75 protein-coding genes, 1 tRNA gene and 2 riboswitches (2 of these 78 cut by a window edge) are annotated in these 115,343 nt (G+C 52.1%); of the genes, 25 read left to right on the top strand and 51 right to left on the bottom strand.

Annotated features, from left to right (window positions below; all coding sequences use genetic code 11):
- A protein-coding gene (locus tag GQ51_RS02670; RefSeq protein WP_047549453.1) for a UvrD-helicase domain-containing protein crosses the window boundary here: on the top strand, window positions 1-476 show its 3' end. It extends 1,543 nt beyond the left edge of the window; 476 of the gene's 2,019 nt are visible here — the last part of the coding sequence; its start codon lies off the left edge, out of view; its stop codon occupies window positions 474-476.
- Between the two features lie 334 nt (window positions 477-810).
- Window positions 811-2,727, top strand: a complete 1,917-nt coding sequence (locus tag GQ51_RS02675) for an ATP-binding cassette domain-containing protein (protein ID WP_047549456.1) — start codon at window positions 811-813, stop codon at window positions 2,725-2,727.
- 108 nt (window positions 2,728-2,835) lie between these two features.
- Here GQ51_RS02675 and GQ51_RS11975 read toward each other — a convergent pair whose 3' ends face one another.
- From GQ51_RS11975 to GQ51_RS02700, 5 genes are all read right to left on the bottom strand, one after another.
- Complete coding sequence (locus GQ51_RS11975) at window positions 2,836-5,922, bottom strand: bifunctional diguanylate cyclase/phosphodiesterase (RefSeq protein ID WP_235276148.1); 3,087 nt, start codon at window positions 5,920-5,922, stop codon at window positions 2,836-2,838.
- A 125-nt stretch (window positions 5,923-6,047) separates the two neighbouring features.
- Window positions 6,048-7,991 (bottom strand): EAL domain-containing protein, encoded by a 1,944-nt coding sequence (locus GQ51_RS02685; protein ID WP_047549459.1) that lies wholly within the window; start codon window positions 7,989-7,991, stop codon window positions 6,048-6,050.
- 19 nt (window positions 7,992-8,010) lie between these two features.
- Window positions 8,011-8,658: a transglutaminase-like cysteine peptidase gene (locus tag GQ51_RS02690; protein WP_235276149.1), complete on the bottom strand. Its 648-nt coding sequence runs from the start codon at window positions 8,656-8,658 to the stop codon at window positions 8,011-8,013.
- A gap of 212 nt (window positions 8,659-8,870) precedes the next feature.
- The gene (locus GQ51_RS02695; protein ID WP_047549463.1) at window positions 8,871-10,193 is read right to left on the bottom strand and encodes a TolC family outer membrane protein; all 1,323 of its coding nucleotides are present in this window, start codon (window positions 10,191-10,193) and stop codon (window positions 8,871-8,873) included.
- A 287-nt stretch (window positions 10,194-10,480) separates the two neighbouring features.
- The gene (locus tag GQ51_RS02700; protein ID WP_047549466.1) at window positions 10,481-16,684 is read right to left on the bottom strand and encodes a retention module-containing protein; all 6,204 of its coding nucleotides are present in this window, start codon (window positions 16,682-16,684) and stop codon (window positions 10,481-10,483) included.
- 357 nt (window positions 16,685-17,041) lie between these two features.
- Here GQ51_RS02700 and GQ51_RS02705 point away from each other — a divergent pair, with 357 nt between their 5' ends.
- On the top strand, window positions 17,042-17,974 hold the full coding sequence (locus GQ51_RS02705; protein ID WP_047549469.1) for a transglycosylase SLT domain-containing protein: 933 nt from the start codon (window positions 17,042-17,044) through the stop codon (window positions 17,972-17,974).
- Window positions 17,975-18,084: 110 nt separating this feature from the next.
- Here the strand turns inward: GQ51_RS02705 and GQ51_RS02710 are convergent, their stop codons facing one another.
- The 3 genes from GQ51_RS02710 to GQ51_RS02720 form a co-directional block, all read right to left on the bottom strand.
- Window positions 18,085-19,494, bottom strand: a complete 1,410-nt coding sequence (locus GQ51_RS02710; protein WP_047549471.1) for an HlyD family type I secretion periplasmic adaptor subunit — start codon at window positions 19,492-19,494, stop codon at window positions 18,085-18,087.
- Complete coding sequence (locus tag GQ51_RS02715) at window positions 19,478-21,649, bottom strand: type I secretion system permease/ATPase (protein ID WP_047549474.1); 2,172 nt, start codon at window positions 21,647-21,649, stop codon at window positions 19,478-19,480. Before GQ51_RS02715 ends, GQ51_RS02710 begins: the two co-directional genes overlap by 17 nt.
- A gap of 82 nt (window positions 21,650-21,731) precedes the next feature.
- A complete protein-coding gene (locus tag GQ51_RS02720; protein ID WP_047553671.1) occupies window positions 21,732-22,079 on the bottom strand; it encodes a hypothetical protein in 348 nt (115 codons plus the stop codon).
- A 157-nt stretch (window positions 22,080-22,236) separates the two neighbouring features.
- On the opposite strand from GQ51_RS02720, the gene GQ51_RS11980 reads away from it, so the two are divergent.
- The 8 genes from GQ51_RS11980 to GQ51_RS11995 all read left to right on the top strand — a co-directional run bounded on the left by GQ51_RS11980 (window position 22,237) and on the right by GQ51_RS11995 (window position 29,539).
- Complete coding sequence (locus GQ51_RS11980) at window positions 22,237-22,911, top strand: response regulator transcription factor (RefSeq protein ID WP_160279992.1); 675 nt, start codon at window positions 22,237-22,239, stop codon at window positions 22,909-22,911.
- 245 nt (window positions 22,912-23,156) lie between these two features.
- A riboswitch (cyclic di-GMP riboswitch) is annotated at window positions 23,157-23,243 on the top strand.
- Window positions 23,244-23,655: 412 nt separating this feature from the next.
- Window positions 23,656-24,312: a hypothetical protein gene (locus tag GQ51_RS02730; protein WP_047549476.1), complete on the top strand. Its 657-nt coding sequence runs from the start codon at window positions 23,656-23,658 to the stop codon at window positions 24,310-24,312.
- A gap of 3 nt (window positions 24,313-24,315) precedes the next feature.
- Complete coding sequence (locus GQ51_RS02735) at window positions 24,316-24,861, top strand: GTP-binding protein (RefSeq protein ID WP_047549478.1); 546 nt, start codon at window positions 24,316-24,318, stop codon at window positions 24,859-24,861.
- Window positions 24,862-24,879: 18 nt separating this feature from the next.
- Window positions 24,880-26,241, top strand: a complete 1,362-nt coding sequence (locus GQ51_RS11985) for a phosphatase domain-containing putative toxin (protein ID WP_160279993.1) — start codon at window positions 24,880-24,882, stop codon at window positions 26,239-26,241.
- 116 nt (window positions 26,242-26,357) lie between these two features.
- Window positions 26,358-26,762 carry a hypothetical protein gene (locus GQ51_RS02745; RefSeq protein WP_047549481.1) on the top strand — a complete coding sequence of 135 codons (405 nt, stop codon included), beginning with the start codon at window positions 26,358-26,360 and terminating at the stop codon, window positions 26,760-26,762.
- Window positions 26,763-26,845: 83 nt separating this feature from the next.
- Window positions 26,846-27,259 carry a roadblock/LC7 domain-containing protein gene (locus GQ51_RS02750; RefSeq protein WP_047549485.1) on the top strand — a complete coding sequence of 138 codons (414 nt, stop codon included), beginning with the start codon at window positions 26,846-26,848 and terminating at the stop codon, window positions 27,257-27,259.
- 15 nt (window positions 27,260-27,274) lie between these two features.
- Window positions 27,275-28,891, top strand: a complete 1,617-nt coding sequence (locus GQ51_RS11990; protein ID WP_052177663.1) for a 2Fe-2S iron-sulfur cluster-binding protein — start codon at window positions 27,275-27,277, stop codon at window positions 28,889-28,891.
- Window positions 28,892-28,900: 9 nt separating this feature from the next.
- On the top strand, window positions 28,901-29,539 hold the full coding sequence (locus GQ51_RS11995) for a DUF2621 family protein (protein ID WP_052177664.1): 639 nt from the start codon (window positions 28,901-28,903) through the stop codon (window positions 29,537-29,539).
- Window positions 29,540-29,613: 74 nt separating this feature from the next.
- Here the strand turns inward: GQ51_RS11995 and GQ51_RS02765 are convergent, their stop codons facing one another.
- From GQ51_RS02765 to GQ51_RS02775, 3 genes are read right to left on the bottom strand one after another with little or no spacing between them, the layout of a single operon-like run.
- A complete protein-coding gene (locus tag GQ51_RS02765) occupies window positions 29,614-30,177 on the bottom strand; it encodes a class I SAM-dependent methyltransferase (RefSeq protein ID WP_235276150.1) in 564 nt (187 codons plus the stop codon).
- A gap of 22 nt (window positions 30,178-30,199) precedes the next feature.
- A complete protein-coding gene (gene parC / locus GQ51_RS02770; RefSeq protein WP_235276151.1) occupies window positions 30,200-32,473 on the bottom strand; it encodes a DNA topoisomerase IV subunit A in 2,274 nt (757 codons plus the stop codon).
- 11 nt (window positions 32,474-32,484) lie between these two features.
- Window positions 32,485-34,470: a DNA topoisomerase IV subunit B gene (locus GQ51_RS02775; protein ID WP_047549494.1), complete on the bottom strand. Its 1,986-nt coding sequence runs from the start codon at window positions 34,468-34,470 to the stop codon at window positions 32,485-32,487.
- A 302-nt stretch (window positions 34,471-34,772) separates the two neighbouring features.
- Here GQ51_RS02775 and GQ51_RS02780 point away from each other — a divergent pair, with 302 nt between their 5' ends.
- Entirely contained in the window at window positions 34,773-34,985 is a 213-nt protein-coding gene (locus GQ51_RS02780; RefSeq protein ID WP_047549497.1) for a hypothetical protein, read from the top strand.
- A gap of 61 nt (window positions 34,986-35,046) precedes the next feature.
- On the opposite strand, the gene GQ51_RS02785 is transcribed toward GQ51_RS02780, so the two are convergent.
- Window positions 35,047-36,684, bottom strand: coding sequence for an HD-GYP domain-containing protein (locus GQ51_RS02785; RefSeq protein ID WP_047549500.1), 1,638 nt, complete (start codon window positions 36,682-36,684; stop codon window positions 35,047-35,049).
- 397 nt (window positions 36,685-37,081) lie between these two features.
- Here GQ51_RS02785 and GQ51_RS02790 point away from each other — a divergent pair, with 397 nt between their 5' ends.
- On the top strand, window positions 37,082-38,821 hold the full coding sequence (locus tag GQ51_RS02790) for a diguanylate cyclase (RefSeq protein WP_047549502.1): 1,740 nt from the start codon (window positions 37,082-37,084) through the stop codon (window positions 38,819-38,821).
- A gap of 87 nt (window positions 38,822-38,908) precedes the next feature.
- On the opposite strand, the gene GQ51_RS02795 is transcribed toward GQ51_RS02790, so the two are convergent.
- The 9 genes from GQ51_RS02795 to GQ51_RS02840 form a co-directional block, all read right to left on the bottom strand.
- Window positions 38,909-41,287, bottom strand: coding sequence for a TonB-dependent receptor (locus tag GQ51_RS02795; protein ID WP_052177665.1), 2,379 nt, complete (start codon window positions 41,285-41,287; stop codon window positions 38,909-38,911).
- Between the two features lie 363 nt (window positions 41,288-41,650).
- Entirely contained in the window at window positions 41,651-44,371 is a 2,721-nt protein-coding gene (locus tag GQ51_RS02805; RefSeq protein WP_047549507.1) for a nitrate reductase, read from the bottom strand.
- A 331-nt stretch (window positions 44,372-44,702) separates the two neighbouring features.
- Entirely contained in the window at window positions 44,703-45,017 is a 315-nt protein-coding gene (nirD, locus tag GQ51_RS02810; protein WP_047549510.1) for a nitrite reductase small subunit NirD, read from the bottom strand.
- 40 nt (window positions 45,018-45,057) lie between these two features.
- Window positions 45,058-46,752 (bottom strand): bifunctional protein-serine/threonine kinase/phosphatase, encoded by a 1,695-nt coding sequence (locus GQ51_RS02815; RefSeq protein ID WP_047549513.1) that lies wholly within the window; start codon window positions 46,750-46,752, stop codon window positions 45,058-45,060.
- A 36-nt stretch (window positions 46,753-46,788) separates the two neighbouring features.
- Window positions 46,789-47,994, bottom strand: coding sequence for a nitrate/nitrite transporter (locus GQ51_RS02820; protein WP_047549516.1), 1,206 nt, complete (start codon window positions 47,992-47,994; stop codon window positions 46,789-46,791).
- A 25-nt stretch (window positions 47,995-48,019) separates the two neighbouring features.
- Window positions 48,020-50,449, bottom strand: coding sequence for a nitrite reductase large subunit NirB (nirB, locus tag GQ51_RS02825; protein WP_047549519.1), 2,430 nt, complete (start codon window positions 50,447-50,449; stop codon window positions 48,020-48,022).
- A gap of 14 nt (window positions 50,450-50,463) precedes the next feature.
- Window positions 50,464-51,213: a uroporphyrinogen-III C-methyltransferase gene (gene cobA / locus GQ51_RS02830; RefSeq protein ID WP_047549522.1), complete on the bottom strand. Its 750-nt coding sequence runs from the start codon at window positions 51,211-51,213 to the stop codon at window positions 50,464-50,466.
- 72 nt (window positions 51,214-51,285) lie between these two features.
- The gene (locus GQ51_RS02835; RefSeq protein ID WP_052177666.1) at window positions 51,286-52,443 is read right to left on the bottom strand and encodes a CmpA/NrtA family ABC transporter substrate-binding protein; all 1,158 of its coding nucleotides are present in this window, start codon (window positions 52,441-52,443) and stop codon (window positions 51,286-51,288) included.
- A 173-nt stretch (window positions 52,444-52,616) separates the two neighbouring features.
- Window positions 52,617-53,192, bottom strand: a complete 576-nt coding sequence (locus GQ51_RS02840; protein WP_047553690.1) for an ANTAR domain-containing response regulator — start codon at window positions 53,190-53,192, stop codon at window positions 52,617-52,619.
- Between the two features lie 616 nt (window positions 53,193-53,808).
- Between GQ51_RS02840 and GQ51_RS12000 the strand changes: the two genes are divergently transcribed.
- Window positions 53,809-55,056, top strand: coding sequence for a diguanylate cyclase (locus tag GQ51_RS12000; protein ID WP_052177667.1), 1,248 nt, complete (start codon window positions 53,809-53,811; stop codon window positions 55,054-55,056).
- A gap of 7 nt (window positions 55,057-55,063) precedes the next feature.
- On the opposite strand, the gene modA is transcribed toward GQ51_RS12000, so the two are convergent.
- The 6 genes from modA to metE all read right to left on the bottom strand — a co-directional run bounded on the left by modA (window position 55,064) and on the right by metE (window position 64,784).
- On the bottom strand, window positions 55,064-55,825 hold the full coding sequence (gene modA, locus GQ51_RS02850; RefSeq protein ID WP_047549528.1) for a molybdate ABC transporter substrate-binding protein: 762 nt from the start codon (window positions 55,823-55,825) through the stop codon (window positions 55,064-55,066).
- A gap of 44 nt (window positions 55,826-55,869) precedes the next feature.
- Complete coding sequence (locus GQ51_RS02855; RefSeq protein ID WP_088178122.1) at window positions 55,870-57,330, bottom strand: OprO/OprP family phosphate-selective porin; 1,461 nt, start codon at window positions 57,328-57,330, stop codon at window positions 55,870-55,872.
- A gap of 165 nt (window positions 57,331-57,495) precedes the next feature.
- On the bottom strand, window positions 57,496-57,846 hold the full coding sequence (locus GQ51_RS02860; RefSeq protein ID WP_047549531.1) for a winged helix-turn-helix domain-containing protein: 351 nt from the start codon (window positions 57,844-57,846) through the stop codon (window positions 57,496-57,498).
- Window positions 57,847-57,974: 128 nt separating this feature from the next.
- On the bottom strand, window positions 57,975-59,108 hold the full coding sequence (locus GQ51_RS02865; protein ID WP_047549533.1) for a ribonucleotide-diphosphate reductase subunit beta: 1,134 nt from the start codon (window positions 59,106-59,108) through the stop codon (window positions 57,975-57,977).
- 35 nt (window positions 59,109-59,143) lie between these two features.
- Window positions 59,144-61,990 carry a ribonucleoside-diphosphate reductase subunit alpha gene (locus GQ51_RS02870; RefSeq protein ID WP_047553699.1) on the bottom strand — a complete coding sequence of 949 codons (2,847 nt, stop codon included), beginning with the start codon at window positions 61,988-61,990 and terminating at the stop codon, window positions 59,144-59,146.
- Window positions 61,991-62,175: 185 nt separating this feature from the next.
- A riboswitch (cobalamin riboswitch) is annotated at window positions 62,176-62,397 on the bottom strand.
- An 86-nt stretch (window positions 62,398-62,483) separates the two neighbouring features.
- The gene (gene metE, locus GQ51_RS02875) at window positions 62,484-64,784 is read right to left on the bottom strand and encodes a 5-methyltetrahydropteroyltriglutamate--homocysteine S-methyltransferase (protein ID WP_047553702.1); all 2,301 of its coding nucleotides are present in this window, start codon (window positions 64,782-64,784) and stop codon (window positions 62,484-62,486) included.
- A 118-nt stretch (window positions 64,785-64,902) separates the two neighbouring features.
- On the opposite strand from metE, the gene GQ51_RS02880 reads away from it, so the two are divergent.
- Window positions 64,903-65,829 (top strand): LysR family transcriptional regulator, encoded by a 927-nt coding sequence (locus GQ51_RS02880; protein WP_047549536.1) that lies wholly within the window; start codon window positions 64,903-64,905, stop codon window positions 65,827-65,829.
- 48 nt (window positions 65,830-65,877) lie between these two features.
- Here the strand turns inward: GQ51_RS02880 and GQ51_RS02885 are convergent, their stop codons facing one another.
- Window positions 65,878-67,542, bottom strand: a complete 1,665-nt coding sequence (locus GQ51_RS02885; RefSeq protein WP_047549538.1) for an electron transfer flavoprotein-ubiquinone oxidoreductase — start codon at window positions 67,540-67,542, stop codon at window positions 65,878-65,880.
- 14 nt (window positions 67,543-67,556) lie between these two features.
- Window positions 67,557-68,483 carry a LysR family transcriptional regulator gene (locus tag GQ51_RS02890; protein WP_047549540.1) on the bottom strand — a complete coding sequence of 309 codons (927 nt, stop codon included), beginning with the start codon at window positions 68,481-68,483 and terminating at the stop codon, window positions 67,557-67,559.
- Between the two features lie 133 nt (window positions 68,484-68,616).
- Here GQ51_RS02890 and GQ51_RS02895 point away from each other — a divergent pair, with 133 nt between their 5' ends.
- From GQ51_RS02895 to GQ51_RS02905, 3 genes are read left to right on the top strand one after another with little or no spacing between them, the layout of a single operon-like run.
- Entirely contained in the window at window positions 68,617-69,369 is a 753-nt protein-coding gene (locus GQ51_RS02895; protein WP_047549543.1) for an electron transfer flavoprotein subunit beta/FixA family protein, read from the top strand.
- Window positions 69,366-70,301 carry an electron transfer flavoprotein subunit alpha/FixB family protein gene (locus tag GQ51_RS02900; protein WP_047549545.1) on the top strand — a complete coding sequence of 312 codons (936 nt, stop codon included), beginning with the start codon at window positions 69,366-69,368 and terminating at the stop codon, window positions 70,299-70,301. Before GQ51_RS02895 ends, GQ51_RS02900 begins: the two co-directional genes overlap by 4 nt.
- A 17-nt stretch (window positions 70,302-70,318) precedes the next feature.
- Complete coding sequence (locus GQ51_RS02905) at window positions 70,319-71,095, top strand: ferredoxin--NADP reductase (protein WP_047549548.1); 777 nt, start codon at window positions 70,319-70,321, stop codon at window positions 71,093-71,095.
- Window positions 71,096-71,166: 71 nt separating this feature from the next.
- On the opposite strand, the gene GQ51_RS02910 is transcribed toward GQ51_RS02905, so the two are convergent.
- Together GQ51_RS02910 and GQ51_RS02915 are read right to left on the bottom strand one after the other, a co-directional pair.
- Window positions 71,167-74,916, bottom strand: a complete 3,750-nt coding sequence (locus GQ51_RS02910) for an EAL domain-containing protein (protein ID WP_235276152.1) — start codon at window positions 74,914-74,916, stop codon at window positions 71,167-71,169.
- Between the two features lie 246 nt (window positions 74,917-75,162).
- The gene (locus GQ51_RS02915) at window positions 75,163-76,320 is read right to left on the bottom strand and encodes an iron-containing alcohol dehydrogenase (RefSeq protein WP_047549558.1); all 1,158 of its coding nucleotides are present in this window, start codon (window positions 76,318-76,320) and stop codon (window positions 75,163-75,165) included.
- Window positions 76,321-76,581: 261 nt separating this feature from the next.
- On the opposite strand from GQ51_RS02915, the gene GQ51_RS02920 reads away from it, so the two are divergent.
- Window positions 76,582-76,929 (top strand): DUF3634 family protein, encoded by a 348-nt coding sequence (locus GQ51_RS02920; protein ID WP_047549561.1) that lies wholly within the window; start codon window positions 76,582-76,584, stop codon window positions 76,927-76,929.
- A gap of 154 nt (window positions 76,930-77,083) precedes the next feature.
- On the opposite strand, the gene GQ51_RS02925 is transcribed toward GQ51_RS02920, so the two are convergent.
- From GQ51_RS02925 to GQ51_RS02950, 6 genes are all read right to left on the bottom strand, one after another.
- A tRNA-Arg gene (locus GQ51_RS02925) sits at window positions 77,084-77,159 on the bottom strand.
- A gap of 141 nt (window positions 77,160-77,300) precedes the next feature.
- A complete protein-coding gene (locus GQ51_RS02930; RefSeq protein WP_047549563.1) occupies window positions 77,301-77,636 on the bottom strand; it encodes a P-II family nitrogen regulator in 336 nt (111 codons plus the stop codon).
- A 40-nt stretch (window positions 77,637-77,676) separates the two neighbouring features.
- On the bottom strand, window positions 77,677-80,778 hold the full coding sequence (locus GQ51_RS02935) for an efflux RND transporter permease subunit (RefSeq protein ID WP_047549566.1): 3,102 nt from the start codon (window positions 80,776-80,778) through the stop codon (window positions 77,677-77,679).
- Window positions 80,779-80,781: 3 nt separating this feature from the next.
- A complete protein-coding gene (locus GQ51_RS02940; protein WP_235276153.1) occupies window positions 80,782-81,942 on the bottom strand; it encodes an efflux RND transporter periplasmic adaptor subunit in 1,161 nt (386 codons plus the stop codon).
- Between the two features lie 14 nt (window positions 81,943-81,956).
- Complete coding sequence (locus GQ51_RS02945) at window positions 81,957-83,243, bottom strand: TolC family protein (RefSeq protein WP_052177668.1); 1,287 nt, start codon at window positions 83,241-83,243, stop codon at window positions 81,957-81,959.
- A 192-nt stretch (window positions 83,244-83,435) separates the two neighbouring features.
- Complete coding sequence (locus GQ51_RS02950) at window positions 83,436-83,750, bottom strand: hypothetical protein (protein WP_152604104.1); 315 nt, start codon at window positions 83,748-83,750, stop codon at window positions 83,436-83,438.
- A 230-nt stretch (window positions 83,751-83,980) separates the two neighbouring features.
- On the opposite strand from GQ51_RS02950, the gene GQ51_RS02955 reads away from it, so the two are divergent.
- A complete protein-coding gene (locus tag GQ51_RS02955) occupies window positions 83,981-84,523 on the top strand; it encodes a peroxiredoxin (RefSeq protein WP_047549572.1) in 543 nt (180 codons plus the stop codon).
- Window positions 84,524-84,530: 7 nt separating this feature from the next.
- Here GQ51_RS02955 and fae read toward each other — a convergent pair whose 3' ends face one another.
- Both fae and typA read right to left on the bottom strand, forming a co-directional pair.
- Window positions 84,531-85,082, bottom strand: coding sequence for a formaldehyde-activating enzyme (fae, locus tag GQ51_RS02960; RefSeq protein WP_047549575.1), 552 nt, complete (start codon window positions 85,080-85,082; stop codon window positions 84,531-84,533).
- 232 nt (window positions 85,083-85,314) lie between these two features.
- Entirely contained in the window at window positions 85,315-87,138 is a 1,824-nt protein-coding gene (gene typA, locus GQ51_RS02965; protein ID WP_047549581.1) for a translational GTPase TypA, read from the bottom strand.
- Window positions 87,139-87,506: 368 nt separating this feature from the next.
- Between typA and GQ51_RS02970 the strand changes: the two genes are divergently transcribed.
- Both GQ51_RS02970 and GQ51_RS02975 read left to right on the top strand, forming a co-directional pair.
- Window positions 87,507-89,105 (top strand): DEAD/DEAH box helicase, encoded by a 1,599-nt coding sequence (locus GQ51_RS02970; protein WP_047549584.1) that lies wholly within the window; start codon window positions 87,507-87,509, stop codon window positions 89,103-89,105.
- 112 nt (window positions 89,106-89,217) lie between these two features.
- Window positions 89,218-90,588: a DEAD/DEAH box helicase gene (locus GQ51_RS02975; RefSeq protein WP_047549586.1), complete on the top strand. Its 1,371-nt coding sequence runs from the start codon at window positions 89,218-89,220 to the stop codon at window positions 90,586-90,588.
- Window positions 90,589-90,706: 118 nt separating this feature from the next.
- Here the strand turns inward: GQ51_RS02975 and GQ51_RS02980 are convergent, their stop codons facing one another.
- From GQ51_RS02980 to GQ51_RS03005, 6 genes are all read right to left on the bottom strand, one after another.
- Complete coding sequence (locus GQ51_RS02980; protein WP_047549589.1) at window positions 90,707-91,126, bottom strand: group II truncated hemoglobin; 420 nt, start codon at window positions 91,124-91,126, stop codon at window positions 90,707-90,709.
- 26 nt (window positions 91,127-91,152) lie between these two features.
- A complete protein-coding gene (purT, locus tag GQ51_RS02985) occupies window positions 91,153-92,352 on the bottom strand; it encodes a formate-dependent phosphoribosylglycinamide formyltransferase (protein ID WP_047549592.1) in 1,200 nt (399 codons plus the stop codon).
- 173 nt (window positions 92,353-92,525) lie between these two features.
- A complete protein-coding gene (locus GQ51_RS02990; RefSeq protein ID WP_047549595.1) occupies window positions 92,526-93,938 on the bottom strand; it encodes a sigma-54-dependent transcriptional regulator in 1,413 nt (470 codons plus the stop codon).
- A gap of 30 nt (window positions 93,939-93,968) precedes the next feature.
- Window positions 93,969-96,368: a TonB-dependent receptor gene (locus GQ51_RS02995; protein ID WP_047549599.1), complete on the bottom strand. Its 2,400-nt coding sequence runs from the start codon at window positions 96,366-96,368 to the stop codon at window positions 93,969-93,971.
- 214 nt (window positions 96,369-96,582) lie between these two features.
- Window positions 96,583-99,099 carry an ABC transporter permease gene (locus tag GQ51_RS03000; RefSeq protein ID WP_235276154.1) on the bottom strand — a complete coding sequence of 839 codons (2,517 nt, stop codon included), beginning with the start codon at window positions 99,097-99,099 and terminating at the stop codon, window positions 96,583-96,585.
- Window positions 99,099-99,782 carry an ABC transporter ATP-binding protein gene (locus tag GQ51_RS03005; RefSeq protein ID WP_047549602.1) on the bottom strand — a complete coding sequence of 228 codons (684 nt, stop codon included), beginning with the start codon at window positions 99,780-99,782 and terminating at the stop codon, window positions 99,099-99,101. The genes GQ51_RS03000 and GQ51_RS03005 overlap by 1 nt, the downstream gene beginning before the upstream one ends.
- 86 nt (window positions 99,783-99,868) lie before the next feature.
- Between GQ51_RS03005 and GQ51_RS03010 the strand changes: the two genes are divergently transcribed.
- On the top strand, window positions 99,869-100,498 hold the full coding sequence (locus GQ51_RS03010) for an arylesterase (RefSeq protein WP_235276155.1): 630 nt from the start codon (window positions 99,869-99,871) through the stop codon (window positions 100,496-100,498).
- A gap of 31 nt (window positions 100,499-100,529) precedes the next feature.
- Here GQ51_RS03010 and tilS read toward each other — a convergent pair whose 3' ends face one another.
- From tilS to dnaE, 3 genes are all read right to left on the bottom strand, one after another.
- Entirely contained in the window at window positions 100,530-101,951 is a 1,422-nt protein-coding gene (gene tilS / locus GQ51_RS03015; RefSeq protein ID WP_047549608.1) for a tRNA lysidine(34) synthetase TilS, read from the bottom strand.
- Entirely contained in the window at window positions 101,920-102,891 is a 972-nt protein-coding gene (locus GQ51_RS03020) for an acetyl-CoA carboxylase carboxyltransferase subunit alpha (RefSeq protein WP_047549610.1), read from the bottom strand. The genes tilS and GQ51_RS03020 overlap by 32 nt, the downstream gene beginning before the upstream one ends.
- Before the next feature lie 207 nt (window positions 102,892-103,098).
- Window positions 103,099-106,581 carry a DNA polymerase III subunit alpha gene (gene dnaE, locus GQ51_RS03030; protein ID WP_047549617.1) on the bottom strand — a complete coding sequence of 1,161 codons (3,483 nt, stop codon included), beginning with the start codon at window positions 106,579-106,581 and terminating at the stop codon, window positions 103,099-103,101.
- A 249-nt stretch (window positions 106,582-106,830) separates the two neighbouring features.
- Between dnaE and GQ51_RS03035 the strand changes: the two genes are divergently transcribed.
- Both GQ51_RS03035 and GQ51_RS03040 read left to right on the top strand, forming a co-directional pair.
- Window positions 106,831-107,010, top strand: a complete 180-nt coding sequence (locus GQ51_RS03035) for a DUF3012 domain-containing protein (RefSeq protein ID WP_047549620.1) — start codon at window positions 106,831-106,833, stop codon at window positions 107,008-107,010.
- Between the two features lie 35 nt (window positions 107,011-107,045).
- A complete protein-coding gene (locus GQ51_RS03040) occupies window positions 107,046-107,552 on the top strand; it encodes a DNA-deoxyinosine glycosylase (RefSeq protein WP_047549623.1) in 507 nt (168 codons plus the stop codon).
- An 88-nt stretch (window positions 107,553-107,640) separates the two neighbouring features.
- Here the strand turns inward: GQ51_RS03040 and GQ51_RS03045 are convergent, their stop codons facing one another.
- The 3 genes from GQ51_RS03045 to GQ51_RS03055 form a co-directional block, all read right to left on the bottom strand.
- Window positions 107,641-112,839: a hybrid sensor histidine kinase/response regulator gene (locus tag GQ51_RS03045; RefSeq protein WP_047549626.1), complete on the bottom strand. Its 5,199-nt coding sequence runs from the start codon at window positions 112,837-112,839 to the stop codon at window positions 107,641-107,643.
- 102 nt (window positions 112,840-112,941) lie between these two features.
- A complete protein-coding gene (locus tag GQ51_RS03050; protein ID WP_047549629.1) occupies window positions 112,942-114,717 on the bottom strand; it encodes a methyl-accepting chemotaxis protein in 1,776 nt (591 codons plus the stop codon).
- A 137-nt stretch (window positions 114,718-114,854) separates the two neighbouring features.
- A protein-coding gene (locus tag GQ51_RS03055) for a chemotaxis protein CheW (RefSeq protein WP_047549632.1) crosses the window boundary here: on the bottom strand, window positions 114,855-115,343 show its 3' portion. Its footprint extends 30 nt past the window's final position; the window shows 489 of its 519 coding nt (coding positions 31-519); its start codon lies beyond the right edge, outside the window — the gene reads right to left on this strand; the stop codon is at window positions 114,855-114,857.

Consider the following 115,343-nt stretch of genomic DNA (forward strand, 5'->3'; position numbering starts at 1 on the left):
GCGAGCCCAGCACTGAATACGGCAATGAAACCGACGGCAAGAACCTGCTGGAACTGACGCAGATGGTAACCCTGATGAGCATGCTGGAAGGCCGCGAGAACGGTGAACCCGATGCGGTGAAACTATCGACGCTGCACGCATCCAAAGGCCTGGAGTTCGGTCATGTATTCCTGATTGGCTGCGAAGAAGGCATATTGCCGCACCGTGAAAGCATCGACAACAACAAGATCGAAGAAGAACGCCGCCTGATGTATGTCGGCATCACACGTGCGCAAAAAACACTGAATATCTCATGGTGCAAAAAGCGTAAACGTGCCGGTGAAATGGAAGCGTGCGAACCCAGCCGTTTCATCGCAGAGATTCCCAAAGATGATGTACGCCACTTTGGCAACCCGTTTAATAAAGACCCGGAAGCCAGTAAAGATTTCGGTAAATCCAAAATGGCGAATATCAGAGCCATGCTAGGTAAGAATTAGTGGCTTTTGAATCACTGAAAGGCCTTTACAGAAACCAAAGATTGATTCAGTTTTTCACAGAAATATCAAAAAGTCGTCATTCCGGCATACGACTTTGCAAGTGCTTTAGCGCTTAGAAAATCGGAGTGCCTGTGGTACGGAGGCCGGAATCCAGGCAAGGTGATATTTAGAGTGTTGATTTTAAAAAAATTAATGTAGAAATCCATACACAACTTAATTCTTTTTTAAAAATTAATATGGATCCTTGCTTGTACCATTTTATTTGACCATGAAACCTGTCTGGATTCCGGCCTCCGCCGGAATGACGGAATTAGAAGATATTTGAAAGTTACACATGCCTTACATCACCCTGGACAACGCTTCACTTGCATACGGCCATCACGCACTGCTCGACCATGCATCATTTCAACTCGATGCCGGAGAACGTGTCGGCCTGATCGGCCGTAACGGCGCAGGAAAATCCAGCCTGCTCAAAGTGATAGCGGGCACCTCCAAGCTGGATGACGGCACCGTATGGCGCGATCCGGGGGCACGCGTCGTCTACGTACCGCAAGAGCCGGAGCTGGACGCAACCCACACCGTATTCGAGGCCGTTGCTGAAGGCTTGGGCAGCTTGCAGCAAACGATTGTAGATTATCACCAGGTCACGCACGACATGGGCATGCCAGATGCGGATATCGAAGCGCTCATGACCCGCATGCAAGCCTTGCAGCATGACCTTGATGCACAGAACGGCTGGGCAGCGCAATCACGCGTAGAAGCCGTATTAAGCCGCCTGAACCTGAATGCCGATGCACTCATCAGCACCCTGTCCGGCGGCTGGCGCAAGCGTGTGGCGCTGGGTCGCGCACTGGTTGCCGAGCCTGAAGTATTGCTGCTGGACGAACCGACCAACCACCTGGACCTGAGCGCTATCGAGTGGCTGGAAGACCTGCTTCTGGGCTTTAACGGCAGCGTATTGTTCATTACCCATGACCGGCGCTTTCTGGATCGGCTTGCAACGCGCATCACTGAACTGGACCGTGGCAAGCTAACCGATTTCACCGGCAACTTCAGCCAATACCAGATTAAAAAAGAAGAACTGCTGGCAATTGAAGAAACCCATGCCGCAAAATTCGATAAATTCCTGGCACAGGAAGAAGTATGGATACGCCAAGGCATCAAAGCGCGCCGCACACGTAACGAAGGCCGCGTACGCCGCCTGGAAGCGCTGCGCCTGGAACGCGCCGCGCGCCGCGAACGCCAGGGCAACGTAAAACTCAATGTGGATGCCGGTGAGCGCAGCGGAAAACTGATCGCCGAACTGGAAAACGTGAGCAAATCATACGGCGATAAAACACTGATCAAAAACTTCAGTGCCCGTATTTTACGCGGCGACAAAATCGGTTTGCTTGGCCCTAACGGGGTAGGTAAAACCACCCTGCTCAAACTGATCCTCGGTGAAATAGAAGCAGACAGCGGCCATATTGAACGCGGCAGCAAGCAGAGTGTTGCCTACTTTGACCAGATGCGCGAACAATTGAATGAAGAAGCCACACTGGCTGACACGATCAGCCCGGGCTCCGACTTTGTAGAAATCGGCAACGAACGCAAACATGTCATCAGCTACCTTGAAGATTTTCTGTTTCCGCCGCAGCGCTCACGCTCGCCGGTCAAGTCGCTTTCCGGCGGCGAACGCAACCGCTTGCTGCTCGCACGCCTGTTTGCGCGCCCTGCCAACATCCTGGTGCTGGATGAACCGACCAATGACCTGGATATTGATACGCTGGAATTGCTGGAGAGCCTGCTTCAGGACTTTAGCGGCACGCTGTTCCTGGTCAGCCATGACCGCGCTTTCCTGGAAAATACCGTGACGCAGGTCATTGCTTTTGAAGGCAATGGCCAGCTCACCGAATTCGGCGGCGGCTACGACGATTGGCAGCGCTATACGCAAAAACGCCTGGAAGACCAGAAAACCGCCACCAATACGCAGCAGGCCAAAGCCAAGCAATCGGCTGCGCCTGCAAACACCCCGGCAGCAAAACCTGCGTCATCCAAACTGAGCTTTAAAGAGCAAAAAGAACTGGAAGAACTCCCGCTTGCCATTGAAAAACTCGAAACCGAACAGCTCACGATCAATGAAGAACTGGCCAAACCGGAAACTTACAGCAATACCGAATTGGTCAAATCGCTGCAAATGCGGCTGGACGGGATCAATACAGAAATCGAAGCCAAAATAACGCGATGGGATGCGCTGGAAAAGAAAGTCTGATGAAACTACCGGATTGAATCAGTCCCAGGCACATTCAACCCGACTCCGGACGTTAACGCTACTCAAAACCAGCGACTGCCCATCTCACTATAGCGCTATAGCAAGTCACTACGGCGCTATGGCAAGCTGCTCCGCTTCATAAACGCGCATTTTCAGTAAATCTTCAAACTGCTGGATCGGGAGCGGCCTGCCGAACAGATAACCCTGGTAGCAGGTGCAACCTTTATTAAGCAGGAAATGCAGCTGTTCTTCGGTTTCTACGCCTTCAGCGATAATGTCCAGGCTCAGGCTTTTTGCCATCGCGATGATGGTATGCACAATCGCCTGGTCGCTTGGGTCTGTAATCAGGTCGCGCACGAATGATTGATCAATCTTAAGCTGGTTCAATGGCAGGCGCTTCAGGTACATCAATGATGAATAGCCGGTGCCGAAATCATCCAGTGAGAACTGCACACCGATTTCGCGCAGTGTGGTCATGGTGGCGATGATATCTTCCACATTTTCGAGCAGCAGGCTTTCCGTCAGTTCCAGCTTGAGCAGTGCAGGATTAATGCCATGCCGGTTCACGGCATCCTGTATCTGCTCCGCAAAGTCGGCCTGGCGGAATTGCTTGGCGCTGACGTTAATCGACAATACAATGTCTTTTGTGAATTTGCTCTGCTGCCAGGCATTCAGTTGCGAACACGCAGTTTCAATCACCCATTTGCCAATCGGCAGGATCAGGCCGATTTCTTCTGCCAGCGAAATAAAGTGGAAAGGCAACACCATGCCGCGTTCAGGGTGCATCCAGCGTATCAGTGCCTCTGCACCCAGTGCCTGCCCAAGATTATTGACCTGAAGCTGGTAATGCAGCTGGAACTGTTCGTTATCAAAGGCTTTATGCAGCTCACGCTCAAGCAGCGCACGGTTGTTAATGACTTCCTGCATCACAGGGTCGAAAAACCGTATCGCATTGCGCCCGGCGGTCTTGGATTGGTACATGGCAATATCAGCCTGCTTGAGCAGCTCGTCGGATTCTATTTCATGGCCGCTGAACAAGGTTGCGCCAATGCTTGTCGTGCTGTGGTATTCGTAAGCGTTAAGCTGATATGCCTGATTAAGCACACTCAGGATCTTCTCGCAGATCAGCTCGGCCTGTCTGGCAGCCTCGAATATGGAGTCGCTTAAACCTTCCAGCATGATGACAAACTCATCGCCACCGATACGCGCTACGGTATCGCCTTCCCGCACGCAGGAAGTCAGCCTTTCCGAAACCTGTTTCAAGAGCAGGTCGCCGACATCATGGCCTAGCGTATCATTCAGCGTCTTGAAATGGTCTAGGTCAAGAAACAGGATCGCACCGCCGCCTTTACCCCTTGAGCTGGTGACAAGCGCCTGGCTTAGCCTGTCCATGAGCAGCCGCCTGTTTGGTAGGCCGGTGAGCGAATCGTAATAGGCTAAATGCTGTATCTCTTCTTCAGCGGATTTCCGCGAAGTAATGTCAACCAGGGTTGCCACGTAATTGACGATCGTGCCGTCACGGCCTTTTACCGCGGTGAAAGTAAGGTGCGCCGGGTAGACTTCGCCGTTCTTGCGCCTATTCCAGACATCGCCTTCCCATGAGCCGGTATTGACAATGCTTTCCCACATGCTTGCATAAAAATCCATGTCATGGCGGCCGGAGCTGAGCATGCCAGGATGTTTGCCTATGATCTCATCTTCTGAATACCCGGTGATCTGGCTGAAGGCACTATTTACGCGCAGTATCACGCGGTTGGCATCGGTCACCAGCATCCCCTCCTGAGACTCAAACGCAATGGCGGCAATCTGCAGGTTCTGCTCAATCAATTTGCGTTCTATTGCGATTCCCGCCAGGCGCGCGGACTGTTCAAGGATGTTCAGGTCGGATTTGGTATGCTCGCGCGATTCATGATGATAAATTGCGAACGTCCCCAGCAATTCTCCGGACGAGGAGCGGATTGGCTGTGAGCAGCAGGCACCAAAACGGGCTTGCGCCGCCAGATCCTTCAATGTGGCCCAATAAGGGTGAGTGGCAATATCTCCCACGACCACACGCTCACCGGTAAACACTGCCGCAGAGCAGGATCCGACGCCAATGCCGATCTCAACCCGGCTAATCGCTGTTCTGAAAAAAATAGGCAGGTTGCATGCAATGCATTTACTGAAAAACTTGCTTTCCGTATCCATCAGCATCACGCTGCAGGTCATTTCCGGATTTAATTTTTCGATACCGCGCACGATCACTTTAAGGATATTGGGCAGCGGCTCATCACTGGCCAGCTGTTCAAAAATAATATTCCGCAGATATTCGTACTTTTCGAACTTTTTCTGCTCCAGGTTCTTTTCAATCAGGCTGGCCTGCATTTTTGCAAGGCATCCCAGAGCACTGTTTTCCATATCATCCGTAATCGGTAAGGTATGCTGCAGGTTACCGGTACTCAACTTGGTCACATGCTCCTGAATCTCATCTACCGACCCTCCAAGCTGGGTTTTCAAGGCCAGGTAAGCCTTGCGGCAAGTGAATATAAAGGCAAAGCTGAACAAAGCTGCCAGGATTTTCAGAATGATAGAAAGCGTTTCTGCAGATTTTGCTGCATTCAGGCTGCGCTCGGTAATGGTTGTGCTGACGTCGTTGATGGACCGGATAATGGCGGCAATGGCTTGCTGGTATTTGCCATCCTGCAGGATCTGGGTTGCCCTCGCCCTCCTGGCTTCAATATCCAGTCCCGGGGCTTCAATCAGCTTCATCGCACGTAACTCTGTGGCGTTGATCTCATCAAACCTGGAGTCGGCCTCCTTGAGTTTGCGATACTCCTGTTCTGAAAATCCTTCCTGCTTGATTAAATCGAGCAGAGCGATCGGCCGTTCTGAAGACATGCTTTCTTTGATGCCCAAACCCAGGTAAGGCTGGTTATGCCGCTCTGGCCGGACCTGCCTGCCTTCGCGGATAGCCATAATGCTCTGGTACTGCTTCTTATAAGCAGGGTTGCCTGTTGCAACGTAGGTGAGCGCCATGCGCCTCTGGTCATCCAAAGACTGGCGGAACTCACTGAGCAGCAGAACGGATTGATAGCGGATCCCTTTGGCGTAATCAATCTTTCTTTCCAGCAGGATGTGCGATACGAAATAAATCGCAATGGCAATCAATACCCCCATGGAAGTCCATGTGTATCGTGCAAAAGGGCTGGCTGACATGTTTTTTATAGCCATTGCATGCCTTGAAAGAACAAACCTGCTGTTGACAACAATTTCATAGATAAATGTACAGAATCAAATATTGTTTTTATTAAATACCGCTTTTTTAATAGGGCTGGCATGATCTAAATATCTTCCGGCCGCCCTACCCCGTACCCTAACACCCCATCAAGATGTAAATCAACCAGTAATTTCCATTGATCCGCATCTTCTACAGCAACGCCATAAACCTTGATATCCAGGCCGTGCGCCACTTGTGCTACAGATTCGATCAGGAACTGGTTATCCTTGTTATCGACAAGCCCATGCACGTAGCCGCCGTCTATCTTAATATAATCCAGCTTGAGCTTGCTCAGGTAGCCAAATGAAGAGAAACCGCGTCCAAAATGATCAAGGCCGACACGCGTGCCGTACACTGCAAGCTTCTTGATGAATTCCCTGAGGGCTTCTATATTCTCAAGAACACCATACTCAGGAACCTCGATCAGCAACCTGGAAGCGGCTGCTGGATTTTCAGCCAATTCAGCGCAGAGCCAATCAACAAAAACCTGGTTCTGGACACTGGATGGAAAAATGTTGACCGCAATGGGTGTAGCGCCATAACGCTTGGCTACCAGTCTTGAAAACACCTCAGCGACCATGACCTTGTCAAAATCCATGGCGAGGCCATGCCGGTTTGCCATCTGGGTATATATCCTGGCAGGAATCATTTCCCCTTTGGCGTCAGTAAGCCGCATCAGCGCTTCGTAGTGCAGTATTGCAGCAGCAGCATCCTTGACCGGCTGCATCAATAAAGACAAACGGTTGTTCTGTAACGCTTCTCGCAGCACTTCACCCCAATGTGTCGAAGTATTGACGACGCTCGCAACAGATTTCGACGGCACCACCAGATGCATCGCATTAGGCCCTTCATGCTGTGCGGTGCGCAATGCAAGGTCGGTTGCCGACATCACCTCGCCATAGCTTTCATTACTGAACAGCGCGATGCCGACATGCCCGACTTCATCAGCTTCCACCAGGCCACGCTCCTTGAACCTTGGCAATGAGCGCGCAATCCTGTCACCCAGGTCAGCGGCCTCCTGTTCATCGACATTGCTGATCACGACGGCAAAAGTTGCGCCGGATAAGTGTGCTACAAAGTACTCCTGATTAGGCTGCGCCTTGCAGATTGCATTAATGAAACTTGCCGTGTTGCGCAGCAGTTCGTCACCGGCCTGGAAACCGTGCGTCTTGTTGTATTCCTTGAAATTTTTCAGCTCAAGAAGAATCACGGCGCCGTGTTCACCTGTTTTAATCAGATGATTAAGCTGCATGTCGAAATAACGCCTGTTGGCCAGATTGGTCAGGCTATCCAGGTAGTTTTCAGAACGCAGGCGTTCAATTGAGGCAGACTGCTCGTCAAACATCTGCCTGACCTTATTCGTCATGCGGTTCATGGCTTCAACAACGCTGCGCAATTCAATGGTCCACGGCAGCCTGGTCTGTATCGGGTACTCGCGGTCACAGATTGCACGCGCCTGCGCTTCTACCATGCGCAAAGGATTAAGTATGTAATGCAGGGCGACCACTCCCAGGATTGCAGCCAGTACCGACATGCCTGCAAACCACAGGAAAGTCTGTATCGCACTCGACCACAAGGACATATAGGCATAACCAGGGTTTACCAGAACCTTGACCATACCCGCCTGCTGCCAGCCGGACATGATCAGCGCCTCACCCGGCGGCGTATCCAGTTTGAACATATCAATAAACCATTCAGGCACATCATTCAGATTGACCTGCTGTGTTTTGTTAATGATGGTTTTACCCTCGACATCGGTAACCAGCACCTGGCGATAATAACCACTATCAGAAACGGCGCTGACCATGCGTTCGACCATGACGTAATCCTGGTCGCTGATGTGCGGGGATAAAGACATGCCCAGCGAGGTTGCGGTGTCCTGGGAGATGGTGCGCAATTGGTTATTCAGATAACTGCGCGTATTTTCTATGCTAAGTGAAAATGAGCCTATGAATAGCATCGTAAAAAGCAGGACTATCATCGCCAAAAGCTGCTTAAGTAACGTCATCTTGAATCCTTTACAAGTTTCACTCGAACTCCTTACCCATACGCGATGTCATGTCACGCCACAATGCAATGCTGCTTGGGCTGCCTGATCTGCTTTTGCCTGATGCACGCTCTTTAGCCAGCCACAAGCCCTGGCCGTTAAACGTATATACCGGGGCAAGATCCTTGCGTTCGGAAGCCGGTTTGATTTCAGGGTTAAGGTTATCCAATACCAGCGGCACCGCCGCAGGCCTTTCATAATAGGTCAGCACCATATGCGAGCGGTTGACGGGGTTAACGGTATCGGCCTTAACATAAGTAATGGTCAGCTTCTCCATCGGCACATTCAGCGCAATCAATGTAAAGTATTTCGCAATTGAAAAATCCTCACAGTCGCCGCCGCCTGATGCAATGGTTTCCAGTGGCGTTGACCAGTAATCTTCAACGCCGTAATGATCATAATCAGAGACCCAAAGCACGTTCTGATTAAAAAAATCATTCACCAGCACCAGTTTCTCCTCCGTCGACCTGCCCTGGCTTGAATACACAAGCTGCACCCAATCCGCCACACGTTTGCGCCCTGCTGCCTTGTATTTACGCTCAATCGCAGAAAACTGCTTATCCGATATAGTTATATTGAAACTATCGCCGACCACGGCCGGCAACAGAAACGATACCCCTAATAGCAAAACTACTACGATCAGACGCAGACACGGTGCAATAGGTCTTATTGTGATGCAATGTGGCATTGTCTATTTGAGTATATTTTCTAAGCCTAAGCGAATAACACACATAAAAAAACCGGAGATTTAAATCCGGTTTTTTAAAATCACCCTGGAAGTATAAGCATCTCACTCACTGAAGTATAAGGCGCCATTTGCTACCAGTAGCCTGTGTAAAATTATTTTGCTGCCACTTCTTTAGACTCATCTCTTGGCGCAACGCCAAGTGTTTCAAGAAGTTTACCCATATCGGCCATTAAGCGGTAACGGGAAAACAAGTCAATATACTGCGCATCCAGATAGTTTGAACGTCCGATATACAGCTCGTTTTCAGAATCCAGCAAGTCCAGCAAAGTACGTTGACCTAAATTAAATTGCTGTGCGTAGCCATCGCGCGTTCTCGCTGCCGCTTCGGCTGTCGCTTTCAATTTTGGCAAGCGATCCTGCGCGGTCACCATGGAGTTCCATGATAGTCGCAGGCTTTCCTCTACCTGGCGCTGAGTACGGTGGAACACTTCTGTCGCCTCTTGAATCTGAACAGTGGTTTCAGAGATCTTGGCTACATCTGAACCACCGTTAAACAAGTTATAACGCATACGCAGCATGGCATAAGCATCATTGTTTTTATAATTAACACCATCCAGGTCATTATTGAAGCTGGTACCCAGCTCAAGGTGTAAACGCGGTTTCAATAAAGACTCTGCTGCCCTGTTCTGTGCCTGTGCAGCCTCAATATCCGCCATTGCCGAGCGCAGGATAGGATTGCTTTCCAATGAAGTGCTCAATGCCTCATCCACACTTGCCGGGGCATTCGCCACATCTGGCTTGACCAGTGTATCCGGCATCGCGCCAACTACACGGTTGTATGCAATGTTGGATTCCCTGAGGTTTGCCTCTGCAGCCGCAACGTTGGCTTGTGAAAGTGACAGCCTGGCTTGCGCCTGATCCAGGTCGGCCTTACGTCCGATACCACCTTCACTGCGGATTTTGATCTGGGTAAATGTTTTTTCGTGAACTTCAAGGTTGGCCTGCGCCAACTTGAGCAACTCTGAGCGACGCAGCACGTTTAAATAAGCCTCAACAGCTTTCAAACCTATCTGCTCGGAAGTACCCATCACCTTGCGTGATGCAGAACTCAAGCGCGCTTGTTGACGCTCTACTTCGCTGGCGGTTGCCGAGCCATCATAAATCAGCTGGGAAAGTGTCAAGCCGGCTTCGCGTCGGGTCAGTGTATCGTCATGCCCAGGTCTGGGCCGTGTTGTAATATTCTTGCTCCACTCGCTACCGTAACCCAGGTTCATATCAATTTTTGGGTAGTAGCCACCTTCTGCCTGTTTAACCGCATGATCGATTGATAATTTGCGATTCGCATCGATCAGAATGTCTGGATTCGACCTGACAGTCTGGTTGACAGCTTCAGCCAGAGTGGTTGCACTGGCTGCCCCGATCAAGCCAATTTGACACGCTAATGACACTGCAAGCACTATCAACTTCTTATTCATTTTCAACCTCACTTTTCTTATTTTACGTGGCCACACGTTTAGTTACACTTAATTTACAATGTAATTGCATAACCAATCTATTGCAAATTAATTTTAATAATATTCTACAAATAAATCATGCGCTTGTTGCTAAAAAGAGACACTTGAAATGTAAACAAATGTAATCTTGAAAAAAACAGGCCAATTGAATGAATTGTGCCTGCGATACATAAAAAAACAGACGTTATGACACGTCTGTTTTTAAAGGTCAGCTAACCTGATTAAACTTCTATAGTCAGATTTAGCGTCTATGAAGTGTAATCAATTTGCCCGTTGCCAATCAAAGTATTGATATCAAAATTAGTGGCTGTCGTATTTTGCAGTGTAGCAACAACATGTGTAGTGCCTCCTGCAACGCCATCCAGATCCAGCACCACATTCGTATTGGCACCTGACTGAACGAATGTGATGAAAGAGCCTGGAGATGCGGCAAACTCTGCAGCCGTTATTTCTGCACCAGCCAGAACATCACTGATATCCAGAATATCTGCATTTGCACTCACCGCGCCATTCGCCGGATTCAGGTTGCCCAGAGTGAAATCCGTGATGATATCCGGCCCGTCGCCATTCGTCATCACGAACCTGTCCACGCCGTCGCCACCGGTCAGGGTATCAGTACCTGCTCCACCTACAAGCACGTCATTGCCGCCTAACCCACTAAGCACGTCATCGCCAAGATTGCCCAGCAGGTAATCGGTATTGATGGTACCGATCAGCGTATCGTTAGGTGTGCCATCATTGATTCCGCTCTGCGTTGCACTGGCAGGGTATAAAGTAGCCGCTAAAGTACCGCTTACGGTATCGCCGTCACCATCGACTCCGACGATATTGTATGAAAGGTCTACCGGGTCGCCGGCGCTTGACTCGCCATAAGCGAACACGCCCAGTTTGTAGTTGCCGGTCGTATTCAAGGAATCAATCTGCAAGGCGCTGAAGCTGTCGGTAGTTTCCACAACAAAAACCCAGCCACTTTGCAAACCGACAATATTAATTGTACCGTTCGCATTAATAGTGTAGTCCAGCGTTATTCCGTTTACGCTTTGACCATCATGGATTTCCGTGGCGGTTCCGGCCTGAACCTGTGCCAGCGTTCCGCTATAGACCCTTACGGCAGTGATAGATACAGGGGTTTCACCACTAGCATCACCATAATATACATTGTCACTATCTGCCAAGATGGCTTTAATCGTGATGTCAGCATGGCTGGCACCGGCAGTAAGGCTGATTTCCTGTTTGAATGAAGTAGTCAGGTTATGTGTGCCATCTGCCGTGTAAACCGCATTGCCGCCATTACCGCTCACCGTACCGTTGGTGAAGTCAAAACGGATACCATCGGTGCCATTAAAGCTTTGACCGTTACCGATACCAATAGCACTCGAGTTGGTGTTGACTGTCAGGCCGGATTTCGTTGTCAGCACCACATCTTCCGTAGTGCCGCCGATATTGGAAATTGCCTTCAAGGTCACATTACCGCCGCCAACACTGTTCAAGTTGGTTGCAGTGGTTTCAGTGCCGTTACTGATCACGCCATTGGAATGCATGGTGTAACTGCCGCCAGCACCGCTTAATGGGTCCGGATTAATATCGATCCAGTATGCAACATTTGAACCGCTCGTTAATACACCATTAGGCGCAAGCGCCGAAGAAGTGGTCGCCACAAGAATCGTATAGTCAATCACGCCATTGGTCTGTCCATAATGGAGATATAACTGCTGACCGTTGTAGGCCAGATGGTTACCGGTGCTTTCATCAATCGCTGCCACGCCATCGGTAATAGTAAACCTGACGGTTTGCACACCATCGGCGCCAGACACAAAATGCAGGTTCTCAGTGATTGCAGGCGCTGTGGCCAAATCAATCATATGGATTGCTGTTGGTGTGAGTGAAACCGGGTTGGTGTCCACGAATTCGATGGACAGCGGGTTGGTGGTGCTGATGTTGGTGCTCACGACGTCGCCGTCATTGTCGGTCACGGTGATGGTGGCGGTCACTTTGATCAGGCTGCTGATGTCCAGGGTGTTGTCTTCCGCAGGTACCGGGCCTTGGTTGTTGTCATGTTCCAGGGCAACGTTGGAGACCAGGGTCACGGTGTTGCCGGACAGGGTCACGGTAAAGGCGACGTTGCTGCCGTTGTACAGGCCGCTGATGGTCTGGCCGTCCGGTGAGACGGATAAGGTGATCGGGTAGTTGCCGTCAGTGGTGACCAGGCCAGTGGCAGTGCCGCCTGCCAGGGTCAGGGCGTAGGTCACTACGCCGCCGTCGGTGCCGTCAACGCCTGAGGCCGTATAGGTTGGTGGCGTGATGGTGGCGGTCGCTTCTTTGCCCTCGCCCGCGCCGCTCGCTTCAACCACGCTCAGTGCGCCCAGGGTCGGGGCGACGACGTTGGTGATGCTTGGGTTGGTGTCCACGAATTCGATGGACAGCGGGTTGGTGGTGCTGATGTTGGTGCTCACGACGTCGCCGTCGTTGTCGGTCACGGTGATGGTGGCGGTCACTTTGATCAGGCTGCTGATGTCCAGGGTGTTGTCTTCCGCAGGTACCGGGCCTTGGTTGTTGTCATGTTCCAGCGCAACGTTGGAGACCAGGGTCACGGTGTTGCCGGACAGGGTCACGGTAAAGGCGACGTTGCTGCCGTTGTACAGGCCGCTGATGGTCTGGCCGTCTGGTGAGACGGATAAGGTGATCGGGTAGTTGCCGTCAGTGGTGACCAGGCCGGTGGCGGTGCCGCCTGCCAGAGTCAGGGCGTAGGTCACTACGCCGCCGTCGGTGCCGTCAACGCCTGAGGCCGTATAGGTCGGTGGCGTGATGGTGGCGGTCACTTCTTTGCCCTCGCCCGCGCCGCTCGCTTCAACCACGCTCAGTGCGCCCAGGGTCGGGGCGACGACGTTGGTGATGCTTGGGTTGGTGTCCACGAATTCGATGGACAGCGGGTTGGTGGTGCTGATGTTGGTGCTCACGACGTCGCCGTCGTTGTCGGTCACGGTGATGGTGGCGGTCACTTTGATCAGGCTGCTGATGTCCAGGGTGTTGTCTTCCGCAGGTACCGGGCCTTGGTTGTTGTCATGTTCCAGGGCAACGTTGGAGACCAGGGTCACGGTGTTGCCGGACAGGGTCACGGTAAAGGCGACGTTGCTGCCGTTGTACAGGCCGCTGATGGTCTGGCCGTCCGGTGAGACGGATAAGGTGATCGGGTAGTTGCCGTCAGTCGTGACCAGGCCAGTGGCAGTGCCGCCTGCCAGGGTCAGGGCGTAGGTCACTACGCCGCCGTCGGTGCCGTCAACGCCTGAGGCCGTATAGGTTGGTGGCGTGATGGTGGCGGTCGCTTCTTTGCCCTCGCCCGCGCCGCTCGCTTCAACCACGCTCAGTGCGCCCAGGGTCGGGGCGACGACGTTGGTGATGCTTGGGTTGGTGTCCACGAATTCGATGGACAGCGGGTTGGTGGTGCTGATGTTGGTGCTCACGACGTCGCCGTCATTGTCGGTCACGGTGATGGTGGCGGTCACTTTGATCAGGCTGCTGATGTCCAGGGTGTTGTCTTCCGCAGGTACCGGGCCTTGGTTGTTGTCATGTTCCAGGGCAACGTTGGAGACCAGGGTCACGGTGTTGCCGGACAGGGTCACGGTAAAGGCGACGTTGCTGCCGTTGTACAGGCCGCTGATGGTCTGGCCGTCCGGTGAGACTGATAAGGTGATCGGGTAGTTGCCGTCAGTCGTGACCAGGCCGGTGGCGGTGCCGCCTGCCAGAGTCAGGGCGTAGGTCACTACGCCGCCGTCGGTGCCGTCAACGCCTGAGGCCGTATAGGTTGGTGGCGTGATGGTGGCGGTCGCTTCTTTGCCCTCGCCCGCGCCGCTCGCTTCAACCACGCTCAGTGCGCCCAGGGTCGGGGCGACGACGTTGGTGATGCTTGGGTTGGTGTCCACGAATTCGATGGACAGCGGGTTGGTGGTGCTGATGTTGGTGCTCACGACGTCGCCGTCATTGTCGGTCACGGTGATGGTGGCGGTCACTTTGATCAGGCTGCTGATGTCCAGGGTGTTGTCTTCCGCAGGTACCGGGCCTTGGTTGTTGTCATGTTCCAGGGCAACGTTGGAGACCAGGGTCACGGTGTTGCCGGACAGGGTCACGGTAAAGGCGACGTTGCTGCCGTTGTACAGGCCGCTGATGGTCTGGCCGTCCGGTGAGACTGATAAGGTGATCGGGTAGTTGCCGTCAGTCGTGACCAGGCCGGTGGCGGTGCCGCCTGCCAGAGTCAGGGCGTAGGTCACTACGCCGCCGTCGGTGCCGTCAACGCCTGAGGCCGTATAGGTCGGTGGCGTGATGGTGGCGGTCGCTTCTTTGCCCTCGCCCGCGCCGCTCGCTTCAACCACGCTCAGTGCGCCCAGGGTCGGGGCGACGACGTTGGTGATGCTTGGGTTGGTGTCCACGAATTCGATGGACAGCGGGTTGGTGGTGCTGATGTTAGTGCTCACGACGTCGCCGTCATTGTCGGTCACGGTGATGGTGGCGGTCACTTTGATCAGGCTGCTGATGTCCAGGGTGTTGTCTTCCGCAGGTACCGGGCCTTGGTTGTTGTCATGTTCCAGCGCAACGTTGGAGACCAGGGTCACGGTGTTGCCGGACAGGGTCACGGTAAAGGCGACGTTGCTGCCGTTGTACAGGCCGCTGATGGTCTGGCCGTCTGGTGAGACGGATAAGGTGATCGGGTAGTTGCCGTCAGTGGTGACCAGGCCAGTGGCGGTGCCGCCTGCCAGGGTCAGGGCGTAGGTCACTACGCCGCCGTCGGTGCCGTCAACGCCTGAGGCCGTATAGGTCGGTGGCGTGATGGTGGCGGTCGCTTCTTTGCCCTCGCCCGCGCCGCTCGCTTCAACCACGCTCAGTGCGCCCAGGGTCGGGGCGACAACGTTGGTGATGCTTGGGTTGGTGTCCACGAATTCGATGGACAGCGGGTTGGTGGTGCTGATGTTGGTGCTCACGACGTCGCCGTCATTGTCGGTCACGGTGATGGTGGCGGTCACTTTGATCAGGCTGCTGATGTCCAGGGTGTTGTCTTCCGCAGGTACCGGGCCTTGGTTGTTGTCATGTTCCAGCGCAACGTTGGAGACCAGGGTCACGGTGTTGCCGGACAGGGTCACGGTAAAGGCGACGTTGCTGCCGTTGTACAGGCCGCTGATGGTCTGGCCGTCCGGTGAGACGGATAAGGTGATCGGGTAGTTGCCGTCAGTGGTGACCAGGCCAGTGGCGGTGCCGCCTGCCAGGGTCAGGGCGTAGGTCGTTGTTAAACTTTGCAGGCCATCTGCACCGGCAAGATAAGTAAACTCAGGTGCAGTAATGGTAGCTGTCGCTTCTTTACCCTCGCCTGCACCACTCGCTTCGACCACGCTCAGTGCGCCCAGGGTCGGAGCCGCAGTCACATTAAGGAGCGGTACATCATCAATAATTGTAATCACAATAGACGCATTTGCACTTAGGCCAGCCGCGTCGGTCACTACAACGGTAAATGAGTCTGTTTCATCGCCTGCATTATCATTGGTGTTGGTAGTCAGGGTATAGCTGTATGTGAAAGTGCCATTGCCATCATAAGCGGTGATTTTCAGGAAACCGTAATTACCGGGAATTTCTTCACCGACAAGCGCAGCCAAGCCACCTGCACCGATAGTGAACTGCACACCACCAATAGTGATGCTTGCAATGTCAGCCAGGCCTTCCGCATCTGCGATCACAATAGTGCCGCCGAGCGCTGTTTCCGCATCGGTATCTTTGCTGGTACCGTCTTTGTCCGTGCCTGCCTGATCAAGCCCCTCTTCAAAAACCTGCCCTGGAGACACAATACCATCTATTGCAGTATGTGGGGGCGGAGTCTGCTCCGGAGGCGTATACACAGGAGGAGTCACGTCAATAGTTGGCGGGGTCTGAATAATAGGGGCTGTTTCAGGCACCGGTGGCAGTTCTTCATGCATTGGAGGAAACGCTAAAGAAATAGGCCCTGTAGGGTAACCACTGTTGACATTACCCAAGGTATTGTCAAAATCAATCACCAGCGGTGTAGATGTGCCTTCATCGCCGGCTTCACCGCCCGCTGCGGCAGGATTAGCGACTGCATTAGGATCCCTGCCCTCGGCAATCGCCTTGGCAATACGCGCGGCTTCGTCTGAAGCTTCTTTTTCGATTGATGTTGAGGCGTGCGCGCTGTATATTTCAGGGTCCAGCATGATATGTGCCGAACGCGGCAAATCAAGGTGACTGCCGTTTTGGAATTCGATGATCACGCCGCCATCGGCAGACGTAACAATGGTTTCATTGGCAAATACTTTGTCACCAACCTGCAGGACACGCTCTGCACCGTTAGCATCAACCGCCTTGACTAAGCCGACTACTGTCTTGACGGTGCCTACAGAAGATAATTGCGTACCTGAAGTGACAGCTTTTACCGTAGTTGTATTTTCAATTGCCATGATGAACTCCTTTATAACCGCACGATTTATATTTAAAAATAATGTTTCATGATTTGAGGTTATGTTAGAGCACTAGGTCTACGAGTTATATAGTACCTTGGTACTAGACCGCGGCCGGACGGAACGTGAATATGCGACAAATGCATTATCAATAAAGTTAATAAAAAATCCATTTAAAAACAATTGGTTAAAAAATAAAAGCTTTATCTTAAAGTTGGAATGCCGGATGAATTACAGGCCAATACACGCTACTGACACGCTAACGGCAGCATCAGGATCCCATGCTGTACTATTGTAAAATAGCGCCTAAAGCGTAAGCTTCTGTATCGTAAGCTTTCAAGTAAGGAGATCGAATCGATGAGATGCCGAATCTTTTTTACCTCTATCGGCTATGCCTCTATTCTTGCAATAGAAGCGAACATTGCTTTTGCTGATGCAATTGCCAATTCGCAGGAAAGGCTGGAGCCGCCGAAAATCCAGGCCATACTGACGGCTGCAAAAATTCAGGAAAAGGACCTCAGCAACCCGGATGCCGCCTGGCAGGCGGCAACGAGCTACTGCGAAGCTTCCAGACTAGGCAGCATAGAAGCGCAATATCGCCTGGGCATGCTCTACAGGTTTGGCAAAGGCGTGCCCACAAACCTGGCCTTTTCCGACGCACTTTTCTCGCTAGCCAGCAGCCAGGGGCATGCGGATGCCACCAAGATGCTGGACACCATCAAGTTATCATCATCGGAACTGCCGCCTTGCGTGGTCGGTGAATCCTTGCCTGAACGCCCCGTTGTAACAGCGCTCAACCTCCCTGACGATGCTGTCGACATTGAACGCCGTATCGCTGTTCTGTCCGAGGCTAAAAGATGGATCATCGACCTTGTTGCCACAATCGCAGACCGCCACCAGATTGACCCAAAACTGGTGCTGGCAATTATTGCGGTTGAATCCAACTTCAATGTCAGGGCGCAATCGCCCAAAGATGCCATGGGCCTGATGCAGTTGATTCCAGGCACGGCTGACCGATTCAATATCAAGAATGCTTTCGATGCCTCACAGAACATCAAAGGCGGGGTCAGGTATTTGCGCTGGCTACTGTCTTATTATCACGGGGACGTCAAACTGGTAGCCGCTGCTTATAACGCCGGAGAAAAAGCGGTTGATCGGTATAAAGGCGTACCGCCCTACCCTGAAACCAGAAAATACGTGAAGCGCGTCATGGAGCTGTACCAGCGTCAATCACACCCGTACGATGAAAAAATCACGGACCCATCACCGATCATTACGCGACCAGGCTGACCGGTACATTATCCTGCTATCTATTTCTACCCTATCCACATCACGGATTTGCATATCTGCCGTGACCATCTGCACAGGATTTAGATGATCACGGCAAATGCCGTTTAAACCTAGCGCTCGCGCATGGCATCATACCTGGCCTTGATGATGGGCTTGAGCAGATAACTCAGGATGGTTTTCTTGCCAGTTTTTATGTGTACTGTCGCAACCATGCCAGGCATGATAGGGAGCGCCTTTTTGCTGGCACTGAACGTGGTTGATTTCGTGCGCACGCGGACAATGTAGAAGCTCTCGGTTTTATCGCCTTTCTCGGTTGTGATCGTATCCGCGGTGATATTCTCGACATTTGCATCAAGGCCACCGTAGATTGAGAAGTCATAGGCGGTCACCTTGACAGTGGCTTCCTGGCCGGGGCTGATAAAACCGACATCTGAAGGACGGATTTTGGTTTCCACCAGTAAATTATCCTCCAAAGGTACGATTTCCATCACTTCCATGCCTGGCTGAATCACGCCACCGACCGTTGTGACCTTGAGCTGCTTGATAATTCCGGCTACGGGAGACCTCACTGCGGTACGCGCCAGCCTGTCTTCCGCTGCCATGCTGACAGCACTGGTACCGGCCAGCTCGGCTCTGGCCAGGTTCAGGTCGGCGGCTGCATCGGAGCGGAATTTTGCCATGGAAGCCGTGATTTTGGAGCGTGCCTCGGCTGAGGCCTGTTCCAGCCGCGGTATCGCCAGACGCGCGGCATCCATCTGCCCTTTCACGTCACTTAACTGGCGTTCCAGACGCAGGATCTCCACCGCCGACATCACGCCCTGGGCGGCCATAGGCTTGCTGATTTTAAGCTCCTGACTCACTAAATCATGGCTTTCCTGCAGCTGCTGGTAACTGGCTTTCTTTTCACTCAGCTCCTGAGCACGCTGTTCAGCCTGCTGGCGAAGCACCATCATCGCGGTATTCAGTTCCTGCTGGCGCGTTTCCATGAGCATCCGCTCCTCATTGACCAGCTGCGGGTTGGTTTTCATGAGTTCAGCGGGCGGCTTAAATGGCTGGCCGGTTGCTTCGGCCTCCAGGCGCGACACTTTTGCCAGCAGGGCTTCCTGCTTGGCCTGCGTCTCATTCATGGATGAAGAAAAACGTGTCGGATCCAGCTTCATGATGATCTGGCCTTTCTGCACCAGATCGCCAACCTTGACCGGAATGTCGGAAACGATACCGCCTTCCAGATTCTGGATCACCTGCACCTGGCTGGAGGGAATCACCTTGCCCTCGCCCACGGTGATTTCATCGATCTCGGCAAAATAAGCCCAGATCAGGAAAATGAATATAAATGCAAACACACTGCGGATAATCATGGAACCAAAGCGTGGCGCAGACTCAAACAGTGCAGCATTGCTGTCAGACAGCAGCTCAATATCGCTGCTGCTTACCTGCTGCGGCTTTATGGAAAAAAATTCAATCAATCTCGAAAACAGCGATATTACGTTTTTCTTCTTTGGATCAGTTTTTTGCAACATTTAATCCTCCACCTGCTAATGCTTTTAAAATCTGATCTTTTGGCCCGTCTGCAACAATGCGCCCGTTGTCAATGACAAGCAGCCTGTTGACCAGGGTCAGCATCGAAGACCGGTGTGTAATCAGTATCAGCGTCTTGCCTTGCGTGTGCTGTTCCAGCTTCACCTTAAGGTTATCTTCGCTGCGATTATCCAGCGAGTTGCTTGGGTCATCCAGCATCAGGATCGGCGGATCCAGCAGCAGGCCCCGCGCAATTGCCACCGACTGTTTCTGCCCGCTGGACAAGCCGGCACCACGCTCGCCTATCGGCATATCGAAACCTTGCGGATGGCGGTTGATGAACTCGGATGCGCAGGAAATGTTCGCGGCACGGATTACCGCCAGGTCATCGACATAGGGTGCGCCAAGCACTATGTTGTCACGCACCGTGCCAAAGAACAGCAAAGGCTCATCCGGCACATAACCGATATTCTTGCGCAGTTCTGCCGGATCAATCTGGCGTATATCGACACCGTCGACCCATATCGAACCTTCTGTAGGCTGGTACAGCCCCAGAATGAGCTTTTCGATGGTGGTTTTACCGGAACCGATACGGCCTATGATGCCGAGACGATCACCTGGTTTCACATGAAAAGAGACATTCTGCAATGCCCCGACCTGCTGGCCGGGATAACTGAAACTGACATTCTTGAATTCAATCTCGCCTTTAAAGCTCTGGCGATTCACAAAACTCTTTCCTGGCTCGCGTTCAACGGGAAGCGCCATCATGCGGTTGATACCGTCAAGTGCGGCACGGGCATGATGAAAGCGGGTCAACAATGAAGCGATTTGCGACAGTGGCGCCAATGCGCGCCCTGATAGCAGGCTGCAGGCCACCAGCGCGCCCATGGTCATTTCTTTTTCCGATATCAGGTAAACCCCTGCCACCACTACGCCAACCGTCGCCATAGTCTGGAAGAAAGTGGCGGAGTTCGTCGCCAGCAATGACAGCACACGCGCCTTTAAGCTCAGTTTGCCAAGGTGGCCGATCTGCTGTTCCCACCGGCGCTGCATAGGCCCTTCGGCACCGATGGCCTTGATGGTTTCCAGCCCGGTCAGCGTTTCGATTAAGGTAGCCTGCCGTTGTGAAGATGTGCGGAATGTCTCGCCGATCACGCTTGCGAGCGACTTCTGCACCATGAAAGATACCATCAGGATCAATGGCGCCGCCACCAGCACCGGAACGACAGCTACGCCGCCCAGCCACCAGATAATGAAAAGGAATATCACCAGGAACGGCAAATCAACCAGGGTAGTGATCGTTGCGGATGTGATGAATTCACGGAAAGACTCAAACTCCTGCACACTGCTGGCGATGGCGCCTACGGACTGCGGCCGGGCTTCCATGCGGATGGCCTGGATCCTCTCAAAAATATTGGCGGATAAAATAATGTCTATTTTTTTGCCGGCAACATCAATGAAATATCCTCTCAGCGTGCGCATCACGAAGTCGAATATATAAATGACAACGACCCCGACAACAAGCACCCACAAGGTTTCAAACGTATTGTTAGGGACAACGCGATCGTACACATTCATCGTGAATAAAGGTATCGCCAATGCAAAGAGGTTCACAAGCAGCGATGCCGCAAGGACTTCGCTATAGATCGGCCAGGCCAGTTTTACCGTATCCCAGAACCAGTTCACAGGACGTGGAATGAAACTGACATCCGAACGGCTGTCAAACTTGAAAGCCGGTTTAACGTAAATGGCAAAGCCTGTGTAAAGTGCGCCAATTTCCTCCAGCGGCACTTCCATCTCGGCGGCTCCGGCTTCCGGGCTCAGCAAGCGCACCGATCCATTCCTGGCATTCCGCAGCAGGATGGCTGCCCCGCCATCCTTTAGCAGCAGCACTACCGGCAACGTAATATCGGCGATCTTGTCCAATGGGCGTTTCACAACGCGCGCAGTCAAGCCGGCGCGCGCTGCCGCCCGCGGGAACAGGTCGGGGGTAAGCCGCGATGAATCAAGCGGCAATCCTGCAATCAGGGTTTGGGCTGAAAATGGCCGGTGCTGGATCCTCGTCAGCAACACCAGGCAATTAGTCAGTGGATCATCTGGGAGCAAAGCGTCTTTGGGTATATCCCAGGCTTCTTTTTTTATTGCACTTTCAGCCATAACGTTCCTTAGCAAAGTCAATTATTGGGCAAATGGTTATGTTTATAAAATCCGGGGCGGGCTTTGTTTACGGCACCCCGATTTACAGAATCCCATTATCCGACACGACAATATCATTGGTGCCGGACAGTCGCCCGCGCGCATCAAGCCGGTTAACGATCTTTTCACGCACTTTCGATGGCAGGTCAGTAAAGGTGATGACGTTCTTATCGATCAAGACATCAATCAAGTCCTCGATAACGCGGATAAAATCAATATCCGATTGCGTTAAATCCATCAATGCATCATTGGTGAGATTCTGGGGTGGGTTGCCGCCAAAAAACCGGAGAATATCGGCATGGTCATTAGGCAGGAATTCGGTTACATTGGTTTGGGGCCTTAAAAAAATCCCGGTAATCAGACCGGCAGCATCTCGACTTACGTAAGGCATGGTCATACCCTTGTATTAATGATTGCGTTTGATAATAACATGGAAAATAATGCGCTTATGTACCACATAATTTGCGGTTATCCATATTAACAATTATTTACAATGATCCGCCAGCAGCATGGCTATTATTGAAAAAAACCAAAATGAAGGCAGCACAATGAATTTCCTAGTCAGCAAAAATCCAGTTCTGATTGACCAGTATTGGAATATTTTGCTGGAACAAGGTTCGTCATTATTACTATCCGACTTCACAGACCTGGTGTGGAGGGCGAAAACATCAGATAAAGGGCTGGTGCTCGTGGACACCCAGGTCGATGGCTTTGCCGGGATGCATAGCCTCACCGAGCTGAAACGCATCAACCAAAGCCTCAAAGTGCTCATCATCGCGATTGACCTGACAACCGAAGACGAGCTGTCGGCACTGGCAGCAGGGGCATCCGGCAGCTGCCGATCCAATCTGCTGCCGGATAAAGTACGCCAGATATTTACCACAGTGCAGGATGGCGGTGTCTGGATTTCAAGCACGGGGTTACCGCAGTTATTGCAGCGTTTCAAGCGCCTGGAAGAGATGTCGAGTAAAAACGCTCCAAAAAATGAATCTGCCCAGCAGCATGAAAAAATATCGTCATTGACCCCGCGCGAACGAGAAATCGTAGAATTGGTCGCAAGCGGCGATTGCAATAAAATCATCGCCAGCAAACTCAACATTGCAGACCGTACCGTAAAGGCGCATTTGTCAGTGATATTTCAAAAACTGAAAGTCAACGACCGACTGCAATTAGCCTTGCTGGCTAACAAGTCCTTGGATAATAAAAATCGTGCCGGTTTATAGCCAGGCACTTACAGTCACAACTCCGCATCCGCCCCTATTACTCATACAAAAATCCTGACCTTGCATATGTCTGGACAGCGTTTATTCCCAATGCAGGCGCCTGCATTGCACATTTCTTCATACTCAACTTTAATGATTGACACTTAACAATTCCCACAGTAGGATTGCGGTCTTTAATGTATGCATTTGATTGAATCACCTGATCAAATGCCATGCAATATATTTAAATTGCGTTAAGTTTTTAAAACGATAAAAGGCAAACCATTCGAAAGATTGGGGCGCAAAGTTACCGGTCTAATGAGCCCAGGCTCTATGACAGCGGGATTGCTAAATAGAATTGCACAGATCGATTCCAACAGCTCTACCCACATATCCCCGGTTTTTTGCTTTGTATGCCATCAGCATTCCTACGGCTGCCCTTTTCGTTTTAACGCTGCATGCAATATTAAATGGATGTGTGTTCACAATTTAATGCACATCATTTGCCATCATTAAAACTGACTTTTTACAGAGTGAAGACTTATTGCTTAAAAAATAAAAAATCCATTTATTGAATAGTATTTAAAAACAACCGCATAAAAAAGGCGGTGAAGAATAAATTTGAATGACCTCAACTTTAATCAACAAAGGAATTATTTCGGAAAGTTGGTAATTGTACTGTTATAGCAACTTAAAACAGTGCCGAAAGCACAGCTGAAAAACATCATCAGTTGCAATTGTCGATCAAAGAAATTTTATTTAAATATGTTAACTGGATTTTCTGGCAAGACCGCTGGCGCAACAGCTACAGCCATAGTACCGGCTACCCATTTACTCACTATAGTACAGCGCATACTCAACTCACAGGACAATACTAAAATCACCCTGCCTGGCATGGGTGCCATCAGCATATTCCCGCTGCGCCGTGAGTATCACGCTGATGTCGAACACATGGAAGCGTTCTGCACTTCACCTGCTGCAGAATTTGAAATCACGCTACTCGACAGCCAGGCGCCAGCTGCGGTCTCACACGCGAAGAGGGATGTCAGGGACCTGCTCTGGCAGCTTGCTTTCTATATTCATGAAGAAAGCCTCATCGAAGGCTGCTCTGAAAACGATGTGATTCAATTCAGCCGCTGGCCGAACCTGACACGGTTGCCGACCACCCCGAATACAGCGCGGATAAGCGCACTGCTCACTCGCCACCCTACATCGGTCACGCTGGTGAGGCGTATCCTGGGAATCGATAAAAGTGAAGTAAACCGCGTCATCAGCGCAGCCATCAGCGCCGGTATCGTGAATACGGTGAGCCACGCCCCATCCCTGGCAAGCCCTGATTCATCGATCACTGAAACAAAAGCAGTGCCGTCGCAAAAACCCAGCCTGTGGAATTCCCTGTTCGCAAAAATCTCAAGTCTGTAAACCATGGAAAACAAAATCATTTTTGCAGGTCCGGTCGGATCCGGAAAAACCACATCAATCAGTTCTGTCAGCGACATTCTGGTAGTCGGTACGGAGGCGAAAGCGACCGACGAGGTTGCACAGCGCAAGGATAATACTACCGTAGCCATGGATTACGGCATCCTGAATCTTGAAGGTGGCAGTAAAGTGCATCTTTACGGCACACCCGGGCAGGACCGCTTCAACTTCATGTGGGAAATCCTGAGCGAAAACGCGATGGGCTTCGTCATCCTGATCGATAGCGCAAGGCCAGATCCGCTGGCAGACCTGGACCATTACCTGACGGCATTCAGCAAACCTATCGCTAAATGCAATGGCGTGGTTGTGATTGGCGTTACCCGCACCGAGCTCAACCCGCAGGGCGGGCTGCTGGATAAACTCCATGAGCGTGTGATGGCGCATCAATTGAATATCCCGATTTTAGAAGTGGACGGGCGTGAGCGGCAGGATGTGAAACAAATGCTGCTAGCCCTGCTCGCTTTGCTGGACCCAAGCACAAGCCGCCATTAATCCGATATGAATAAAATAGTGCCTATACTGTTACCCGAGCCGCATAAAAGCATGCCTGCAAGCGCTGAGCAGCAAGAAGCCGGCGAAATCCCGACGTCTTCTGCCCCCTTGCTGGTGCTCAATAATTTCGGCGTCGCTTTCGGTAAAAAAGTCGTGTTATCCGAAATCACGCTCAGCATCCCTGAGCTGGGAGCATTCGTGCTGCTGGGACCTTCCGGTACCGGCAAATCGACTTTGTTGCGCACGCTGGCCGGGCTCAGCAGTGCCAGCCCGTCTTTCCGCATGTGGGGTGAAGCCTATTATCGCGGGGCGGTTCTAACCGAGAAGGAACGGCCGGATCTCGTAGCCCAGAGCGCCCAGCTCATGATGTCCTCGGTACTTGAAAATATCGTGGTAAACCTGCCTGAGCGCAACCAGCTGACGCGAGCCATGCAATACGATCTTGCCAGGCGCCTGCTTCAGCATGCAGGCCTGGACGAGTTATGCGACAAACTGGACCTCCCCGTGGTGCAACTGCCTTTGGCACTGCAGCGCCATCTTTCCATTCTGCGCGAGGTAGTGTCCAGCCCGCATCTCTTATGTATCGATGAACCGACCACCGGGCTCAATGACCATGAAAGCGCCCGCCTGTTGAACTACCTGCGTGAGGAATCGACACGGCGCGCCCTGCTGGTCGTTCTGCACAACCAGCAACATGCAAGGCAGTTAGGTGGTACGGCGATCCTGATCGCGGGCGGCCAGGTGCAGGAACAGCAAGCAATCCCGCAGATATTCGACAGACCGGTTTCCCATGCGGCACGCGAATTTTCACGCACCGGCTCATGCAATGTAGCCAGCCCGGGCACGCCTCCTGAGCATCTTGATGATTCTGTGATACCGGCAAAGCCATTACCCAAGGCAGCGCTGGCAGGATCAAGAAGCCAGTCCGGACCCCGCGGGTTTTTATGGCTAAAAAAAGGAAAACTCGCAGGCACTCCTGTACCCGGCGTTTATTTCGATATGGAATATGACCTGAAGGCATTGCAGCGTGTAGGCATCACCACACTGATCACACTGACAGAAACCGCCCTGGATAACGCAAAACTTGCACCTTTCGGGATCAGGAGCATCTGGGAACCGATTCCCGATATGGAGGCGCCATCAATCGAGCAAGGCATACGCATCTGCAAATTGATTGAAACCCTGCTTACGCAAGGCCAGGTCATTGCGGTGCATTGCCGCGCCGGGCTTGGCCGTACAGGCACCATACTCGCTGCACACCTGATCTGGGAAGGAAAAGGTTCGCTCAGCGCATTGGAATATGTACGTAGAATCGAACCACGCTGGGTGCAGTCCGAAGCGCAAGTCAAATTCCTGGAAACGTTTTCAAACAGGGTATGAAACACCACCGACATTCAAGAATCATCTCCCGCTCCATAACGAGATAGTGATGAGGCAGTAAAAACAGCAAAATAATTGCAACTAACAACTTAATTAATCAAGAAAAGGAATTTTATATGACCAAATTAAATGATGCTTTACAGGCAGCGACCACATCAATCCCAGAATGCCTGGCAGCAGGCTATATCGACCTTGCCAGCGGCATGCTGCTCGGCATCAAGTCCGTGGACTCGCAGCCGACAGAAGTCGTTGAATTGCTGGCGGCTGCAACTGCCGATTTGTTTCAGGGCCCAAATGTAAAAATGATCGAAAGCATCTTTAAAAAAGCGCGCGGCCTTGCAGAAGACGGCCATCATTACTTTCAGGAAATCATCATCAACAGCGACAACCTGATTCACATCTTCATCCGCGGTAAAAACGAAGAGCAGGTTGCCTGTTTTGTATGCCGCAAATCAGCCAACCTCGGCATGGTACTGACAAAATCACGCAGCAACATGCCTATGGTAGAAGCTGCACTGTAATCACACAGCGCCCCGGAGCAGGGATGTACTGCAACGGGGTCTTTTTACTCTAAATCAGCCAGTTCAGCTGGAAAGCGTTTCATATGTATAGCACCCAAAAAACTCCTGAAGAGGCACGTACATCAGCCTTAAGGTCTGTATTACGTGAACTTAATGCAACTTCTGACGACATTGAAGCATCGGCATGTATTTCAAGTGACGGCTTCAGCCTCGCCGCAGTCCTTGGCAACAACGTCGATCCTGACCGTTTTGGCGCGATGTGCGCATCCCTGCTGGCACTTGCCCAGCGTGCTGCACAGGAAGTGCAGCGCGGCAATCTGAAACTGGTACTGGTTGAAGGCGAACAAGGCGTAATGCTGCTGGTACAGGCAGGGCCAAACACCATCCTCGCCGTTGCAGCCAAACCCAGCAAAAACCTTGGCATGATTTTCATGGATGCCAAGAAATTCTCCAAAAAACTGCTTGAAACCCTGGAAAGCCATCCATTAAAAACGTAACAACAGACCTGAACCATGGCACACCTAAAATACCAGTCACATGACCAGCAGAGCCGTGATATTCATTCACGAAACGCTGAAAACGTACTTGACGCATTGCTGCGTCAAGGCATCAACATCCCATTCTCCTGCCGCAGCGGCGTCTGCCACGTATGCGTGCAGCAATGCAGGCATGGCGATATCCCACCGTCAGCGCAGAAAGGATTAGCGCCGGAACTCGTAAAACAAGGCTATTTCCTGCCCTGCCAGTGCACGCCTGTGGGCGATATGCAGATTGCCGCTCCCACCGGGCTTTTCCAGACCACGCTGGTTCACAGCAAGGAAATGCTTTCATCCCACGTGTGCAGAATACTGCTGGAACCGCCAACCGACTTCGCTTACAAAGCCGGACAGTTCATCAACCTGCGCCGCCCGGATGGCATCACGCGCAGCTACTCACTCGCCAGCCTGCCAGCTGAAGATTATTTCCTGGAACTGCACGTGCTGCGCCAGGATGGCGGCATCATGAGCAACTGGCTCGTCGATGAACTCAATACCGGTGACGGCATCGACATCCAGAACGCAGAAGGCAGCTGCCATTACCAGACAACGGCGGAAGATTCTCCTCTGCTGATGATAGGCACCGGAACAGGACTGGCACCGCTGATCGGGATTGTGCGCGATGCCCTGCACCACCGCCATCAGCATGAGATTCATCTTTATCACGGCGGCAGGAGCACAGACCGGTTTTACCTGCACGAGCAATTACGGCAGCTGGAACAGGCGCATAGCAATTTCCATTATCACGAATGCATATCCGGCACTTCTGAAGTACCGGAAAACACCTTTGCCGGGCGTGTGCATGAGATCGCCTTCTCACGGCATCCGAATGTGCATGGCTGGAATGTCTATCTTGCCGGCCTTGCCGAAATGGTCGACAGCGGCACCCTGCTCGCGGCCAGGCATGGCGCACTGCCACATCACATCCATAGTGATGCCTTTACGCTGCGTGACTTACGCCAGAACAAGCGTGAGGACAGCAAGCCTCAGCCTGAAGATGATGATAGCGCTAAATACCCACCGCCGGATGCAGCGCTATGGGCAGCGCTGCAGGACGGAAAACTGCTCACATCCATACTCACGGATTTCTATACCATGGTGTATGCCGACGAGAAACTTGCGTCATTTTTCAACGGCGTCACCAAGCAGCGCCTGATCGAAAAACAATACCTTTTTATTCGCCAGATACTCACGGGAGAAAAAGTGTATTTTGGCGACAGGCCACGCAATTCGCACCACTGGATGGTGATCTCGGATGAACTGTTTGACCATCGCGAATCCATCATGCTGCACTGCCTGCACAAGCATGGCCTGCCGGAGCCCATGATACACAGGTTCATGGAAATGGAAGGTTTCTACAGGCGCGACATTGTGAAAGCCGCTCCTTTTGCACGCGTGATAGGCGGCATAGAAAAACCATTTGAAGGTTTTGATGAAATCACGATGGACGTAGGTACCCTGTGCGACAGCTGCTCGCGCGAAGTAGCGCCTGGCGAAAAGGTCATCTATCACGTCCGCATAGGCAAAATCCATTGTTCGGACTGCAGCACCCGGCATCATCATGAGATACCACCGGCAAATGCCGGCGTTTAGGAGTTTTGTATGTTTTTTGGCGTTACACACGTTGATGTACCCGTTTGCGACCTGGCAAGGTCAGAGGAGTTCTGGGGCAAGCTGATCGGCTTGCAGAAAATCAAGCATGGCGAAGGTTTCATTGACCTGGATTCAGGCTCCGTGATCCTGCGCCTCATCCATGTCAACCAGATTACGCGTCCCGTCACTTTAAGGGTCAGTGTGCCGGATGTGAAGGTCGCTTTCGACAAACTGATAGGTTCAGGCGGCCGTGCGCTGTATGAGATTCAGCGTACGCCAGCCCTGGAACTGGAGGCTCATGTTGCTGACCCGGACGGCAATTCTGTAGTGGTATGGCGAGAACTGAACGAAGATGAATATGGCTTTGTTCCGGAACTGCCCAAACAAGGTGAGTGGCATAGCGACGCTGAAGAATTATTCAACGAACTGCTTAAATACGTTCCAGCCCTGTTCCGCGCCATGGCAAGGCGCAAGGTGACTAAAATCATTGAAGAAGTCGCGGGCTATGACCATTCTCCGGTAACGCGCCAGCATGTGATACGCGGCTACATACTGGCCAGTGCCAAAATCAAACGCGATCGCCTGATTGAACCGCTGAAGATGTGCGGCATAGACCCGGAAAACTACAAAGAAGAGTTTGACGCCTGAATGCGCCCAGGCCTTTAACAAGCTGGCTGATGGCCGCTTTATGGAAAAAAGCAGGCCATCAGCAACGTATGCAACTAAACCGGCCGGCTTGCACAGATCCGCTGCATCACGGCAGGCGCAGGCTCTTTAATTTCACCCTGCTCAAATGCGCGAATCTCCAGCAAGGGCGCATAAACCGATTTAAGCTCATCTGGCCGCAGCAGGTAATCCGGGCTGCTCGGTCTGCCGTAGCGCTCGTTCCCGACCATAAATGTTTCATAGATCAGCACGCCGCCGGGCGCCAGCATCTGTGCAAGCACCGTGAGCAAAGGCCGGAATAAATAGCGGCTAACGACAATCCCATCATAAATCCCGCTGACGCCGCCATCAGCCCCGCCGGCGAAGTACATTTCACCGTATCGCGGGTCTGATACAGGCCAGCTTCCGGTCTCAAGATCGGCAACAGCCGCATTGATATTGGCATAGCCTTGTAAACCGGCCACAGCCACAGGATCCCGGTCTACCGCATCCACCATGTAGCCCTGCCCGGCCAGCCAGATGGCATGGCGGCCGCTCCCGCAGGCGAGGTCCAGTACGCGGCCACCTTCAGGAATCAATGCCGCATGCTTGATGACCCATGGTGACGGATTTGCTGCCAAATGTAATACTCCAGCACCCATCTCAGAACAAGCTTGGCTGTTTTTTAACCGCAGGCTTGCTCTCCTGAACCGCATGCCCTTTCCTGGCACGTTTCAGCACAAACTTGCTGAGGGCTTCGCCTTCAATCACTTTGGCTTTACCTCTCACCATGATAGTGGCTGAAAGCCCGTCGCTCAATTCAACCCGGGATAATGACGCTTTATCCGGAATATCCATCATGCGCACGCCTTTGCCGCCGTTCGGATATTCATTCACTTCGCTCACCGGAAACACCAACAGCTTGTTTTCTGAGGAGGTGACCGCAACATGCGTCCTCGCATCCAGCCTGATCGGCTGCAGGATCGCCGCATTACCTTCCGGCTTCATGAAAGCCTTGCCGGCTTTTGGCCTGGCGATCAGTCCCTTTAACGGAGCAATGAACCCATAACTGTTAGATGTGGTGAACAGGTACCTGTCGTCTTCCTTACCGGAGATTGCATGGATCAGCTTGCCCCCGTTCTGCACCTCGATGATCGAACTTACGGGGATGCCATCGCCTTTGCCACCGGGCACAGTCGAAGCATCAAATGCATAACACCGGCCGTTGGTATCCAGCAATACGATCGGCAGGACCGTACGCGTTTCAATCACGGCAAACTCGGCATCACCGGATTTCCAGGTGATTGAGTCGCGCTCGATGCCATGCCCCTGCCGTGCCCTGATCCAGCCGTTCCTGGACAGCAGGATGGTAACCGGCTCATCTACCACAAATGCCTTCTGGCCACCCTGTACCCGCTCAACCGGTTCAATCAGGGTGCGGCGTTCATCACCGTATTTATCCGCATCCTGCTTGATTTCTTTTGCAGTCAGCCTGCGCAATTTGGCATCACTGCCCAAAACGGTCTGCAAGCCATCGGCTTCTTCACGCAAATCCTTCAGTTCTTTTTCAATCTTGAAACCCTCCAGCCGTGCCAGCTGGCGTAAGCGGATTTCCAGTATATCTTCCGCCTGTATTTCAGTGAGCTGGAAAGCGGCGATCAGATCCGCCTTCGGTTCATCCGAATTGCGGATGACCTTGATCACCTCATCAATATGCAGAAAGGCAATCATGCGCCCTTCCAGAATATGGATGCGCTTATTGATCTTATCCAGGTCAAACTGGCAGCGCCTGCGCACGACATTAAGGCGGAATGCGATCCATTCCTTAAGGATGGTGACCATGCCTTTCTGCGCAGGCAGCCCGTCGGTACCGATCATCACCATATTGACCGGGCATGAGACTTCCATGCTGGTATGCAGCAGCAGGAATGCCATCAGCTCATCACTGGAAACCTTGCTGGTCTTAGGCTCGATGATCAGGCGCACTTCTTTCTTGCCTTCGCTTTTTACGGTATCAATCATGCTCAGGGCCGATTGTTTTACCAGCAACTGATCCTGGTCTATCGTCTTTTTGTCTTTTTTCGGCTTGGGGTTGGAGATGGCGAGTATTTCATCCTGTATGGTTTCCACAGAAACGCCATGCGGCAATTCATTGATGATGATGCGCCACTGGCCACGTGCCATCGGCTCGACCACCCACCTGGCACGCAGCCTTAATGAACCACGCCCGCTTTCATAGGTAGAAAGTATATCGGCGGTTTGCGTAATCAGCTGGCCGCCACCGGGAAAGTCCGGCCCCGGCACATGCTGCATGAACTCGGCTGTGGTGCAGTGCGGGTTATCCATGATGTGCAGCACCGCGTTTGCGATTTCACGCATGTTATGCGGCACCATTTCAGTCGCCATGCCCACGGCAATGCCGGAAGCGCCGTTCAGCAGCATCATCGGCAAACGTGCCGGCAGCATGACCGGCTCCTGAAAAGCGCCATCGTAGTTGCTCTGGAAATCAACGGTACCGCGGTCGATTTCAGATAATAACAAGTCAGCAATCGGTGATAACCGCATCTCGGTGTAGCGCATGGCAGCAGCGCCGTCACCATCCCGCGAGCCGAAGTTACCCTGCCCGTCAATCAAGGGGTAGCGCAAGGTAAAGTCCTGCGCCAGGCGCACGGCGGCCTCATAAGCGGAACTGTCGCCGTGCGGATGGTACATGCCCAGCACGTTACCGACCACACGGGCGGATTTCACCGGCTTGACGCCTGCCACCAGCCCCATTTCCTTCATCGCATACAGAATGCGGCGCTGCACAGGTTTCTGGCCGTCTTCTACGGAAGGCAGCGCACGTCCTTTTACTACGGATACGGCATAGGCCAGATAGGCTTCTTCTGCATATTCACCAATCGGGACTGCATTTTCTTCGTTATTGTTTTCTTGCATACTGGTATCCATCAAACATCAGCCTCCACATCGTTACCGCGGCGCTCCATCCACTCTTTCCTGGCAGCAGACTCATTCTTTGCCATGAGCATATCAAACATCCTAAGCGCATCATCCACTTCCCCTTCAGGCAAGCGCACCTGCACCAGGCGACGGGTATCCGGGCATAGCGTGGTCTCCCACAACTGCTCCGGATTCATTTCACCCAGGCCTTTAAAACGCTGGATGCCCAGCCTTTCTTCGGCAATCCCTTCGCGCTTCAGCTTTTCTATCGTGGATATTTTCTCGGCATCATCCGATACATAAATCTTGCGCAGCGGCTTGTTTTTGCCGTGTGCCGGCACATCAATGCGATACAGCGGCGGCTGCGAAATATACACATGGCCACGCTCGATCAGTTTAGGCGCGTGCCTTAACAGCATGGTGAGCAGTAATACCTGGATGTGCGAACCGTCCACATCCGCATCAGATAAAATACATAACTTGCCGTAGCGCAGGCCGGAAAAATCCGGGTCATCCTTGAGCGTGTGCGGCTCTATGCCCAGTGCCACAAAGATATCATGCACTTCCGAATTGGCGAATATGCGCCCCGCATCGACCTCCCAGGTATTTAAAACCTTGCCGCGCAATGGCAGCAGAGACTGGAACTCATTGTTGCGACCCATTTTTGCGCTGCCACCGGCAGAATCACCCTCCACCAGGAACAGTTCCGCCTCCAGCGTGCCGGCAGCTTCGCAGTCCGTGAGTTTGGCAGGCATGAGATTGATGCCGCTGGTCTTGCGCTTTTCTATTTTCTGCGTGGATTTATTGCGGGCTGCAGCCGTGCGGTTCACCAGGTCAGAAATGCGTTTTGCATGTTCCACATTCTGCGTCAGCCAGTTCTCCATGAGTGGCTTCACGGCGGATGCCACCATCTTCATGGCATCACGATTGGTCAGCTTCTCTTTGGTCTGTCCCTGGAACTGCGGATCCAGCACTTTTGCCGCCAGTACATAACAGACGTTATTCCAGACGTCTTCCGATGAAACCTTGATACCACGCTGCATCATGCCGTGATGTTCCATGAACGACTTCACTGCCTCGAATACCCCGTTACGCATACCGGCTTCGTGCGTGCCGCCGGAAAGCGTCGGGATCAGGTTTACATAGGATTCACCGCGGCCGCCGCCTGCACCAAAGAACAATGCCCATATCGCGCCTTCACCTTTGGAAATGCCGTCCGTGTTTTCCTGGTGGTAAAACTCATCGGAAACGATCGGGATAGGCATTTCATCATCAGCCGCTTCACGCTCGCCAACCAGCTCATCAAGATATTCCGGCAAACCATCCGCATACGTCCATGAACGCTCCTCGAAACCATCGCTGCCTTCGATAGCGAGCGTGACGCTGACACCGCGCAGCAATACGGCCTTGGACTTGATCAGGTGTTCCAGCTGCTGGATTGAAACTTTGGGCGAATCGAAATACCTGGGATCAGGCCAGCATTTTACCGTGGTGCCGGTATCGCGTTTCAGGCACTTGCCGACTTCGGTCAGCGGTTCTACGCAGTTGCCATTTTCAAAAGACAGGTTGTACACTTTACCATTACGCTTCACCTTCACTTCCAGGCGGGTAGACAAAGCATTAGTGACGGAAACACCTACACCGTGCAGGCCGCCTGAGAAACGATAAGAACTGCTTTCGTCTTCTTTATCGAATTTACCTCCGGCATGAAGCTGCACGAACACGAGTTCTACGGCTGGCTGGGTTTCGCCTTTGGGCACCTCGACCGGAATGCCGCGGCCATTATCCGACACTTCTACCGCACCATCCTTAAACACAGTGACATGGATATTGGTGGCATGGCCACCCAATGCCTCATCTGCCGCGTTATCAATCACCTCCTGGACAATGTGCGTCGGTGAATCCGTACGTGTATACATGCCGGGCCTGGCGCGTACCGGTTCCAACCCCCTTAAAACCTTTACCGAATCTGCGTCGTATTCTTTTTCTGCCATTGAGCTAACCTTTGAAGTTTATATTCCAAGTTTAATTGAGCTGCGCTTGTTTTTATTAATTAATCAGGATTTTTAGCTAGATTCTATTAAAAATTTGCCGCGACAGTAACTAGGTCGCTTAACTTATATAACCGGCCGACGCGACATGCCTGAAAACCTGCCTGTTTTTTCCGCAGATCAAAGGCACTGACGGATTTTACACAGCCGTTCTGCTGTCAAATCTTCAACCCGGTTAAATGTTCACCCAAGTTGGCGTAATATGCACTCATCAGTAAACCTGAATGATGAATGGGAGTAAGAAAATGCACGATGCTTCTATTAAATCCAAATTAAACCGGCTGGAAGACAAATTAGCCGCCATCCAGAAAAGGCTGCAATGGATAGCGGCAGAGGAGGCAAAATCCCCTCATGTGAATGAGCCAGCCCATTATTTTAAAGACAAAGATACATTATTGAAAAAAGCCGATAACGCGCTTGATGAATTAAAAGCCCTGTTTACCAAGCCGTGGGTCTGAGCCGCCACTGCCGGAAAGGCGCACCTGAACCGGCGCATAGGAATTACCCTGTGCGCAGGCATTACATTGTCAGGTAGTCTTCCACTTTCAGCCCGAATGCATCCATCGGCAAGTCAGAATGAATCATGATCTCTTTTTTGTTCTTGGGCTGGTTCATCAGGTCGATATGAATGGGAGTCTCCAGTTTTTCCCTGTATTTGTTCATCACTACCATGATCACGGGTTTCATGCGCCAGGTCTTATTCTGCTTGATCACAAACCCTACGTCACCGGTATTTAACCTGACCATGGTGCCAACCGGATAGATGCCGATCACCTGGATGAACTGATCCAGCATCTGCGGGTGGAACAGGCGGCCTTTCTGCTTGTACATAAAATCCAGCGCCTTGTTCGGCGGCAGCGCAACTTCACAGTTGCGGCCATTGATCAGGGATACATAGGTATCGACAATGCAGATCATGTTTCCGTAAAGCCCTATCTGGCCGCCTTTCCTGCCCATGGGGTAGCCGGTGCCATCAAAATGCTCATGGTGATTGGCGATAATCTCCCTGACGATCTTACTCTGGTTGGATTTCATGGCGATATTGATGCCATTCTGCACATGATCATCCTTGTACACCCTGAATTTAGTGATGTTTTTAATACTATTGATCTTTGATACGCCTTTAGGCTTGACTTCCCCTACATCGTGCAGCATTCCGCCCAGCCCGACTTCGATCAGGTCCTGCTTGTAGAGGCACATCTCACGCCCGAGGGCGACCATCAGCAGCGACACATCGATCGCATGCTGGTAGGAATGCTCATCCAGCTTCCTGATGTTATTCACCAGCTGCATCGCTTCCGGGTTGCGCGTAATGCTATCAACCACATCGGCCACCGCTTCTTTGGCAACATTGACGGATTCATGCAATGATGAATCATTCATATCCAGCGCCAGGGTCGTCTGTGCAACATCCATGAAATTATTCTGGGTCGCCTTGGCAACCGGCATTTCCTGCGCCAGGGATGCCGTGGTCACGTAATTGGTCATCTTGTCGGAGATCGGGCTGTTGCTGAATTCAAACTGCGCACGCAGCTCTTTGGCTAACTGCATGCGCCGCATATCTTCCTTGACCGAAGTATTCAGGTGTTTTCTGGACTGATGTATCTTATTGGGATTAAAGTTTTCTTTAATCTTGGGTATGCCGCTGATCATGTCTACAAGCGGGGAAATAATCGACCTGAACAGCCGGGGCCTGGCAGCAGCCGGCACCGGCTCTGCCGCTTTGTTTTCCTGCTGAGGGGCCGCAGCTTCGTGCAAGGTCGAAGCCAGTGTACCTGTGGGTTTTACCGGCGCTTCAGGCGGCTTGACAGCTTCTTCCGCTTTGACCGAAGCCGGTTTTGGTTTACTGCCTTTAGCTTCATCGGCAAGGAACTGCTGCAACAGGTCGCCCTGCGCAACCGGCTTGCCCTTTTCAGGCTGTGCTGCTTTTTTCTTGAATGTGACGTTAACCGAACGGTCTTTGTCTACGATAATGAACTTGCATACTTTCCTGATCTCATTGAGCTCTTTTTCTTCTTCGATCAGGAAACCTTTAAAGATAAACCGCGACTGCTCCCACGGAATATCGAGTGCGGTCACGTACATACCCAGACTGACATCTTCAGCCTCAACCCGGATCTCATTATCTAGCAAAGGTTTGTCTAATAAATCACGCATTATCAATCACTCTGTTATCAGGAAAAATCATCTCATCATTCAATACTGCCGTGCCGCCATAGACCAGAAGATTCAATCTTTCCTCACCCTGCACTGCCACGTCACCTGCCCGCCAACCCTTATCCAGGCTGGATATTCATCGTTAGTGGACTGCCATCACCAACGATTAAAACCAGTCGACACTTTACGATAATTCCCAATAAAAAAATAGGGTTTTTATGCTTTGCAACTGCATAAACAACGGCCTTTCTGTTCACGTTTCCACGCTAGCTGCAAAATTAATCAAACATCTCAACTACATAGATTGCACACACGGATAAGTCATTTTTAATAATAAATTTGCAATTTGAAGATCGAATATGCTTAACTAGCATAAGTGCCATCAAGAAAGCTCTGTATGGGAGCGCAACTTAATCTTAATGATTTGCATGCAAAGCTATCGTTGCCGATACGATTCGCTGTTGCAGTCATTATTTTTTTAATTGCACTCACGCTGCGCATCTGGGCATGGCAGCCTGAATCCGGGCTGGCTTTCATCACGTTTTATCCGGCGGTATTCTTGTGTTTTTATCTTTGCGGGTCCCAGCCTGGGGCTCTCGTTACGATTCTTTCTGCTGTTTCCGCCTTCTATACTTTCTCGCCGCCCTACTGGTCATTCAACGTCACCAACGAAAACATCAGCGCAGCTGCGTTCTTCCTGGTATCTGCCTGGGTAATGGGCTACGTACTCACCAGAGGGCATTACTGGCACAACCAGCTTATCAGTAAAGAACACGACAGGCTTGAAGAAATCGGCAAAGAACTGCAGACAACCAATGAACTGCTGATGCTGGCTGAACGCTCAGTCAGCGCCGGCGCATGGCGCTGGTATATCGACACGGACAGGATGGTCTGGTCCGAACAACTATATAAACTCTTCTGCCTGAATCCCGACGTTGACAAGCCAACCTTTGAGACCTGGCGCAAGATCGTGCATCCGGACGATCTTAAAGGTGCAGAAAACCTGATAAAAGAGGCTAGCCGCAACCTGAACGCTTTCGTGACATTTTACCGTGTCATCCTGCCTACCGGCCATATCCGCTGGATTGACAGCTATGGAGGCCCGATCTATGACAAGCAAGGCAAGCTGGTTGAATTTTCCGGTATCTGCATCAACTCAACGAGCCTGCATCTGGCGGAGCAGCAGATACAGGAAAGCGAGCAACGGTTCCGCAACATGTTCACCAACCTTACGGTCGGATACCAGGCACTTGATATCAACGGCTGCTGGCTGGATGCGAACCATAAAATGGCGCACATACTGGGCTTTGCAACACCGGAGGAAATGATAGGCCAACGCTTTACCGACAGCTGGTCTGATGTGGCCGAAGGATTCGCCACCTTCTACCAGCACTTTAAAGACCACAATTTTGTGGAAGGCGAATTCATGCTGAAACGCCGTGATCAGCAGCCGATTACGGTCATCATTTCAGGTCGCATCCAGCGCAACAAGGAAGGCAAGTTCATTTGTGCCCATAGTGTGATTATCGACATCACTGAACGCCAGAAGATGGAACAGAAAATTATCGATATGAATGCCGAACTGGAATTAAAAATAGCGGCACGCACCGCGGAACTCTCGAAAGCCAATGAAGACCTGCGGCACCTGTCAAGGCATGATGCCCTGACCGGAATGCATAACCGCTTATCCGCTAACGAAAGATTACGCTCGGAATTCATCAGCATGAAACGTTCCCAGAATAATTATGCAATCCTGATGCTGGATATTGACTTCTTCAAGGAGGTTAACGACATCCACGGACATGCCATTGGCGATAGCGTTTTGCAGCAGCTGGCGCAGATATTGAAGACCACGCTGCGAGAGAGTGACTTTGCCGCCCGTTATGGCGGGGAAGAATTCCTGCTGCTGCTGCCGAACACCGAACTGTTCGAAGCGAGGTTAGTGGCCGAAAAGATTCGCCACACCATAGAAGCCACACCGCACCCCGTTGCCGGGAAAATAACGGTGAGCATCGGTGTCGCTATCGCGACCCCTGAAGAGGTGGACGAATATATCGCGGTAAAAGAATCTGATGATTATCTGTATGCCGCTAAAAAGTCCGGACGCAACTGCATCATGGCGGCAACGCATCACTGAAACCGGCTCATTCACACGCCACGGCAATATCGGCATCGCTGCCCTTCCCGCTTCAGGCAGCCATCCAGACCTGTGCGCAACTACAGCTTAATCGTTATCCTGGACAGCTGCTGTTTTAGGCTTGCCAAAATCATAGCGCACACCTACCCAACCTGCACGCGGCGCCCCTGGTGACTGGAACTGTTCAGCCTGCCATCCGCTCGGGTCCAGGTTCAGGCTTTTATCTGCGGTATTAAAGGCATTGGTGCCGAGAATGCCCATGGTAGAGTAATCTTTATCCGCAAGGTTGATGAGCTTCATGAATGCCGTCCAGTTCTCATGGAACTTCCAGTTGGCGTCCATGTTAAAAATGGTGTAACCGGCAACCTTGCCATTAGGGTCTTTATTATTCTCGTCGCCACGCGCATATACACCCGCGCTCGATATCACGTTCAGGCCAACATTCAGCTTGGGCGTAAAATCATAGGCAAGACGTACTTTGAGCGAGTGTTTAGGAATATTGGGTAGATAATCCCCGCGTTTTGCGGTGTAATTACCGTCATTTGCCAGGGCTTCTGCCGACGTGTTGTTTTCATTGTGAAACACCACACTGTCCTGATAAGTGGCACGCAGGTACTGGTAGTTGGCTGTCATATGGAATTTATCGAAATCGCCGCCAAAGCCCAGCTCAAGGCCTTGCCGCTGCGTCTTGCCTACGTTGTCGAAATATCCCAGGTTAAAACTGTTGCCGCTGCTGATGAATTGAATGTCATCATTCAGTTTCGTCTGGAACACTGTTGCGTTCCAGCGCATATTGGGGCTGATCAAGCCTCGCACACCAGCTTCAAATGTCTTGGAAACCACGGGTTTAAGCACGGGATCAGCCAGGAAATCCGTCGGCAGCCGGCATGGGGTAAGCGGGTCTGCACAGCTTAACTCAATCGGGGATGGCGCACGCATGCCTTCGTTGTAGCCGCCATAAAAGCCTAACGCGGGACTGACGTTGTAATTCAGGCCTACAGCAGGGTTGAAACGGTTGAACGAATGCGTGATGTGATCGGAATCTCCAGAAACATATTTTCCGGTGTTAGGATCTGCCTCCATCTTGTCTTTGATGTTTACCCGCACGTAGTTATAGCGGCCAGACAGGGTCAAATGCAATTTTTCGGTCACAGAAAAAATATCCGTGGCATATAACCCGTAATATTGATTCCTAGTGCGAATATCCGTTTCCCTCTCAAATGCACCGGCAGCTACCGCACCACGGTCGGCAGTGAACTCTGTAGGCTGCTCATCAGATTTATAGCTACTTCTGCCCAAGTCAGCGCTTAAACCGGCAGTGAACTGGTTTTTGTGGTTCATCACATTGCCCAGGAACGAATATTGTGCTGTCAAACCATAACCGAGCTGGCTGGTGCTGGATTTTTCATTAAAACCCTGACTGGCAATATCGACAGACTCCGGCAGGCTCTGGTCGCACTGCGCACCGACATCCTGGTCAGCAAGGCTGGCGTTGTAGCAATCATTGGTGTTACTTGCAAAATTGTTGATGCGGCTATTGCGTACATAAATATTGCCGGCAATCAGGTGGTCATCACTGAGAAAATGGCTGCCTTTCAGATTAACCATCTGCATGCGATTATTGATCGTATCCGGATACGTGTAAGCCTGCTCGGGCTTGTTCAGCCAGCTTTTTGGCAATGCCTGCACACCATTCAGGTTGTTATGCGCCAGTGTCACGCTGAGATCAAGATCGGTTGTTTCATTCTGCCAGCCGATTTTACCGAACAGCTGATTGACTTCACTGGATGATGAGTCGCGCCAGCCGTCTTCTTTGGAGTGATTGCCGGTGATGAAATAATCAACATTCCCGTCTACGCCGCCGTAGCTTGCATTCAAACCACGGCGCCCCCATGACCCGCCGGACATTTCCGCTGACAGGCCGGGATTGCTGGCACCGCTTTTAGTGTTCACCGATAAGGCGCCACCGAGGGTATTAAGGCCAAAAACAGGGTTGGAACCCGGCATCAGGTTAATGCTGGAGATCGCGCTCTGGGGAATGAGACCCCAGTTTACGGTATCGCCAAACGGCTCGTTGATACGCACGCCATCCTGGAACACTGAAAGTCCCTGTGGTGCACCGGCAAGCGGAGAAGCGGTAAAACCGCGGAAATTCACATCAGCCATATAAGGGTTGCTCTGCCCTTCGGTAATGGTGACCCCGCCGAGATTGTTATTGATGTAATCAGACAATTCCAAAGTGTGCTGCTGCGCCAGGTCCTTGGCTTTTACCGACTGAACATTCGCCGGCACCTGGTCAAGCGCCACGCCCACACCTGGCAACGGCGTGGTTGATACCACTTCAACCGCACCCAGCTCTATCGCCTCAGCCCTGTTTTCCGCCAATACTTGCTGCGGTGTAGCGTAGGCGGCAATGATTGCAGCTACGATGATTTTGGGTTGCATTTTTGGCAGTATGGTTTTCATGATTCCACTTTTAATTTAATTTTTGGTACTTTTAATTTTTGGACGATTTTACTGTGAGCGATTATAGATTGCACATTAACGGGATTTTACAATTTGTAACAATTTAAAGCAATTCACAGCCCGCTGTGGCTATTTGAATGATTAAATACCATAGGCGATGGCATGAACCTGCAATCAGGAGATGAACGGGCGCGGCAAGGCAACAGATGCCGGCCAGTATATGCAAGACGGATTAAGGCCAATAAAAACAGGCGATACTATGTAAGCAACCAGGCTAGGCTGCCCAGGCAAAACAATGGCGGCCGGCATGTTCAAAGCCGGTGCCGCCATCGGTGTATTGCCGGATCGCAATATGCCGGCCAATCAAGCTTTGCCGTGCACGGTGATCAGTTTTTTAAGCTCCGGCACGCACGAGCCGCATTGCGTTCCGCATTTGAGCTTGTTTTGCAATGTGATCAGGTCCGCCCCTCTTGATACGGCATCGATGATTTCATTCTCTGACACATCCAGGCAGCTGCAGACTACCTTGCCCCGTCCGGAATGGCCAGACGGCGGCGCACTCAAAGGTGCCAGCGCCCATCTTCTGACTTCTGCAGTGAACTCACCGGAGGTCATGGCCTCTTTCAGCCAGTCTGAAGCAATGGTTTCACCGACCAGGCGGATACCAGTCACTTTCTTGACCGAACCTTCATCTCCCGTCGATTCAACCAGGATACGTTTACTGATGCCGCGTTTATCATCCTGGTAATTCAGCAGCGGCATATCATCGGTCATATCCAGGATCGCATCGATCTCGGCAATCAGTGACAGGTCCGGCGATTCATCATTGGCCGCCTTGAATATGAGCATGCCGGCGTAACCATGCTGCTGGCGGCCAAACAGGCCACAGGTCGCGTATTGAAACCTCGGCAGCAAAGCGCGTATCTTCTGCAGCGATGACAGATCCCTGATTGCGCGCATGACGGTCATGCGCCAGGGCAAGGTCAACTTCTCCACCTTGATCGCCGTGTGCTTCAGCTCTGGCTGTTTTGATATCTTGTCGAACAATGGTGGCATCATGGCGTTGACCCCCAGCCCGTTCATAAACTCGCTGCCCCAATGCATGGGAATGTAAGTCTGGGTCACCTGAATATCATTGGAAGCTTTTACCGGCAGCACCAGGCTGCCGCGCTTGTTGCCGACCCTGACAATATCGCCATCCTTAATCAGGCGGCGCGACATATCATCCGGGTTCATATAGATAAACGGCTCTTCAACGTGATTGAATAACTGCGCCGCCGTACCGGTCCGGCTCATGCCGTGCCACTGGTCGCGCAAACGCCCGGTTAACAGATGCAGCGGATGGCGTGCGTCGATTTTATCTGCCGTTGCCTTATAACTTGTATTGACGAATCGCGCTTTGCCGTCTGCGGTTGGAAACACCCCGTCCGCATATAAACGCGCTTTACCGGCGGCATCACCGGGCTTGAACGGCCACTGCTGGGGGCCTTGTTCATTCAGCAGACGGTAGCTTAAGCCTGTAATGTCCAGGTCACGGCCACGGGTGGTCTTGCGGTGTTCGTTAAAAATCTCTTCTGTTTCGGCATAAGGAAACAGCGTGGATGCCTTGCCCAGCCGCTGCTCCAGGCGTCGTGCAAAATCCACCATGATCGCCCAATCGTGGCGTGCCTCTGCCGGTGTCGCGACAGCAGGATTTACGCGGGTGATCCTGCGCTCGGAGTTTGTCACCGAGCCTTCTTTTTCACCCCAGGTGCTGGCCGGCAGCAATACGTCGGCATACTTGCCAGTACTGGTGTTGTTAAACGCATCCTGCACGACGACCAGTTCGGCATTACCCAGCGCTTCAAGTACATTGTTGAGGTCGGGCATGGAGTGTGCGGGGTTGGTGCAGGCAATCCAGATCGCCTTGACCTCACCTGCTTTTACCGCATCAAACATTTCCACGGCAGTCTTGCCGGCGGCCTCAGGAACGCTATCAACACCCCATAATCGGGCGATTTCTGCACGATGCCCGGCATTTGACAGGTCACGATGGCCTGACATCAGGTTAGCCATGCCGCCTACTTCGCGCCCGCCCATGGCATTAGGCTGGCCTGTCAGTGAAAATGGCCCCGCCCCTGGCTTGCCGATTTGCCCGGTCGCAAGATGCAGGTTGATCAGCGCCGCATTCTTATCGGTACCGTAGACCGACTGATTCAAACCCATGCAGTACATTGACAGGCTGGGACCCTGGCCAAACCATTTCGCGGCAGTCACGATATCCGACTCTTTGATGCCGCAAATATCTGCGACCATTTTCGGCGTGTATTCACGAACGGTATCTTTCAACATTTCAAAGCCGGTTGTGCTGGTTTTGATAAAAGCATTATCCAGCATACCCTCCCACAGCAGCACATGCAGCATGCCGTTAAACAGGGCAACATCGGTTCCGGGCAGGATTGCCAGGTGCAGATCGGCAGACTCTGCGGTATCGGTGCGCCGTGGGTCCACTACAATGATCTTCAGGTCCGGATTCGCTTTTTTGGCGTCCTCGATGCGTCTGAAAATGATCGGGTGGGCAAAAGCGGTATTCGACCCGGCGATCAGCAGGCAGTTTGTATGATCGATGTCTTCATAGCAGGCTGGCGGCGCATCAGACCCCAATGTAACCTTATAGCCGGCAACTGCGGATGACATGCACAGGCGTGAGTTCGAATCTACATTATTGGTGCCGATCAGGCCTTTGGCCAGTTTATTGAAAACGTAATAATCCTCGGTCAGCAGCTGGCCTGAAATATAGAAAGCCACGCTGTCCGGGCCATGCTGCTGAATGGTTTCTGCAAACTTATCCGCGACAAAATCCAGTGACTCATCCCAGCTGGCGCGCGCTCTTTTATCTTCACGCCGGGTGCGCATTTCAGGATACAGCAGCCGGTTATCAAGTTTGGCAGTCAGGTGCAGCGTAGAACCTTTGGTACACAGGCGGCCGAAATTGGCCGGATGGTCAGGATCGCCCTTCACATCGACAATCACGCCGTTTTCAGAATGAATGATCACGCCGCAGCCAACGCCACAGTAACAGCAGGTAGATTTTGTTTGCTTCATTGGTTGATTACTCTTTTAGCTAAATGCTTTAAATAAACCGGGAATTGATTCAATTCACAGTCGTCATTCCCGCGTAACCGTAAAGGTCATCACCGCTCATCTAGGCCGCTAAAGCGGCAAGATGAAGCGCGATAGGCGGGAATCCAGTCAAGGTGGCGTTTAGAGTCGTTATTTCAGAGAAAGTAATGTAAAAATGACTCATTGATACTTCACTCTATGTACATCAATTTATATGTTCAGGAAACCTGCCTGGATTCCGGCCTGCGCCGGAATGACGCAGGTGGAAGAAATGACAGACAGAGGCAAGTCTTTAGCGTAAGCCCATACCTGACTACGCTTTTAGTTCCAAATATACGATTCCGTCTTCAACCTTGGTTTTGAAACATGCGGTTTCGCCCACATCCGGCTCTTCCGCTTTGCCGTCTACCAGGCTGATTTTCCAGCTATGCAATGGGCAGGCAACCTTGTCGCCGTACACAATCCCCTGAGACAGCGGGCCGCCTTTGTGCGGGCACTGGTTGTTAATCGCATAGACCTGGTCATCCGCCAGGCGGAACACGCCGATTTCCTTGTCTTTGGCACGCACGACACGTGCGCCTAATTTCGGAATATCTTCCAGCAACAGTACTTTTACCCAATTACTCATCTTGTTTAATCCTTTGTGTAAAACTTGATATCGCCCTGAATCAGACGATGATTAATAAATAAATCAATAAAAAATTCAAAATCAAGGAAAAAATAGCAATCCACTGCCATTTTACAAACCGTGCCCTGGCTACCAGGGGCGTTCTCGCAGGCGCCAGAATAGGCTTCAACTCACCATATTCAAGTGCCAGCAGCATTTCTTCTGCCGTTTCAAAACGGGATTCCGGGTTACGCGATACCGCTTTCAGGATAATATTTTCCAGCCAGTATGGCGTATCCGGCCGGTATCTGGATGGCGGTATCGGTTCACCGAATTTGGGGTTCTGGAAAGGCTCGATTTCCCCATAAGGGTATTTGCGCGTCAGCAGGTGATACAGCGTGACACCTGCGGCGTAGATGTCGGTACGCACATTGGCAACCTCGCCATTGAATAATTCCGGCGCCATAAAACTCGGTGTGCCGGGATTCTGCATCGCATCGATTTTCCCGATACCGCTGCTGATCGCAATGCCCAGGTCGAGTATACGCAGGCGCTGGTCACTGGCCTGATGCACATTAGCCGGTTTGATGTCGCGGTGAATGATATTCAGCCGATGCAGCGCGCCGATCCCGCGCATCATGTCGAGACCGATCTTGGCTGCACCGGCCATGGTAAAGTGATGGCCGTTATCCAGGCGCTCCTGCAACGTCGCGCCTTCATGCCAGCTAAGGATAAAGTAGAGCTTGCTGCGCCTTTCTACAGAGACCGGGAACACCTGCGGCACATATTGTGAAACCACCCGCTTGGCAAGCCATTCTTCATTCAGCAGCGCTGCGCATGTATCCTTATCTTCCGCAAACAGCGGCTGCAGGGTTTTAAGCACGAACAGCTGGCGGGTCTGCGTATGCCGCACTTTGTATAGCAAGCTGGCGCGTGACTCATGCAGCAGTTCGACAATCTCAAAATCGTCCAGCACATCGCCGGTATTCAGCTTCTGCGGCGCTTTCAGGTTCCTGCCGCTGGCAATCAGTTCAGAAAGCGTATCTTCGCCAAGCTCCGTCACCCTGATGGAGACTGCCGAGCAATTGTCCTGGCTGCCTTTCTCAAGTGCAGTCCTGGTCAGGTAATTGCATAGCAGGGATGGGTCATCGTAGAGCGTCAACGCTTTTTGTATGCTTTTTTCATCCAGCACACCCCAGACCCCGTCGCTCATCACGATAAACACATCACCCGCCCGCAGCTCTCCTTCAATAAAATCAACGGACAGGTGCTGATCCAGGCCAACCGCACGCTTCAGGACATGCCGCATATCCGGCCTGTCCCAGACATGATCTGTCGTAAGCTGCTGCAGCATGCCGCCGCGGTAAAGGTAGATGCGCGTATCACCGACATGCGCCCCGTAATAACGCTGGCCGCGCAACAAGAGCAGTGACAGCGTAGTTGCCATGCCCGCCATGTCTCGATTGGCGTTGGCCTGTGCAATCAGCCAGCGATTGGCTGCGGTCAGCACTTTGTCCAGCGCTACCAGTGGCTCCCATGTATCCGGGGTCGCGTAATAATCCGTGGTTACGGTCCTGATCGTCATCTCTGCGGCTTCGCCACCGCCGGCGTTACCGCTCACGCCATCGGCAACCGCAATGATCGCACCCTTGACGTTCAGCTGCTCGCGCGCAGGTGTCACCAGCCCCACGTAATCTTCATTACGCTGTCTGGGGCCAGTCAGGCTGGATTGTCCGGTGCTGAATTTCAATGACATGTCAGTGGTTCCCGTAATTAAACTTTGGCGCCGGGTTTAAACTTTAGCACTGGTTGTAGTGCCCCAGGTCGTTCTCCAGCGCGTTTTCACACCGGTCAGACCCAACATGGCCAATACTGCCAGGGCTGAGAAAATGATCAGGCCGATCTGGTAGCTGCCGAAGTTCTGTTTGAAATAACCCAGGCTGGCAGCAAGATAAAAGCCGCCGATACCGCCAGCCATGCCAACCAGGCCGGTCATCACGCCGATCTCCTTGCGAAAGCGCTGCGGCACCAGCTGGAATACCGCGCCATTACCCATGCCCAACACCGCCATCACAGGCAGGATGATCGCTAAAGCCCATTGATACGTCGGCTGGCCGAAGCTCATGATCATCAGCAGCACCGCAGCCGCAGCGTACATCACCAGCAATGTCCTGACACCGCCGATCCGGTCGGCAATTGTGCCGCCCAAAGGACGCACCAGAGAACCCGCAAACACACAGGCGGCCGTACAGTAGCCGGAAACCACCGGACCCAGGTTATACAGATCATTGAAATAGATCGTCAATGAAGATGCCAGGCCAACAAAACCGCCAAACGTTACGCTATAAAAGAACATGAACCACCAGGCATCCTTGTCTTTCAGGATAGCCAGATACTGGCTGAGTGATTTAGCCGGCGGCGCATCAGGGCTGTCTTTGGCAAAGGTGCTGTACACCACGAAAACGATCACCAGCGGAATCAATGCCAGGCCAAACACGTTGTTCCAGCCATAGGCAACCGCCAAGCCCGGCGCAAACAGCGCTGCAAACACGGTGCCTGAGTTACCGGCGCCGGCAATACCCAGTGCCGTACCCTGATGCTCAGGCGGGTACCAGCGCGAAGCCAGCGGCAGCGCCACCGCAAAAGCCGCGCCGGCGAAACCGAGCCCCAAGCCCAGCAGCAAAGCCTGCTGAAAGCTATGGATGCCATGCAGCCATGCCAGCAGCAGGCTCAGAATCACCACGACCTGCCCAACCAGGCCGGCCATTTTCGGTTTGATCTGGTCTACGAGCACCCCCATGACGATACGCAACAATGCACCCGCCAGCACCGGAGTGGCGACCATCAGGCCTTTTTGTGAAGGTGACAGTTGCAGATCCGTTGCCATCTGTACCGCCAGTGGCCCCAGCAGCACCCACACCATGAAGCTCAGGTCAAAATATAAAAACGCGGAAAACAGTGTTGGTTTATGTCCAACTTTCCAGAAGCTACTTTTCATGATATTCCTCTAAATCCAATAAAAATCAAACTGAAACCGTTTCAAACTCTTTGTACTGGTCGCGCTTTTCGACACGCTCCGCCCAGGGATTTACAGCCCCTTGCAGCGCATAAAGCAAGCGCTCGTAAGCCGCTTTCCTGCCTTCGGCATCGTCAACCACGCGCTGTTTCACATAGTCCAGCCCTACCCGCTCCAGCCAGTGCACGGTACGGTCCAGGTAACGGGCTTCTTCACGGTAGATCTGGATAAAGGCGCCTGAGTATTCCAGCACTTCCTCATGGGTTTTCACCTTGCACAGGAACTGCGCAACCTCGGTCTTGATGCCGCCGTTGCCGCCGACATAGATTTCCCAGCCGGAATCCACGCCGATGATGCCCACATCCTTGATGCCGGACTCAGCGCAGTTACGCGGGCAGCCGGATACGGCAAACTTCACCTTGTGCGGTGCCCACATATGGTCAAACGCCTTCTCGATATCAATGCCCATCTGCGTCGAGTTCTGCGTGCCGAAACGGCAGAACTCGGAACCTACGCAGGTCTTCACGGTTCGGATACCTTTGGAATAAGCGTAGCCGGATGGCATGTCCAGGTCTTTCCACATATCCAACAGGTCTTCTTTTTTCACACCCAGCAAGTCGATACGCTGACCGCCGGTCACTTTCACCATCGGCACCGCATACTTGTCGGCCACATCGGCAATCTTGCGCAGCTGGTCTGGCGTGGTCACGCCGCCGTACATACGCGGCACCACGGAGTAAGTACCGTCTTTCTGGATATTGGCATGCACACGTTCATTGATGAAGCGTGACTGCGGGTCATCAACCGCCTCATGCGGCCAGGTGGAAATCAGGTAGTAGTTGAGTGCAGGGCGGCATGTCGCGCAGCCATTGGGCGTGCGCCACTGCATGCCTTTGATCGCATCCGGGATGTTGAGGTATTTGTGGGTGCGGATTTCCGCACGCACTTCTTCATGATTTTTATCAGAACATCCGCAGATCGCTTTGCTGGTGGAAGGCGGTGCATAGCCGCCGCCCAGGGTACTGGCCAGGATCTGCTCCACCAGGCCCACACATGAACCGCAGCTTGAACCGGCCTTGGTCTGTTTTTTCACATCGTCTATCGTAAACAGGCCTTTATCCTGGATCGCCTTGACGATAGTGCCCTTGCACACACCGTTACAGCCGCACACTTCCATCTCGTTGGTCATGGCTGCCGCTTTGTCCTGGCCCTGGTGGCCAGTATTACCCAATGAGTCCTGCCCGAACATCAGGTAATCACGAATCTCGTGGATAGGTTTGCTATCCCTGAGCATCTGAAAATACCACGAACCATCCGCGGTATCCCCATACAGCACGCTGCCAATGATTTTGTCATTTTTGATGACGAGCTTTTTGTAAACCCCGCCAACTGCATCGTGTAAAACAATCTCTTCCGTATCTTCACCGCCTTCAAATTCACCGGCGCTGAACAAATCGATACCTGTCACTTTTAATTTTGTAGAGGTGACCGAACCTTTGTACAAACCAATGCCAAAATTAGCCAGGTGCGTCGCGCACACTTTTGCCATTTCAAACAGCGGCGCAACCAGGCCATAGGAAATACCGCGATGGCTGACGCACTCACCCACTGCATAAATACGCGGGTCAAAGGTCTGCATCGTGTCATTCACGACAATGCCGCGGTCACAATGAATGCCGGCAGATTTTGCCAGTTCAAAATTCGGGCGGATACCGACTGCCATCACTACCAGATCGGCCGGCAATTCCATGCCGTTAGTGAACCTCACTGCTTTAACACGGCCTTCTTCATCGCCAATCAGCTGTTCTGTATTGGTTTCCAGCAGGAACTTAAGCCCTTTGGACTCAAGGTTTTTCTTGAGCATCAAACCGGCTGTTTTGTCCAACTGCCTATCCAGCAGCCATTCGTTTCTGTGCACCACAGTGACATCCATGCCCTGGATTTTCAGGCCGTTGGCGGCTTCCAGCCCCAGCAGGCCGCCACCGATCACCACGGCATGCTTATGCGTTTTAGCCGTTTCTATCATGTCGTTGGTGTCTTTGATGTCGCGATAACCAAGCACACCTTTCAGTTCACGGCCAGGGATCGGCAGCATGAACGGCTTGGAACCCGTTGCGATCAGCAGACGGTCATACTCGGCGCTGGTGCCGTCTTCTGCATAGACCACCCTGTTTTTACGGTCTATTTTATTGATGCGCGCATTGGTGTAGAGCGCGATATTGTTTTCTGCATACCATTCACGGCTATTCAGGATAATGTCATCGATGGTCTGCTCGTTAGCCAGAACCGGGGACAGCATAATACGGTTGTAATTGGGGTAAGGCTCATCCCCGAATACCGTGATGTCATAAATATCGGGCGCTATTTTCAATAGCTCCTCTACAGTCCGCATGCCTGCCATACCGTTGCCGACAACTACCAGTTTCATTTTTTTCATACCACTTTCTCCTTCTACGCTGCTACTTCTAAAGTAGCTAATAATTTATTATTGCTGGCCATGCGCACGACATTGCCGATCACGATAATCGCCGGGCTTTGCAGCTTTTCCTGATGCACAGCCAGCGGCAGCATGGCCAAAGGCGCACTGACATGCCGCTCCGTCTCCAGAGTGCCATGCTGGATAGCAATCGTCGGCATGTCATGCTCCATGCCGGCGGCCAGCAGGTTCCTGACGATTTCCGAAACTTTCTTGATCCCCATGTAAATGACCAGCGTTGTTTTGCTCGCCACCAGTGCATGCCAATCCAGTGGCTCACCATCCTGCGTGTGTCCGGTCAGCATCGTGACGCCATGCGTATACTCCCTGTGCGTGAGTGGAATACCCATGCTTGCCGGCACTGCAATACCGCTGGTCACACCGGAAATCACCTCCAGATCGATGCCGGCATTGCGCAAAGCCAGCATTTCTTCGCCGCCGCGGCCAAACAGAAACGGGTCGCCGCCCTTCAGGCGCACCACGGTCTGCCCCTGCTCCGCCAGCGCGATCAGCATGCGGTTGATAAAGTTCTGCGGCGTTGACTGGCAGCCACCTCTTTTCCCGACATTCACCACGCGCGCCTGCGGGCAATGCTCCAGCACTGCCGCATTCACAAGATCATCCACCAGCACCACATCAGCAACCGCCAGCGCCTTTACGGCTTTTAACGTCAGCAACTCAGGGTCGCCCGGGCCTGCGCCTACTAAAAAAACTTTACCTGTCATGTCTGATTCAGCCTTTTAATCACTTAAATGTTTTCGTTTGCCTGCCAACTTTGTTGAGTAAAGTCGTGCGCCCTAAGACCTGATGTCGAATTGATTGACATAGGCATCCGGGTCGGTTCCATCCCAAACCACGCCATCCATCAGGCGGCTTGTCCGCATCGGTTGCTGCTGGGTATTGATTTCCATGGCATGCGCAGCCTGCGTATACATATCGATACGGTTCACCTTGCTGGCCAGCGCAAGATAATCCGGTGCAGTCTTCAGCAGACCCCAGCGCCTGAACTGGGTCATGAACCACATCGCGTCAGAGAGATAAGGGAAATTAACTTTTCCGCCGTCAAAGAATTTGACGGCATTGGCGTCATGCCATAGCTTGCCGTTACCATCGTCGTAATCGCCTACAAAGCGATCATGGATGACCTGCCTGGGGGCATTGACGTAATCCGGACCGGCAAGCATATCCGTCACCTGCGCGCGGTTATCCATCACATCCAGATAGCGGCAGGCTTCGAGTATCGCCATGATCATGGCACGGCAGGTCTGCGGGTACTGATCCGCGAACTCGGCAGTGACGCCCAGCACCTTCTCGGGATGATTCACCCAGATATCCTGGCTGGTCGCCACCGTGAAGCCGACCTGGTCATAAATGGCACGCGCATTCCAGGGCTCGCCGGCGCAATAGCCGGCCACATTGCAGCTGCTGATATTGGCTACCATCTGCGGCGGCGGAACGACCACGGTCTTAACGTCGCGCAGCGGATCGATACCATGGCTGGCTAACCAGTAGTAAAGCCACATGGCATGCGTGCCGGTGGGGAAAGTCTGCGCAAAGGTTAATTTGGAAGCCTGTTGCTTTAAGAAGCTGCTTAAATCGCTGCCGCTATTAACGCCCTGAACCTTTAACTGGTTGGATAAGGTGATCCCCTGGCCGTTATGGTTAAGCGTCATCAGCACCGCCATGTCTTTCTGCTGGCCGCCTATGCCGAGTTCAACGCCATACACCATGCCATAAAGCGCATGTGCCGCATGCAGGTCGCCACTGATCAGCTTGTCGCGGATAACTGCCCAGGAGGCCTCTTTGTGCAGCTTGATATTGATGCCATATTTTTTGTCGAAACCCATTTTCGATGCCACGACAATAGGCGCGCAATCGGTCAGGGGAATAAACCCGACCTGCACTTCTGACAGCTCTGGCGCAAGCTCCGACTTTACTGAACTTTTTAAAACCATATCAATCACCTAATATAAAAACCAGAATCCTGAAAACAAAAAAGGCGTCCTGCATCCGGTTAAAATAACCATTGCAAGGACGCCTTTGTCCGCGGCAGTACCCACTGCCATAATCCGTTTACTGCCTGGTACCGGACATGATCCACCCGGTACCGCATCACCGTCCCCAACCACTAAAGCTGCTTCGTTGCCGCTTCAATGACTTCTTTTGCCAGGACTGCAATACGCTTGTTCTGCCGCATCGCCATGCTTCGCAACATTGCATAAGCATGATCTTCATCAAAACTGTGCTCTTTCATCAGGAGCCCTTTTGCTTTTTCAAGCACCTTGCGCTCCGCCAGCTTGAGCTTTGCCTCGCCCAATTCATCCCTTAAGGATTTGACCTCTTCAAACCTGACAACCGCGGCATTGATCACCGGCATCAGGCTCTCGCTTGGCAAGCTGCCGACCACATAAGCCGACACACCCGCCCTGGTCGCTTCGCGCATCTTCTGAATGTCGCCGTCATGCGTAAACATGACAATCGGTTTAGGCACGGTTTCATTCATGACACAGAGATTTTCCAAAGTATCGCGGCTTGGTGAATCCGTATCGATGATGACAATATCGGGCTGCAGCTCACGCACTGCATCATCAAGGTTCTCAGTGCTGGATAAATGGGCAATCACCTGATAACCGGCATCTGTTAAAGACTGCCTTAGCGGCGCAGTTCTCACCAAATCATCATCAACCAACATTACAGAAAGCATGCATAACCTGAACAAAGCATTTAGCAACATAAAAGCAACTTGCATGCCAGTTGAAAAAACATAGGCTAATGCATTGAAAAGTAATGGGAAATAATATTTTATGGATTTTCAGCGCATGCATTGCCAATAAGCGGTGCACCATAGACGTGCAGCAGCACTAAAAAAATCATCCATAAAGGAGCAAACCGCTGCAACGCATGATCCAATTGCGCCGGCCGTGCCTTCCCAGTGCGCGCAGGGGTTTATTGACACAGCGAAACCTTTGGATAGGGCTTTAGCTTCCAACTGTCCGGTTCATGCCTAAAGTTTCCCCTATACGGACTTTTCCAGGCACACCAGTGGCTTAGGCTCCATATCCCCATGCACCCCACAGCGTTATCCACAGAAATTGTGGAGTGCTGCTGCCGTCATGGTTCCATGATGAACAAAGTATGGTTAATATTGGTGCAATATGCCGTTCACAATGCATGCACGCGAGCAGCGTGAACTCAGATAGACAACGGGGGTCTTAAAGCCAGGAGTGACGCAGCATGATGCTATTGAACGGAATGTATTGATTGATAGTAGAATCAAACATACTGATTATCACAACCAATAAATTTAAACATAATCATACATGGTCAATTTTAATTACACCCATTACAAACTCCAGCCCATTTACCGCTTCAGTGTGGCGCTTATCTTCTTCGCGCTTGCACTGATTTCCCGCTTTACGTTTTTGACGCATGCAACCGGCGGACCTTTCGTGACTTTTTACCCGGCAATCATATTGAGTTTCTATTTCTGCGGCACATTCCCGGGCGCCATGGTCGCGGTGCTATCCGGGCTTGCCGGCTCATATTACTTTATACCGCCTTACAACCAATTCTCCGGGCACATCCACATTTCCAATGCCATCATTTTTTTCTCGATTACATCGACCCTGATCGGATTTTTCATTTCCAGGCTGCACCGTTATATCGAGGAAACCAATGTCATCCTTAATAATGAAATGATCGGCAGCATGATGCTCAGGGATAGAAAAATCATCTGGTGCAATAAAGCCATGAGCACGATCCTGGGTTATACGCAGTCCGAGTTGTTAGGCTCTTCGACCAAGATGCTGTTTGCGGATGAAGCCATGTACGAGACCGTGGGCAGGAATGCCTATCCGCTCAAGAGCGGCGCTCCTTACCGTACCCAGTTCGAGATGAAAAAAGTCGATGGACATAAGGTATGGATAGAAATCAGCGGCGCTGCAATCCCCTATGACTCCGGTTTATCCTTATGGCTGGTGAACGATATTTCGAAACTGAAAGCGCTGGAGGAAGAACTCAAGCACCAGATTGACCATGACTTCCTGACCGGTCTGCGCAGCCGCGCATGGTTCATGGAGCAGGCAACCATAGAGCTGCATCGTGCCAGCCGCTTCAACACCCCGCTATCGCTGCTGATGCTGGATATCGACTTCTTTAAGCTTGTGAATGACACTTACGGCCACCAGGCCGGCGACATCGCACTGAAAAGCGTTGCCCAGTTCATGCAGAAGATCCTGCGTGACTTCGATATGTGTGCCCGCATGGGCGGAGAAGAGTTCATGATTCTGCTGCCGCAGACAAACCAGGATAAAGCGCTTGAGGTCGCAGAACGCATCAGGCTGTTCATCCAGAATACACAAGTACCGCTGCCGACTGGCGAATCCTCTTTGCAGCTGACTGTTTCGATAGGCTTATCCTCTCTGTCATCCAAAGAGGATAATATTGATGACCTGATCAACAAGGCAGATAAAGCCCTTTACCAGGCCAAGCATACCGGCAGAAACCGGGTTTGCGTTGCAGGGTTGCCTGACAGCCAGCCATCGGACAGCCAGGAAACCGTACTTTAAACCCGGCTCAACAAAACCGGTTGAAGCCATACCTGGTGAAAACGGCTTTTGCCTTATCGCCTTTCATATAGTGATAAAACGCTGCGGCCTGCGGACTTGCTCCTTTGACCAAGGCCAAAGGATAAATGACAGGGTCATGGCTTGCCTCGGGGAATGTCGCGACGGTTTCAACTTTTGCCGAAACCCTGGCGTCGGTCTCATAGACGATGCCTGCCGCGCATTCGCCGCGTTCCACAAAAACCAGCGCGGCGCGTACATCCTGCGTCCCGACCAGCCGCATTTTAATGGCATCCCACCAGGCCAGGTTTTTTAATGCCTGTTTTGCATAGATCCCGATCGGTACCGATTCGGTTTCCCCCGTGCACAGCCTGCCACTGAATGCAGCGCCGAAATTGAATTTCCTGTCCATTTCAACCTTGAAAGCCTTACCCCTGGGGGCGATCAATACCAGCTGGTTACCCAATAGATTGGTTCTGCTGCCGGGGTCAATCAAGCCCCGCTCCTGCAGGTAACCCATCCATCTGGTATCTGCCGACATGAAAATATCGGCAGGCGCGCCCTGCTCGATCTGCTTGGCAAGCGTGGACGATGCCGCAAACGACGTTTGGATGCTGACAGCCTTTTCTTTCTCATACTCAGCGGCAATTTCCTGAATCGCATTCGTCAGGCTGGCTGCTGCGAATACTGTAATTTTCTGCTCGGCCTGTGCAGCCATGGAAACACTTACCGCGCAGATGGCAAGGCATAAAAGTAATTTGTTCTTTAACATGTTTTTTCCTGATGTATTCATTATCGGTTGAAGTTGACCCAGTGCTAGAAGTCATACTGGGCGCGCAGATTGATCGCCTGCTCTTTGTCTTCACGCTTGCCGTTCACAATAATACCGCTGTCAAAACTGGTGCGTACATAATTCAGCACCAGGCGTGCATTCGGATTGAATATCCATTTCGCACCGGCGGTCCAGGCATCTGCCTTGGTTGCAGTGTTTGCGACCTTGATTGATTCAAAATCCGAAGCGTCGAACTTGCTGTAGCGCAGCCCCAGCTCGAACGCACCCCAGCCGGCCTTGTCGTCAAAATTATTGTTCGGCTTGATACGGCCGAATACGCCGCTCTTGTATGCATCGGCATACTGCTCTCCGGTAAGCATCCAGTTGATATCCGCATACCAGGTTTTGATATCGTTATCGAATGCCGTGCCGGGAGCGGCCGCACCACGCCTGCCTTCGAAGTTCGCCTGAATATATTCAGACTGTAGCTTTACCGGGCCATAAGCAAAAGCGGTTTCAAGGCCAAAGCGGTTTCTGTCTGTCTTTTCCGTGTTGATGAAATTTCCCACGCTGAAGAACTCGACACCGTTACCTTCCGTTTTCTGCTTGATCGCTTTGGTTGTCGGGGTGGTGAAATCAATGCTGCCTTTGCTCACAGATGTACCCACATGCAATACCAGGCTCTTGCTGTCAGTCAGCTTCGCCAGGTTTGCATTCAGCCTGGCTCCGATATCCTTGCTGTCCTTAGCGTCATCATTGTTCTGGCCGCTGCCGTTCACTGCATACACATTGTAATTGACCCATGGCAGCAGATCCCCATGTATCATCACACCGCGGTCATAGGTAGAGTTAAACACCGTGCCATTGCTTGTTGCCAAGGATATTTCCGTAAAATCGGTAAAGTTCGTGCTTTGCGCACGCTCCAGGCCAAACAGCGGTTTAAACTGGCCAACGCGTATCTTGGCGGCAGACCAGCGCGTAAAATCAAGGTAGCCATAAGTCAGGGCGGTTGTCCCCTTGCTGCCGGCATTGTCATTTGCATACTCGCCTTCAACCCGCACGGCAAAGTCTTTCAGGAATGAAAATGTACCGCCAAAACGTGCGCGACGGATACTGAAAGTATCATTTGCCCAGTCATCCGGCCGGTAATTCTGGTAATCAGCCTGCACCCGCCCGTTTAACTGCAATTTCCAGTCCCCGGTGCCATCTTCAAATACCAGGCCGTCTTTGAACCCGCCATAGATGGGATTGCCTTTGCTGCTGCCTTTTTCTTCTGATTTAACGATCTTGGACTGGCTGACCTGGTTGCCCAGCCCCACCAGTTCTTTAGTCAGGATATCAAGCTGCTGGTCCTGCTCCGCGCGCTGCTGGATCAGCTGCTGCACTTTGTTTTCCAGCTCCCTGATGCGTGACTCGGCATCATCGAGCGCCAGCACCGTGGCTGGATAGGCTGCCGTGACCGACAGTGCAATGATAGACCGTAAAAAATGGTGACTGATATGCATAACTCCCCCTTATGACAATATGATGAAATGACGGCTTGCCGCCTATATTGCCATTCTCTCACGACTATCGCTATATTCAAACGGGAATAACGATAAAAACTAACCATCAGGGGCATGATGATCAGAAACGCATCATTGCTTCCCGGTTGACTGCTTCAGCGTTGATTAATCGGCGGTGATGAGGTGTGACAGAATCTGGTCAAGCTCTGCCTGGGCTGACAGATGCGCTTTCGCTACCGCATCGCGATAGTTTTTAAGCATGCTGCGGCCGAGCTCGGTCAGTTCCGCCCCGCCCCCGTGATGCCCGCCCGGTGAGCTGGTGACCAGGGGCTGGTCAAAGCATTTGTTCATGACATCCACAAGCTCCCAGGCCCTGCGGTATGACATCTGCATGCGCTTAGCGGCAGAAGAGATAGACCCGCAGTCATCAATGGCTTCAAGCAAATCCGCTTTGCCCGGCCCCATTGCGACTTTGTCACCGCACGCAATCCTTATCTTTAAAATATCATTAGCCATGCCTGTAGTTTAATGTATTTAAAACGGATATGAGCAGAATTCTCCATTGATAAGGTTGCTGCTCATGCGCCAATAAAAAAACAGCCTTCATCTGAAGGCTGTTTTTTACATCCAATCCCGGTTTATGGTTAATCCCAGCTTAACGCACCGCCGGTCTGGTACTCCGTCACCCGCGTCTCAAAAAAGTTCTTTTCTTTCTTAAGGTCCATCATTTCACTCATCCAGGGAAATGGATTGTTTGCCCCGGGATACAGCGCCTCCAGGCCAATCTGCTGGCAGCGGCGATTGGCAATGAAGCGCAGGTACTCTTTGAACATGGTCGCATTCAAACCCAGTACACCGCGCGGCATGGTCGCCTCTGCATACTGATACTCAAGCTCGACACCGTGCTGCATCAATGCCTTGATTTCATCCCTGAATACTGGCGTCCATAGGTGCGGGTTTTCAAGTTTGATGGTATTGATCACATCAATACCGAAGTTGCAGTGCATGGACTCGTCGCGCAGGATGTACTGGTACTGCTCGGCGGCACCCTGCATTTTATTCTGGCGGCCGAGTGCCAGTATCTGCACAAAGCCCACATAGAAAAACAGGCCTTCCATGATGCAGGCAAATACAATCAGCGAACGAAGCAGTTGCTGGTCGGCCTCCGGCGTACCGGTTTTGAATTCCGGGTCAGTCAGCGTATTGATGAACGGGATCAGAAAATCATCCTTTGCCTTGATGCTGGGCACCTCCTGATAGGCATTGAAAACCTCCGCTTCATCCAGGCCCAGGCTTTCGACGATATACTGGTATGCATGCGTATGGATCGCCTCTTCGAACCCCTGGCGCAGCAGATACTGGCGGCACTCCGGCGCGGTGATATGCCGATAGGTGCCCAGCACGATATTGTTGGCAGCCAGCGAATCCGCCGTAGTGAAGAAACCCAGGTTACGCTTGACGATCAGGCGTTCATCCTCGGTGAGCGCCGTGCTGTCTTTCCACTGCGCAATATCACGGCTCATGCTGACTTCCTGCGGCATCCAGTGATTGGCACAACCCGCCAGGTATTTATCCCAGGCCCAATGGTATTTGAATGGCACTAATTGATTGACATCCGTTTGACCATTGATCATGCGCTTATCCGAGGCATTCACGCGCCCCGGCATTGTAGCCTGGCCTGCCGCAAACGCTGAAGCCGTGCGTGTTTCCGCGGCGGGTGCTGCCGTCAGCCCTGAGTCGGATGACTCCGTGTATGTTTCATCTTCAAATGTAAGCATGTTTATTTTTCCTTATTTTCCACTGGCTCGCCCGCTTATTGGCAAGATTCGCACTCAGGGTTGTCAATCGAGCACATTTTTGGCGCAGGCTCATTCACACTGGGCACGGCCGCTACGACGGCATTCAATTCACCGCCGGAACCGGTAGATTTCTCGGCTGCAGTAGCGCCCATGGAACGCAGGTAGTAGGTCGTTTTCAAGCCGCGCTGCCAGGCCAGCATGTAGGTGTCATTGAGCTTTTTGCCGGATGGCACAGCGAAATACAGGTTTAGCGATTGCGCCTGGTCTATCCATTTCTGCCGGCGTGCAGCCGCTTCAATCAGCCAGCTTGGGTCAACATCAAAGGCTGTCGCATAAAGCTGCTTGATATCCGCAGGCACACGGTCGATAGGTGCCAGTGACCCATCAAAATACTTGAGGTCGGACACCATCACAGCATCCCACAAACCACGGTTTTTAAGGTCAATCACCAACTGCTCATTCACGATGGTAAATTCACCGGAAAGGTTGGATTTGACATAAAGGTTCTGGTATTCCGGTTCGATGCTTGCAGAAACGCCGACAATATTTGAAATTGTCGCGGTCGGCGCAATCGCTACGCAATTGGAGTTACGCATGCCTACTGCCTGTATGCGCTTACGCAAGGCATCCCAATCCAGGCTTGCACTCCTGTCCACTTCCACATTGCCGCCGCGTTCATTCAATAACAGATCCAGCGTATCAAGCGGAAGAATGCCCTGATCCCACAAACTGCCTTTAAAGCTTGAATACGCACCGCGCTCTTCCGCCAGCAGGGTTGAAGCCCAATAAGCGTTGTAACACACCATCTCCATGGCGCGGTCGGCAAACTCAACCGCTTCATTGCTTGCATACGGAATACGCATCGCATGCAGGCAGTTCTGGAAACCCATGATGCCCATGCCCACCGGGCGGTGGCGGTAATTGGAGTTCCTGGCCTTGCCCACTGCGTAAAAATTAATATCCACGACATTATCAAGCATGCGCATCCCCACTTTGATAGTCGCCCGCAGCTTATCGTTATCCAGCACCAGCTGCCCATTGACTTCTTTCAGGTGCTGCAGAAGGTTCACGGAACCCAGATTGCACACTGCAATCTCGGTATCGGAAGTGTTCAGCGTGATTTCCGTACAAAGATTGGAGCTATGCACCACCCCTACATGCTGCTGCGGCGAGCGGATATTGCACGGGTCTTTGAATGTAATCCATGGGTGGCCGGTTTCGAACAGCATGGAGAGCATCTTGCGCCACATCTGCAATGCCGGGATGCGTTTGAACAGCTTGATCTCGCCATGGTCCGCGCGGCGCTCATATTCGACATAAGCCTGCTCAAACGCCTTGCCATATTTGTCATGCAGGTCAGGCACGTCTGAAGGCGAGAATAAAGTCCACTCCCCGTTTTCCGTCACACGGCGCATGAACAGGTCAGGGATCCAGTGCGCAGTGTTCATGTCATGCGTACGGCGGCGGTCGTCGCCCGTGTTTTTGCGCAGATCTAAAAACTCTTCAATATCCAGGTGCCAGGTTTCCAGGTACGCACACACCGCCCCTTTACGCTTGCCGCCCTGGTTCACCGCAACCGCGGTGTCGTTCACCACCTTGAGGAATGGAATCACGCCCTGGCTTTTACCGTTGGTGCCTTTAATGCGGGCGCCCAGCGAGCGCACAGGGGTCCAGTCGTTGCCCAGGCCACCGGCGTACTTCTGCAGCATCGCGTTTTCCTTAATGCCCTGGTAAATGCCGTCCAGGTCATCGGTCACGGTGGTCAGATAGCAGGATGAAAGCTGTGAATGCAGCGTGCCGCTATTGAACAGCGTAGGCGTCGAGCTCATGAAATCAAAACTGGACAGCACATGATAGAATTCGATGGCTCGGTCTTCGCGGTCAATCTCGTTGATGGCCAACCCCATTGCCACCCGCATAAAGAATATTTGCGGCAGCTCGATACGGCGCTCTTCGATATGCAGGAAATAACGGTCATACAGCGTCTGCAAACCTAAATAACCAAACTGGAAATCACGCTCCGCAGCCAATGCCGCGCTTAGTTTCTCAAGATCGAACTGGGCGAGCCTGGCGTCCAGCAGCCCGGCCTCTATCCCCATTCTGACGTAGCGCGGGAAATACTCGATATAGTGCATTTTCATTGCGGCCTGACTCACGCTTTCGCCCAGCACTTCGGCGCGCACGAGGTCGAGCTGCAGGCGGGCGGTCACGTAGTTGTACGCCGGCTCGGTTTCTATCAGGCTGCGTGCAGACAGGATCAAAGCCTTGCGTACCTCATCAAACGGGATGCCGTCATACAGGTCGCGCACGGCCTGTCCGACAACGAGGTCTGGACGCACGGCTTCACCCAGGCCCTGGCATGCTTCTTCCACCATGGCGGTCAGCACCCCGATATCCAGCGGCGCCAGCTTGCCATTTACATTCACATTCAGCGCATGCACAGGCTCCGGTGCTGCCTGGCTGGACTTAGCCGCAGCGCGTTCCGCATTCCGCTTTTCCCTGTACAGTACATAAGCGCGTGCTACGTCATGATTGCCGTTACGCATGAGCGCCAGCTCAACCTGATCCTGAATATCTTCAATGTGAATGGCACCGCCGGCAGGCAAACGGCGTACCAGCGCGTTATTCACCAGCTGGCTCAGGATCGCCACCTGGTCGCGCACACGCTGTGAAGCCGCGCTGTGATTGCCTTCTACGGCCAGGAATGCTTTAGTGATTGCAATCGATATTTTATCCAGGTGGTAGGCAACGACATCACCATTACGGCGAATCACCTGCAATGTGGGTAAAGGCTGCAATGACGCGGCATTCAGGCCATTGATATTAGACGTACTGATATGATGTGATACTGCATCATCCATTTTGATTTCCCTTTTCTCAAAGGGCAGGACACTTTTTATCCATAGCGCATCATCAGCAATCAACTGACGATCAATCTATCAAATAAAAACCAGCATGGCGGAATGAATGCGCGCAGGCAACCATTCCATCTGCCGAGGACACCCCGCCTCAAACGTTATAAAAATTACTTTTACATATTCAAACCATGTAAAAAATGTCTACGGCAGGTCTCCTGGCTCTCAGGTCGATGCACTTTGCCAGCCTTCCCACATCAAAAGATGCAGTGGCAGATATGGCAAACTACTCGCTGATTACAGTTGCGGGGGCAGCTGCGGCATTGCGGCTTTAACGATAAAAGCCACGCACCGCATTCCCTATTATCTTAATTCAAGATCAAGAATTAAGAACCGTATGCATTCACTATAACGCAATATGGCGTGTTATTTCAAGCACAAAACACAATATATAGCTAAATATTCAATATAAATAGCTATATATATGTTTATCAAGAGATTATGATTGAACAGCGGCGAATTGTTTTCTCAGCGCTTTTGCCACATTCACCATGTTGTGCAGTGCCAGCTTGGTTTCAGTCCAACCGCGTGTTTTCAGACCGCAATCCGGGTTGACCCAAAGCCGCTCTACCGGCACCACCCTGACTGCGTGATACATCAGCTCCTGCATGGCGGCCACCGTAGGCACGCGCGGCGAGTGAATATCGTATACGCCAGGCCCGATCTCGTTCGGGTAATCGAATTCACCAAAGGCATCCAGCAGCTCCATCGCCGAACGTGAGGTTTCAATCGTAATCACATCGGCATCCATGGCTGAAATCGCAGGCAGGATATCGTTGAACTCGGCGTAGCACATGTGCGTATGTATCTGCGTATCATCATGCGCGACGCTTGCACTGAGCCTGAAAGCCCGCACTGCCCAGGCCAGGTAATTCGCCCAGGCTGCTTTTTGCAGCGGCAGGCCTTCGCGCAATGCCGGCTCATCTATCTGGATAATGGCAATCCCCGCCTTCTGCAGATCGTCGACTTCATCGCGTATCGCCAGCGCCAGCTGCATTGCGGTAGTTTCACGTGATTGGTCATCACGTACAAACGACCATTGCAGCATCGTGATCGGGCCGGTAAGCATGCCTTTCACCGGCCGTGCCGATAGCGACTGCGCAAAGCGCGCAACATCTACCGTGATAGGTTCAGCCCTGTATACATCGCCATAAATGACCGGCGGCTTCACGCAGCGTGAACCATAGCTTTGCACCCATCCGTTCTCGGTAAATGCATAACCGGCAAGCTGCTCGCCAAAAAATTCCACCATGTCATTACGCTCGGCTTCACCATGCACCAGAACATCCAGATCCAGTGATTCCTGCTCGCGGATGGCGTATGTGATATGGGTTCGAATGTCGGCATCATACTGCTTCCGGCTAATCTCCCCCCTTTTGAGCTTTGCCCGGTTGCTGCGGATATCGTCTGTCTGCGGAAATGAGCCTATGGTTGTAGTCGGCAGCAGCGGCAGTTTCAAACGTGCTTTTTGCGCTGCCTGACGCGCCGGAAACAAGCTGCGGCGATTTTCATTCACCTTGTCCAACGAGGCAATGCGTGCTTTTACGACCGCAGAATGTACGCGGCCGGATGCTGTGCGTGAAGCGACAGCCGCGCGCGATGCCGCGAGTTCAGCTGCAACCGAGCCAACGCCGTCATTGAATGCTTTTGCAATGATGCCCAGTTCATGAATCTTTTCATCGGCAAATGCCAGCCATGACTTGATTTCCGCATCCAGTTTCAGCTCATGCACCAGCGTCACGGGCGTATGCAGCAATGAGCAGCTTGGCGCCAGCCACAGGCGTCCTTTCAGCCTTTGCGCCCATGGTTCCAGCAATGCTATCGTCTTATCCAGGTCGTTGCGCCATATGTTGCGGCCATCTACAACCCCGGCCGACAGCACCCAATGGCTGGGGATTGCATTCACCCAAGGTCCCAGCTGCTCCGGCGCCCTGACCAGGTCTACATGAATGCCATCTACCGGCAAAGCGGCAATAAATGCCTGGTAGCGTGAGGTGTTGGCAAAATAAGTGGTCAGCAGCAGCTTGGGGCGCGCGTTCCTGAAACAGGCATAGGCATGTTCAAAGGCTTTTAACCATGCATCATCCAGATCAAGCGCAAAAACAGGCTCATCGATCTGTACCCATTCTATTTGCCTGATGTGCAGCTCCTGCAATAGATGTGCGTACTGTTTGGCTAACGCCGGCAACAGATCCAGCTTGCTGATATCACGCGCCTTGCTCAGGTATAAAAAGCTGACCGGCCCCAGCAATACCGGCTTGACTGCTGCGCCCGAATTCCTGGCTTCTTCCAGCTGCACCAGGTAATCGTGGGCGTTTAACGAGAACACGGTATCTGCATTCAGCTCGGGCACGATATAGTGATAGTTGGTATCCAGCCATTTGGTCATCTCCATGGCCGGTTGTTCAATGTTGCCGCGCGCCATTGCAAAATATGCGCTTTCCGGAGAGATGTTCTTGGCGCCAAACGGCGCTTTGCTGAATCTTTTCGGTGATGCGCCAAACAGCACGCTGTGGTCAAGTACATGGTCATATAAGGAAAAGTCGTTACTTGTCACAAAGCTCAGGCCTGCGTCCTGCTGCTTCTGCCAATTGCCGGCGCGTAACCGGCGTGCTGTTTCCTGCAAATGCTCAGGCGATGATTCGCCGCGCCAGAATGCCTCCTGTGCGAATTTAAGTTCACGTTTTTCACCTATGCGGGGGTAGCCCAGAATGTGGGTCTTTATTGTATGTTGCGTCATCATTGATTCTCACTTCATGGAAAGGCGTGCATTCTGTGACGCATAACGATTTTAATAAAGCGAGAATTTTTAAGATAAATTTGAATTAAATTCATATCTAAATTAATATCCGGCCATCATGATAGAAATTCGCCACCTTAAATCACTCAAAGCCATTGCTGAAACCGGCAAGCTGGGCTTGGCCGCCGAACGCGTATTCCTGACGCAGTCGGCCTTGTCGCACCAGATACGCGCGCTGGAATCCCACTATGAGATCACGCTGTTCAAACGCAGCGCACAAGGACTGCGCTTTACCCCGGCCGGCCAGCGGCTGCTGGAACTGGCCAATGAACTATTACCGCTCATAGAGAAATCAGAACGTGACCTTATCCGCTTAAAAAACAACCGTTCCGGCGAATTGAGAATCGTACTGGAATGCCACACCTGTTTTGACTGGCTCACGCCAGTCATGGATGTTTTCAGGCGTGCATGGCCAGAGGTGGAAATCGACCTGGTCGCCGGTTTCCACAGCGACCCATGGCATTTGCTGCATGAAGGTAAGGCCGACTTGGTCATAGGCGGCTTGCCGGAAAAAATCGGTAGCCTGGAACACCAGCCGCTATTCAAGTTTGAAATCATGGCGGTGCTGCCGCCGGATCACGGCAAGCGCAGCAAAGCCCGGTTCCAGCCTGAGGACTTTATGGATGAAACGCTGATTACCTACCCGGTACCTGAAGAAAGGATTGATATCATCCGCAATATACTCAAGCCGGCCGGTATCAATTTCAAACGCCGCACGGCAGAGCTCACGATCGCGATCATGCAGCTAGTGGCGAGCCGCAGGGGGGTCGCGGCGTTGCCCAGCTGGGGAATCCAGAGTTATGTCGACCACGAATATGTCATAGCCAAATCGATCGGGCAGAAAGGCCTCTGGTCAGAACTGCATGCCACCGGCACATCGGAAACCATCTCGCTGCCATTCACCATCGACCTGATCAACATCATCAAAAACACCTGCGCGGCGAATTTAAAAGGCATCAAGCTTTTACACAACACCGGAAAATGACTTTGCTGCCATCGGCATGTCCGGCTTCACCTATCCATGGCTTACGCATCACATGCCGAGATAGGTTGGCCCGCTGCCGCCTTCCGGCGGTTGCCAGACGATATTCTGGGTCGGGTCCTTGATGTCGCAGGTTTTGCAGTGAATGCAATTCTGCGCATTGATCTGCAGATGATCCGCCCCCTGCTGCCTGATAATTTCGTATACGCCAGCCGGGCAATAGCGCTGCTCAGGCGCATCATATTCTGCCAGGTTAATAGCGATCGGGATATTCTTATCCAGTAACTTCAAATGGCAGGGCTGGTTGGTATCGTGGGCGATATTGCTTAAGCTCACCGAGTTGAGCCTGTCAAAACTGTAAATGCCATCAGGTTTAGGATAGCTGATCTTCGGCATCGCCGCAGCAGGCTTGATGCACTCATGGTCAGCCCTTCTGTGCCGCAGGGTCCACGGTAAATGCAGCCCGATAGCGGCCAGCCACATCTCGAGCCCGCTGAACAGCATGCCTGCCCAGCTGCCAAATGCCGATAACAGCGGTTTCACGTTGCGTACGGCATACAGGTCGCGCCATACCCATGATGCACGCAACGCCTGCGGATAAGCATGCAGCAGCCGCGATTGTTCTACATCCTCGCACCCCAGCGCTTCAAAAACCGCCTCTGCCGCCAGCATGCCGGACTTCATGGCATTATGGCTGCCTTTGATGCGCGGCACATTAACCATGCCGGCCGCGCAGCCGATCAGTGCGCCGCCGGGAAATATCAGCTCCGGCCAGGATTGGATGCCGCCTTCACTGATCGCCCTTGCGCCATAGCTTAACCGTTTGCCTTCATGCAGCAGCGGCTTGATCGCCGGGTGTGTCTTGAAACGCTGGAACTCGTCATAGGGCGACAGGTGCGGATTGGCGTAGTCCAGGTGCACGACAAAGCCAATGGAAACCAGCTGCTCACCATAATGGTAAATAAAGGAGCCGCCGCCGGTATCGCTATCCAATGGCCAACCCAGGCTATGCTGCACCAGCCCCGGCCGATGCTGTTCAGCAGGGATGCGCCAGACCTCTTTGAATCCCAAGCCATATTTCTGCGGCGATGCATGCTTACGCAAGCCAAAATGCTTTTCCAGTTCACGCGTCAGTGAACCGCGCGTGCCTTCAGCCACCAGCGTATATTGCGCCCTGATCTCGATACCCTGGGCAAACTGCGCAGTAGGTTCGCCATTGGCATTGCGTCCCATATCGCCGGTAATGATACCGGCCACTTGTCCGTCTTCGTTATAAAGCATCTCCTGTGCCGCAAAACCGGCATAGATCTCGACCCCCAGGCTTTCTGCCTGCTCCCCCAGCCAGCGGCAGACATCGCCAAGGCTCGCGATATAATTGCCGCCATTATTCATCAGCGGCGGCATCAGCCAGTGCGGGATTTTCCAGGCTTTGCGTTCACTCAATATCAGAAACTCATCTTCGCCTACGGCAGTATTGAGCGGCGCACCCTGTTCGCGCCAACCTGGGATAAGCGCATTCAGCGCAATGGGGTCTATCACCGCTCCCGATAGTATATGCGCCCCGACCTCGGCCCCTTTCTCCAGCAGGCATACGCTCAGCTCCCTGCCAGACTCGGCGGCAAGCTGCTTGAGCCTGATTGCCGCGGCCAGCCCCGATGGTCCCGCCCCGACGATCAGGACATCATAGTTCATTACATCACGCTGTACATTTGTCATCTCTTTACTGCCCTTCAGGATATTTCCGGCAAGTTCACCTGATCGCTGCGCTCAACGCCGGCGGTCATTGCCTTGCATAAAGTTATAAATTCACGCATGCCTGTGGTCTGGTATTTCTGTTTATGCCATAAAAAATAGAAATACCTGCCCAGATCAAGGCCTGGGGTTGCGAGCGGCACCAAACTGCCGCGGCGGAAGGCGTCCTTGAGCGCCAGGCGCGATATGCAGCCTATGCCAAGCCCGGACTCGACAGCACGCTTGATCGCTTCGGTATGCTCCAGCTCCAGCCTGATGTGCAGCCTGGCATGGCTGTTATGAAATGCGCGGTCAAAGGTTGCCCGCGTGCCGGAGCCTTTCTCGCGCAGTATCCATTGTTCCTGCAGCAGCTGTTCCATCGTGATTTTTTCCAAACCGGCCAATGGATGATGCGGGGCGGCAAACACCACAAGCTCATCCGCCACCCATGGCTGAACCTCGATATCGGCATGGTTGCAGTCGCCTTCTATCAGCCCCAGGTCGAGTTCATGTCTGGCGATCTGCTGCACGATCGTACTGGTGTTGTGGACCTGCAGCTGGATCCGGCTTTCCGGGTGCTCCTGCAAAAACCTTGCCACCAGCATCGTTGCAAGATAGTTGCCCACCGTTAATGTTGCGCCGATTTTCATATGCCCGAAACCCGCGTGCCCATGCAGCAGGTTCTCGATTTCCTTTGCACGGTCCAGCAGCTCCACGGCGCGGGGTAGCAGCTGCTGCCCGGCTTCGTTGATGCGCAGCGATTTGCCCAGGCGGTCGAACAGCTGCAGGTCGAACTGCCGCTCAAACTCGCTCAATGCCGTACTGGTTGCAGACTGCGAAAGTGCCAGCTCTTCGGCCGCACGCGATACGCTTTCAGTGCGGCTGATCGCAACAAATATCTCAAGCTGTCTTAAGGTATATTTCATAGGACCTTAGTATTTTTGAAATTCGAACCTGCAAATCAAATATCTATAAAATAGATATAAACTATCTTAACAATCAATTTAACTTATATTATACGCCACTGTAAAATGCACAGCAATTGCAAAGGAAGCTGTTATGAAAATACTAGTCGCAGTAAAACGTGTGGTCGATTACAACATCAAGGTTCGCATCAAACCGGATGGCTCAGATGTCGATATTGACGGCGTCAAAATGAGCGTGAATCCATTTGATGAGAATGCCATCGAGGAAGCGCTCCGTCTTAAGGAAAAAGGCATCGCCACTGAAGTCGTTGCGGTTTCATTTGGCACCGCAGCCAATCAGGACGTGCTCAGGCATGCGCTGGCCATGGGTGCTGACCGGGCCATACTCGTAGACAGTGATGCAGCGCTGCAGCCATTGGCGGTGGCAAAACTGCTGAAATCCATCGCTTCACGCGAGCAGACGGATATTGTCCTTCTGGGCAAGCAGGCCGTTGATGACGACGCAGGCCAAACCGGCCAGATGCTGGCGGCATTGCTCGATTATCCGCAGGCAACCTTCGCATCGGCACTGGCAGTGAACGGGAACGAGATTGCAGTGACACGCGAAGTGGACGGCGGCACCGAAACCCTGGCGCTGGATCTTCCCGCCGTGATTACCGCAGACCTGCGCCTGAACGAACCGCGCTTTGTAAAGCTGCCTAATCTGATGATGGCACGAAAAAAACCCATAGAAACCATCAGCGCAGCGGAACTGGGTGTTGACGCGACACCGCGCCTTAAACTTCTGAAAGTGTCAGAACCACCTGCCAGAAAAGCCGGCATCAAGGTCGGCAGCATCACGGAGCTGCTAGAAAAATTGCGTACCCATGAAGGAGTCCAGCTATGAAAACCCTAATCCTGGCCGAGCATAACGGCACAGAAATCAACCCATCCATTTACCAGGCGGTCACGGCTGCACAATTCTGGAACTTGCCGATCGAGGTACTGGTGGCCGGCAGCAATATCAGCGCCGTTGCACAGCAGGCAGCTTCAATTACCGGAGTAAGCCGCGTGCTGCATGCAGATGCCGAACATTTAAGCCACCAGCTGGCAGAAGACTTGGCTAAACTGATTGCCGCCACAGGCCGCGAATACAAGGTCATTCTTGCGGCGCACTCATCATTCAGCCGCAATATCTTGCCGCGCGCTGCTGCGCTGCTTGATGTAGCCATGATTTCCGACGTATTGGAAATCCAGGCAGACAATACTTATGTGCGTTCGGTCTATGCCGGTAACATTTACACCACGATCCAGAGTGCAGACGCCATCCAGGTGCTCACCATACACGGCAGCAACTACCCGGCTGCGGGTGCAATTGAAAACAAAGCACATATCCAGCAGCTTGAGGCTCCGCCAGCACAGCGCAAGTCACGCTGGGTATCGGAAACACGCAGCCAATCAGACCGCCCGGCTTTAAGTTCTGCCAAAGTCGTCGTTTCCGGCGGCAGGTCATTGGGCAGTGCCGCCAGCTTTGAACAAGTGCTGGCACCGCTGGCCGAAAAACTCGGGGCTGCCCTGGGCGCCACGCGTGCCGCTGTCGATGCCGGATTTGCGCCTAACGATATACAGGTTGGCCAGACCGGCGTTGTCGTGGCACCTGAGCTTTACATTGCAGTTGGCGTGTCTGGCGCGGTGCAGCATACCTATGGCATGAGAGACAGCAAAATCGTAGTGGCAATCAACCAGGATCCTGACGCGCCGATATTCCAGGTTGCGGATTATGGGCTGGTAGCGGATTTATTCGAAGCCGTGCCTGCACTTACGGCAGCTGTTCAATAACCGGAAAAGAAAGAATCATGAGTAAATATTCAACCGAATGCGTCCTGAGTGTCCATCACTGGAATGACAGCCTGTTCAGCTTCAAGACCACGCGTGACCCTGGCCTGCGTTTTGAAAACGGCCAATTCGTGATGATAGGACTGGAGGTTGACGGACGCCCCCTTACACGCGCCTACAGCATTGCCAGCCCCAACTATGAAGAGCATCTGGAGTTCTTCAGCATCAAGGTTCCCAATGGCCCCCTGACCTCGCGCCTGCAGCACCTGCAGCCAGGTGACGAGTTGCTGGTGAGCAGGAAACCTACCGGCACCCTGGTGATCCATGACCTGAAGCCTGCCAAAAACCTTTATTTATTATCCACCGGTACCGGTCTCGCACCTTTCATGAGCCTGATCCAGGACATTGAAGTCTACGACCGCTTTGAAAAAGTGGTATTGATACACGGGGTTCGCCAGCTCAGTGAGCTCGCCTATGCCGATTTTATTGAAAATACACTGCCCAACAATGAGTTCTTTGGTGAAGAAGTCCGGAGTAAATTGATTTACTACCCTACAGTCACCAGGGAGCCGTTCCGCAACCAGGGTCGGCTCACCGACCTGATCAATTCCGGCAAGCTGTTTGAAGATATCGGATTGCCACCGCTGAACCCTGAGAACGACAAGGCGATGATATGCGGCAGCCCGCAAATGCTTGCCGATACGGAAGCACTGCTGGATGCCCGTGGATTCAAAGTATCGCTGCGCATCGGAGACCCGGGGGATTATGTGATTGAACGCGCCTTTGTAGAAAAATAAACCTTGAACTGCCGCCATGGGCTGAATGCCACCACCCAACCCATGGCATTCATGATGCTGGCTGCAATCAATCAAACCTGCGCAGGAACATAATCTGTATTTCCAGCATGATTCCCTGCAACCAGCAATTCAAAATCATCAATCGGCACCGGCTTGCTGAACAGATAGCCCTGGAATGCCCGGCAACCATGGCCTGACAGGAACTGCATCTGCGCCTCGGTTTCCACGCCTTCCGCCAGCACTTCCAGCCCCAGGCTCAGGCCGAGGGTGATGATGGTGTTCACGATGCTGGCATCGTTGCTGTCGATCATGACATCCCGCACGAATGACTGATCTATCTTCAGCTGATCCAGCGGCAGGCGCTTGAGATACGACAGCGAGGAATACCCGGTACCGAAGTCATCCAGCGAGAAGCCTAGCCCTTTGGCTTTAAGCACCGTCATTTTTGCGATGATGTCTTCGATATTTTCCACCAGCATGCTTTCGGTCAGCTCTAATTTCAGCTTGGATGGATCCACCCCGGTTCGATCGATCAGCTGGGTGAGCTTGTCAACAAAATCAACCTGCAGATACTGGCGGGGGCTGACGTTAACCGACAGCACCAGGTTTGCGGTATGCGGCTTATTCGCCCATGACAGCAACTGCCTGCATGCGCTGTCCAATACCCAGTCGCCTATCTGCAGAATCAGACCGGTATCCTCTGCCAGCTGAATGAAATATCCCGGCATCACCAGGCCGCGGTGCGGATGATTCCAGCGCAACAGCGCTTCGGCACCGACGATATGCCGTTCCTGATTCAGCTGGGGCTGGAAATACAGCACGAACTGCCCGTAAAGGATACCCATATGCAAGTCAGCCTCCAGTGCAACCCGTTCACGGACAAGCGCCTCCATCTGCGGGTCAAAAAAGCTGAATGTATTGCGCCCGGAATCTTTGGCTTTGTACATGGCCAGGTCGGCACGCCTTAGCAGTTCGTCTACAGAGGTAGGCGTATCATGGTTGAACAGCGTAACGCCTATGCTTGGCGTGGTGTGGTGTACATAACTATTGAGCCGGAAAGGCGCTTTAAAACTCAGCAGAATCTTTTCGCACACCGTGCTGGCCTGTACTGCCGCTTCCCTCAGGTTTTCATCCAGCTCATTGATAATCACGACGAACTCATCCCCGCCAAGGCGACCAACGGTATCACTGTCACGCACACATTTCACGATACGCCGGGCGACTTCAACCAGCAGCATATCTCCTACATCATGGCCATGGGTGTCATTGAGGGATTTGAAATTATCGAGGTCGATAAACAGTACTGCGCCGGAATGATGGCTGCGCAAGCTTGAGGTCAAGCGCTGCTTGAGGCGGTCAATCAGCAGCTGGCGATTCGGCAAACCGGTCATTGAATCATAAAACGCAAGCTGCTGGATCTTCATCTCGGTCTGCTTGCGCTGCGTGATGTCCCGCATCACCGCCACCCAATGCGTGCTCAGGCCGACCACATCGCTGATGGGCACAATATCCAGTTCCAGCCAGATTTCCTCGCCGGATTTCTTATAGTGGATCACTTCTGTATGCACCGGCCGCCAGTCGCCAAGGGTCTGGCTTATTTTCTGCAGCTCTTCTTTCTGCGTATTCTTGCCATACAGGATACTTGACGACTTGCCGATCACGTCCTCGCGGCTGAAGCCGGTGATGCTCTCGAATGCTTCATTGACGAATATGATGCGGTGCCCCAGATCGTCGGTCGACGCCGATTCCGTAATCATCACGATGTCATTCAGCCTTGAAATCCCGCTTTCCAGCAATCTCAGGTGTGCCTGTGAATTATGGCGCTCAATGGCAATGCCCAGGATGTGCGAACATGCATCCACGAGTTCCAGCTCTTCATCGCCCGGAATATACGGCTCCCCATGATAGACCGCAAAGGTACCGATCACGGCGTGATTGCTTGACAGGATGGGAGATGACCAGCAGGCGCGCAAACCATATTGCATCGCATCTGCCCTGTAATTATCCCAGAACGGGTCATGTTCAATATCCGCGACAATAACCCGCCGCTTCTGATAAGCAGCCGCGCCGCATGAACCGTTTTTGCTGCCGATTTCCAGCCCTTCCAGACTCTGCATGTAAGCATCAGGGAGCTTGATCGCAGCACCTTTGCTCAAATGACGCCCATCACTGCTGATGAGCATGATGGCGCACATGCACTTCGGGAACTGCGATTCGATCAGCTTCACGGCGGCATGCAGCACTTCCGTCAATGGCGCGTTCGCTGCAATACGTTCAAGAATGGCGTTCTGGCCTGCCTTGAACGCTTCCAGACGCTTGCGCTCAGAAATGTCCTGGAACGCCCCCTGCAACCGTACAATCGTGCCATCCGCATCCCGCACTGCCTGGCCTATGGTGCGTACCCAGATACGCTTTCCTTTGGCAGTTATTTTTTCCAGCTCAAGGTCATAAGGCGTACCGCTCTGAATGCAATGACTGACCGCAGTCTGTATTTTCAGCTGGTGCTCCGGTACAAAAAATGAAACCCCCTCCTGAATAGTAGGCGAATGGCCGGCAGGCATGTCATGAATTGCTGCCACTTCATCTGACCATGTCACTTTTCTGCTTTCGATATCCATGATCCAGCCCCCCAGGTGCGCAGCGCTGCCGGCTATTTTAAGCAGGTTTTCGGCACGTTCGCGCCGCTCGATTTCGTCCTGGAGTGCAATAGTACGGCTTCTCACATTGCGCCGGATTTGCAGGTTCCAGGTAAAAACCAGCCCCAGCAATATCAATACCGAAACTGCGGCAAAGGTAATCCAGCGAATAATCCTGTGCTCTAAAACACTGCTGCTGTAAATAAAACCTGCGAGATTGTAATCAGCCGGAATAATCCCAAGTATGGCCAGCGTCTTGGCAATACTCTCCCAGCGCTCTACATTCATGTGGCCGAACTCGACAACATCGGAAAGCACATATGGCTCCATAATGCCGGCTTCTTTAAGCAGGATGTCATAGGTGATTCCGTGTTCGGAAACACCGGGCATGCCGGCAATCAGCCTGGCGATTTCCTCACGGTGTTCAAATGCATAAGCCCAGCCTTTTTTGGTAGCGCGTAAAAATGCATCTACACGCTCGGGATGCGCGGTGATCTCACGTTCGTTGGTAAACAGGACATCACCGTAAAAATCAATGCCATACTTCTGGGTGCTTAATATCGAAGGGTGATACCCCATCGCCTCAAGCTGGGCGGGCTCAGCCGTGGCATAGGCCGAAATGACATCTACATTCCCCTTGATCAGGTCTTGCAGCTTCCATGTGTGCGGCAGCAGCGTCACGCGCTCAAGGCCAATACCCGCCTTATTCATCATGGCTTTAAACTGGGTTGCACCTTGATTGTTGGAAAGCATGATGCGCTTGCCGATAAGGTCCTGCGGGCTGTTGATGTTTTTCTCGCTCAGGCTCAGCAGCACATAAGGCGAGTGCTGGAAAATTGACGCGATCGCTACGACCGGCTTCCCATTGACGCGCGACATTAAAACATCAGAATCAGCAATGCCATATTGTGCGTCGCCTGAAAGCACCTGCTGGAGCGCAGACACACCCTGGCCACCCTCGACAATGTTCACATCCAGGTTTTCCTGCCGGTAAAAACCCTGGCTCTGCGCTGCATAATAGCCAGCGAACTGAAATTGGTGATGCCATTTCAGCTGTAATGTGATTTTTTCGGTTGCGCATGCGGCGCCGGATGCAGCAATACCGAAACCAGACAGCAGTGCCAGCCGCAAAAAGGCTCGCAGGAATACTCGCTGGAATACTCTAAGTACAATAGTTAACTTCACTTTTTGCTGCGTCACCTTAAGTTCTATTTCTTACCGAGAGTCTACAAACCAACCATATCACCAATATGGCTCATATCTTGTCACAATAGTTAAGATTAAACCAAGTGATATTTATTTAATTTCACCGTATAGAAAAGGACAAAGGGCACTCAAGCGCCCTTTGTCCGTTTTACCGTGCTGACATTTGCCATGAACCCTGTTTATAGGGCCGGCCCATCCAGCGATGCTTAAAATATTAAAGGAATATTAAATGGAAGCTTCAAGGACTTTGCGGCTCACCTGCAAGTCTACGTCCCGGTGCTCGCCCAGCGTCACCATGTGATGCGATTCAAGTTTATTGATTAAACCGGCAATCGCATCCGCACCGATCTGATATTCTGAAAGGCGGGTTTTCATGCCCAGACTTTCAAAAAATTCACGTGTTTTCCGGATGGCAGCTTCAATGCGCTCTTCTTCCGTGCCTGATTCGATGTTCCAGATACGTTCCGCATATTGCAGCAGCTTTTCACGTTTGGAATCCCTGCGCACGCTCAGCATGTTCGGCAGTATGACCGCCAGTGTCTGCGCGTGGTCAAGACCATACAACGCAGTGATTTCATGCCCTATCATGTGTGTTGCCCAGTCCTGCGGCACACCCGCGCCTATCAGCCCGTTTAATGCCAGCGATGCACTCCACATGAAATTTGCCTGTAATTCATAATCCCGGGGGTTTTGTAGCAGCTTGGGGCCAATCTCAACCAGAGTTGACAGCAGCCCTTCGGCAAACCTGTCCTGCACCATGGCGCCTACCGGGTAAGTCAGGTATTGTTCAACCGTATGGGTAAAGGCATCCACCACGCCATTCGCCAGCTGGCGTTTAGGCAAGGTATAGCTTTTGGTCGGATCCAGAATCGAAAACCGCGGGAACACATGCTCACTTGAAAAATGCAGCTTCGCTTTTTCTTCTTCACGCGTAATCACCGAGCCATCGTTCATTTCCGACCCGGTAGCCGGCAATGTCAGTATAGTGCCATAAGGTACGGCCTCTTTAACATCACTTCCGCGCGTGAGCAGTATCTCCCAGGCATCATTATCCTGGCAGGCAGCTGCGGCTACAAACTTGGTGCCGTCAATGACAGAACCACCGCCGATTGCAAGCAGGAAATCCAGCTTACCTTTTTTAACCTGTGCCACGGCCTTGACCAGCGTTTCATACCTGGGGTTAGGCTCAATGCCCTCAAACAGCTCTACATACCTTTCGCCCAAAGCACTCAAGGCTTCATCCAAAGTGCCATTGTGCCTTGCACTCTGTCCGCCGATTAATACCAGCACCCTGGCATTCGCCGGAACCAGTTTATCAAGTTCGGCCACTTTACCTTTGCCGAAAACAATCCGGGTTGGATTGTAAAAATCAAAATTCTGCATATATAAACCTCTTTAGTTTGTAAATTCAATTAGATATTAGACTGGTCGTCTACAAATTAACCTGGTACATATAAGCAGGTTAATAATGATCGCAGGCAAAGCAATACTGACTAAATAATGCCAGCTGTAATATGTGTCCTGAACAAATCATTTGCCCCTTGATTTGCAATTTATTATTATCAAAATATATTAAACCTTAACATTCACGTAAATTCCGCTAAAGATAGCGCTGATATTAAACGCCAGCTTAATGAGGTTAAAATGGATACCATCCTTATAACTGTAATTGTTTTATATGCAGTTGCAATTATTGCTTATCTAGCAAAACCCTCGAAAACAGTATTTATTATTAAAATTAACGACCATCTAGTTAAAATTACCAAAGGCCAAGCGCCTGGTAAATTTATCGCGGAATGCGAAGATATTGCAAGAATCCGAAAAAATATCAAAGGTAAAATATTTGGCATTCGAGAAAGTTTCGGTATTAAACTCAAGTTCTCGAGATCAATAAGTGAAGCAGAAAAACAAGTATTTAGAAATGTTTGGCCTAATGCATATTTTGGTGGAAATACACCACCAGAATCTGGAAGAAAGAGAAAACTTTTCTAAAAATTAAATTTTGAGTAGCTAAGATTAGATAAGCTGTTTTAAGTACTTAATTTAAATCAAAAGCTGATTTTGAATCAAAAAAGTGTAAAGCATTTCACTATAATAGCTTAAGTAAAAAGGCTGAAACCATTATGGAATCAGCCTTTTCATTTTATGGCGCCCCCGACACGAATCGAACGTGTGACCCTCCCCTTAGGAGGGGGATGCTCTATCCACTGAGCTACGGGGGCCATTAATACAGGGGTCGTAGTATAAGGCTTTTAACGTCTTTAATAAATATGCTGATGATTGAAACATGGGCCACTTACGCATTAAAACTGCTGCATGCGCAAATGACCCATATTGGTATTACCCGAATTACCGTTAAATCATCAGCAATCGATCACTTTAATCTGCTCTGATAGCCGGATAAAACGTTCTACCGGCGTTACCCATACAATGCCGTCTCCAACCTGCCCGGTATGCCCGACTTCTACAATGATCTGCAGCACACCTTCCAGCATTTCGTCCGGCACGATGATCTCAATATGGACCTTGGGGCTGTAGTCCGTTAACTCCTCCCTGATGCCCTGAGCCGGTTTTGCCACATAATGGCCGCAGCCTTCCACTTTACTGACGGTCATACCCGGAAAAGCCTTGATATTACGCAGGGCTGAACGAATTTTTGGCAGGCGGTGCGGCTGTATAACCGCTTTGATTTCTTTCATTTCAGAAACTCCTTTATCTTATGCATTATTATTCTGTGCATTATGCTTCGATTCTTGATTCTTCAAACCTGCGGTACAAGGTTGGCACCACGACCAGCGTGAGCAGCGTAGAACTGATCAGGCCGCCAATCACCACAATCGCCAATGGACGCTGAATCTCGGAACCCGGGCCTGTTGCAAACAGGAACGGCACCAATGCCAGCATGGCAACCGTTGCCGTCATCATCACCGGCCTGAACCTTTGTTTACAGCCTTCCACGATCGCTTCGATCTGGCCTTTGCCTTCATCACGTAATGAACGGATATAAGACACCAGCACCACGCCATTCAGCACGGCAATCCCCCACAGGGCGATAAACCCGACGGATGCCGGCACGGAGAGGTACTCGCCGGTTACCAGCAGCGCAAAGATACCGCCAATGGAAGCAAACGGCAGGATCATGATAATCATCGTCGCATAACGCACTGAGTTAAACAGCAGGAACAGCAGGAAGAATATCGCGGCAATGGTGATCGGCACGATAATCATCAGGTGGTTCAGCGCACGTTCCATATTCTGGAACTGGCCGCCGTACTCAAGGTAATAACCGTCAGGCAGTTTGAGCTGTTTATCCAGCGTTTGCTGGAGCTCTGCAACAAAACCGCCCAGGTCGCGATCCTTGACGTTAATGGCCACCACGATACGCCGCTTGCCCAACTCGCGGCTGATCTGCGCCGGCCCATCACGGATTTCGATCTCGGCCAGGTCACGCAGTGCGACACGCGAACCATTGGGTGAGGTCACGAGTATATTGCCGATGGCTTCGATGTCATTCCTGAAACCATCCGGGAAACGCACCGCACCGGAGAACCTGCGCTCGCCTTCATAGATCTCGGTGGCCACCTTACCGCCAATCGCAGTTTCAATGATGTCGTGAATGTCAGAGGCGTTGATGCCCTGGCGAGCAATCGCCTGCCTGTTGATCGTAATGTTCAGGTACTGCTGGCCGGATACTTTCTCGACGCGCAGGTCAACAGCACCGGCCACGCCACCGGCGATCTTTGCGATCTCATCGGCTTTGCTCTTCAGCTTGGCCATGTCGTCACCAAACACTTTAACCGCCACATCCGACCTGACGCCGGTCAGCAGCTCATCCACGCGGTCTGAAATCGGCTGCGCCATCACGATCTGCACACCCGGCAAGCCTTCAGACAGCACTTCCGTCATTTTGTCCGCAATGTCATCCTGCGTCCAGCCTTCAGGCCATTCATCCCTTGGCTTCAGGCTGATGATCGGCGTGGATTCGTTCTGTGCCTGCGGGTCAGCCGGGCTTTCGCCACGGCCGATGCCTGACATGGCCGATTTAACGCCAGGCACTTTCTCCATAATCAACCGCATGGCTTCATTTTCCATCTTGATGGATTCTTCAAGCGAGATATTGGGCACACGGTTAATACCGGGAACAATCGACCCTTCCTTCATTTCCGGAATAAATGAAGTACCCAGCAGCGGTACCACCATCAAGGAAACCACAAACACCGCGGTTGCAGTCACAATGGTTTTCTTATCATTGACAAGCACCCAGTTAAGCAGCTTCAGGTAAGGTTTTTTAATCGATTGAATCAGTTTGGTGTCTTCACCTGAACCGCCCTTCAGAATATAAGAGCAAAGCACCGGTGATAAGGTCAGCGAAATCACCAGTGATACGAACAAGGCGATTGCGATCGTTAATGCCAAAGGCGCAAACATCTTGCCTTCCATGCCTTCCAGCGTCATCAACGGCAGGAACACCAGAATGATGATACCTACACCAAACAATACCGGCGTAGCCACTTCACTGGCTGCTTCCAGCACAACGCGCACCTTGCTTTCGCCTTGCCTGTGGCCCAGATGGTGGAAGGCGTTTTCAACCACCACCACAGAACCATCGACCATAAGGCCGATCGCAATCGCCAAGCCGCCCAGCGACATCAGGTTGGCCGAAATGCCGTAATGATTCATCGCCATAAAAGTGATCAACGGCGTAAGTATCAACGTTGCCACCACGATAATGCTGGAGCGCACATCACCCAGAAACAGAAACAGGATGAATACCACCAGGACGATGCCTTCGATCAGCACCTTGGTCACCGTGAACAGCGCGGCATCCACCAGCTCACTGCGGTCATAGTACGGCACGATCTGCAAGCCGTTAGGCAGCATGCCCTTGTCGTTGATTTCCTTTACGCGCTCCTTGACACGGCTAACCACTTCTTTAGCGTTACCGGCGCGCATCATGATCACAATGCCGCCCACTGACTCGGTATAGCCGTTTTTCATGACCGCGCCGACGCGGACTTCATGTCCGAGCTTGACTTCGGCAACATCGCGCATAAAAACCGGCACGCCGTTCTGTTCTTTAAGCACGATATTACGGATGTCATCCAGGTTTTCAATCAGGCCCACACCGCGGATCAGGTATTGCTCTGCAAACTGCGGCAATACACCGCCGCCGCTGTTGGCATTGTTCTTAGCCAATGCCATGTAGATATCCTGCAGCTTCAGGCCATAGTGGTTCATGCGATCCGGGTTCACCAACGCCTGGTATTGCTTGACATAGCCACCTTGGGAGTTGATCTCGGCCACACCGGAAATACCGCGCAGCAATGGCCTGACCACCCAGTCCTGGATCGCCCGGCGTTCGGTCAGCTCTTCAACCGAAAGCTCTTTCTCACCGTCACCTGGCTTATCCAAAGTGTATTGATAAACCTCGCCCAGACCGGTTGCAACAGGGCCAAGAATCGGCGTTACACCCTGCGGCATTTTCTCCATCACCTCCATCAGCCGTTCCATCACCAGCTGGCGCGCAAAATAAACATCGGTATTGTCTGTAAACACCAGTGTAATCAGCGACAGGCCATTACGGTTGAGTGAGCGCATTTCCGTCAGGCCCGGCAAGCCGGTCATGGATATTTCCAACGGCACGGTGATAAAACGCTCGACTTCTTCCGGTGATTTTCCGGTAGCCTGCGTTGCGATCTGCACCTGCACGTTGGTTACATCCGGAAACGCATCCACGGAAAGTCTTTGCAATGCGAATACGCCTGCAATCATCAGCGCGACTGCAAACACCATCACAATCAGGCGCTGTTTAAGCGCCGCACGAATCAGAGATTCAATCATGCATTACTCCAATTCTTTGCGTTTACGTTCATTGTTGACATGGAATGCGCCTTCAGCCACAACCACTTCACCTTCAGCTACACCATTTACAATCGTCACCATACCGTCATGCTCTGCACCCAGCTCAACTTCACGCAGGCGGAACTTGTTCGGTGCCAGCTGAACGTAAACATAAGTGGTATCGTTCTCCCTGACGATACTTTGCAACGGCAGCGCCAGTTTGGATTCAGGACGTGACTGGATCAGCATGGAAACCAGCATGTCCGGTTTGATCTCACGGTTATCGTTTGCAAGGTCAGAGCGCACTGTCACGGTTCTGGTTTCCGGGTTCACAACATCACCCTCGTAAATCAGCTTGGCTTTATATTGTTTATCACCCAAAGCCGGAATCTCAACCACAACTTCTTCATCCACCTTGATCAGTTCAACCTGCTGCTCAGGCACTTCGGCCACCACCCACACATGCGAAAGATCGGCGATAATGAACAATTCTTCTGCCGGCTGCACCACTTGCCCCAGGTTCACTTTACGGCTGATTACCGTCCCTGAAATGCGTGACACTACATTGCTGTAGGAACGGATCTGGCCAGACTGCGTGAGCTTGTTAATGGCGGACTCACTCATACCCAGCACCAGCAGCTGGTCACGTGCGGCGTTCAGTTCAGCCTGCGCTGCACTCAGCTCGGCTTCCCTGCGCTGCAATTCGGCCGCGCCGATCACGTCAGCTTCCTGCAATAGTCGCGCACGCTCCACCGCCTTGCTTTGCAAACCGATCTGCTGTGCTGCCTTGATGTAAACCAGCTGGTTCTGCGCCAGCTCGGTACTGTTCAGCGTGGCCAGCACCTGGCCGTTTTTAACATTCTGACCAAGTGTTGCTTCAATGTCCTTGATGCGGCCAGTCACCGAGGCACCGATTCTGGCCATGCGCTGTTCATCCACCTGGATCGTGCCGGGAACACGCAGTGTCCCGCGCATCTCGATATTGCCGGCTGTATGCAGTTCGATCTGCTTTGCCAGCTGCTCTGTAATTTCAACAATATTCGGGTCAGTCACCTTGGCGGCAACCGGAGCCTCTTCTTTCTTTGCGTTACAGCCTGCCAGCAGGAAGCTGGCGGCACACACAGCCAGAAACAGTTTTTTGCCTGGTAAAGAATTTGAAAACATAGATGTAGCAGTCATTAAGATTTAACCTCCAAAAGTTCATAGCCAAGCAAGCGTTCAATCTCCAGCATGGTATTAATGTATTCATAACGCGCAGATAAGTAGTCTTTCCTCACGACACGCTTGGTACGCTGCGCATCCAGGTAATCAAGAATGCCGCGCTCGCCAAAACGGTAAGCAGCTTCTGCGACTCTGAGCACGGCCTCGGCCTGCGACAGCAAGCCATTTTCAAAAGCGGCGACTTGCTGCTGTGCGATCAGGTAACGCTGATAGGCTGATTCAATATCCCGTTTAATCGCCAGTTCGCGGTCACTTAGAATCGCATTGACTTCCCTCACCTCAGCCGCCGCCTGTGCGATCGGGCCACTGCGCTGGTCCCACACCGGCAGCGGAATAGATATGCCCAACCGGAACTGACGCAAATCAGGATCCTGTTCAACACCGGCCTTAACCGTTAAGCCCGGGTTGCGCAACTGCTCCTGCAGGCGCAAGTTGGCTTCGGAAGTTTTGATTGCGGCGCGGATCTGCTTGAGCTGCGTGGCTTCATTGATACGGCCACGCAGTTCATCCACCCTCGGCAGGCTGCTGCTGAGCGGCAGCTCGCCGACCAGGCTATAATCTTCCGGTATCGTGGTGCCGATCAGGCCGCGCAGATAGGCTTTCGCCTCGGTCACCCTGACCCTGGCAGCCTGGTAGTCACGTTCGGCAGCCAAAGCTTCGGTATCCGCTTTGATCAGTTCGTACTTTGGCGATTCACCTACATCCACACGCAGCTTGACGCGCTCACGTATGTCTTTGAGCAGATTGCTGTCCGCCTCGGCTATCTCCAGTACGGCCTGACGCTGCAGCACATCATAAAAGGCGCTTTTCACGCGTGTGCGTACTTCAGTTTTCGTAAGCTCTATGCCCAGTGTTGCCACTTGCACTTGGTTTTCTGCGACTTCTCTCCTGGCGTTGCGCACACCAGGAAAATCGATAGGCTGCGATAATGCAACACCCCAGTTGCCACTATTACCCTGCCCGCCTGGCGTTCTGTAACTGGTCGGACCAGCACCAAACTCGAATTGCGGATTGGCATAGGTTGTTGCTGTAATGACGGAAGCGGTTGCAGAATCTTCGCGCGCTTTTGAAATACTGATTGAGGGATTCTGTTCTGCAGCGATCGTGACGATCTGCTCCAATGTGAATCCAGGCGCGGAATACGCAGAATAACTATGCGTCAGACCGGCCAATATAAATAAAATAGAAGTTAAATAACTTTTTTTAGAGCCTGCCAACAACTCATTTGCACCAAAACTATGCATAAACAGTTTTTTCCTGAATGAATCATCGAAACCAGTTAATAGCGATTAACTGAACATCAATGATTATTAAGATTGATTTCTCTGTGTGCAGCCAACGCCTGTCAACAGGCATCACGCACATCAGCAACGAACGGGCTCGCAAATCCATGCAAGCCTAAAGGTTAAGCTTGCAAGAATTAAGCCATTGGGAAATCAAGCGTTGGGGGGTCTCAGGTGAACCAGCAGGGTCGGCTCTTGATAGCTTGCGCTATAGAAGTAATAGGTGGTGCTATTCTCGGGGAATTGATGATATAAAACTGTTGCAACCGCAGCTGCATCGCCAAGGTCACGATTGTTATCTTTATCAAACTGCATCACAGTAGACTGGCTACTGTTAAAGGCATCGCTGCTGTGTTCATCAAAATTCTGCTGTACCACGGACGCAAAAATTGCGATTAATCCTAGGATTAACAGCAGTTTTTTAAAAACCATCCGCATACCGGCAGTATTGAGATTAATTGATTTCAATTTGTATGATAAAAATTCTATTATTTAGAAAGCATACTGACGCGCGTCATAAAACCGTAACTTTCCAAGCGGGCAATTATAACAACTTTTTTACTGTTGGCATGTATGCATCACTACTTCATGCATCCATTTGTAATTTACGCAGCAAAACAAATGATGCTAACATCAGTTAAACTTTCGCATCAGTCAGACTTTCGATTTAACTCAACCGCTCAACTGAAAGCGCCCCTATGTTATTAAAACTGTTCTTTTACACAGCTGTACTATTGATTGCAATACTGGGATATCGCAGCTTTGCACACGCACCTCATGGTTTGGCGATTGGCGAAGATGCTCCGGATTTCACATTGAATGATGCAGCAGGCAAGTCACATTCACTGTCTGACTACCGCGGCAGGTACTTAGTTCTCTATTTTTACCCGAAAGATGACACGCCCGGCTGCACCAAGGAGGCCTGCCATTTCAGGGATGACCTGTCCCAGCTTGAGAAATTAGGTGCAAAAGTCATTGGCGTCAGCGTTGACAGCAGTGAATCTCACGGGAAATTCGCCGAGAAATACAAGCTGCCGTTTACGCTGCTGGCCGACACTGACGGTAAAGTAGCCGACAGCTATCATGCGCTCAGCGATTTTTTTGTAGTAAAAATCGCCAAGCGCCATACGTTTTTAATTGATGCTGACGGCAAAATCAAAAAGACCTATACCAATGTCAATGTTTCCAACCACTCACAGCAGATCATTGATGATTTAAAAACCATTCAGAACATGCAATGAACCGGCTTTACTGCCCATTTTTGTGCTTGGCCGCAAATGGGTGTACAGATTCCTTATAGACCCTCAGCAAATCAGCCGCTTTGGGTTCGCGCGCAATCGCATTCATGATGGCCTGTTTGGTTGCGCGATGATTCCACTCCTGGATCCGTTCATCCATGTCGGCACGGTGGCTGATAAAGACCCCCACACAGATAAACACATCATCCGCCTCTTCTACCGGAATGATGCCTTCCGCCACACAGTCCATCACCGCCATCGCCACCCCGCGCTGCGCAGGGCCAAACATCTGTGTCGCCTGCTTGCCGTTCTTGATGGTGACTTTATTAAACATGACGGTATTCGGTTTCACCATCATATTCGGTGCGACAATGGCGAGTAAACCATTTACACCCATTTTTTGATCGGTCAGGGTCCGGCAGAACGCATCTTCTGCCGCACTGCCCCTCGGCCCCATGATCAGGTCAATATGCGCCACATTTAAAAGATCCAAACCATGCCCATCAGGACGGTTTTCAACCACCAATGCTTCTCCTACCAACACTCGATCAATCACAGCCATTTTAGTCTCCTAAAATATCTTTGAATTCAGAATCTACGTTCATCTGACAATAGATTCTGAGCGTTTCCGGCTCAAACTGCTGTCCGAATCCGGTACCTATATCATGCCACATACTCGGTAATATGGCTGTACGTACACGCACTTATGACCATCTCGACCAATACATGCGCCTGCCTTAAATTTACGCGCCATAAAAAAAGCCAGCTTACGCTGGCTTTCTATCAACTGCTTATTACTCTTTAGCGGCACGTTTACGCTCGTGCTCCAGCAAGTGGCGCTTACGGATGCGGATGTTTTTAGGTGTGATTTCCACCAGTTCATCATCATCAATAAACTCAACTGCTGATTCCAGTGACAATGCTACCGGTGGAATCAGGCGCACGGCTTCGTCGGTGCCTGAAGCACGCACGTTGGTCAATTGTTTACCCTTGATCGGGTTAACGATCAAGTCGTTATCACGGCTGTGAATACCGATCACCATACCTTCATACAGCATATCGCCAGGCACTGAGAACATGCGGCCGCGGTCCTGCAGTTTCCACAGCGCATAAGCAACCGCTTCGCCTTGTTCTGCTGAAATCAGTACACCATTGCGACGGCCTGGCATATCGGCTTTAACCGGGGCGTATTCATCAAAAATATGCGCCATCAAGCCAGTGCCGCGCGTCAATGTCAGGAATTCCCCCTGGAAGCCGATCAGGCCACGCGCAGGGATCTTGTACTCTAAACGTGTACGGCCGTTGCCGTCTGATTCCATGTTCTGCATTTCACCGCGGCGGCGGCCCAACTCTTCCATCACCGCGCCCTGGTTCTCATCTTCCAGGTCCACGGTCAGGATCTCGTATGGCTCACATTTTTCACCGTCAATTTCGCGGTAAACCACGCGTGGCTTACCTACCGCCATTTCAAAACCTTCACGGCGCATGTTCTCCAACAAGATGGTCAAATGCAGCTCGCCACGACCAGAAACGCGGAACACGTCAGCATCCTGCGTATCTTCAACACGCAAAGCGACGTTAACCAGCAACTCTTTAGTCAAGCGATCACGGATCTGGCGGCTAGTCACGAACTTGCCTTCTTTACCGGCCAATGGTGAAGTGTTCACCATAAAGTCCATGGTCAATGTCGGCTCATCCACACCCAGGTGCTTCAAACCTACAGGATTATCACGGTCACAGATCGTGAAACCAATACCAATATCATCCAGGCCGGAAATAATCACGATGTCACCAGCTTCAGCTTCTTCAACCGGCACACGTTCCAGGCCTTTGAAACCTAACACCTGGTTAATACGGCCTTGCGCGATCTGCTTGTCTTCATTCATGACAACAACGACCTGGCCAGGTTTGATTCTGCCGTTGGTAATACGGCCAATACCTAAGCGACCAGTGTAAGTAGAATAATCGAGTGCAGAAATCTGCATTTGCAGCGGGGCGCTGCTGTCGCCTTTTGGTGGCTCTACGTGTTTAAGGATAGTTTCGAACAGCGGGCGCATATTGTCACTTGCCACGTTCATATCCAGTGTTGCAAAGCCATTCAAAGCCGATGCATATACCACCGGGAAATCCAGCTGTTCATCTGTTGCACCTAAGTTGGCAAACAGGTCGAATGTATGGTTGATCACCCAGTCAGGACGCGCACCCGGACGGTCAACCTTGTTAATTACAACGATAGGTTTCAAACCTAGTGCCAACGCCTTTTTTGTCACAAAACGTGTTTGCGGCATCGGGCCTTCTACCGCATCAACCAGCAGCACCACACCATCCACCATACCCAGCACACGTTCAACCTCACCACCAAAGTCGGCGTGACCTGGAGTATCGACCACATTGATGTGCGTACCTTCGTAGTTAAGCGCAGTGTTTTTAGCAAGAATAGTAATGCCACGTTCTTTTTCAATATCACCGGAGTCCATCACGCGTTCGGCGACTTGCTGGTGAGAAGAGAAAGTACCCGCCTGCTGTAGCAGTTTGTCCACCATGGTTGTTTTACCATGGTCAACGTGGGCGATAATTGCGATATTTCTGAGGTTTCTAGTATTAGGGCTGCGTGACATGTATTGCACCGGTTCATTGAAAGGCGGCGATTTTAACACATTACGCACAAAAACTTTTAGTTAAATTACATTAAACCTTTGACAAAAGAAGATTTATCCCTATAATGCGCACAACTTAAAACTTTACTCACTTGTCAAAAGTTTTAGATTCATCGCCCTGACCCTCGGTTGCTCGTGAAATTTTGAAGCGACTATCTTTAGATTTAATGTTAAATCTATCTTTACTGGTTAGCGGCTATGCCCGTGCGCTGGTAAATAAAGCATCTCAATATATTTTTGAATCTGCTTTTTGCGTTATGTTTTTGCATGACTAGAAACATTGATGTATTTGCTCGCGCCCTTTTTTGATTTTTTTGAAAGGGACTACTTTGTCTTTTGAATCTTTAAATTTACACCCTGCTATTTTACGTGCTATTGAAGAGGCCGGTTATACATCACCTACCCCTATTCAATCGCAGGCGATCCCTGAAGTAATCTCCGGCCGCGACCTGCTGGCATCAGCCCAGACCGGCACCGGTAAAACTGCAGCGTTTACATTACCTGCGCTTAACCTGCTGGCAACACCGCACGAATCAAGAAGCCGCGGCCCACGCATCCTGGTATTGGTACCGACACGCGAACTGGCTGCCCAGGTAAATGAATCTGCTCGTAAATACGGCAAATATATCCGCGCACGCACTGTAAGCATCGTGGGTGGCATGCCTTACCCGCTGCAAAACAAATTGCTGTCACAACCTTTGGACATTCTGGTTGCGACCCCAGGCCGTTTCATTGACCACCTGGAACGTGGCCGCATTGACACATCACGCCTGCAAATGCTGATTCTGGATGAAGCTGACCGCATGCTGGACATGGGCTTCATGCCTGATGTTGAACGCATCTGCGAGGCATTGCCTGCTGAGCGTCAGACATTGCTGTTCTCGGCAACGCTGGATGGCAACATCGGCCGTATCGCCCGTGACATCCTGAAAGACCCGAAAACAATCGAGATCGCACAGCAAAAAGAAAAACATGCAAACATTGAACAGCGTTTGCACTTTGTTGATGACATGACACACAAAAACAAACTGCTGGAGCATCTGCTGATTGCCCCGGAAGTCAACCAGACCATCATTTTCACTTCAACCAAACGTCACGCTGACGTTCTGGCTGAAGACCTGTACGCAGCCGGCCACAAAACCGCAGCGCTGCACGGCGACATGACACAAGGCGCACGTAACCGCACCTTGACTAAATTGCGTCACGGCGACGTAAAAGTACTGGTGGCGACTGACGTTGCCGCGCGCGGTATTGACGTAGCGGGCATCTCCCATGTGATCAACTATGACCTGCCTAAATTTGCAGAAGACTACGTACACCGTATCGGCCGTACTGGCCGTGCAGGTGCGACTGGCGTAGCCATTTCATTCGCGTCGAATATGGATCGCCATATCCTGCGCAAGATTGAGCAGTTCACGGGCCAACGCATGGAACCGGCAGTGATTGAAGGTTTTGAACCCAAGCGCCCGATGAAGATGGACGCTCCGGGCGGCCGCGGTGACCGTCGCGACGGTCACAAACCAGGTGGCCGCGGCGGCTTCAAACCGCGCGATGATCGTGGCGGCTACAAGAGCCGTGACAGCCGCTTTGAAGGCCGCGGCAACCGCGACTCAGCGCCACGTGACGTAAACGGCAACTCCGCCGCTTATGCGCCAAAACCAGAGTTTAACCGTGCAGAACGACCAGCCGGTGACCGTAACCGCGGTGCAAATGCAGGCGCCCCAAACCGCAGCTTCGGCGACAGCGCAGCGTTCGGCAAAAAGCCTTACTCACGCGACGGCCAACGCAGCGAAGGCCGTGCAGACCGCGGCGCAGCACCGGCACGCCGTGACAGCAACCGCAACGAAGGCAGAAGCAATGCAGCCCGAGGCTTCGCAGGCGCAAATGCCGGTAGCGGTGCACCACGCCGTCCACGCAACTTTGCTTAAAAACCCTTAACCGCCGATGCACGCCGATTTTTTAAAAGCTATTAAAATATCTGTCTTAATCGGCGGTTAAACTGTTTTATATCACTTATTAATCAGACTAATATCCAAATCAATGACCGAAACAGTAAATTTTGACAATTTAGGCTTAGCGCCAGAGCTACTCAAGGCGCTTGCCGAATCCGGTTACACAACACCGACCCCGATCCAGTCGCAGGGTATCCCTGTAGCATTGGCCGGCGGGGATTTAATGGCTGGTGCACAAACCGGCACCGGTAAAACCGCGGCGTTTGCCCTGCCTTTACTGCAAAAGTTACTGCCTCTGGCTAACAGCAGCACCTCCCCTGCCAAACACCCGGTGCGGGCATTGATCCTTACGCCTACACGCGAACTCGCAATACAGGTAGAAGAAAGCGTCAGGGCTTATGCCAAACACACACAACTGCGCTCGCTGGTGGTGTACGGCGGCGTAGACATCAAAACGCAGACTCCCCACCTCAAAACCGGGGTGGAAGTGCTGGTGGCAACCCCAGGCCGTTTGCTCGACCATATCGAACAAAAAACGCTGCAGCTTGGACAAGTGCAGATGCTGGTGCTTGATGAAGCCGATAGAATGCTGGACATGGGCTTCATGCCTGATCTGCGCCGCATTCTGGCCTTATTGCCTAAACAGCGCCAGAACCTGATGTTCTCAGCGACATTCTCAAATGAAATCAAGAAACTGGCGGATGAGTTCCTGACCAAACCGCAGTTGATCGAAGTCGCGCGCAGCAATGCGACCAATGACAATGTGACACAGAAAGTGTATCAGGTCGCACAAAGTGACAAAGAAGCATTGTTAGTACAGCTGCTTAAAGAGGCCGACGCCAAGCAGGTGATTATATTCACCAAAACAAAGATAACCGCCAGCCGCCTGAGCCGCAGCCTGGCGAAACAAGGCATTGCCGCAGACGCTATCCATGGCGATAAAAGCCAGCTGGAGCGCATCAAAGCGCTGGATGCATTTAAAGCCGGCACAGTCACTGCGCTGGTTGCGACAGACGTGGCAGCCCGCGGACTGGACATCAGTGAATTGCCGATGGTGATTAACTACGAAATTCCAAGCGCACCTGAGGATTACGTACACCGCATTGGCCGCACTGGCCGTGCAGGCGCACTGGGCGTTGCGATTTCATTCGTATCTGAAGATGAAGAAAAATATCTCGTAGAAATTGAGAAACTGATCAAGCGCCAGATTTCCAAAGAAACCATTGAGATTGAAAAGCCGGCTCACAGGTCACGCACCAGCCACACGAAAACAAGCTATCAGGATAACCAGGCTGCGACCCCTGTCAGGCGCCCTGCCCGGCAAAAAAGCAGCGACCCCTGGTTTGACAAACCCTACGAACCTTCATTGCAGAAAACACAGGCAGCGGTTACCAGAACGGTATCCACCAAGAAAAAACCGGTTGCAGCACTGCTTGGCGGTTTGCCTGTTAACAAATAAGAATACATCCAACGCAACGCATAAAGCCGTTCTGGTTCACGACGACTCCGGAACGGCAAAAGCGCAATTGAAAATAGCAATCACCAGGATACAGCCCTTATTCAGAAAAATGGCTGTATTACTGATTCCTCATGAAATCAGCCACACCGTATAGCTGCGAAGCCAGTTTTTTCATCAGATCATCCTCGTAAGCCAACTGATGCATGGCCCTGATCATGCAATACATCCACTGATCCCGGGCGGATTCATCAACCGCAAACGGCATATGGCGCGCGCGCAGCCTGGGGTGCCCATAGCGTTCAATGTACAGCTGCGGGCCACCGGTCCACCCTGTCAAAAACATAAACAGTTTTTCGCGCGCTGAAGTCAGGTCCGGCTGGTGCATATCACGCAGCGTCTTGACTTTGGGGTCTGTATCCATGATGTCGTAGAATGTCTCGACCAGCTGGCGAATATTCTCAACACCGCTTGCTTCTCCGCCCAGCAGTTCAAAAAACGTTCTTTTATCGCTGCCGGCTTCTTCAATCTTATCTATCATGCTATCAACTAAACAACTGTAATCAATTAAACCACTGTAGGCTTGACCAAGCTGGCAGCCAGCTTGGCGCTGGCTCTGGCTTCATCGGTATCTTTACCGGTTGCCAATGCCACACCCATGCGGCGTTTCATGAATGACTCCGGTTTACCAAACAGGCGAATATCGGCGCCAGGCACAGCCAGGGCTTTCTCAACGCCGTCAAACGCCAGCTGAGTGGTCTCATGCCCGCCATAAATCACGGCACTGGCAGCCGGATCACGTAATGCAACATCGACAGGCAAGCCCAGGATGGCACGTGCGTGCAGGTCAAACTCACTGAAACGCTGGCTTGCCATGGTCACCATACCCGTGTCATGCGGACGCGGGCTGACTTCACTGAACCATACCTGGTCGCCTTTGATGAACAGCTCGACACCAAACAGGCCTAAACCGCCCAAACTATCGGTCACCGCTTTGGCAATACGCTTGGATTCCTCCAGCGCCTTGGGCGTCATCGCCTGTGGCTGCCAGCTTTCTACGTAGTCACCGTTTTTCTGGACATGGCCGATAGGCTCACAGAAATAAGTTGTAATCTCACCCTGGGCATTTTTTGCACGGACTGTCAGCAGCGTGATTTCATAGTCAAAATCAATCTGGCCTTCTGCAATCACTACCCCCTGGTTGACTCGCCCGGCTGAAGCCGCATAATCCCACGCGGTTTTGACCTCGCTGGCACTGGTAATGCGCGACTGGCCTTTGCCAGAAGATGACATGGTTGGTTTGATGAAACATGGGTACCCGATGCCGGCATCAATGGCTGCCTGCAGCTCAGCCTCGCTCTTGGCAAAGGCATAAGGTGAGGTCGGCAGTTTGAGCTCTTCGGCCGCAAGCCTGCGGATACCTTCACGGTTCATCGTGAGCTGTACGGCTTTAACGGTTGGAATCACGGTTGCGATATCGGATGACTCGATGTCAGCCAGTGTCGCCGTATTCAATGCCTCGATCTCAGGCACGATCAAATGCGGTTTCTCTAAAGCGATCAGCTCACGCAAGGCCTGGTCATTGGTCATGTCAATCACATGCGCGCGGTGAGCAACCTGATGGCCAGGCGCATTTTTGTAGCGGTCAACCGCAATCACTTCCACACCCAGGCGTTGCAATGCAATGATGACTTCTTTGCCAAGTTCACCGCTGCCTAACAGCATGACACGTGTTGCATTGGGGCTTAGAGGGGTACCGATCTGCATAGGATTCTTTCAGTTTTTAGTTGGGTGAATCATAACATGCAGGGCATTTTTAAGAAATTTGAAGATGTAACAAAATTGTGAAAAAACTGATTAAGAAAAACCTGGTTGGCCGCAGATGCACGCAGATAAAAACTAAAACAAATTTATCGGCAGATAATCAAATTGTTATATCCCTAATGCTTGATCTGGTGCTTATCCATTCTGTAGCGCATGGTCATTCTAGTGATGCCCAGCTTGCGCGCAGCCTCGGAAACATTGTTTCTGGTCTCAGCCAGCACCTGCAGCAATATGGCTTTTTCTGCCGAGTCCAGCGCAGATTGCTGCGTATTGGCATTCAGGCCGGATTCGGTCGCCCGGAATACCGGCAGCGCCAGATCCACGTCCGTCACCAGGTTGTTATGGCATAGCAGTACCGAACGGCTGACCTGATGCTTCAGTTCGCGCACATTACCCGGCCACGTGTAATTTTCAATCATGCTGACTGCTTCCGGCGCGAATGCCGGCATCTGCAAACCATAGCGCCTGGCGGTCTGCGCTGCAAAATGCCGCGCCAGCAGCAGCATGTCGCCCGCCCGTTCGCGCAATGGCGGCATAGTGAATCCCATTACATTCAAACGGTAATACAAATCCTGCCGGAACCGCCCTAGCTGGGACATTTCATGCAGGTCCCGGTTAGTCGCGGCAATGAAACGCGCCGGCACCGCACGCTCTTTGGTCGAACCGATACGGCGCACAACGCGACGTTCCAGCACATTCAGCAGTTTTGCCTGCAGCGCTAGTGGCAACTCACCGATTTCATCTAAAAAAAGCGTGCCGTCTTCCGCGGCCTCGATCAGGCCGGGACGTGTATTGATCGCCCCGGTAAAAGCACCCTTTTCATGCCCGAACAGCTCGCTTTCTATAAGCTCGGCCGGTAATGATGCGCAATCTACATGCACAAAGGGTTTATTATTGTTTGTGGAACAGGATAAGTGCAGCAAACGCGCTGCTACATCCTTGCCGGTGCCGGTCTCGCCGCCTATCAGCACCGTAGGCGGAATAGCATCAGATGACACGAACCGGGAAATACGATGAATCTGGGATTTAATATTCTGCATCGCCGGGCTATCTCCCAGCAGCTCAACCCCTTCAATGGCGTGAGCATTGCGCTGACGCGAATAATCCAGGCTATTGCTCTGCGCCGCAGCCGCTTCTGCTTTCTGGATCGACAGCAACAGCTCTTCAAGGTCGATTGGTTTTTTAAGGTAATCAACAGCCCCCTGCTTCATCGCATTAACAGCATCGCTGATTTCCCCATGCGCCGTCATGACAATCACCATTGCGCTTTTGGCAACGAAGAACGGCAGCAAATCCAGGCCATTGCCGTCAGGCAGGCGCATATCCAGCAACACGATATCCGGGGCAAACTGCTTAACGATGTCGCGCGCATCCTGCACACTCTCAACATGCGCACATTCATAATCAGCCTTCTGCAAACGGCGCATCACAGCGCGTGCGAAAAGCGCCTCATCTTCGACAATCAATATTTTCAATTGCTGTTTAAGCGATGGGGTGTTTTCACCCGGACTGAGATGCACTAATTGCAAAAATGACTCCTTGATTTAATCGGATTTTATTTAATCGGCTTTTGCATCATACACTGATTTTTTGGCACCGAAATCATAACGTACGCCAATCCAGCCCGCACGAGGTGCACCCGGCATCAGCAGTTTTGATGCAGAATCCTCGCCAGCAAATGCACCGCTCTGATTGATCCAGCTCTCGCCCATCAAGCCGCCTGATGCATATTCTTTATCAAAAATATTGATGGCTTTGGCAAACACCTGCCAGCCGCTGGCACCAAACTTATAACGTGTATCCAGGTTAACGACCGTATAGCCGCTTACTTTGCCGCTACCCTGGTAACCGGAACCCGAATTCGCCACGTGTTTGTTGTTTTCATTGCCGCGGGCATACACATCGGCAAATGTATTGATATTGGTGCCGATAGACCAGTTAGGCGTCACCTGGTATTGCATGCGGATCTTGAGTGCGTGATCCGGCATGTTAGCCAGGCGGTCACCTTTCTTCACATCGATCACATCATTGCCGTTGATGTCTGTGTAAGACGTTGAGTTCACCTCATTCACCAGTGACAGATCACTTTCATAGGTGGCTTTCAGGTAGCTATAGCCGGCATTCCAGCTGAACTTGCCGATATCGCCGTTCAAGCCCAGATCCAGCCCCATGCGGCGGGTTTTGCCTACGTTATCGAAGTAACCCATGCCATTGGCGGCGTTTGTCGAAATGAACTGGATGTCGTCATGGTTTTCAGTGCGGTACACCGCGCCAGACCACTTGATATTTGAAGTTAAATTACCGCGCGCACCGAATTCGAATGTCTTGGAAACGACTTTTTCCAGGGGCGGGTCACCGGCCATCGCATTCGGCAGTTTGCATGGCACAGCCGGGTTGGCGCAGCCAAGCTCCATCGAAGTCGGTGCACGCATACCCTCGTTATACGAGCCGTAAACGGTCAAATCTTTAGTCGGCGTAAAGGTCAAGCCTACAGCCGGGTTGAACCTGCTGAAGCTATGGTCGCCGCTGAGTGTTTCAGGATCAGTGACATCCGGGATCAGCTTATCACGGTTTTCCACCTTGATATGGTTATAACGCCCGGACAGTGTCAGGTGCCAGAAATCATTCAAGGAAAGCGTGTCTGTAGCGAACAGGCCCCAGGTATTGGTCTTGCCGCGCAGATCCACTGCGGCTTCATCACTTTCCAGGCCTAACCCATCAACACCGCGGGTTGCATTGATGGTCCCGAACTCTGTGGACTGGTTGAACTTGATACGCGAATGATCGTAACCAAAACCGACAATAAACTGGTTCTGTTTCTGCATGAAAGGCTGGTTGAATGCAAGCTGCGCATTGAATCCGTATCCATTCTGCTTGGTCGTGCTGCGGTTAAGTGCACCGCTGCAATTGAGTGAAGCCAGATCGTCGTCATCCGCACCTACAGCACTCAGACAGGCTGCATCCCATTGATCGTCAACATCATAATCAAAATCATCGTTCACATCGCCATTCAGGGTTTTGCGCTTTGAGTGGCGGTAATAGGTATTGGCCGTTAACTGCACGTCATCATTGAACCAGTGGCTGCCGTTCAGGTTCAGGAAAGACATGGTGTTTTTGGTCTGGTCTGGCCTGGTATTGATGGTTTCACGGCCAAACTGCCTCATGAGCTCTTCCTGAATCAGGCCGTTGCCGATCATATTGTTATCAGCGCCGGTGTAACTTAATTCCAGGCGTGAAGTCGCGTTCTGCCAGCCCACTTTACCGAACAATTGCTTGACTTCAGTCGGTGAATAATCGCGCCAGCCATCTTCATCAAAATAATTGCCGGAAATGAAATAATCAACAGAGCCATCCGCTGAAACACCGCCAAACTCAGCCGCCGTGTTCTTGCGACCCCATGAGCCGAAGCTGGTTTCAACCGCACCGCCCTGATGAGTACGGCCATTTTTAGTCACGATGGACAAAGCGCCGCCCAGGGTATTCAGGCCAAACACCGGGTTGGAACCCGGCATCAGGTTGATGCCTGCGATTGCATTCACGGGAATCAGGTCCCAGTTCACAGCATCACCGAATGGTTCGTTCACACGTACGCCATCCTGGAACACGGAAAGACCTTGCGGTGTACCCAGCAAAGGTGAGGCAGAAAACCCGCGGAACAGGATATCCGGCTGAAATGGGTTGTTCTGCGTCTCGTTGACGCTGACACCTAACAGGTTGTTATTCATGTAATCAGCAATATTCAAACTGCGCTGCTCCTGCAGCGCTTCGCCATTCACCACCTGCACGTTTGATGGAATCTGTTCCAGAGGCAAACCTACGCCGGCAAGCGGGGTCGTATTGACCACCTCCACCTTATTGGTCGTGATTTTGCCATTTTCTGCGGCTACTGCATTCTGCTGCACGGCATAAGCAGCCAGAATCGCGGTCAAAATTATTTTTGGTTGTAATGTTTTCTGCATGTTGTTCCTTGTGTTCTTAAGCTAAGAGCGGTTCTCCCGCTATATGAACAGCAAAAAACATTCCTGAAGATGCCGATCGTGACAGGCTGGTAAAAGTACATATTTATCAAGCACTAAGCGCAGAATTAGCTGGATTGGCAAAGAGCTGCACTTGAAATATTGGCTGATTACAGCCACATTGGTGGCTGTAATCAGCCACCAACCAATGTCGCATTTAAATACTATTCAGCAATTGGCGTGGCGGGATATTAAGGTAAGCACGCAACCCTAACCATGCAGCAAAAGGAATGGCCATGATAGAAACCAGCATGGCCGAAACGGCCAGGCCCAGGTTGAATTGAAACGGAATATCCAGCACTTTCACACTGATGTAGTAAGCAAGCAGGTTCGCGGCAACTGTCGCCACCAATGCTGCAATCAAGCCAATCAAGGCAAACTCGGTAAAGTAGGCAACACTCACCTGCCGTCGCGACGCACCGAAAACCCGCATCAGCGTTGCTTCCGAGATGCGCTCTGCCCTGGTGGCGACCAATGCGGCATATAACACGGCAACCCCCGTGACCAGGCTGAAAATAAACACATACTCGACCGTACTGCTCATTTTCTGCATGATGCCGCGCACCTGCTGCATCAGCGCCGCAATATCGATCACAGTCAGGTTAGGGTATTGCTTAACCAGCTGATTCAGCGGCATATCCGCACCTAAAGGCAGGTGAAAGCTGCTGATGTAATTGGCCGAGAAGTTATCCAGCACGCCAGGCGGGGTCACGGCAAAAAAGTTGGCTCGCATGGTATCCCAATCCACTTTTCTCAGGCTGGTTACTGTCAATACCAGGGGCGTTCCGGCAACATCAAAACTCAGCTGGTCCCCTAACTGTATCCCCAGGGTTTTTGCAAGATCCTGCTCCAGTGAAAGGTAAGGTTTGCCATATTCGTCCGCACTCCACCAGCGGCCGGCCACCAGTTTATTATCACTTTGCATGACATCGGCCCATGACAGATTGAACTCGCGCTCCGCCAGGCGTCTTGCCCGCTCCTCTTTCCATTGCGAGCTTCTGATCACCTCATGGTTGATCTTCTGCAGCCTGGCTCTCACCATGGGAAAGACCGAAGCCTCTTTGATCTTCTGCGCGCTGAAAAACTGTTTCACTCCATCGATCTGCTGCGGCTGAACATTAATGACAAAGCGGTTAGGTGCATCTGCCGGCAGCGAAGCCTGCCAGTTATTGATCAGGTCACCGCGTATCAGCGCCAGTAACATGAGCACCATCAAACCCATGCTGAACCCTATGGTCTGCACTGTAGACAACGCAAGCCGTGTTTTAAGCCCCTGCACGCCGATCATGACGGCCGATAAAGTTTTACTGTGCGGAGACAGGCGGAACAACGCCCTGGCAAGATGCACCAGCCCATAGGAAAAAACAAACACCACAGCGCAAAGCGCAAGCATGGCCAATATGGTTGACAGCGCAATCTTGGCGTCCTGCGCCTGCCAGAAAACCATGGCAGCCATTACCAACGCCGCCGGCAGGAACTTAGCCTGTGCAGACATGGGCTGGGACAGTGTCTCGCGCCTGAGAATATTCATCGCGGTGAGCTTGCGCATCTGCCATGCGTGCGGCACCACCACAGCGACCATCATGGCCAGGCTGGCAGCAAGGCCTGTCAAGGCAGGTGAAAATGAAGCCGGAGGCAGCGCTTCAACAAACAGGCTGCCGGCCAGCCTGGCTAAACCTAATTGCGCAGCATAGCCAATCACGATACCCAGCAAAGCACTGAAAAAGGCAATCAGCAAGGTCTGTATCGCCAGCACTTGCAGCACCGTATTCTGCAAAGCGCCAAAGCAGCGCATCAGGGCAAACATATCCAGGCTCTGCCTGATATAAGGCATGCTTGACAGCAGCATGGCTGCCATGGCCAGAATCACGCTGACCATGGCAGACAGACCCAGGAACTGTTCCGCCTTATCCAATGCAAGCTTGATTTCCGGACGTGCGTTACGCAGGTCTTCCATGCGTTCGCCTCGCCCCAGTTCAGGCTGCATCTGCTGCTGATAACGCTGTATCTTTTTCAGGTCGCCGGACAATAAGAGCTGGTATTTCACCCGGCTGCCGTATTGAATCAGCTTTGTTGCAGCCAAGTCTTCCGCATTCATCATCAAGCGCGGGGCAAAACTGAACATATCACCGCCGCGCGAAGGTTCGCGCAGCAATATTGCCGCCACCAGCAGGTTTTTCTCGCCTACGGCAATCCGGTCGCCTACCGTTAAATCCAGCGCATTCGCAAGCCTGGGTTCTATCCATGCCTCGCCACTGGCTGGCGCAGCCTTGACGACCTGCCCGGCAGCTGAAGACGCCGCACCTAAAGTCAGGTCGCCACGCAAAGGGAAGTGTTTTCCGACAGCCTTGACCTCAACCAGCTGGCTGCTGCCACCCACAACCACCATGCTTGGAAACTCATAAGTATTGACCGCAGCAAACCCCTGCTTTTGTGCCTGCACAGAAAATACAGCGGGAATCTCGTGGTCAGCCGACACGGCAAGGTCACCGCCCAGCAGCAGAGCCCCCTGCTGGCTCAGTGCAGACTCGACGCGTTCGGTAAAAAAACCTACGGCAGTAATTGCCGACACTGCCAGAGCCAGCGCAAACACCAGTACCCTGAGCGCCCCGGCACGCCATAAACTCAGGCATTGCGCCCCGGCCAATATAAAGTTACGCATGATAGCCTGCATCAGTGAGCCACCTCTTGCAGTACGCCACCGGCCAGCTTCAGCTGGCGCTGGCAACGATTAGCCAGCTGTGTGTCATGCGTGACCAGGACCAATGTGGTTCCTGCCTCGGCATTCATCCGGAACAGCAATTCAATAATCATCTGCCCGGTCGCATGATCCAGGTTACCTGTGGGCTCATCGGCGAACAGTATGGCCGGCTGCGTGGCAAAAGCCCGGGCTATGGCTACACGCTGCTGCTCACCACCCGATAATTGTTTGGGATAATGCGTCACGCGTCCGCTTAAACCTACTTTATTCAATGCTTCCAAAGCCAGCGCTTTTGCATTGGGCTGATTTTTCAGCTGCAAAGGCAGCATGACATTCTCCAGCGCAGTCAACGCCGGAAGCAGCTGGAATGACTGGAATACGAATCCCATACTGGCGGAGCGTACTGCAGCGCGTCCGTCTTCATCCAGCTTGCTGAACATTGCACCCTGAATTTGAACTGAACCTGCCGTTGGGATATCCAACCCTGCGAGCAAACTTAATAAAGTGGATTTTCCCGAGCCGGAACTGCCGATGATGGCGACCTGCTCACCGGCAAAGATATTCAGGTTCAAGCCTTGTAGAATGCGAATTTGGTTATCATGATTAATAATTTCATAATAGAGATCGTTCGCTTGAATGATTGGGGAGTTCTGCATCAATGTTATTCCGTTTATTTTCCAGATTTAAGGATTCAAAACCTGAAACATCGAGCCTTGAAACATCAGGTCTTGAAACATCAGGATTGAAAAATTCAATTGTTAGTCTGTGTTTAATCAGTTTCGTTGCATGGGCCACGCCCGCATTTGCGGCAAACCCCAGCATTTTAATCTATGGCGACAGCCTGTCTGCCGCATATGGCATTCCACAGCAGCAGGGCTGGGTGGCTTTGCTGAAGGAAAAACTCCACCGCGAAAACCCAGGGATAGACGTCATCAATGCCAGCATCAGCGGTGAAACCACCAGTGGCGGCCTGACCCGCCTTGCTCGCACGCTTGCGCAGAACAAACCGCAAACCATCATCATTGAGCTCGGCGCCAATGATGGCTTACGCGGCCTGCCGGTAAAAAACATGCGTGAAAATCTTGATGCAATGATTCAGTTAAGCAAAAAATCCGGCGCCAGAGTGCTGTTGGTCGGCATGAAAATACCGCCTAACTATGGCCGGCAATATACCCAGGAATTCAGCCAGGTTTATACCGCCTTAGCCTCCCGGCACAACATCCCGGTCGTACCGTTCATGCTGGAAAATATAGCGGTAAAACCACAGCTGATTCAGGCAGACGGATTGCACCCGAATGCACTTGGCCAACCGATTATCCTCGAAAATATCTGGCCTGAATTGCAGCGCCTGCTTAAAAAGAGCAGCCGTTGACCGTACCGGAGCCGGAGCACCTGCCTTCCGGCTAGCGTGCAGAATCCTGCCAGCTTATTTCCAGGCCAGGTTCATTCGCCTGCGCCTGCAACTCACAGCTGATGCCAATACCTGGTACGCACGCCAGCTTATCTTCCCAGTAGACCAGCGGCATATACTGGCGCTGCCAGGGTGGCATATTCACTTCCTGCAACAGGTATTTAAGCGTCCTGGTCGGTCTTAGCGCATCCGGTTTAAAGCGCTCTCCGCCATCACGGTTGGTGATCCTGAGTTTAGTCACGCCCTGTTTGAGCGCAAGCCCAGCGCCAATCACCGGCTTGAACAGCAGCTTGCCGCCGCTGGGCAGTATCAGCTCCGGCTCACCATTCCACACCATATCAAATGGTTCAGCAGCTTTATCTTCACACAGATAAGCCCGGTGCCGGTATTTACGCAGATACAGGTGTTGCAGCCTGATATTCAGGTCGGCATCTTTCCTTGAGTTGAATAACTGGTCGACAATTTCATTCAGGTGTTCGGCTGCAGGCATCGCCAGCCCGTTGCCTGAAAACCACCAGCGCAGCACGTTCTTAGCGCGTGCATTGGTCAACTGCCCCAGTTCCGGCAGGCAGATACTGTTATCCGCAAGAAGGTTTTCAGCATCCTGCCGCGCCAGCACCTCAAGCAGTTCGCTTGCCTCGGCCATATGCGATGCAGTCCTGGCGAGCACAGCCTTGATGCTTTTAAAGCGTGATTCCAACACCGGCATCACTTCATGGCGCACAAAATTGCGCTCATATTGCGTATTGTCATTGCTTTCATCATCACACCATTGCATGCCGTGCTGCAATGCGTATGCCAGCAGCGATTGGCGCGAAACACCGAGCAGTGGCCTCAGCAGCCGCCTAGCATGATCTGCAGCTGCCATTGAAGACAATCCTTTAACACCGGCGCCCCTGAACAACTGCAGCAGCAGCGTTTCAGCCTGATCATCCTGATGGTGTGCGGTCAGGACAAAATCGGGCGCCCGCCCGCCTGATGTATAGCTGAACAGGGCGTTATACCGCAGCTGGCGCGCCTCAGCCTCGATGCCCTGCTCGCTGTTCCTGTAATCGGGGTTACTGGCAACATTCACATGCACGACCTGCAAAGGCACATTGAGCTGCCTGCATTGCGCTGCACAGAAAGCTGCCCAGCTATCGGCATTTACGCTAAGGCCATGGTGCACATGCATGGCATGTAATTCAAACGGAATCTTGGTTCTGGCTTCTGCCAGCAATTGCAGCAGGACAGCAGAATCGAGGCCGCCGCTCAAGGCCAGCAATAACGTTGACTTGAAGTCACTGGCCTGGAGGTGATTAACAAGAAACGCATCAAGCCCCAGGCTCAATGCGTGCGTGACAGTTTCGGTGCTGCTGTTGGCTTTCCGATTCAAAAAAGCGCTATTTTTCTGCGACTTCTTTGAATTTGCCATAACTCATCAATCGTTCGTAACGGGTTACCAACAATGATTTGATTGATTTGGTTTTAAAGCGGGTTAATTCTTCTTTAAGTGCGGCACGCAGTGTTTCCATCATCGCCTCAGGTGAGCGATGCGCACCGCCTACTGGTTCAGGCACGATTCTGTCTACCAGCCCCAGGGCTTTAAGACGGTCCGCAGTGATTGCCAGCGACTCGGCCGCTACAGAGGCTTTATCTGCACTCTTGTACAGAATGGAAGCGCAGCCTTCAGGTGAAATAACGGAATAAGTGCCGTATTGCAGCATTAGCAGCTGGTCGACAACGCCCAAAGCCAGCGCCCCGCCTGAGCCGCCCTCACCGATGATGACGCCGATGATGGGGGTTTTGAGCTCTGCCATTACATAGAGGTTACGGGCAATCGCCTCTGACTGGCCTCGCTCCTCGGCTCCGATACCCGGATAAGCACCCGGGGTGTCGATCAGCGTAACAACCGGGATATGGAATTTTTCAGCCAAACGGTATAAACGCAATGCTTTACGATAGCCTTCAGGACGCGGCATACCGAAATTGCGGTATTGACGCTCTTTAATATCGCGGCCTTTCTGATGGCCGATCACCATGACCGGCTGACCTTCAAACCTGGCAAGGCCGCCGACAATCGCCGGGTCATCCGCGTACGCGCGGTCGCCATGCAGTTCTTCAAAATCGGTAAACAGCGCGTTGATATAGTCCAGTGTATAAGGGCGCTGCGGATGGCGCGCCAGCTGTGAGATCTGCCAGGCAGACAAGTTACCGTAGATGTCTGCCGATAGCTTTTTGTTCTTCTTTTCCAGCGCATCCAATTCTTTAGAAATATCCAGATTGTCATGGTCATCATGCGATGTACGCAAGCTCTCAATCTTGGCTTCCAGTTCAGCGATTGGCTGTTCAAAATCTAAATAGGTAATTTTCATGCATTCAACTCGGTTAATAACACTTTGTTCTCAAAAATATTGTTGGGTAGATTAAAACTATCTGCGAAAAACACAAAAGACACGAAATTTTGAAACCCAACTGCGCTGTTATGCATTTGAATTAAGACAAGGCGTTGAGTCGCAGACAGTACAACGAGTACGGCAAGGCTCAACAACGCAGTATTCATTCAAATGCATAATTGCGCGCTAATTATATAGGATTTTTACGTTATTCTTGCTTAACCACTGCGTTAAGCCGGCAATCAGTTCATCATGCAGGTCAACACGCCACGCATTTCCCAGCATCAGCTCCACTCTGCTGGTTTTATTATTGTATTCAACCTTGACCGCGCAGCCGCGCTGCTCATCTGAGGCGTTCACGCAGTAAGGTTGCAGCAGCGCTTTTAATTTCGCGGCATCCGCCTGACCGTTACATGAAATTTTCAAAAAGCTCGCCCTGCTGTTTCTCAGGCTCGACAGATCATGCAGTTTTCTCGCATTGACACGAATGCCGCCCGAGAACTCATCATTGCTGACGCGCCCTTCCACAATCACCAGCTGGTCATCTTTCAACAGTTGCTGCGACTGGTTCAGCAGTTCATTGCCAACCACCACTTCAATCCGTGTCGTGCCGTCATCAATGCCGACAATCGCCATCTTGCCGCGCGCCGTCATGCGGATACGTATGCCGGATACGATGCCGGCCAGCAGCTGCGGCTGTTCACGCGGTGTTAAGCTCGCCAGGCTTGTGGTTATAAAATTACTCAAGTCTTTCTGGTATGCCCAGTAAGGGTGGCCGCTTAAATAAAAGCCTAATGCGGTTTTCTCTTCCTGCAGTTTTTGCTGCTCGCTCCAGGCCGGCACATCCGGCAGCACATGCACGGACTGGTCTGATATTTCACCGAACAGGCTGTTCTGGTTGCTATGGGCATTCGTCTGCTCGGCCGCGCTGATGGCCAGCGCCACGCCGGACAGCAAGGCATTGCGGTTCGGTTCCAGCTTGTCAAATGCGCCGGCGCGAATCAGCGACTCAATCACGCGACGGTTTACTTTTCGCAGGTCAAGACGGCTGCAGAAATCAAACAAGTCCTTGAATGGCCCGTCTTTCCTGCGCGACTGCAGAATCACCTCAATCGCCGCCAAGCCTGTACCTTTGATGGCGCCCAGGCCATATAGCACCTGGGTTTTGCTGATAGGCCTGAACTTGAATTCGCTTTCATTCACATCCGGCGGCAGCACTTCTACATGATTGACCACGCAATCATCATAGAAGATATGCACGCTGTCGGTGTTGTTCATATCTGCCGACATGGTTGCGGCAAGGAATGCAGCCGGATAATGCTTTTTCAGGTATGCGGTCTGGTAAGCCACCAGAGCATAGGCAGCCGCATGCGATTTATTGAAACCATAACCGGCAAATTTTTCAAGCAGGTCAAACAGTTCGCTGGCCTGCTTCTCGGTCATGTCATTCTTGGTTGCACCTTCGGTAAAGATCTTACGCTGGGCATCCATTTCCTCTTTTTTCTTCTTACCCATGGCGCGGCGCAGCAAGTCAGCGCCACCCAGACTGTAACCAGCCACCACCTGGGCAATCTGCATCACCTGCTCCTGGTAAACGGCAATCCCATAAGTTTCTTTCAGGATAGGCTCCGTCAGCGGATGCGGATATTCCACACGTTGCTTGCCGTGCTTGCGTCGGCAGAAATCCGGGATCAGATCCATCGGTCCCGGACGGTACAGCGCCACCAGCGCGATAATATCTTCGAAGCAATCCGGCATCGCCTGCTTGAGCATGTCTTTCATGCCACGCGACTCAAGCTGGAACACCGCGGTAGTATTCGCGGTTTTCAGCAGCTGGAACGTAGGCTTGTCATCGATCGGCAGGTCTTCGAACGACAATGGCGGCAGGTTGTTCTCGGCACGCTGCTTATTGGCATTCTCGAGTGCCATATCCAGAATGGTCAGTGTGCGCAGCCCCAGAAAGTCGAACTTGACCAGGCCCACCGCCTCCACATCGTCTTTATCATACTGGCTTACCAGGCTGGCGCCATCCGCCTGACAATAAACAGGAGAAAAGTCAGAAATCTTGCCCGGCGATATCAGCACACCGCCCGCGTGCATGCCGATATTACGTGTCAGGCCTTCCAGCCGTAATGCCAGCTCCAGCAGTTCACGCACTTCCTCTTCATTCTCGCGCCGCTCGGCCAGCTGCGGCTCTTTTTCAAGCGCACCTGATAACGTGATGCCCAGTTCCAGCGGAATCAGCTTGGCAATGCCGTCTACAAAGTTAAACGGCAAGTCAAGCACTCGGCCGACATCGCGAATCACGGCCTTTGCCGCCATGGTACCGAAGGTGGCGATCTGCGATACCGCGTCGATACCGTATTTCTGCTTCACGTAATCAATGACGCGATCCCTGCCCTCCTGGCAGAAGTCAATATCAAAGTCAGGCATGGAAACACGGTCCGGGTTCAAAAAACGCTCGAACAGCAGGTTGTATTCGAGCGGATCAAGATCGGTAATGCCCAGACTATAAGCAACCACGGAACCCGCGCCGGAACCACGGCCCGGCCCTACCGGCACGCCATTATTCTTTGCCCAGTTGATAAAATCGGCCACGATCAGAAAGTAACCGGCAAACCCCATCTGGTTAATCACGCCGGTTTCAAAATCCAGCCGCGCATCATAAGCGGGCTGCTTGGCTGCGCGCTTACCCTCATCCGGATACAGCACTTCCAGGCGTTTAAGCAGGCCGCTCTTTGCCTCTGCAATCAGGTAGTCATTCAGGCTTTCGCCATTAGGCGTCGGGAAATTCGGCAGGTAATTTTTACCCAGCGTCAAAGCCAGGTTACAGCGTTTGGCGATTTCCACGCTGTTGGCAAGCGCCTCCGGCATATCGGCAAACAGCGTACTGATTTCAGCCTGCGTCTTGAAATACTGCTCAGTGGTAAAGTTCTTGGGACGGCGCGTATCGGCAAGCACATACCCCTCGGCAATGCAGGTGCGTGCTTCGTGCGCACGGTAATCATCCGGCGTAGTGAATTGTATCGGGTGCGTTGCCACCACCGGCAATTCAAGCTGTGCGGCAATCGCACGCACATGCTGGATATATTGTTCTTCCGCTGTTTTTTGCGCGCCTACCGCGATGCGCTGCACTTCAAGATAAAAGCGATCGGGGAACAAGTCTTTCCAGGTAGCGGCAAGCTTAACCGCAGCTGCCTGGTTACCCTGCACACATGCCTGGCCAACATCGCCAGCCATCGCGCCGGAAAGCATCAGCAAACCATTGGTGCCGCATTCAGCGAACCACTCCTGCTTGAACTCAGCGCGGCCACGGTACTGGTTGGATAAATAAGCGCGGCTTAACAGCTGACACAACAGAAGGTAACCCGCATGCGTCTGGCACAGCAGCAAGGCACGTGAAGGCTGTTCGCGGTTAACCGGGTTTTCCAGCCAGATATCACAGCCGATGATGGGCTTGACACCTTTGCCGCGTGCGGCCTTGTAAAACTTGATGGCACCGAAAAGATTGTTCAGGTCGGTAAGCGCCAATGCAGGCATGCGGTCATCAGCGGCGTGCTTCACGTAGTCATCAATCCGCACGATGCCATCCACAATGGAATATTCACTGTGGCAACGCAAATGGACGAATACAGGTACTGCTGGATGTGTTTGACTGGTCTCTGACATAAGGCAAATTTTACCTTATTTACCTCTGCTTTTTTAGCGTCATTTATACCCATTTTTAAATGGATATGTTTTTAAAGCATAGCAGCGCATTCATCCTCGGCTTAACACCTGCAATAAATACCGTGCACATTCAGTACAAACGCATTAAGCTGTACAACACAATCCAATAATGTCTTGCTGTATTTTCAACGATACAAAACAATACGATAATGCTGAATACCAAGAACCTGAACCTCAAGGATTTTTGCCATGAATAAAACAACTCGTTTTACCATATGCGCCCTGCTCTCCCTCCTGGCAATTCCTTTATGGGGTTGCGCACCGGAAATCGGCAGCGACCAGTGGTGTGCCAACCTCAAAGCCAAACCAGCCGGTGACTGGAGCATGAATGAAGCGGCTGATTTTGCAAAACACTGCATCATCAAGTAGCGCTTACATCAATCACTCTCTGCTCGTCGCGCACCATGACCACCGTTAGCAGTTTCGCGCCGATCGAAGGCGATTCGCCACGTGTGCTGATCCTTGGCTCCATGCCTGGCGTCGCCTCGCTGGCCGCGGGGCAATATTATGCGCATCCACGGAATGCATTCTGGAAGATTATGGAAGCGGTATTGGACATACCTGCAGTTGATGGTTACGAAACTCGGGTTGAAAAACTAAAACACTTCAATATTGCATTATGGGATGTGCTTGAAAGCTGTATACGCCCGGGAAGCCTGGATGCGGCTATTGAGATGGATTCTGCAAAAGCCAATGACATTAAAGCGCTTATTCAGCGACATCCGGGGATTAACGTCATTTGCTTTAATGGCGGCAGTGCTGAAAAAATCTTCAAAAAGCGTGTGTTACCGTTACTTGGGGATTTTTCCGTGAAATATATCCGGTTACCCTCGACCAGCCCTGCCCATGCCGGCATGCCTTTTGAAAACAAGGTCATGGCATGGCGAGCCGCGATCCAACCGAATATTTAAGAATAGCCTGTCGCTCTAATGAAATTCAATGTCATTCCCGCCTGTGCGGGAATGACGAAACAAATTTAAGATAACGACTACGCCAGTTTTACTTCGATAGCAAGGCGTTTACCTGCTCGATCAAGGTTTCATCCTGTACCGGTTTACCCAGGAAAGCATTCACGCCGATTTCCGTTGCCACGTTACGGTGTTTATCGGCAGTACGTGAGCTGATCACGATCAATGGCGTATTCAGGGTTGCCGGGTTATCCCGGACATAACGGGAGAACTCGAAACCATCCATACGCGGCATCTCGATGTCGGTCAGGATGATATCCGGCGTCACTTCCTGCAGTTTCTCAATCGCATCCATCCCGTCATTGGCCGTGACCACTTCAAAATCTTCACGCTCAAGCACGCGTGAAAGCACTTTACGCATGGTCAGGGAATCATCGACCACCAGCGCCACTTTTCTTGAGTTCTCAACCTCAGGCGCCATTTCTGCGACCTTAGCCGCACCAACTACGAACACTTCACGGTTTGCCAGCTGCACTGCATTAATCACCAGCACAATCGCACCGTCACCCAGTACAGAGGCGCCGATCATGCCAGGCACATGCGAAAGCTGTGTGCCCATAGGCTTCATCACAACCTCCTGGTTGCCGATAATCTCATCCACATGCAGCGCTGTGCGGTACGCACCGCTGCGCATCAGGATAATAGGCGTGTAAATATGCGATAGCGCCACATGCTCAATGTCACCTACCAGCCTGGAGAGGAAATGCAGCGGGTAATCGCGCCCTGCCCACTCGACTTTCCCGTTCTGGTAAGCACTGTCCAGGTCTTTCTGCTTAAGCTTCTGCACCTGCTCGATCATCACGGTTGGCACGGCAAACACTTTGTTTCCTGAACGAACCAATACCACCTGCGCAACAGACAATGTCACCGGCAGGTAGATATTGAACATCGCTCCTGAACCTGAAACGTTGCTTACATCAATACGGCCGCCAAGTGCGGCAATATCGCTGCGGACAGCATCCAGGCCTACGCCACGACCTGCAATCTGTGAAATCGCGTCTGCCGTAGAGAAACCCGGTTCAAAAATAACCGCCATCAATGCTTGCTCCGTGACCTCTTGCCCGGCAGCCAGAATGCCTTTCTCAGTCGCTTTCTGTTTCACTTTGGCTAAATTGACACCTGCGCCATCATCAGTAATGATCAGCGTAATTTCATCATTTTCCATGCTGACTTTAAGCCGGATATGGCCAATCTCAGGCTTGCCGGATTTGACGCGATCTTCGGTGGTTTCAAGGCCATGCGCTACGGCATTGCGCAGCAAATGCTCCAGGGGTGCACCCAGCTTGTCCAGCACACCGCGGTCGAGTTCGATGCCTTCGCCATCAATCGTCATCTCTACACGCTTATTCAGCTCACGTGCGGTCTGACGCACAATACGCTGCAGACGCTCCGATATCGTGGCAAACGGCAGCATGCGGACACGCATCAGACCTTGCTGCAATTCACGGTTCATGCGGTTTTGCTGCTGCAACGCGGCGTCCGTCTGATCCAGGTTAAGCAACAGGCCATGCTGAATGGTCGAAACGTCGTTCACGCTTTCCGCCATCATACGTGTCAGCTCCTGCAAGCGCGTAAAACGGTCAAACTCCAGCGGGTCGAATGCTTCATTGGCTTCCTGCAGCAGGCTCATGCGCGATTGCAGCTGTGTTTCAGCTTCGATTTCCAGCTCACGCAGATAAGCACGCAGTCTGATAATACTGTCGGTCAGGTCAATGGAAGATTGCTTGAAGTTCTGCATCTCCCTATCCATACGGGAGCGCATGATCGAAACTTCGCCCGCCTCATTGATCAGCCTGTCCAGCACATCGGCACGCATACGCAGGAATTGTGTCTTGCGTTCCGTCCTGCGTGCGGGAATCACTTCTACAGGCGCATCCGGGCTAGATTCAACCGCTGCCGGTTTCGCTGCACCGGAGCCGCTTGAAACCTGGTCAAGCATCAGGCTGATGTGGTCGAACTCCAGAAACATGCGGTCAAAGTCGTCGGCCGTGACCTTATGATTCAAGGCGCGAATCACGTGGTCCTCCATACCGTGCACGCTGTCACCTATTGCGGTCAGGCCGGCCATGCGTGCACTGCCTTTAAGGGTGTGCAGCACGCGCTGCAATGAATCAATGTACTCGTGATCCTGTGGGTTGGCACGCCAGCCACGAAGGTCTTTACCGATTTGCGGCACTAACTCACGCGCTTCTTCAAGGAACAGAGCCAGTAATTCTTCATTGACTGCACTGTCTTTGCGTTGCTCGGCCTGCTGCTGGCTCTGTGCTTCTGCGGCCACGGCCGGTGCAGCTTCAGCAGCAGACTGCACCTGCGCTATTTCGGCCAGCGGCTCAATCACCGCTAACGAAGGAGCAGCCTGATCAGGAACGGCCTGATCGCTTGCGGCAATGGCGGCAGCTTTATCCGCTTTGGGCTCGGCGCTCGCTTTTTCTTTTGTCTTTCTGGCTGTTTTCTTGGTCTCAGCCACTTCAAGCACAGCGGCTTCAGCCTGCTGTGTAGCCGCGGCCTGCATGGCAGTGGTAGACTCGCCCAGCGCAACAATCAGTGCACGCGTTGTTTTCGGCTCTTTCAGGGCCTTGATGCTTTCCAGGCCTTCGCCCAGCGCTTTTACCACATTGGCATACAGCTCAATATGCTGTTCAGTCCAGTTGCCGTTATGCTCATCCAGCCAATGCTCAAGGGCGCGCGCCAGATCACCGATAGGCGTGAATCCGGCAGTCAAGGCATTGCTGCCCAGTGTATGGGCTGCGCGATAACTCTCGCTGGAGTCCATGATGATCAGGTCTTGCGCATCAACCAGTGTTTTATAATGCTGCTCGGCCTCGGCAAGGAAAATATCGAAGAACGCCTTGCTGAGTTTGCGGGTACCGCCAATCAGCACTTCTTCTTTCTGCGGTACTGTTTTTTCCACCAGGGCTTGCTCGAACTCTGCCATCAGGTCTTTAGCCTGCTGCTGAAACGGCGATGGGCTCAGGCTAACGCTCTGTTTTTCCAGCAATTCAGCAACCCATGCCGCAAACCTGGCCGTGACCTTCTCGATAAACGCCAGTATCGGCGTGGTCGGGAATGCCTTGCGCTCCAGCATGACATTCAATAAATCCTCAACCGCCCAGGCAACTTCACCCAAGGCTGCCAAGCCCACGGTACGGCCACTGCCTTTCAGGGTATGGTAAGCACGGCGTACTTCAGTCAAGGCTGCGCTGTCCGTTGCATTGACACGTAAGGCTTGCAGGTTCTGGGCGAGCGTTGCCAGCACTTCTTCGGCTTCAGTCAGGAAAATATCCTGCAACTCAGGATCCAGCGCTTTATCTACGACAGCATCCGCTGCTGCATCAGCAGGTTCGACCGCGGTTTTTTCGCCAGGCGGAAGCTCTGCGGCCACTGCCGGCTGAACAAACTCAGGGATCAGCTCATCGAATGCAATGTCGTCATAGCTCACGATCATTTCTGCAGACGCATCGGCAACATCGGCGGCTTGCACAGGTTCCAATATCGCTTCGACACCAAGGTTCAGCGCACGGGCACCCTCTTCCAGGCGCAGCAGCGCATAGGACAAGGCCTGGTCTGACTCAGGACGCACATGGGGCAACTCCTCAGCGTACAGCCCCAGCATACTTAAACTCTCAGCCACCAGTTCAAAGCTGTTACTGTATGGCTCGCCAAGAACAGCGTTTTCAGCATTATTCTTGAACATATCGACAAACAATGCGCTCAATTGCGCGATCGCCCTCGGGGTGGTCATTTCCAGCATTTCAAATGCAGCCATCACCTGCTGCAACGGCTTATCGGCGCCATTCAATGGGCTGACATCATCCGGGTTCCTGAAGAAAGTATCCAGTGCCTTTTCTATCAGGGCCAGGGATTCGATAATCTGTTTGGCAACAGCGGACACTACACTCGCATCGAGCTTGCTGGTTGCAAACGCATCAACGGCAGGAGCAAGCTCATTGCCCTGGGCAACTGCATGCAGGCGCTCGCTTTGCGTGGCAACTTTGTGTTTTACATCTGCATCCAGATGCTGGTAATGGTCACAGCAGTGTTCAAGCAGGTTTAAAGATGCCGCTATTTCAATGAATGAAGACTCATTCAGATGCTGCTTATTGGCCTGCAATGCCTGCACTGCCTGATATGTCGCACTGATCAGTCTGATAACGCTTTGGCTGGAAATATTCTGCTGAACCGAGGCGGAAATAGCCTCCAGCTTATTGATAAACGCTGTTAAATCAGCCACTGAGGCATCGGCAGTGCTGGTGCTGATATTAGACCATAGCTCCTTAAGGGCTGGCAGGTCTGCAATCAGCTGCGCCAATGCAGCCTGCTCGGCAGCGCTCGAAGGTGCTGCTTCGCTATCGGACGCGCTATCCTGCGGCAAGGCATCATCCAGCTCGAATACATCCTTAACACGGGATATCAGATCTGTCACGCGGTCACTGATCGCGACGTAATAAAGCAACTCACGCAGCAGCTGCGATGGCGCTTTGGCGTCTCCCGATGCCAGGTTGCCTAACTGACGATCCAGCTTGCGGCAAAGTTTTTTTGCACCATTGCTGGCAGCCACTTTATCCTGGGTGAGGGAATCGGCAAATGCCGAAGCTGTCCACCACAGCGTTTTCGGGGCGTTTTTAACTTGAACCTGCTGGACTTTGACAATCGCTTCACGCATGGCATTCAATGCGTCTGCATTTTTAGTGCGCAGCCAGTCCAACAGCGACTTCTGGAAAAGAGCGCGTTGTTCCGCTACAAAAACGGGAATTGCAGCTTCATCAATCGGGTTTGACGGCAGGTCTTTTGGTGCACTGTTATCAGTATCCGGGAAAAACAATTCGCTTTCTTCAACAGTCTCGCCTTGCGCCTCAACCAGAGGTTTCAGGGTCGGATACAGGCGTATAGGCGTATCAGGGGCGCCATTCATCAGGTCTTGCAGGTATTGCGACAGCGTCTCTACCGCCTCCACCAGGTGGGCAACGAGCTCCTGGGTCACCGGCACTGTCTGCTGCGCAATCTTGCTCGTGAGCTTTTCAATTTCAGAACAGTAGCGTTTGCAGCCTTCCAGGCCAACCATATCCAGCGCACCGTTCACCTGGTAAAGATGTGCCAGGGTAAGCCTTAAAGATGCGGAGCCTTCCAGATTCTGGCTAACCTCATTGAAGCTTGCCAGAACTTTCTTCAGCGACTGGTCAATCTCGTCTTTAACCCAGGACAATGGGCCGGTATCAAATGCTTCAGGCATTCTGTACTCCCATTTCTATATACGATTTTTTCATGGAGTTTTATTTATCTCACGTTACAAATTAAACACGTAGCAATGACATAGTGGTGCAATCGCCTTGGGTTACAGTTTAAAGCCAGCTACTGAGTCGCGCAGCTCTTCAGCCAGCGAGTTCAGTTGGCCGACAGACTCAGCTGTCAACTTGGTACCCTGTGTCGTTTGTGTCGTAATTTCCTGAATCATCTGCATGTTGTTAGCCACCGTTTTGGCAGAATCGGTCTGCGCATTCGTAGCCGCTGAAATCGATTGAATCAGCTGCGCCAGGTTGGTAGTAACTGTTTCAATTTCATTCAATGCCTGTCCGGCAGCATCCGCAACTCGCGCACCGTCAACTACACCCTCGGTACTTTTCTCCATCGCGGCAACCGCGCCGTGCGTATCGGTCTGAATCGTCTTCACAATCGCACTAATCTGTTTGGTCGCTTCAGATGAACGTTCCGCAAGACGCTGAACCTCCTCCGCAACCACGGTAAAGCCTCGACCCGCTTCACCGGCTGATGCTGCCTGGATCGCAGCGTTCAAAGCCAGAATGTTGGTCTGTTCGGTAATGTCTGAAATCAGCTCAACGATCTCACTAATCTCTTGCGAGCTTTCGCCCAGACGTTTGATACGTTTTGAGGTTTCCTGAATCTGGGTACGGATCTCGTTCATCCCTGAGATCGTGTTCTGCACCGCCTGCGAACCCTGAACCGCAGCTTCAAGTGAGCGCTGCGCAACCTGCGCCGCCTGTGCCGCGTTGCTGGATACCTGCAGGATAGAACGCGTCATGTCGTTTACCGCGTCTGTCGTCTGGATAATCTGTGCTGACTGTGTTTCCGCAGCACTCAGCAACTGTTCTGAAGTGTCCTGCGCGACCGAAGTCGCTGACGTCACCTGTTCAGTCGCATGGTTAATCTCGGTAACCAGGTCTCGCAAGCTGTCGATCGTATAGTTGATAGAGTCAGCAATCGCGCCGGTAATGTTATCGCGCACTTCCGCTTTTACCGTCAAGTCACCGTCCGCCAGGTCACCCATCTCATCCAGCAGCTGCAAAACCGCTTCCTGGTTATCCTGGCCTTCTTTCGCGAGCTGATTGGTCAGCACAACGGACTGAGCCGTTTGTTTCTTACCGTAGAAGAACATCAGGAACACCAGCACCAAACCCAATAACAGCAAACCAACCAGCACGAACTGGATAAAACGGGTTTGCGTTTCAATCAGGGCATTATTTTCCTTCTGAATCGCGAGCGTAAAGTTATTACCGGCCTGTTTACTTGCCTCAAACGCTGCTGTCAGATCCAGCAATGGTGCAGATGCCGCAACCGTACCCAGAGGCAGGGCCGGGACATAACGCTTGTTTGCCACCTCAAAGAAATTGGAACCGGCCTGGATCACGGCCTCCAGCTCTGCCTGCAGTTTCTCGTTATCAAGGTTTTTACGCCAGTACTCTGAACGCTGTTTAAACAGGACTTCGCTATTGGCGGCGTTAGCCAGCGCCTTATCGCGCTTTTCATTGTTAAAGTTGGTCGAAGCAACATAAGCCTCGTTATAGGATGCAAACGCATCCAGCGGGAACATTGGCGGCGGATTGGTATCGGAAGTCAGGTTTTGATACTCATTCAGGATATTTGAGATCGGACCATTTACACGCACCTGGTTAATAACCCAGAAGCTCAATAACGCAAACAAGATAAACGCAACAATCTGCAGCATGAGCTGGCGGTAACCCGCAGCCAGGCTACCGGCATCAGAAGAGCTTTTCTTACTGGAGAATTTATTTTTAAAATTCTGAAATAAACCACCTACCGTAGCCCCCAGCTGCGATGGCAGGTTTTTAAAAGCTGTAAGATTTAATGCCATTTTGAACCCCAATTCCAAAAAATATTATACGTACCCTGTAACCGGCTACTCATCACCAACATTTTATAAACAATGCATTACATAATTTATCGCGACGCCACTGCACTGTTCAAACCGCAAAGAACCCAGCCTGCCTCCTAGATAGGCTGGATAAAGTTCTTATCCTGAACCAGTACTTCAGTATCAAGTTCAAACCACTCATTACCATCAACATCACTCAGCCGTTGCTTGCTGAACAACTTTTTAGATTCATCATTGCCAGGCTCAGCATGCATCTCCTGCACACTGCGCAGACCAACCAGGCCATCCACCAGCAAGGCAACCTGCGCAGTTGTTTCCGTGCTCAGCAGCATGATCCGGTTGTTAACCGATTTTGCGGTAGGCGGCATGTTCAGAAACTGCGCCAGGTCACTCACGTTATACAAGTTACCTCGCACGTTGGCGGTGCCCAGAAACCAGGGTTTAGTCAAAGGCACCGACAGGATTGGCGGAACAGGCAACACCTCTTTGACTTCATTCAAATTGATTAAAAACCTTTTTGCACCGACTACCACCCCCAAACGAGATGAAGACTCGGCACCTGAATGGTTTGCCGCATCTTTAAGTTTTGCAAGAATCGCTTCCTG

Origin of the sequence: Methylotenera sp. G11 (assembly GCF_000799735.1) — a bacterium.
GTDB lineage: Bacteria > Pseudomonadota > Gammaproteobacteria > Burkholderiales > Methylophilaceae > Methylotenera.

Bases quoted from the DNA above. Each gene is read 5' to 3' on its own strand.
- GQ51_RS02745 (WP_047549481.1), top strand. From the start codon at position 26,358: ATGACCAAATTAAATGATGCTTTACAGGCAGCGACCACATCAATCCCA.
- GQ51_RS03005 (WP_047549602.1), bottom strand. From the start codon at position 99,782: ATGCAGAACTCCCCAATCATTCAAGCGAACGATCTCTATTATGAAATT.
- purT (WP_047549592.1), bottom strand. From the start codon at position 92,352: ATGCAGATCGGTACCCCTCTAAGCCCCAATGCAACACGTGTCATGCTG.
- GQ51_RS02780 (WP_047549497.1), top strand. From the start codon at position 34,773: ATGCACGATGCTTCTATTAAATCCAAATTAAACCGGCTGGAAGACAAA.
- parC (WP_235276151.1), bottom strand. From the start codon at position 32,473: ATGCAAGAAAACAATAACGAAGAAAATGCAGTCCCGATTGGTGAATAT.
- metE (WP_047553702.1), bottom strand. From the start codon at position 64,784: ATGACGCAACATACAATAAAGACCCACATTCTGGGCTACCCCCGCATA.
- GQ51_RS02795 (WP_052177665.1), bottom strand. From the start codon at position 41,287: ATGAAAACCATACTGCCAAAAATGCAACCCAAAATCATCGTAGCTGCA.
- GQ51_RS11975 (WP_235276148.1), bottom strand. From the start codon at position 5,922: ATGTCAGCCAGCCCTTTTGCACGATACACATGGACTTCCATGGGGGTA.
- GQ51_RS11990 (WP_052177663.1), top strand. From the start codon at position 27,275: ATGGCACACCTAAAATACCAGTCACATGACCAGCAGAGCCGTGATATT.
- GQ51_RS02775 (WP_047549494.1), bottom strand. From the start codon at position 34,470: ATGGCAGAAAAAGAATACGACGCAGATTCGGTAAAGGTTTTAAGGGGG.
- GQ51_RS02915 (WP_047549558.1), bottom strand. From the start codon at position 76,320: ATGCAGAATTTTGATTTTTACAATCCAACCCGGATTGTTTTCGGCAAA.
- GQ51_RS02750 (WP_047549485.1), top strand. From the start codon at position 26,846: ATGTATAGCACCCAAAAAACTCCTGAAGAGGCACGTACATCAGCCTTA.
- GQ51_RS11980 (WP_160279992.1), top strand. From the start codon at position 22,237: ATGAATTTCCTAGTCAGCAAAAATCCAGTTCTGATTGACCAGTATTGG.
- modA (WP_047549528.1), bottom strand. From the start codon at position 55,825: ATGTTAAAGAACAAATTACTTTTATGCCTTGCCATCTGCGCGGTAAGT.
- GQ51_RS12000 (WP_052177667.1), top strand. From the start codon at position 53,809: ATGGTCAATTTTAATTACACCCATTACAAACTCCAGCCCATTTACCGC.
- GQ51_RS02735 (WP_047549478.1), top strand. From the start codon at position 24,316: ATGGAAAACAAAATCATTTTTGCAGGTCCGGTCGGATCCGGAAAAACC.
- GQ51_RS02945 (WP_052177668.1), bottom strand. From the start codon at position 83,243: ATGCATAGTTTTGGTGCAAATGAGTTGTTGGCAGGCTCTAAAAAAAGT.
- nirB (WP_047549519.1), bottom strand. From the start codon at position 50,449: ATGAAAAAAATGAAACTGGTAGTTGTCGGCAACGGTATGGCAGGCATG.
- GQ51_RS02870 (WP_047553699.1), bottom strand. From the start codon at position 61,990: ATGGATGATGCAGTATCACATCATATCAGTACGTCTAATATCAATGGC.
- GQ51_RS02860 (WP_047549531.1), bottom strand. From the start codon at position 57,846: ATGGCTAATGATATTTTAAAGATAAGGATTGCGTGCGGTGACAAAGTC.
- GQ51_RS02980 (WP_047549589.1), bottom strand. From the start codon at position 91,126: ATGATAGATAAGATTGAAGAAGCCGGCAGCGATAAAAGAACGTTTTTT.
- cobA (WP_047549522.1), bottom strand. From the start codon at position 51,213: ATGACAGGTAAAGTTTTTTTAGTAGGCGCAGGCCCGGGCGACCCTGAG.
- GQ51_RS02855 (WP_088178122.1), bottom strand. From the start codon at position 57,330: ATGCATATCAGTCACCATTTTTTACGGTCTATCATTGCACTGTCGGTC.
- nirD (WP_047549510.1), bottom strand. From the start codon at position 45,017: ATGAGTAATTGGGTAAAAGTACTGTTGCTGGAAGATATTCCGAAATTA.
- GQ51_RS03035 (WP_047549620.1), top strand. From the start codon at position 106,831: ATGAATAAAACAACTCGTTTTACCATATGCGCCCTGCTCTCCCTCCTG.
- GQ51_RS02920 (WP_047549561.1), top strand. From the start codon at position 76,582: ATGGATACCATCCTTATAACTGTAATTGTTTTATATGCAGTTGCAATT.
- dnaE (WP_047549617.1), bottom strand. From the start codon at position 106,581: ATGTCAGAGACCAGTCAAACACATCCAGCAGTACCTGTATTCGTCCAT.
- GQ51_RS03050 (WP_047549629.1), bottom strand. From the start codon at position 114,717: ATGGCATTAAATCTTACAGCTTTTAAAAACCTGCCATCGCAGCTGGGG.
- GQ51_RS02975 (WP_047549586.1), top strand. From the start codon at position 89,218: ATGACCGAAACAGTAAATTTTGACAATTTAGGCTTAGCGCCAGAGCTA.
- GQ51_RS02955 (WP_047549572.1), top strand. From the start codon at position 83,981: ATGTTATTAAAACTGTTCTTTTACACAGCTGTACTATTGATTGCAATA.
- GQ51_RS02905 (WP_047549548.1), top strand. From the start codon at position 70,319: ATGAGTAAATATTCAACCGAATGCGTCCTGAGTGTCCATCACTGGAAT.
- GQ51_RS02685 (WP_047549459.1), bottom strand. From the start codon at position 7,991: ATGACGTTACTTAAGCAGCTTTTGGCGATGATAGTCCTGCTTTTTACG.
- GQ51_RS02705 (WP_047549469.1), top strand. From the start codon at position 17,042: ATGAGATGCCGAATCTTTTTTACCTCTATCGGCTATGCCTCTATTCTT.
- GQ51_RS03020 (WP_047549610.1), bottom strand. From the start codon at position 102,891: ATGAAAATTACCTATTTAGATTTTGAACAGCCAATCGCTGAACTGGAA.
- GQ51_RS02895 (WP_047549543.1), top strand. From the start codon at position 68,617: ATGAAAATACTAGTCGCAGTAAAACGTGTGGTCGATTACAACATCAAG.
- GQ51_RS02865 (WP_047549533.1), bottom strand. From the start codon at position 59,108: ATGCTTACATTTGAAGATGAAACATACACGGAGTCATCCGACTCAGGG.
- GQ51_RS02885 (WP_047549538.1), bottom strand. From the start codon at position 67,542: ATGACAAATGTACAGCGTGATGTAATGAACTATGATGTCCTGATCGTC.
- GQ51_RS03045 (WP_047549626.1), bottom strand. From the start codon at position 112,839: ATGCCTGAAGCATTTGATACCGGCCCATTGTCCTGGGTTAAAGACGAG.
- GQ51_RS11995 (WP_052177664.1), top strand. From the start codon at position 28,901: ATGTTTTTTGGCGTTACACACGTTGATGTACCCGTTTGCGACCTGGCA.
- GQ51_RS02840 (WP_047553690.1), bottom strand. From the start codon at position 53,192: ATGCTTTCTGTAATGTTGGTTGATGATGATTTGGTGAGAACTGCGCCG.
- GQ51_RS02835 (WP_052177666.1), bottom strand. From the start codon at position 52,443: ATGGTTTTAAAAAGTTCAGTAAAGTCGGAGCTTGCGCCAGAGCTGTCA.
- GQ51_RS02930 (WP_047549563.1), bottom strand. From the start codon at position 77,636: ATGAAAGAAATCAAAGCGGTTATACAGCCGCACCGCCTGCCAAAAATT.
- GQ51_RS02695 (WP_047549463.1), bottom strand. From the start codon at position 10,193: ATGAATAAGAAGTTGATAGTGCTTGCAGTGTCATTAGCGTGTCAAATT.
- GQ51_RS02715 (WP_047549474.1), bottom strand. From the start codon at position 21,649: ATGGCTGAAAGTGCAATAAAAAAAGAAGCCTGGGATATACCCAAAGAC.
- typA (WP_047549581.1), bottom strand. From the start codon at position 87,138: ATGTCACGCAGCCCTAATACTAGAAACCTCAGAAATATCGCAATTATC.
- GQ51_RS02675 (WP_047549456.1), top strand. From the start codon at position 811: ATGCCTTACATCACCCTGGACAACGCTTCACTTGCATACGGCCATCAC.
- GQ51_RS02720 (WP_047553671.1), bottom strand. From the start codon at position 22,079: ATGCCTTACGTAAGTCGAGATGCTGCCGGTCTGATTACCGGGATTTTT.
- tilS (WP_047549608.1), bottom strand. From the start codon at position 101,951: ATGGCAAATTCAAAGAAGTCGCAGAAAAATAGCGCTTTTTTGAATCGG.
- GQ51_RS02785 (WP_047549500.1), bottom strand. From the start codon at position 36,684: ATGCGTGATTTATTAGACAAACCTTTGCTAGATAATGAGATCCGGGTT.
- GQ51_RS02700 (WP_047549466.1), bottom strand. From the start codon at position 16,684: ATGGCAATTGAAAATACAACTACGGTAAAAGCTGTCACTTCAGGTACG.
- GQ51_RS02790 (WP_047549502.1), top strand. From the start codon at position 37,082: ATGGGAGCGCAACTTAATCTTAATGATTTGCATGCAAAGCTATCGTTG.
- GQ51_RS02805 (WP_047549507.1), bottom strand. From the start codon at position 44,371: ATGAAGCAAACAAAATCTACCTGCTGTTACTGTGGCGTTGGCTGCGGC.
- GQ51_RS02935 (WP_047549566.1), bottom strand. From the start codon at position 80,778: ATGATTGAATCTCTGATTCGTGCGGCGCTTAAACAGCGCCTGATTGTG.
- GQ51_RS02900 (WP_047549545.1), top strand. From the start codon at position 69,366: ATGAAAACCCTAATCCTGGCCGAGCATAACGGCACAGAAATCAACCCA.
- GQ51_RS02710 (WP_047549471.1), bottom strand. From the start codon at position 19,494: ATGTTGCAAAAAACTGATCCAAAGAAGAAAAACGTAATATCGCTGTTT.
- GQ51_RS02940 (WP_235276153.1), bottom strand. From the start codon at position 81,942: ATGTTTTCAAATTCTTTACCAGGCAAAAAACTGTTTCTGGCTGTGTGT.
- GQ51_RS02815 (WP_047549513.1), bottom strand. From the start codon at position 46,752: ATGTCATTGAAATTCAGCACCGGACAATCCAGCCTGACTGGCCCCAGA.
- fae (WP_047549575.1), bottom strand. From the start codon at position 85,082: ATGGCTGTGATTGATCGAGTGTTGGTAGGAGAAGCATTGGTGGTTGAA.
- GQ51_RS03000 (WP_235276154.1), bottom strand. From the start codon at position 99,099: ATGCAGGCTATCATGCGTAACTTTATATTGGCCGGGGCGCAATGCCTG.
- GQ51_RS02880 (WP_047549536.1), top strand. From the start codon at position 64,903: ATGATAGAAATTCGCCACCTTAAATCACTCAAAGCCATTGCTGAAACC.
- GQ51_RS02820 (WP_047549516.1), bottom strand. From the start codon at position 47,994: ATGAAAAGTAGCTTCTGGAAAGTTGGACATAAACCAACACTGTTTTCC.
- GQ51_RS02995 (WP_047549599.1), bottom strand. From the start codon at position 96,368: ATGCAGAAAACATTACAACCAAAAATAATTTTGACCGCGATTCTGGCT.
- GQ51_RS02730 (WP_047549476.1), top strand. From the start codon at position 23,656: ATGTTAACTGGATTTTCTGGCAAGACCGCTGGCGCAACAGCTACAGCC.
- GQ51_RS02890 (WP_047549540.1), bottom strand. From the start codon at position 68,483: ATGAAATATACCTTAAGACAGCTTGAGATATTTGTTGCGATCAGCCGC.
- GQ51_RS03040 (WP_047549623.1), top strand. From the start codon at position 107,046: ATGACCACCGTTAGCAGTTTCGCGCCGATCGAAGGCGATTCGCCACGT.